109 protein-coding genes and 1 other annotated feature (1 of these 110 running past the window's edge) are annotated in these 111,411 nt (G+C 36.9%); of the genes, 26 read left to right on the forward strand and 83 right to left on the reverse strand.

Features of this window, described 5'->3' with window-relative positions:
• The 3 genes in view from VK91_RS07445 to VK91_RS07455 are tightly spaced (at most 13 nt apart) and all read left to right on the forward strand, a layout consistent with a single transcriptional unit that may run on beyond the window.
• On the forward strand, window positions 1–266 hold the end of the coding sequence (locus VK91_RS07445; protein ID WP_048392015.1) for an ABC transporter permease. Its footprint begins 1,165 nt before the window's first position; 266 of the gene's 1,431 nt are visible here — the last part of the coding sequence; its start codon lies off the left edge, out of view; the stop codon is at window positions 264–266.
• Window positions 267–279: 13 nt separating this feature from the next.
• Window positions 280–1,776, forward strand: a complete 1,497-nt coding sequence (locus tag VK91_RS07450; protein WP_048392016.1) for an ABC transporter permease — start codon at window positions 280–282, stop codon at window positions 1,774–1,776.
• 12 nt (window positions 1,777–1,788) lie between these two features.
• A complete protein-coding gene (locus tag VK91_RS07455; RefSeq protein ID WP_048392017.1) occupies window positions 1,789–3,600 on the forward strand; it encodes an ABC transporter substrate-binding protein in 1,812 nt (603 codons plus the stop codon).
• 60 nt (window positions 3,601–3,660) lie between these two features.
• Here VK91_RS07455 and VK91_RS07460 read toward each other — a convergent pair whose 3' ends face one another.
• Entirely contained in the window at window positions 3,661–4,242 is a 582-nt protein-coding gene (locus tag VK91_RS07460) for a phosphatidylglycerophosphatase A (protein WP_048392018.1), read from the reverse strand.
• A gap of 113 nt (window positions 4,243–4,355) precedes the next feature.
• Between VK91_RS07460 and VK91_RS07465 the strand changes: the two genes are divergently transcribed.
• From VK91_RS07465 to VK91_RS07475, 3 genes are all read left to right on the forward strand, one after another.
• Window positions 4,356–5,075, forward strand: a complete 720-nt coding sequence (locus tag VK91_RS07465; protein ID WP_048392019.1) for an esterase family protein — start codon at window positions 4,356–4,358, stop codon at window positions 5,073–5,075.
• A gap of 83 nt (window positions 5,076–5,158) precedes the next feature.
• The gene (locus VK91_RS07470; RefSeq protein ID WP_048392020.1) at window positions 5,159–5,674 is read left to right on the forward strand and encodes a YjcG family protein; all 516 of its coding nucleotides are present in this window, start codon (window positions 5,159–5,161) and stop codon (window positions 5,672–5,674) included.
• 3 nt (window positions 5,675–5,677) lie between these two features.
• On the forward strand, window positions 5,678–6,106 hold the full coding sequence (locus VK91_RS07475; protein ID WP_026023480.1) for a GNAT family N-acetyltransferase: 429 nt from the start codon (window positions 5,678–5,680) through the stop codon (window positions 6,104–6,106).
• Between the two features lie 120 nt (window positions 6,107–6,226).
• On the opposite strand, the gene VK91_RS07480 is transcribed toward VK91_RS07475, so the two are convergent.
• The 6 genes from VK91_RS07480 to VK91_RS07500 all read right to left on the reverse strand — a co-directional run bounded on the left by VK91_RS07480 (window position 6,227) and on the right by VK91_RS07500 (window position 9,067).
• Window positions 6,227–6,475, reverse strand: a complete 249-nt coding sequence (locus VK91_RS07480) for a stage VI sporulation protein F (RefSeq protein WP_004230969.1) — start codon at window positions 6,473–6,475, stop codon at window positions 6,227–6,229.
• A gap of 130 nt (window positions 6,476–6,605) precedes the next feature.
• Window positions 6,606–6,776, reverse strand: a complete 171-nt coding sequence (locus VK91_RS22400; RefSeq protein WP_009374137.1) for a YjcZ family sporulation protein — start codon at window positions 6,774–6,776, stop codon at window positions 6,606–6,608.
• 65 nt (window positions 6,777–6,841) lie between these two features.
• Entirely contained in the window at window positions 6,842–7,201 is a 360-nt protein-coding gene (gene spoVAE, locus VK91_RS07485; RefSeq protein ID WP_369700615.1) for a stage V sporulation protein AE, read from the reverse strand.
• A 16-nt stretch (window positions 7,202–7,217) separates the two neighbouring features.
• Window positions 7,218–8,213 (reverse strand): stage V sporulation protein AD, encoded by a 996-nt coding sequence (locus VK91_RS07490; protein ID WP_048392022.1) that lies wholly within the window; start codon window positions 8,211–8,213, stop codon window positions 7,218–7,220.
• Window positions 8,207–8,662, reverse strand: a complete 456-nt coding sequence (spoVAC, locus tag VK91_RS07495) for a stage V sporulation protein AC (RefSeq protein ID WP_004230957.1) — start codon at window positions 8,660–8,662, stop codon at window positions 8,207–8,209. The genes VK91_RS07490 and spoVAC overlap by 7 nt, the downstream gene beginning before the upstream one ends.
• Window positions 8,663–9,067, reverse strand: a complete 405-nt coding sequence (locus VK91_RS07500; protein WP_225340734.1) for a YhcN/YlaJ family sporulation lipoprotein — start codon at window positions 9,065–9,067, stop codon at window positions 8,663–8,665.
• A gap of 133 nt (window positions 9,068–9,200) precedes the next feature.
• Here VK91_RS07500 and VK91_RS07505 point away from each other — a divergent pair, with 133 nt between their 5' ends.
• Complete coding sequence (locus tag VK91_RS07505) at window positions 9,201–9,725, forward strand: CotY/CotZ family spore coat protein (RefSeq protein ID WP_004230953.1); 525 nt, start codon at window positions 9,201–9,203, stop codon at window positions 9,723–9,725.
• A 62-nt stretch (window positions 9,726–9,787) separates the two neighbouring features.
• Here the strand turns inward: VK91_RS07505 and VK91_RS07510 are convergent, their stop codons facing one another.
• The 6 genes from VK91_RS07510 to VK91_RS07535 all read right to left on the reverse strand — a co-directional run bounded on the left by VK91_RS07510 (window position 9,788) and on the right by VK91_RS07535 (window position 14,844).
• Window positions 9,788–10,189, reverse strand: a complete 402-nt coding sequence (locus VK91_RS07510) for a hypothetical protein (protein WP_231595610.1) — start codon at window positions 10,187–10,189, stop codon at window positions 9,788–9,790.
• 53 nt (window positions 10,190–10,242) lie between these two features.
• A complete protein-coding gene (gene mgtE / locus VK91_RS07515) occupies window positions 10,243–11,619 on the reverse strand; it encodes a magnesium transporter (protein WP_048392024.1) in 1,377 nt (458 codons plus the stop codon).
• Window positions 11,620–12,031: 412 nt separating this feature from the next.
• Window positions 12,032–12,967, reverse strand: a complete 936-nt coding sequence (locus VK91_RS07520; RefSeq protein WP_048392025.1) for an RluA family pseudouridine synthase — start codon at window positions 12,965–12,967, stop codon at window positions 12,032–12,034.
• Entirely contained in the window at window positions 12,942–13,736 is a 795-nt protein-coding gene (locus VK91_RS07525) for an NAD kinase (RefSeq protein WP_004227435.1), read from the reverse strand. Before VK91_RS07525 ends, VK91_RS07520 begins: the two co-directional genes overlap by 26 nt.
• Window positions 13,733–14,404, reverse strand: a complete 672-nt coding sequence (locus tag VK91_RS07530) for a GTP pyrophosphokinase family protein (protein ID WP_004227437.1) — start codon at window positions 14,402–14,404, stop codon at window positions 13,733–13,735. Before VK91_RS07530 ends, VK91_RS07525 begins: the two co-directional genes overlap by 4 nt.
• A gap of 56 nt (window positions 14,405–14,460) precedes the next feature.
• Window positions 14,461–14,844: a hypothetical protein gene (locus tag VK91_RS07535; protein WP_004227440.1), complete on the reverse strand. Its 384-nt coding sequence runs from the start codon at window positions 14,842–14,844 to the stop codon at window positions 14,461–14,463.
• Window positions 14,845–14,970: 126 nt separating this feature from the next.
• On the opposite strand from VK91_RS07535, the gene VK91_RS07540 reads away from it, so the two are divergent.
• The 4 genes from VK91_RS07540 to VK91_RS07555 all read left to right on the forward strand — a co-directional run bounded on the left by VK91_RS07540 (window position 14,971) and on the right by VK91_RS07555 (window position 17,776).
• Window positions 14,971–15,558, forward strand: a complete 588-nt coding sequence (locus VK91_RS07540; RefSeq protein ID WP_048392026.1) for a CYTH domain-containing protein — start codon at window positions 14,971–14,973, stop codon at window positions 15,556–15,558.
• Window positions 15,559–15,587: 29 nt separating this feature from the next.
• Entirely contained in the window at window positions 15,588–16,346 is a 759-nt protein-coding gene (locus tag VK91_RS23285) for a lytic transglycosylase domain-containing protein (RefSeq protein ID WP_048392027.1), read from the forward strand.
• 220 nt (window positions 16,347–16,566) lie between these two features.
• Window positions 16,567–16,974: a hemoglobin gene (locus tag VK91_RS07550; protein ID WP_004227447.1), complete on the forward strand. Its 408-nt coding sequence runs from the start codon at window positions 16,567–16,569 to the stop codon at window positions 16,972–16,974.
• Window positions 16,967–17,776, forward strand: coding sequence for a DsbA family protein (locus tag VK91_RS07555; RefSeq protein WP_004227450.1), 810 nt, complete (start codon window positions 16,967–16,969; stop codon window positions 17,774–17,776). The genes VK91_RS07550 and VK91_RS07555 overlap by 8 nt, the downstream gene beginning before the upstream one ends.
• A 391-nt stretch (window positions 17,777–18,167) precedes the next feature.
• On the opposite strand, the gene pepF is transcribed toward VK91_RS07555, so the two are convergent.
• From pepF to spxA, 4 genes are all read right to left on the reverse strand, one after another.
• Window positions 18,168–19,985: an oligoendopeptidase F gene (pepF, locus tag VK91_RS07560; RefSeq protein WP_048392028.1), complete on the reverse strand. Its 1,818-nt coding sequence runs from the start codon at window positions 19,983–19,985 to the stop codon at window positions 18,168–18,170.
• 51 nt (window positions 19,986–20,036) lie between these two features.
• Window positions 20,037–21,155, reverse strand: coding sequence for a competence protein CoiA (locus tag VK91_RS07565; RefSeq protein WP_048392029.1), 1,119 nt, complete (start codon window positions 21,153–21,155; stop codon window positions 20,037–20,039).
• 193 nt (window positions 21,156–21,348) lie between these two features.
• The gene (mecA, locus tag VK91_RS07570; RefSeq protein WP_004227456.1) at window positions 21,349–22,017 is read right to left on the reverse strand and encodes an adaptor protein MecA; all 669 of its coding nucleotides are present in this window, start codon (window positions 22,015–22,017) and stop codon (window positions 21,349–21,351) included.
• A gap of 433 nt (window positions 22,018–22,450) precedes the next feature.
• Complete coding sequence (gene spxA / locus VK91_RS07575; protein ID WP_025116803.1) at window positions 22,451–22,846, reverse strand: transcriptional regulator SpxA; 396 nt, start codon at window positions 22,844–22,846, stop codon at window positions 22,451–22,453.
• A gap of 491 nt (window positions 22,847–23,337) precedes the next feature.
• Window positions 23,338–23,559, forward strand: a binding site (T-box leader).
• Window positions 23,560–23,674: 115 nt separating this feature from the next.
• On the opposite strand from spxA, the gene trpS reads away from it, so the two are divergent.
• Window positions 23,675–24,664: a tryptophan--tRNA ligase gene (gene trpS, locus VK91_RS07580; RefSeq protein ID WP_048392030.1), complete on the forward strand. Its 990-nt coding sequence runs from the start codon at window positions 23,675–23,677 to the stop codon at window positions 24,662–24,664.
• Window positions 24,665–24,666: 2 nt separating this feature from the next.
• Here trpS and VK91_RS07585 read toward each other — a convergent pair whose 3' ends face one another.
• The 3 genes from VK91_RS07585 to VK91_RS07595 all read right to left on the reverse strand — a co-directional run bounded on the left by VK91_RS07585 (window position 24,667) and on the right by VK91_RS07595 (window position 27,205).
• Window positions 24,667–24,888 carry a hypothetical protein gene (locus VK91_RS07585; protein WP_016994330.1) on the reverse strand — a complete coding sequence of 74 codons (222 nt, stop codon included), beginning with the start codon at window positions 24,886–24,888 and terminating at the stop codon, window positions 24,667–24,669.
• Window positions 24,889–24,994: 106 nt separating this feature from the next.
• Window positions 24,995–26,236 carry a beta-ketoacyl-ACP synthase II gene (gene fabF, locus VK91_RS07590; protein ID WP_048392031.1) on the reverse strand — a complete coding sequence of 414 codons (1,242 nt, stop codon included), beginning with the start codon at window positions 26,234–26,236 and terminating at the stop codon, window positions 24,995–24,997.
• 30 nt (window positions 26,237–26,266) lie between these two features.
• A complete protein-coding gene (locus VK91_RS07595; protein WP_048392032.1) occupies window positions 26,267–27,205 on the reverse strand; it encodes a beta-ketoacyl-ACP synthase III in 939 nt (312 codons plus the stop codon).
• A 465-nt stretch (window positions 27,206–27,670) separates the two neighbouring features.
• Between VK91_RS07595 and VK91_RS07600 the strand changes: the two genes are divergently transcribed.
• Window positions 27,671–27,865, forward strand: a complete 195-nt coding sequence (locus VK91_RS07600) for a YjzD family protein (RefSeq protein WP_004227469.1) — start codon at window positions 27,671–27,673, stop codon at window positions 27,863–27,865.
• Window positions 27,866–27,914: 49 nt separating this feature from the next.
• On the opposite strand, the gene VK91_RS07605 is transcribed toward VK91_RS07600, so the two are convergent.
• Complete coding sequence (locus tag VK91_RS07605; protein ID WP_082148127.1) at window positions 27,915–30,041, reverse strand: ATP-dependent Clp protease ATP-binding subunit; 2,127 nt, start codon at window positions 30,039–30,041, stop codon at window positions 27,915–27,917.
• Between the two features lie 266 nt (window positions 30,042–30,307).
• On the opposite strand from VK91_RS07605, the gene VK91_RS07610 reads away from it, so the two are divergent.
• A complete protein-coding gene (locus VK91_RS07610) occupies window positions 30,308–30,994 on the forward strand; it encodes a Crp/Fnr family transcriptional regulator (RefSeq protein WP_048392033.1) in 687 nt (228 codons plus the stop codon).
• A gap of 60 nt (window positions 30,995–31,054) precedes the next feature.
• Here VK91_RS07610 and VK91_RS07615 read toward each other — a convergent pair whose 3' ends face one another.
• Together VK91_RS07615 and VK91_RS07620 are read right to left on the reverse strand one after the other, a co-directional pair.
• On the reverse strand, window positions 31,055–31,363 hold the full coding sequence (locus VK91_RS07615) for a metal-sulfur cluster assembly factor (protein ID WP_004227477.1): 309 nt from the start codon (window positions 31,361–31,363) through the stop codon (window positions 31,055–31,057).
• Between the two features lie 53 nt (window positions 31,364–31,416).
• Window positions 31,417–32,181 (reverse strand): prolyl oligopeptidase family serine peptidase, encoded by a 765-nt coding sequence (locus VK91_RS07620; protein WP_048392034.1) that lies wholly within the window; start codon window positions 32,179–32,181, stop codon window positions 31,417–31,419.
• 121 nt (window positions 32,182–32,302) lie between these two features.
• Here VK91_RS07620 and VK91_RS07625 point away from each other — a divergent pair, with 121 nt between their 5' ends.
• Complete coding sequence (locus tag VK91_RS07625) at window positions 32,303–33,112, forward strand: Cof-type HAD-IIB family hydrolase (RefSeq protein ID WP_048392035.1); 810 nt, start codon at window positions 32,303–32,305, stop codon at window positions 33,110–33,112.
• A 142-nt stretch (window positions 33,113–33,254) separates the two neighbouring features.
• On the forward strand, window positions 33,255–34,112 hold the full coding sequence (locus VK91_RS07630; RefSeq protein WP_048392036.1) for a DegV family protein: 858 nt from the start codon (window positions 33,255–33,257) through the stop codon (window positions 34,110–34,112).
• 50 nt (window positions 34,113–34,162) lie between these two features.
• Here the strand turns inward: VK91_RS07630 and VK91_RS07635 are convergent, their stop codons facing one another.
• The 8 genes from VK91_RS07635 to VK91_RS07670 all read right to left on the reverse strand — a co-directional run bounded on the left by VK91_RS07635 (window position 34,163) and on the right by VK91_RS07670 (window position 47,414).
• Window positions 34,163–35,629, reverse strand: coding sequence for an alpha-amylase family glycosyl hydrolase (locus VK91_RS07635; RefSeq protein ID WP_048392037.1), 1,467 nt, complete (start codon window positions 35,627–35,629; stop codon window positions 34,163–34,165).
• A 184-nt stretch (window positions 35,630–35,813) separates the two neighbouring features.
• On the reverse strand, window positions 35,814–36,182 hold the full coding sequence (locus tag VK91_RS07640) for a YisL family protein (protein WP_004227486.1): 369 nt from the start codon (window positions 36,180–36,182) through the stop codon (window positions 35,814–35,816).
• Window positions 36,183–36,382: 200 nt separating this feature from the next.
• Window positions 36,383–37,285 carry a fumarylacetoacetate hydrolase family protein gene (locus tag VK91_RS07645; protein WP_048392038.1) on the reverse strand — a complete coding sequence of 301 codons (903 nt, stop codon included), beginning with the start codon at window positions 37,283–37,285 and terminating at the stop codon, window positions 36,383–36,385.
• A 124-nt stretch (window positions 37,286–37,409) separates the two neighbouring features.
• Entirely contained in the window at window positions 37,410–38,576 is a 1,167-nt protein-coding gene (locus tag VK91_RS07650; protein ID WP_048392039.1) for a DUF418 domain-containing protein, read from the reverse strand.
• Between the two features lie 82 nt (window positions 38,577–38,658).
• Window positions 38,659–42,375 carry a helicase-exonuclease AddAB subunit AddA gene (gene addA, locus VK91_RS07655; protein WP_048392040.1) on the reverse strand — a complete coding sequence of 1,239 codons (3,717 nt, stop codon included), beginning with the start codon at window positions 42,373–42,375 and terminating at the stop codon, window positions 38,659–38,661.
• A gap of 1 nt (window position 42,376) precedes the next feature.
• On the reverse strand, window positions 42,377–45,886 hold the full coding sequence (gene addB / locus VK91_RS07660; RefSeq protein WP_048392041.1) for a helicase-exonuclease AddAB subunit AddB: 3,510 nt from the start codon (window positions 45,884–45,886) through the stop codon (window positions 42,377–42,379).
• Between the two features lie 326 nt (window positions 45,887–46,212).
• Window positions 46,213–46,851, reverse strand: coding sequence for a TVP38/TMEM64 family protein (locus tag VK91_RS07665; RefSeq protein ID WP_004227497.1), 639 nt, complete (start codon window positions 46,849–46,851; stop codon window positions 46,213–46,215).
• Between the two features lie 11 nt (window positions 46,852–46,862).
• Window positions 46,863–47,414: a helix-turn-helix domain-containing protein gene (locus VK91_RS07670; RefSeq protein WP_048392043.1), complete on the reverse strand. Its 552-nt coding sequence runs from the start codon at window positions 47,412–47,414 to the stop codon at window positions 46,863–46,865.
• 124 nt (window positions 47,415–47,538) lie between these two features.
• Here VK91_RS07670 and VK91_RS07675 point away from each other — a divergent pair, with 124 nt between their 5' ends.
• Both VK91_RS07675 and VK91_RS07680 read left to right on the forward strand, forming a co-directional pair.
• Window positions 47,539–48,273 (forward strand): AzlC family ABC transporter permease, encoded by a 735-nt coding sequence (locus VK91_RS07675; RefSeq protein ID WP_048392044.1) that lies wholly within the window; start codon window positions 47,539–47,541, stop codon window positions 48,271–48,273.
• Window positions 48,270–48,596: an AzlD domain-containing protein gene (locus VK91_RS07680; protein ID WP_048392045.1), complete on the forward strand. Its 327-nt coding sequence runs from the start codon at window positions 48,270–48,272 to the stop codon at window positions 48,594–48,596. The genes VK91_RS07675 and VK91_RS07680 overlap by 4 nt, the downstream gene beginning before the upstream one ends.
• 34 nt (window positions 48,597–48,630) lie before the next feature.
• On the opposite strand, the gene VK91_RS07685 is transcribed toward VK91_RS07680, so the two are convergent.
• The 5 genes from VK91_RS07685 to VK91_RS07705 all read right to left on the reverse strand — a co-directional run bounded on the left by VK91_RS07685 (window position 48,631) and on the right by VK91_RS07705 (window position 53,035).
• A complete protein-coding gene (locus VK91_RS07685; RefSeq protein ID WP_004227503.1) occupies window positions 48,631–48,852 on the reverse strand; it encodes a DUF2198 family protein in 222 nt (73 codons plus the stop codon).
• The gene (locus VK91_RS07690; protein ID WP_048392046.1) at window positions 48,852–50,033 is read right to left on the reverse strand and encodes a PDZ domain-containing protein; all 1,182 of its coding nucleotides are present in this window, start codon (window positions 50,031–50,033) and stop codon (window positions 48,852–48,854) included. The genes VK91_RS07685 and VK91_RS07690 overlap by 1 nt, the downstream gene beginning before the upstream one ends.
• Window positions 50,034–50,155: 122 nt before the next feature.
• Window positions 50,156–51,598 carry a S41 family peptidase gene (locus tag VK91_RS07695; protein WP_048392047.1) on the reverse strand — a complete coding sequence of 481 codons (1,443 nt, stop codon included), beginning with the start codon at window positions 51,596–51,598 and terminating at the stop codon, window positions 50,156–50,158.
• 220 nt (window positions 51,599–51,818) lie between these two features.
• Window positions 51,819–52,406 carry a redoxin domain-containing protein gene (locus tag VK91_RS07700; RefSeq protein WP_048392048.1) on the reverse strand — a complete coding sequence of 196 codons (588 nt, stop codon included), beginning with the start codon at window positions 52,404–52,406 and terminating at the stop codon, window positions 51,819–51,821.
• Window positions 52,403–53,035, reverse strand: a complete 633-nt coding sequence (locus VK91_RS07705) for a hypothetical protein (RefSeq protein ID WP_048392049.1) — start codon at window positions 53,033–53,035, stop codon at window positions 52,403–52,405. Before VK91_RS07705 ends, VK91_RS07700 begins: the two co-directional genes overlap by 4 nt.
• Window positions 53,036–53,237: 202 nt before the next feature.
• Here VK91_RS07705 and VK91_RS07710 point away from each other — a divergent pair, with 202 nt between their 5' ends.
• Window positions 53,238–53,663 carry a hypothetical protein gene (locus VK91_RS07710; protein WP_231595613.1) on the forward strand — a complete coding sequence of 142 codons (426 nt, stop codon included), beginning with the start codon at window positions 53,238–53,240 and terminating at the stop codon, window positions 53,661–53,663.
• Window positions 53,664–53,689: 26 nt separating this feature from the next.
• On the opposite strand, the gene VK91_RS07715 is transcribed toward VK91_RS07710, so the two are convergent.
• From VK91_RS07715 to VK91_RS07745, 7 genes are all read right to left on the reverse strand, one after another.
• Window positions 53,690–54,997 (reverse strand): murein hydrolase activator EnvC, encoded by a 1,308-nt coding sequence (locus tag VK91_RS07715; protein ID WP_048392050.1) that lies wholly within the window; start codon window positions 54,995–54,997, stop codon window positions 53,690–53,692.
• A 53-nt stretch (window positions 54,998–55,050) separates the two neighbouring features.
• Window positions 55,051–55,935 (reverse strand): permease-like cell division protein FtsX, encoded by an 885-nt coding sequence (gene ftsX / locus VK91_RS07720; protein ID WP_004227513.1) that lies wholly within the window; start codon window positions 55,933–55,935, stop codon window positions 55,051–55,053.
• A complete protein-coding gene (gene ftsE / locus VK91_RS07725; protein ID WP_016991524.1) occupies window positions 55,925–56,611 on the reverse strand; it encodes a cell division ATP-binding protein FtsE in 687 nt (228 codons plus the stop codon). The genes ftsX and ftsE overlap by 11 nt, the downstream gene beginning before the upstream one ends.
• 242 nt (window positions 56,612–56,853) lie before the next feature.
• The gene (locus VK91_RS07730; RefSeq protein WP_048392051.1) at window positions 56,854–58,041 is read right to left on the reverse strand and encodes a DUF4097 family beta strand repeat-containing protein; all 1,188 of its coding nucleotides are present in this window, start codon (window positions 58,039–58,041) and stop codon (window positions 56,854–56,856) included.
• Window positions 58,042–58,324: 283 nt separating this feature from the next.
• Complete coding sequence (gene uvrA / locus VK91_RS07735) at window positions 58,325–61,192, reverse strand: excinuclease ABC subunit UvrA (RefSeq protein ID WP_048392052.1); 2,868 nt, start codon at window positions 61,190–61,192, stop codon at window positions 58,325–58,327.
• 7 nt (window positions 61,193–61,199) lie between these two features.
• Window positions 61,200–63,179, reverse strand: coding sequence for an excinuclease ABC subunit UvrB (gene uvrB / locus VK91_RS07740; protein ID WP_048392053.1), 1,980 nt, complete (start codon window positions 63,177–63,179; stop codon window positions 61,200–61,202).
• Window positions 63,180–63,609: 430 nt separating this feature from the next.
• Window positions 63,610–63,858, reverse strand: coding sequence for an IDEAL domain-containing protein (locus VK91_RS07745; RefSeq protein ID WP_048392054.1), 249 nt, complete (start codon window positions 63,856–63,858; stop codon window positions 63,610–63,612).
• A gap of 227 nt (window positions 63,859–64,085) precedes the next feature.
• Here VK91_RS07745 and VK91_RS07750 point away from each other — a divergent pair, with 227 nt between their 5' ends.
• Window positions 64,086–64,595 (forward strand): competence protein ComK, encoded by a 510-nt coding sequence (locus VK91_RS07750; protein ID WP_048392055.1) that lies wholly within the window; start codon window positions 64,086–64,088, stop codon window positions 64,593–64,595.
• Between the two features lie 43 nt (window positions 64,596–64,638).
• Here the strand turns inward: VK91_RS07750 and prfB are convergent.
• The 37 genes from prfB to VK91_RS07935 all read right to left on the reverse strand — a co-directional run bounded on the left by prfB (window position 64,639) and on the right by VK91_RS07935 (window position 99,710).
• Window positions 64,639–65,743, reverse strand: a protein-coding gene (gene prfB, locus VK91_RS07755) for a peptide chain release factor 2 (protein ID WP_369700614.1) whose coding sequence is annotated in 2 segments (ribosomal slippage) — window positions 64,639–65,667 and window positions 65,669–65,743 — 1,104 coding nt in all. Because the reading frame shifts where the segments join, the coding sequence is not laid out codon by codon here.
• A 122-nt stretch (window positions 65,744–65,865) separates the two neighbouring features.
• Window positions 65,866–66,408 (reverse strand): competence protein ComK, encoded by a 543-nt coding sequence (locus VK91_RS07760; RefSeq protein WP_048392056.1) that lies wholly within the window; start codon window positions 66,406–66,408, stop codon window positions 65,866–65,868.
• Between the two features lie 328 nt (window positions 66,409–66,736).
• Window positions 66,737–69,247: a preprotein translocase subunit SecA gene (gene secA / locus VK91_RS07765; RefSeq protein WP_048392057.1), complete on the reverse strand. Its 2,511-nt coding sequence runs from the start codon at window positions 69,245–69,247 to the stop codon at window positions 66,737–66,739.
• A 144-nt stretch (window positions 69,248–69,391) separates the two neighbouring features.
• Complete coding sequence (gene hpf / locus VK91_RS07770; protein WP_004227537.1) at window positions 69,392–69,943, reverse strand: ribosome hibernation-promoting factor, HPF/YfiA family; 552 nt, start codon at window positions 69,941–69,943, stop codon at window positions 69,392–69,394.
• 90 nt (window positions 69,944–70,033) lie between these two features.
• Window positions 70,034–70,417, reverse strand: a complete 384-nt coding sequence (locus VK91_RS07775; protein ID WP_048392058.1) for a PilZ domain-containing protein — start codon at window positions 70,415–70,417, stop codon at window positions 70,034–70,036.
• A 181-nt stretch (window positions 70,418–70,598) separates the two neighbouring features.
• Window positions 70,599–71,009 (reverse strand): flagellar export chaperone FliS, encoded by a 411-nt coding sequence (gene fliS / locus VK91_RS07780; RefSeq protein WP_048392059.1) that lies wholly within the window; start codon window positions 71,007–71,009, stop codon window positions 70,599–70,601.
• A 202-nt stretch (window positions 71,010–71,211) separates the two neighbouring features.
• Entirely contained in the window at window positions 71,212–71,571 is a 360-nt protein-coding gene (locus tag VK91_RS07785; protein WP_048392060.1) for a flagellar protein FliT, read from the reverse strand.
• Window positions 71,572–71,605: 34 nt separating this feature from the next.
• Window positions 71,606–74,089 (reverse strand): flagellar filament capping protein FliD, encoded by a 2,484-nt coding sequence (fliD, locus tag VK91_RS07790; RefSeq protein WP_048392061.1) that lies wholly within the window; start codon window positions 74,087–74,089, stop codon window positions 71,606–71,608.
• A gap of 21 nt (window positions 74,090–74,110) precedes the next feature.
• Window positions 74,111–74,503 carry a flagellar protein FlaG gene (locus tag VK91_RS07795; RefSeq protein WP_048392062.1) on the reverse strand — a complete coding sequence of 131 codons (393 nt, stop codon included), beginning with the start codon at window positions 74,501–74,503 and terminating at the stop codon, window positions 74,111–74,113.
• 246 nt (window positions 74,504–74,749) lie between these two features.
• The gene (fliB, locus tag VK91_RS07800; RefSeq protein WP_048392063.1) at window positions 74,750–75,967 is read right to left on the reverse strand and encodes a flagellin lysine-N-methylase; all 1,218 of its coding nucleotides are present in this window, start codon (window positions 75,965–75,967) and stop codon (window positions 74,750–74,752) included.
• Between the two features lie 67 nt (window positions 75,968–76,034).
• Window positions 76,035–76,859: an SDR family oxidoreductase gene (locus tag VK91_RS07805; RefSeq protein WP_048392064.1), complete on the reverse strand. Its 825-nt coding sequence runs from the start codon at window positions 76,857–76,859 to the stop codon at window positions 76,035–76,037.
• Window position 76,860: 1 nt separating this feature from the next.
• On the reverse strand, window positions 76,861–77,805 hold the full coding sequence (locus VK91_RS07810) for a Gfo/Idh/MocA family oxidoreductase (RefSeq protein ID WP_048392065.1): 945 nt from the start codon (window positions 77,803–77,805) through the stop codon (window positions 76,861–76,863).
• Window positions 77,799–78,584 carry an SDR family oxidoreductase gene (locus VK91_RS07815; protein WP_048392066.1) on the reverse strand — a complete coding sequence of 262 codons (786 nt, stop codon included), beginning with the start codon at window positions 78,582–78,584 and terminating at the stop codon, window positions 77,799–77,801. The genes VK91_RS07810 and VK91_RS07815 overlap by 7 nt, the downstream gene beginning before the upstream one ends.
• A 1-nt stretch (window position 78,585) precedes the next feature.
• Window positions 78,586–79,299 (reverse strand): cytidylyltransferase domain-containing protein, encoded by a 714-nt coding sequence (locus VK91_RS07820; RefSeq protein WP_048392067.1) that lies wholly within the window; start codon window positions 79,297–79,299, stop codon window positions 78,586–78,588.
• Window positions 79,300–79,313: 14 nt separating this feature from the next.
• Complete coding sequence (locus VK91_RS07825) at window positions 79,314–80,357, reverse strand: nucleotidyltransferase family protein (protein ID WP_048392068.1); 1,044 nt, start codon at window positions 80,355–80,357, stop codon at window positions 79,314–79,316.
• A 4-nt stretch (window positions 80,358–80,361) separates the two neighbouring features.
• Window positions 80,362–80,985 carry an acetyltransferase gene (locus VK91_RS07830; RefSeq protein ID WP_048392069.1) on the reverse strand — a complete coding sequence of 208 codons (624 nt, stop codon included), beginning with the start codon at window positions 80,983–80,985 and terminating at the stop codon, window positions 80,362–80,364.
• Window positions 80,978–82,057 carry an N-acetylneuraminate synthase gene (gene neuB / locus VK91_RS07835; RefSeq protein WP_048392070.1) on the reverse strand — a complete coding sequence of 360 codons (1,080 nt, stop codon included), beginning with the start codon at window positions 82,055–82,057 and terminating at the stop codon, window positions 80,978–80,980. Before neuB ends, VK91_RS07830 begins: the two co-directional genes overlap by 8 nt.
• The gene (neuC, locus tag VK91_RS07840) at window positions 82,054–83,181 is read right to left on the reverse strand and encodes a UDP-N-acetylglucosamine 2-epimerase (protein WP_048392071.1); all 1,128 of its coding nucleotides are present in this window, start codon (window positions 83,179–83,181) and stop codon (window positions 82,054–82,056) included. The genes neuB and neuC overlap by 4 nt, the downstream gene beginning before the upstream one ends.
• Before the next feature lie 2 nt (window positions 83,182–83,183).
• A complete protein-coding gene (locus tag VK91_RS07845; RefSeq protein ID WP_048392072.1) occupies window positions 83,184–84,338 on the reverse strand; it encodes a LegC family aminotransferase in 1,155 nt (384 codons plus the stop codon).
• Window positions 84,335–85,330, reverse strand: coding sequence for an NAD-dependent 4,6-dehydratase LegB (locus VK91_RS07850; protein WP_048392073.1), 996 nt, complete (start codon window positions 85,328–85,330; stop codon window positions 84,335–84,337). The genes VK91_RS07845 and VK91_RS07850 overlap by 4 nt, the downstream gene beginning before the upstream one ends.
• 185 nt (window positions 85,331–85,515) lie before the next feature.
• Entirely contained in the window at window positions 85,516–85,860 is a 345-nt protein-coding gene (locus tag VK91_RS07855; RefSeq protein WP_048392074.1) for a hypothetical protein, read from the reverse strand.
• Window positions 85,835–87,529, reverse strand: a complete 1,695-nt coding sequence (locus VK91_RS07860) for a motility associated factor glycosyltransferase family protein (protein WP_053075689.1) — start codon at window positions 87,527–87,529, stop codon at window positions 85,835–85,837. Before VK91_RS07860 ends, VK91_RS07855 begins: the two co-directional genes overlap by 26 nt.
• A 97-nt stretch (window positions 87,530–87,626) precedes the next feature.
• A complete protein-coding gene (locus VK91_RS07865; protein WP_048392076.1) occupies window positions 87,627–88,439 on the reverse strand; it encodes a flagellin in 813 nt (270 codons plus the stop codon).
• Between the two features lie 184 nt (window positions 88,440–88,623).
• A complete protein-coding gene (csrA, locus tag VK91_RS07870) occupies window positions 88,624–88,842 on the reverse strand; it encodes a carbon storage regulator CsrA (RefSeq protein ID WP_008178850.1) in 219 nt (72 codons plus the stop codon).
• A complete protein-coding gene (gene fliW / locus VK91_RS07875; RefSeq protein ID WP_048392077.1) occupies window positions 88,842–89,288 on the reverse strand; it encodes a flagellar assembly protein FliW in 447 nt (148 codons plus the stop codon). Before fliW ends, csrA begins: the two co-directional genes overlap by 1 nt.
• Window positions 89,289–89,302: 14 nt before the next feature.
• Window positions 89,303–89,866, reverse strand: a complete 564-nt coding sequence (locus tag VK91_RS07880; RefSeq protein WP_048392078.1) for a DUF6470 family protein — start codon at window positions 89,864–89,866, stop codon at window positions 89,303–89,305.
• A 60-nt stretch (window positions 89,867–89,926) separates the two neighbouring features.
• Window positions 89,927–90,829: a flagellar hook-associated protein FlgL gene (gene flgL, locus VK91_RS07885; protein WP_048392079.1), complete on the reverse strand. Its 903-nt coding sequence runs from the start codon at window positions 90,827–90,829 to the stop codon at window positions 89,927–89,929.
• A gap of 54 nt (window positions 90,830–90,883) precedes the next feature.
• Window positions 90,884–92,476, reverse strand: a complete 1,593-nt coding sequence (gene flgK, locus VK91_RS07890) for a flagellar hook-associated protein FlgK (RefSeq protein ID WP_048392080.1) — start codon at window positions 92,474–92,476, stop codon at window positions 90,884–90,886.
• Window positions 92,477–92,492: 16 nt separating this feature from the next.
• Window positions 92,493–92,993 (reverse strand): flagellar protein FlgN, encoded by a 501-nt coding sequence (locus VK91_RS07895; protein WP_048392081.1) that lies wholly within the window; start codon window positions 92,991–92,993, stop codon window positions 92,493–92,495.
• 27 nt (window positions 92,994–93,020) lie between these two features.
• On the reverse strand, window positions 93,021–93,281 hold the full coding sequence (gene flgM, locus VK91_RS07900; protein WP_048392082.1) for a flagellar biosynthesis anti-sigma factor FlgM: 261 nt from the start codon (window positions 93,279–93,281) through the stop codon (window positions 93,021–93,023).
• Window positions 93,282–93,402: 121 nt separating this feature from the next.
• Window positions 93,403–93,816, reverse strand: a complete 414-nt coding sequence (locus VK91_RS07905; RefSeq protein WP_048392083.1) for a TIGR03826 family flagellar region protein — start codon at window positions 93,814–93,816, stop codon at window positions 93,403–93,405.
• Between the two features lie 77 nt (window positions 93,817–93,893).
• Entirely contained in the window at window positions 93,894–94,484 is a 591-nt protein-coding gene (locus tag VK91_RS07910; RefSeq protein WP_048392084.1) for a ComF family protein, read from the reverse strand.
• On the reverse strand, window positions 94,481–95,866 hold the full coding sequence (locus tag VK91_RS07915) for a DEAD/DEAH box helicase (RefSeq protein ID WP_048392085.1): 1,386 nt from the start codon (window positions 95,864–95,866) through the stop codon (window positions 94,481–94,483). Before VK91_RS07915 ends, VK91_RS07910 begins: the two co-directional genes overlap by 4 nt.
• 44 nt (window positions 95,867–95,910) lie before the next feature.
• Window positions 95,911–96,753 (reverse strand): DegV family protein, encoded by an 843-nt coding sequence (locus tag VK91_RS07920; RefSeq protein ID WP_048392086.1) that lies wholly within the window; start codon window positions 96,751–96,753, stop codon window positions 95,911–95,913.
• A 268-nt stretch (window positions 96,754–97,021) separates the two neighbouring features.
• Complete coding sequence (locus VK91_RS07925; protein ID WP_048392087.1) at window positions 97,022–97,567, reverse strand: DUF3225 domain-containing protein; 546 nt, start codon at window positions 97,565–97,567, stop codon at window positions 97,022–97,024.
• 284 nt (window positions 97,568–97,851) lie between these two features.
• Entirely contained in the window at window positions 97,852–98,526 is a 675-nt protein-coding gene (locus tag VK91_RS07930; RefSeq protein WP_004227590.1) for a response regulator transcription factor, read from the reverse strand.
• A 35-nt stretch (window positions 98,527–98,561) separates the two neighbouring features.
• Window positions 98,562–99,710, reverse strand: a complete 1,149-nt coding sequence (locus VK91_RS07935; RefSeq protein WP_048392088.1) for a sensor histidine kinase — start codon at window positions 99,708–99,710, stop codon at window positions 98,562–98,564.
• 165 nt (window positions 99,711–99,875) lie between these two features.
• Between VK91_RS07935 and VK91_RS07940 the strand changes: the two genes are divergently transcribed.
• Entirely contained in the window at window positions 99,876–100,511 is a 636-nt protein-coding gene (locus VK91_RS07940) for a YigZ family protein (protein WP_048392089.1), read from the forward strand.
• Between the two features lie 147 nt (window positions 100,512–100,658).
• The gene (locus tag VK91_RS07945) at window positions 100,659–101,714 is read left to right on the forward strand and encodes an LCP family protein (protein WP_048392090.1); all 1,056 of its coding nucleotides are present in this window, start codon (window positions 100,659–100,661) and stop codon (window positions 101,712–101,714) included.
• Between the two features lie 259 nt (window positions 101,715–101,973).
• On the opposite strand, the gene VK91_RS07950 is transcribed toward VK91_RS07945, so the two are convergent.
• Entirely contained in the window at window positions 101,974–103,041 is a 1,068-nt protein-coding gene (locus VK91_RS07950) for a glycosyltransferase family 4 protein (protein ID WP_004230902.1), read from the reverse strand.
• A gap of 225 nt (window positions 103,042–103,266) precedes the next feature.
• On the opposite strand from VK91_RS07950, the gene secA2 reads away from it, so the two are divergent.
• Both secA2 and VK91_RS07960 read left to right on the forward strand, forming a co-directional pair.
• Window positions 103,267–105,630, forward strand: a complete 2,364-nt coding sequence (gene secA2, locus VK91_RS07955) for an accessory Sec system translocase SecA2 (protein ID WP_048392091.1) — start codon at window positions 103,267–103,269, stop codon at window positions 105,628–105,630.
• Between the two features lie 3 nt (window positions 105,631–105,633).
• Window positions 105,634–106,530: an accessory Sec system S-layer assembly protein gene (locus VK91_RS07960; protein WP_048392092.1), complete on the forward strand. Its 897-nt coding sequence runs from the start codon at window positions 105,634–105,636 to the stop codon at window positions 106,528–106,530.
• An 85-nt stretch (window positions 106,531–106,615) separates the two neighbouring features.
• Here the strand turns inward: VK91_RS07960 and VK91_RS07965 are convergent, their stop codons facing one another.
• Entirely contained in the window at window positions 106,616–107,509 is an 894-nt protein-coding gene (locus VK91_RS07965; RefSeq protein ID WP_048392093.1) for a LysM peptidoglycan-binding domain-containing protein, read from the reverse strand.
• Between the two features lie 250 nt (window positions 107,510–107,759).
• Between VK91_RS07965 and brnQ the strand changes: the two genes are divergently transcribed.
• Together brnQ and VK91_RS07975 are read left to right on the forward strand one after the other, a co-directional pair.
• Window positions 107,760–109,079 carry a branched-chain amino acid transport system II carrier protein gene (gene brnQ / locus VK91_RS07970; protein WP_048392094.1) on the forward strand — a complete coding sequence of 440 codons (1,320 nt, stop codon included), beginning with the start codon at window positions 107,760–107,762 and terminating at the stop codon, window positions 109,077–109,079.
• A 181-nt stretch (window positions 109,080–109,260) separates the two neighbouring features.
• A complete protein-coding gene (locus tag VK91_RS07975; RefSeq protein ID WP_048392095.1) occupies window positions 109,261–110,628 on the forward strand; it encodes a S41 family peptidase in 1,368 nt (455 codons plus the stop codon).
• Between the two features lie 38 nt (window positions 110,629–110,666).
• On the opposite strand, the gene VK91_RS07980 is transcribed toward VK91_RS07975, so the two are convergent.
• Window positions 110,667–111,266 carry a TetR/AcrR family transcriptional regulator gene (locus VK91_RS07980; RefSeq protein WP_048392096.1) on the reverse strand — a complete coding sequence of 200 codons (600 nt, stop codon included), beginning with the start codon at window positions 111,264–111,266 and terminating at the stop codon, window positions 110,667–110,669.
• Between the last annotated feature and the right edge of the window lie 145 nt (window positions 111,267–111,411).

Here is a 111,411-nt window from a genome sequence, read left to right on the forward strand (position 1 = left end):
CCATTCGCAATGCTATGATTCCGATTATTACGGTGATTGGACTTCTTTTTGGAGGTATGTTGGGAGGCGCATCTGTAACAGAAAAGGTATTCAACATTAGTGGTATAGGTAGTTATATCGTCGATAAACAATTTATCCCTGATATTCCGGCCATTCTTGGGGGCGTTGTTTATATTGCCATCACCATTTCGATTGTCAATTTATTCATTGATATCATGTATGCCTTTTTTGATCCACGCATTCGCTCGAAAATGAAGAAGTCTTAAAGGAGGATCACCTGTGAAAAACATCTTACATGTCAAACTACTCTTGAAGATTACACAGGAATATGTCAATTCTCATTTTACTTTTGTCTTTTCCTTACTGTTTTCTTTACTATTTCTAGCCTATAGCTATAATTTTTCCAGCAATAGCTGGCGACCAGTGGTTCTGCTTCTTTTTGTTATTTATGTCATCACTACGGCATATGTTGCCTTCGTCAATTTACGAATTAAAAAGGATTTAGCAACGTATGGTGACATTCAAAAAAATACTCGAATGTTTGGCTATCCTCTTTTAATAACGATACTGTCAGGCAATATTTTTTCGACATCCTTTGCATTTATGCTTGTGTCAAAAAGAAAGACTGCTGAATATACTTTTGCTGCCTATGCCTTTATAACACAGCTATTCATCTTAGGTATTGCAGCATTGAATTTATTTAAGCCATATGTCACAGATACCTTTGTACTGGCAATGGGCGTTTTCTTAGTACTCTCGCTTCTCTATATCGTGATGGCCATTTTATGTACGAAATATGTCACAGCAACTGAGGCACCTAAATGGATGCTCATTCCAGGTATTGTCCTATTATTGGCGACTTTCACTGGTAATCTATTTGCGACTTTACTAGGATATAGCCTTATCCAAAAGGCTCGAAGGGCAAATCCATCTTCTATTGAGAAATGGCAAAAAATATGGGAGAAGATTTTACGCAATACAATGGCTGTATTCGGCTTATTCTTCATTATTTTCATGTTCTCGTTATCAGTTACAAGTTCTTGGACTTTCGACTATGATTTCGCTACTGAAAATAATTATGGAGCATTGCTACAAACACCGACATTAGAATATCCACTAGGTACAGATAACTATGGTCGAGATTTATTTTCTCGTATTGTGTTTGGGGCACAAATATCATTAATCGTCGGATTTTTCTCCACGATTATCCCCGCAGTTATTGGTGGCGCATTAGGAGCATTTTCAGGCTATTATGGTAAATCCACCGATAATATCATCATGCGAAGTCTAGATATTTTATATGCCATCCCTGGGATATTGTTAGCCATTGCTATTATCGCCGCATTTGGTGCTAATACTGTGAATCTTATTATTGCACTTAGTGTTGGAGCAATTCCAACCTATGCCCGTACAATGCGGGCAAATGTTATGCAGCTTGCTAATTATGAGTTTGTAGAATCGGCTAGAGCTTTAGGTGCATCTGATGCAGCTATTATTTTCAAGCACATTGTCCCCAATTCTTTAGCACCAATGATTGTGAAAGCAACATTAACGATTGGTGGAGCTGTTATTTCCACAAGTAGTTTAAGTTTTTTAGGGCTAGGTATTGAGCCACACATTCCTGAATGGGGCAATATTTTAAAAGTTGGTAGTACGTACCTGGAAACACATTCATATGTCGCGATTTTCCCAGGTCTTTGTATTATGCTTCTTGTCCTCTCCTTTAACTTCTTAGGAGATGGTTTACGAGATGCTTTAGATCCAAAAACAAATTAATCGGAGGTAACTATGAAGAAATTACTTGTATTTTTATTCGTTGCAGTACTAGCTTTGGCTGGCTGTGTACAAACAAAAACTGACGTAGAAGGCAGTAAAGATTCAAAAGATAGTGACAAGAGCAATGGCAAGGTTGCCATTGAAGTATTAGGGATGGCAGCTTCTGAAGAAGATATGAATATTGTGCGTGACCAATTAGTAAAAAATGGTTTTGATGTTAAGCTAAATATTCAACCAGATTACGGTTCTTTCTCTGCTCAAAAAGAAGCAGGTAACTACGATCTTGCTCTTTCAAGCTGGACGACAGTTACAGGGAACCCCGACTATGCTGTTCGTGGTTTATTTAAAACTGGGGGTGACTACAGTGTGGTGGCAGATTCAAAACTAGATGCGTTGATTGATGAAGCGAGTACATTGACTGGTGAAGAAGCAGCAGCTAAATATAAAGATTTAGAACAATTATTAGTATTCGATCAAGCTTATATTGCGCCTTTATATATTTCCAATAAGTATCAAGGTATCTACTCTGAACTTGTAAACCCTAAAACAGTACTTTTACCAAAATCTCGTGCACAAGTTTGGGAAAAAATAGAATTTAATGATACATCTAAAAATGCAACAGAACCTTTAATTTTACACCAAACAATCAATTCTCTTACTTCACTAGACCCAATCAAAGGGAATGATGGTTCAATCAACACATTAAACACGAATATGTATGTTCGTCTTGTTAACTTAACAGACACAGATGAAGTTGTGTCAGATGGTTCATTATCTTACAACCATGTAATGGCTGAAGGGAATCAAGAATATTACTTCATTTTACGAGATGATATCAATTTTGCAGCAGTGAAAGATGGTGCAGCTGTTGATACAGGTGAATTAGTGTCAGCTGAAGATGTAGTCTTCTCATTAAACCGTGCGAAAGACGCTAATTCAGTACCAGATCATCGTACTTACAGCATTCATGAAAACATTGAAACAGTCGAAATCGTTTCTGATTTAACTGAATTACAAAATAAAAAAGTAGCAGGCTCTGAGCAATCCGTTTTAGAAGCATTATCACAAAACCTACCTGCTTCTGTAGCGCAATTAGCAAAAGATAAAGGTGCTGTTAATAATGCAGCAGGTGCATACCAAGTTGTTAAAATTACAACACCTACACCTTTCCCACAAGTATTAAACTATTTAGCACACCAATCTGGTGGTATCGTATCTGAAAAACAAGTAACAAGTATTAATACGTATGATGTGGCTAACTACAACCCTGACAAGGACATTGCCTATGGTGATCAAGCTACTGTAACGGAAGGTTCAGCTACATTCAATAACCAGTTATATGCAAGTGGTCCTTACATTTTAGTGAAGAAAAATGATTATGAAGTACAGTTTGTGAAAAATCCTGCTTATCGAGCTGGTAGCGAATATGAGCCAAAAATTGCTAAAATCAATGTCCGTTTTATCTCTGATGTTGATAGTGCCCTATCTGCATTACGTAATGGTGAAATTCATGTTCTGCAAACAGTACCAGAAACGAAACTGGATATTGTCAAATCAGATGCTAAATTAACATTAAATACGGCAGATAGTAATGCTGTGTCGTACCTACAAATGAATACATCTGGCCGTGCGGTTTCTGATTCAGCAGATTTACGTAAAGCAATTCTATACTCTATTAACCAAGATGAATTCATTAGCTATTATCAAGGCAATAAAAAACCAGCTGTATCCACAGTCTCTCCATTAATTGATACTGGTTTAAAACTTGAAGCAGATAGCAAAAAAGTAAAAGAATTGGTAAAAGCATATAACGATAAAAAGTAATACAAATTAGAGCCTTCTCAAAATTTGAGAAGGCTCACTTTTATATAGAAGAAACTCATTTTAAATTTCATTATGTGATTTTTGTTTTGGTCCTAGCTCTTCAGGTTCGATATCAGCGAATGTTTCGCCTTCTTCTTCTAGGTCACGCATACGATGTGCAATACGGGAAGCCGCTGAAGCTGCTATACTACCAACCAAATCATCTAAGAACGTGTTGACATGATGTCCGGGTTCTGTATCCAGTTTTTTAATAATCCCTATTTTCTGCTTGTCTAAATGACCAAAAGTAGTAACGGCAATGCTGCCATATGTAAATACAGATCCTAGTGCGATTGTTTCGTCTACACCAAATAGACCTTCATCTGATTCGATAATTTGTTGTAGTGGTGAAGATAATAATTTTTTCTCTGCTAATTCATCTAATTCAATCCCTACTAATAAAGCATGTTGCACTTCTCGCTTACGTAATACACGTTCAACAGAATGAACACAATGCTCTAGTGTTAAACCTTCATTATAGGTTTTTTGCATTTCGTAAACAATTTGCGCGATATCCTCTATCGCTACACCTCTACGAATTAACGCGGCTTGAGCTGCCTTTGCTACTTCGTCAGAGTGCACACGAATACTTTTATTATGCATATTTAACCCTCATTTCGATTTTTATTGCTAGTATAATGCTAGCCCAACCTATTATACCTTTACTTACGTAATATGGTACAATTTTGTTACAAACACAAGAAGGAGTGTCATCATTGGATAAGGGAACAGTACAGGATTTAACATTTTACAGTGAGTCATTACAGGAAGAATTACAGCTCTATATTTATGTTCCTGCAAATTATTCTCCACTATATAAATACAACATTTTAATCGCATCAGACGGTAAAGATTATTTCCAACTTGGTGGTATTACAAAGCTAGCTGATGAACTGATTGATGACTATGAAATCGAAAATTTAATTATTGCATTTGTTCCTTACAAAGACATAAAAGATCGACGTCATAAATATATCCCGAGCGGTGAGCAACATGAAGCCTATCTTCGCTTTTTAGCACATGAGCTAGTGCCTTATTTAGATCAGGAGTATGCCACTTACCAAATGGGTATGAGTCGTGGAGTGATTGGTGACTCTATGGCTGCCACTGCTTCCTTAATGGCTGCTTTAAAGTATCCAAGCATCTTTGGCAAAGTCATCCTACAATCACCTTATGTAGATGCTGATGTATTAAAGACTGTGGAAAATTTTAAAGATCCAGGATCTATTTCTATCTACCATATCGTCGGCAAAGGCGAAGATCAGGTTGTGACAATGGATAAAACCATCAAAGATTTTTTAACACCTAATCGTCAATTGCATGATCTCATGATAAATAAAGGGTTTACTACATTTTATGACGAGTTTGATGGCAATCATACATGGAAATATTGGAAACCAGACCTTCGACGTGCATTAATTGAAAATTTCAATTAATATGAAGCGATTCAAATTACGAAAACTGAAATTTCTGTTATACTTAATTAGAAAAATTGTTTATTTTCGGGAGGTAATGGACTATGAAGTACGGTATTGTGGCATTTCCATCAAAAAAATTGCAAGATTTAGCGAATACTTATCGCAAACGATACGATCCTCATTATGCAAAGATTACACCGCATATGACATTAAAGGACAGCTTCGATGCGTCTGAAGAACAGATTCAAACCATCGTCAAGCAATTAGATGAACTTGCTGCTAAATATGCACCTTTAAACATTCATGCATCTCGCATTAGTTCGTTTTTCCCTACAACAAATGCGATTTACTTCCGCATTGAACCAACAGAACAATTAGCAGCATTCCAACATGAACTTCAAGAAAAAATCCCTTATGGGGAAATGAAGCATGTATTTGTACCACACATTACAATCGCTCAAAAAATGTCAGATTCAGAGCATGATGACATTTTTGGTCAATTACGCATGACGGGCGTTGATGAAAAAGATACAATTGATCGCATTCATCTTTTATATCAATTAGAAGATGGTTCATGGACAACATACGAAACATTCCGTTTGTCTGGAGCTGAGTGATTGTTGTATACCGTTAAAATTGTTGAAACAAAGCAAGAGCACGATGATGCCTTTGCCATTCGCAAAAAAGTATTTGTTGAAGAGCAAGGTGTTCCGCTTCATCTAGAATGTGATGCTGAAGATGCAACTGCAACACATTTTATTATGTATGATAACGATGAGCCTGTTGGAGCAGCACGTTTACGCAGTATTGACAACAATACAGCTAAAATTGAGCGTGTTTGTATTTTACAATCCCAACGTGGCAAAAAGTTAGGCGCATTAATCATGAAGGAAATGGAGAAGCACGCTATTTCCATTAATAAAAAAACCTTAAAACTTCATGCACAAAGCTATGCTATTCCCTTCTACGAAAAGCTAGGCTTTACAGTTACCTCACCCGAGTTTATGGATGCAGGTATTCCACACCGTGCTATGGAGAAGAACATTTAATGAAAGGGTGTTACGATATTTATAATGTCGTAACACCCCTTTTTTATGAGACGAATTCGCTTGCCACCATTTATCTACTCTATCGTAACAAGCTGCATTGCCAAGTAGATATGCCATGCGCTACTTCATCATTCTAGTGATTTTATCGAAATCTAGTGATGCGCCATCTTGAATAATAGATTGTACTAATTTATCTTCTAACTCTTGCGTAATTGATCTGTTAGATATTTTAGCAACACGTCGTACAATTTTTCTTACTTGTTTTTCACTGGTAAAATCCGCATGTTGAATGGCATTGGCTAATGCGAAGATTTCATCCATCGATACACCTGTTTTTTGCTCAATCGAATTAAAAAACGAGCGATGCATGTTTTCCCTCCTATCATTAAAACTCAATATGACCTTGCTTCTTGCACGAAACATTTCGCAAATGGTGGAGGCCTTAACTTTATTTAGAATTTCCTAAATAAAAGCTAAAGCCTTTATTATGTTCATCAAATTAGATGTAAGTAGCGCCAACAATAATTAATAGAATGAATAGTACAACAATTAGAACAAATGTAGAACCATAACCATAGTTGTTGCCTCCAGAGTATCCTCCGCAGTAGCTATTGTTCCACCCACCAACGTTATTTCCGTACGGTTGTGAGCCCCAGCCTTGGTATCCCATAAAAGCACCCCTCCCTTCTACAACCTATAATATGTTTCGGTCGTAAAAATGGGAGGGGTATTCGTCTAGTCAATATTTCCTTTTGGTCTAAATATTAAGGCACCAATAAAGCCGAACACAATAGCAGCACTGATTCCTGAGCTTGTTACTTCGAACATGCCTGTTAATACGCCAACAAGTCCATGTTTTTCTGCCTCCGCCAGAGCACCATGTGTTAATGAATTCCCGAAGGATGTAATGGGCACTGTCGCCCCTGCTCCAGCAAAATTAATTAATGGCTCATATAAGCCCATACCATCCAAAATCGCGCCTACAACCACTAACGTACTTAGTGTATGGCCCGGTGTTAAATTGCCAACATCCATTAATAATTGGCCAATGACGCAAATAATGCCTCCAACAATAAATGCAAATACAAAAGTCATAACCATGTTTTTTGCCTCATTTCATCGTAATTTCTATCGCATGTGCCGTACATGGAATCGTCTCGCCTTGCTGATAGGATAGCGGAGATAATAACGCACCCGTTGCTACTAGTAATACTCGCTTATAGCTCCCTGCACGCATTTGTTGAATAACATAACTAAAAAAAACAGCTGCCGAACAACCTGCACCACTTGCACCAGATTGGAATGCTTCATCCTGTCCATAAAATTCAGCACCTGCATCACGTAATAACGTGAGCTCTTCATTTTTCACGCCATTTTCCACAAGCATTCCTTTCAATAGCTTTAAGCCAAGCTGGCCCAAATCGCCTGTTAAAATTAAATCGTAATGATAAATTTTTTGATTTCTCTGTTGTAAATGAGATTGAATCGTCTGAAATGCAGCAGGTGCCATTGCTGCACCCATATGGAAAGGATCATCCATACCATAGTCAACGGATTTGCCAATTGTTGCCGCTTCTATAGAAGGATATTCCTCGCGATGCTTGCCAATTAACGCATAACCAGCAGCAGTTACAGTCCACTGAGCTGTTTGTGGTTTTTGTGCTCCATAATTGATGGGGTAACGAAACTGGCGTTCAATTGCATTATGTTGACTAGAGGCACCTGCTAATGAAAAATTAGCAGCACCTAACTCGGTTAACAGGCATGCAATAATGACTGAAGATACAGATGTGGCACATGCCGAAAAGAGTCCAATAAAAGGGATTTCTAAATCCCTAGCGGCAAAATTAGTTGGTGTCATTTGGTTGACTAAATCTCCACCCATTAAATAATTGATATCACCTTTTTGTACGCCCATTTTTTTCATAGCAAATTCACAGGCCTCTTCGATCATTTTACGATGTCCCTGTTCATTTGTTTTCATTTGCCAACGTTCATCATCATAAACGGAGTCAAAATACTGACTAAAAACACTCCGATTTTCTAAAGGACCAGCTACCACTCCACCAGCTAAAAGAGAGGGTTTCGATTGAAATACAATTACCATGAAACCACTCCTATCGTTACGAGGATATATTTAATGAGCGCTACAAAAAATGCTGACACTACACCAAATAAAACAACTGATCCTGCTAATTTAAATAAATTTCCTCCGACTCCCAATACTAGCCCTTCAGAACGATGCTCGATTGCTGCCGAAATAACAGCATTACCAAAGCCTGTTACTGGAACTGCTGATCCAGCCCCAGCAAATTGACCAATTCTTTTATAAAGGCCAAGACCTGTTAATATCATTGCGAAAAATACCATCGTTGCAACCGTAGGATTTCCTGCTGTTGCCTCTGTAAAATTGAAGAAAATAATATAAAAAAGAGACACAGCTTGACCGATTGCACAAATAAAACCGCCAACGAAAAAGGCTTTTGCTACATTCTTTAAATAAGGGGGCTTTGGTGTAACATTTTGCTCTAACTGTTGATACTGCTCTTTTTCCATTTATGTCTCCTCCTTTGCAAGCTCTTTTAGTTCTGTAATTTTATCGCTTAATTTATTATCTTCCATCTGATCCTTTTTTATTTTATTGGCTTCATAAAAAATTTTGTAATCAGCGGAGACAAACACTTCTTTGTTTGGATATTTCTCTTCAAATTTCTTTTGCAATTTTTTCTCTAACTTAGTTTTTTTCCACTTTTCCCATGGTTTAATTTGTACTGCGATAAGCATACTATCGTCATATTGAATAACCGTTGAGCGATCAACATAGTCTTCTTCTTTAATAAGGGTTTCGACTTCACTTTCATTTTGTGGAGACCCATAGACGATAAATTTTTCCTTTTCAGCACAACCATTTAACAGCGATAAAACAACTAAGAGAGGTAACGTCATTCCTAGTAGCCTCAAGTTTTACCCTCCTTTTCTTTACAGTTTCTCCACACATAAAAAAACTATTCATTCAAAGAAATACACAAAAGCCCGAGTCCAGTTTTCAAAAGTACATATTGTAGAAGTAGTAACAAGGAAAGGGGGTGACAATATGGGTTGTGGTAAGCCAACAAATCCTATTGGACCAATCCATTCAGCAGGCTGCGTTTGTGACGTAGTTCGCGCTATTTTAGATATTCAAAATCAAGCGGTGCGAGATGAGTGTTCTCCATGTACAGCAAACTGTTTCTTAGAGCCACTAGGCGGGATTGTTAGTCCTGCACGCTCACAAGCAGATACACGTGTTTTCATGTTAATTACAAAAGATGGTACTCCTTTCAAAGCATTCTTTAACTCTCCAACAGCAGATCCTTGTATTTGTACATCCGTATTCTTCCGCGTAGAAGATATGTTTGATGAATGCTGTGCTACTTTACGTGTTTTAGAGCCATTATGTACATTTGACTCTAGTGAAAGTACAGTAGACTTACTAAGCAAAGATGGTTGTTGTATCAACATGAAGAAAATCTGTAAAGTAGATGACTGGAGCTCAACAGATAGCTGTATTACTGTGGATTTATCTTGCTTCTGCGCTGTACAATGTATCGCTGATGTTGACTTAGGGATTTGTGACTAATTCTTTCACCTTTGACACACACACAAAAAAAAGTGTACAGCATCCTCTGCTGTACACTTTTTTTATAAAGTTGGCAATTTTCTTCCTCGCCAAAGTATTTGCTGTATATCTTCAAAATGAATGATTTCCTGTATTTTTAATTCTAATGATGTGAGCATTAAAGAATCATTCTGTACATCTGAAGCTGTCCCTGTTAATTTTCTACCATCCTTTAAACAAACTAATAATGGCTGATAGGCTCTCTGACGAAATGGTTTTTCTAAAAACTGGAGCTGTTTCAGTAAATAAGGATCTATTTGTACTTCATCCACTGTCTCATTTTTTTCTTCAACTATTTGCTCATCGAACATAGTGTCCTTTACATAGACAGATGTACTTTCATCCAAATCAAGTTCATGTAACACCTTAGAAATATTTAAAAAATATGATGGTGATTTTATAAACAAGCGTGGTTCTTGATCCACTTTACTCACTTCCCTTTTTTCCATACAATATGCGAAAGTAAGCAAATTGGTTCTTAGCCTATTTGGCTTAAGAAAACTGTCGCTAAGCCCAAATAAATTAAAATACTTGTAATATCATTTAATGTAGTAATAAAGGGTCCTGATGCAACAGCAGGGTCAATTTTTAGTCGATGCATTAACAATGGAATAAATGAACCAGCTAATGTTGCCACTAAAATAGAACCACAAAGCGCTGCCCCTACTAACATACCTAGGACAAGTTCATGTTTCCAAAAATAAACGATCCCAATAACAATTAATCCACAAACAATGCCTGACATTAAGCCAGTACCTGCTTCACGTAATAGTAACTTCAATTTACTATGTTCTTCTACATCACCTGTTGCAATCCCTCGAATGGCCACGGCCAATGCCTGTGTTCCACTATTACCTGAAGTTCCTGAAATTAATGGAATAAAGACCGCTAGTAAGGCAACCTTATCTAAAGTATCCTCAAATTGCCCCATTAGGTTAGCTGTTAACATACCTAGAAACAGTAGAACTACTAGCCATGGCAAACGTTTTTTAGCTGCTTGGAATGGTGTTACATCAAATTTATCCATATCCGAAATACCAGCTAATTTAGAGTAATCCTCAGAAGCCTCTTCATCAATAACATCAATAATATCGTCAACCGTGATAATACCAAGTAATTCTCCTTTATCATCAATAACAGGTGTCGCTAAAAAATTATAATCCTTCATAATTTGCGCGACTTCTTCTTGGTCATCGCCTACATGTACCATTACGACACGTTCATTCATAATTGACCGAATAAGTGTATCCTCGTCAGCAATGATTAAGTCACGTAACGATATAACACCCGTTAGACGATGTTCTTCATCCACAACAAAAATATAATAAACGGTCTCTGCATCTGGTGCCTCTTTACGCAAAATAGCCATAGCTGAACGAACTGTTGAATTTTCTGGTATAGCGACATATTCAGTGGTCATGATAGAGCCAGCAGTATATTCATCGTAGCTTAGTAGCTCATTAATATCTTCTGCCGCTTCTTCATCCATCATTTCTAAATAGCTTTCGCGCTGTGCTGTATCCAGTTCATTTAAGACATCTGCCGCATCATCCGCATACATATGAGATAGCATTTCTGCACCGTATGATGGATCCATTTCAGCAAGATATGCTTTATACTCATCATCTTCAATATCGATTGCCTCAAAAATATCAGCCATTTCTGTCGGAGACAAGAACGAATAGATGATTTTCCTTATATCAGGTTCCACCTTTTCATAAAACGTTGCCTGATCATATGGATGAAGTTCTAAAAACTCATCACGGAATGCGTCAATATTATGTGCTTCCAGCATTTCTCGTAGATGTGCCTCATCAAATTGCACATCATCCTTTTCATTTCTTTCCTCTATCATGCTTGTCCCCTCCTTCCGAGCTTTCAATCATTTTACGGGCAATGCTGCCGTAAATCTACCTTCTATATAATAGAGTGTAATGTACCTTTTCTGCAAACTCTTTTTTAAGTTATATTTATGAGCAATTGGGCAGATTTTTATAAAATTCAATATTACGCCTAAAATCATGGCGATTCTATTTTACTATACCTTACCTTTGTCACTTTGTTATGAATAAGGTGTAAAATAATCTAATTCTCTAAACTCCAGGATAGTTGTTGTTGACGCGCAGATAAACAATACATCCAATTTTCACCTACCATACGACCTGTGATATTAAGAATCTCCCTCGTGAAGAAATACGCAGTTTAACCTAATTCAAAAAATGATAAGGAGATGCTCGTTTGCGCGAACACCTCCTTTTATCAAAAATTTATGCTGAAGATTCCTTCAGTAATCTTTGCATGTCTTCATTTAGCATACTTGTAAAGTGTAATGGCACACTTGTTAAAGGATGCTCCATACTTAAAGATACACAATGTAATGCTTGTCGATCAATCTGAAGACGACTACCACCATAAAGGTCATCCCCCACAAGTGGGTGTCCAAGGTGTGACATGTGCACGCGAATTTGATGTGTACGCCCTGTATGCAATTGAAGTCGTACATGTGTCATTGGTTCAGCACCCAGTGAAAAACGCTTCAGAACCTTTACATCCGTATGTGCATATTGTCCATCTTCTCGTACTTCTCTTTCAATAATACTAGCTTCTTTACGACCAATCGGAGCTATAATCGATTGAAAGTTTTGTTCGACATGCCCATGTACAATGGCTTCATATTGTCTTGAAATCTCTCTCTTACGCTGAGCAAGCCCTGTTAAATGATGAATATGAGCATGCTTAGCTATGCATAGTAAACCTGATGTATCTCGGTCTAGCCTTGTAACAATATGAGCCGTAGAGGCCAATCCTTGTTGCTGAAAATAGCCACAAACTAAATTTGCAATGCTGTTTGTTGGATGCTCTCGTGAGGGTATCGTACTTTGATGAGCTGGTTTGTTGAGCACTAAGATGGCATCATCTTCGTATACAATGGACAAATCTCCATGCTCGATAGCAAGCCCTTCACTTTTTTCTTCAGGAGGAAACGTTACTTTCACACAATCTCCAACTTGCAGGATATGTCTCACATTACGTTCGACATCATTCACAGTCAACATGCCACCATCAAACTTAATAGCTGTTAGAGCTCGCTTAGAAATACGCCACTCTTGAAGAGCCTCTCGTAATAATTGGCCATTTTTCTTTGCATCAAATTGTAATGTAAATCTTGTATCCACGTTATTCATTTGCAACAAATGATTCATGCACTCGCTCCCAAAATGGGAATGGTCGGAAACGGGCAAAACGTACTCTTTCATTTGCTACATTAAACGCTATGGCTTTGACATCACCTTGAGTAATTTGCAAGTGATCAACAGTCATATTAAAATTTTGTTCATTTACAGGACGCAATACACAATGATGGTGTGCTGGTAAGATTAATGGCGATCCTACTGTCCTGAAAACGCGGTTATTAATTGAGGCAATTTCAGTGACTTGGAGTGCCGCTAGTGTAGGATGTATGATGGCTCCACCTAGAGCTTTATTATAAGCCGTACTACCCGAGGGAGTGGATACACAAAGACCATCACCACGGAAACGCTCAAATTGATTGCCATTTAACTCTACATCCATCACAAGTGTAACATCTGGCGATTTGACGGTTGCTTCGTTTAAAGCAAGATACGTATTTGATTCGGCATTATGATGCTCTACCCTTACTTCCAGCAGTGGATATTCCACAACATTAAAATCCTTCTTAGCAATGGACAAAACTAATTTTTCTAATTCAGATGGTTTCCAATCCGCATAAAATCCTAAATGCCCTGTATGGATACCAACAAAGGCTACCTGATCTAATAAATGGGAGTATCGATGAAAGGCATGCAATAGTGTGCCATCTCCTCCAATAGAAACAACAATTTCTGGCGTCTCTTCATCATAGGTCAAGCCAAAATCCTGTAAATAGGTTTTAGCAAGTTCCATCAGCTCGTTGGATTGTGCATCTCTACGTGATTGAATCGAAAATTTCATTGGGCGTCACGCTCCTTCTCCGTTAGTAAATTAGGATTCGATGCTTCTTTATATTCGCTAAAGTAGGCCTGTGCCTCTTGAATTTCACTACGAATGGATGACATTTCCTCATCCAACCGAAATGCTGCCTCGGCAGCACTTTGCAAGCGATTCTTAATTTCTTCTGGGAACATGCCCTTATATTTATAATTTAAAGAATGCTCTATTGAAGCCCAGAAATTCATGGCTAGTGTACGGATTTGTATTTCTGCTAATACTACTTTTTTTCCTTGAATTGTTTCAACAGGATACTCCACTATCATATGGTAGGAGCGATAACCACTAGGCTTATTATGTGTAATATAATCGCGTTCTTCCACTACACGCATATCTTTTCGCTGACGAATTAGCTCAGTTACCGTTGAAATATCATCAACAAATTGACACATAATCCGAAGGCCAGCAATATCACCAAGTTCATCACCAAGTTGTTTAGAAGGCTCAAAAGCTAGTCCTTTTTCTAACGTTTTGTCATATATACTTGCTAAAGGCTTGACACGTCCTGTAACAAATTCAATTGGCGAATTGGCATTAACAATACCAAATTGCGAACGCATGCCCTTTAATTTTACTTTTAATTCGTCTACTGCTTGTTTATAAGGACTTAAAAAAATTTCCCATTGTCCCATTGTAAAAACCTCCCGACAATCGGTATCGAACACCACCGTCTGTTCGTTTTGTCTTTCTATTCAGCAAGAATAGCCTTGAAGTGTTGTTCCACTGCCTGGACAAATTCTGCCCCATAATTGTAATTTCCTTCAATATTATACACGAGCATTTCCAATTCCTCGTAGAAATTTGTCAGCTCAATCACTTCTTCACCTATTCGTAGCAATGGATTTTTCCCTTTTTGTAAAATATGTACAAGATTCTCCCAACTACTCGGTGGAAAACGCAAGTAATGATAGTCTTCACCTGCATCAAGTAAATAAATGAATGCAAAATCATCTGAATCTGCAATGAGTTGTCCAGCAGGTTTTAACTGTAAATTTACTTCATTGTCGTTTAAACTAAAATGAAGTTGATCTTGTTCAAAATTCGATGTATCTATTGTATAAATTTTACGCACATGCGGTTCCCCTTTTCGTTGTACTCTTCCTCTTATTTTAGCACACAGGGTAAATAGTTGCAGTGTGTAAATATTAATTCGAGCGAAACAACGGATGAAAAATAAAAAATAAATAGGTGACTATAAATGACACAAGAAATTGAAATTGAATTTAAAAATCTATTAACAAAACAACAATACGAGCAATTATTACAAGAGTTCCACATTAGCCAAAATGCTATTCATCGTCAAACAAATCATTATTTTGACACACCTAATCAAGCAATTCGCAACCTACAAAGTGGTCTTCGTATTAGACAAATTGATGATTATTTCGAATGTACGCTCAAAGAAAAAAACGCCGAGCATGCTCACCTTGAAACGACGGATGAAATAACAGCAATAGAGGCGCAACAAATGTTAGATGGCAAAGGATTTTATGCTCAAGAGGTAGCTAAAAGATTAGCTCTTCATCACATTCCTTTAGAACAATTGCATGTATTTGGTTCTCTCACTACAGATCGTGTCGAAATTCCCTACAAAGAGGGACTTCTCGTTTTTGATCATTCTTTCTATTTGCAGCGTGACGATTATGAGGTAGAATATGAAGCAAAAGATGCAATAAAAGGAAATATAATTTTCGACGAATTTTTACAACAATATGGTATTGATAAGCAACCAACTGATAAAAAAATTGCTCGTTTTATGAAGGCACTAAAAGCACAAAATTTATAAAAGTAGAAAAAAGGAAGGTGTCTGACTCCTTGGATATTCAATCATTCAAATCTTTACTAGAAATTCGGGCTTTGCAAACACTTGGATCAAGCGAAAGTTCACCCACAGACAATGAGTCTATTTTTTCTGATATGATTAACGAATTATTAGGAGAAACTTCGACAGCAAGTAATGCTAAATTATCAAGCTTGCTTGCTACAGGAACAGCAAATAATTCAAATTTCGTCAAAGAATTAGCTACTTTGGAGCAAAGTCCATTAGAATCATTACTTTACAAAGGGTCTAATGCTGTGTTTATACCTGAATCAGTCAAACAAGCTTTAGCAAACACATATGCTAATAACAAACTTGATTCCTATGTTTCAGACGATGTAATAGGCTCTACAGCATATGCTAATTCACTAGCAGGATCAAATGAGTATACTGCCATTATTGAAAAAGCAGCCGCTACTTATCAGATACCCGCGAAGCTTATTGCAGCGGTTATTAAACAAGAATCTAATTTTAATCCAACTGTAGTAAGCCATGCGGGTGCGCAAGGTTTAATGCAACTCATGCCCAAAACAGCACAATATTTGGGTGTGACTAACGCTTTTGATCCAGAGCAGAATATTATGGCTGGTGCAAAATATTTGCGTCAAATGCTAGATAAGTTTAATAATGACCCTTCACTAGCATTAGCAGCTTATAATGCTGGCGCATCTCGTGTTACGAAATATGGAGGAATCCCTCCTTTCAAAGAAACACAGAATTATGTCAAAAAAGTGATGAATTACTTTACAGTGTAATCGCATCTTTCCTGTTATCTATGTCATTTCCAACAAATTTCACCCATAGTGGTGAAATTTGTGCTTTTGTAGCGAACAGCAATTCGAAAGAGCTCTTTGTTTGTGTTAACGAAAAGACGTTGATAGAATGAAGGTAGTCACAAGAATTTCACAATTTGATGAGGATGAAGTATACAATATGGTACTTTACGATATAAAGAATTAAAGGAGCATATAACTTATGAGTCGAAAATACACTGTTCCTTATGAGGAGCTGGGAGCTGAAAAACTGTCAGAACTCATTCATGCGTTCTATAAAAGAGTTGCTCAGCATCCTGATCTTATTCCAATCTTTCCAAAGGATTTAACAGAAACAGCCCGTAAACAAATTCAATTTCAAACACAGTATTTAGGAGGGCCAAATCTTTTTACTGAGGAGCATGGTCATCCGATGATGCGTGCACGTCACATGAATTTTCCTATTACACCTGACCGCGCTCAAGCTTGGCTAGAGTGTATGTCAGAAGCAATGGATGAGGTAGGTTTGGAAGGGAAGTTCCGTGAGACTTATTATCAACGTTTAGTATTAACAGCTCATCACATGGTTAATACGCCAAATGACGATGAGGGGGAATTGTTACGTGAATAATATTCAAATGTTGCAAGAGCCAACGCCAACGATTTCTACTGCAAACAAGCCAATTGAATTGTATATTTTCGTAGATCCACTTTGCCCTGAAGCTTTCAGTATGCAAGCAACTCTTCGTAAATTACAGCTTGAATACAACCATTACTTCACATGGCGCTTTGTTTTAAGTACAGAACTTACTTCTTTAAATTGCTTAAGTAAACGTGTCAAAGGCTGTATTTCAGGAATCGAACTTGATATTAATCACCCTGTTTTACCTTCTATCGCTATTAAAGCAGCTGAATTACAGGGGAAACGTGCAGGTGCGCGTTATTTGTCGAAACTACAAGAATACGTATTATTAAGTCATCAAGATGTAAACTCCTATGCAACGCTTTTAAAAATAGCTGAGGATGTTCAACTCGATATGAATGAGTTTACTGTTGACTTTGGTTCAAAAGAGGCAGCACGTGCTTTCCAATGCGATTTATATATTAAACGCGAAATGGAAGTAGATGAAGTACCAAGTATCGTATTTTTCAATGAATGTATTGAAGATGAGGGACTAAAAGTTAGTGGTAGCTATTCCTATGAAGTTTATGAACATATTTTACAAGAAATGCTGAACGAACAGCTTGTCCGTCAGCCTTTACCATCAATAGAGGACTTATTTTCTAAATTCCATACTCTTTCTACAAATGAAATAGCTTTTATCTATTCATTAACAGAGCAAGCAGCAGAGCGTGAACTAAAGAAACGCATGCTGCAACAAAAGATCGAACGAATCCAGACTACTCACGCTACGTTATGGCGTCTTAAATAATAAAATAAACAAAAGGGACTCCAATCATCATGATGGAGTCCCTTTTTCAAGATAACGCAAAATACAAAGAAGCGCCTCTATCCTCGACCGATAGAGACGCTTCTTTTTCACAAAGGGGATGGGAGAAATGTTCACGTTCAAACAAAGGGGTGTATGTTTGTTTTGTGATTTATTTCACAAGAATTACTCTATCATGGAATAATATATTTAGCAATGAAACCAATACTAGATTCACAAATTTGTCAAATAGAAAGCGATTACAAACAGTATTTTTCCAAGATGCACACTTTTAAACTATTTAGAAATCAAAAAAAAACATTATTCTTTCCTTTTAATTTATGCTGTTAATAAAAATAATTGGGCTATAGGAACATTCCTATAGCCCAATTAATTAGTTATTTAACAATAATTTTTCTAATTCATTTAAACGTTCTTCAAATACTTTACATGCATCTTCAATTGGCTTAGCTACGTTCATATCAACGCCTGCTGCCTTTAATACCTCAATAGGGAAATCAGAGCATCCCGCTTTTAAGAAGTTATTAATATAACGTTCTACAGCTGGTGCACCCTCCTCTAAAATTTGTTTACTCAATGCTGTAGCGGCTGATTTACCAGTCGCATACTGATAAACATAGTAATTATAGTAGAAGTGTGGAATACGAGCCCATTCTAAGCCTATTTCCTCATCAACCACCATATCATCACCGAAGTACTTTTTGTTTAATTCATAGTAAACTTCTGTTAAACGATCTGCTGTCAAGGATTCACCGTTCTTATCCATCTGATGAATAAGGTGTTCGAACTCTGCAAACATTGTTTGTCTGAATACCGTACTTCTGAAGCCATCTAGCCAATGGTTTAATAAGTATATTTTTTGTTGTGGATCATCAATTGTTTTCAGTAAATAGTCATTTAATAACTCTTCATTGCAAGTAGAAGCGACCTCTGCCACAAAAATAGAGTAGTCTCCATAAACAAAAGGCTGGTTGTTACGTGAATAATAACTATGAACACTATGGCCAAATTCATGTGCTAATGTAAATAGATTGTTCACATTATCCTGCCAATTCATTAAAATATACGGATTCGTACCATAGGCGCCTGAAGAATAGGCTCCACTACGCTTCCCTTTATTCTCTAAAACATCGACCCAGCGGTTATCCAGTCCATTTTGAACGATGCTTTGATATTCCTCCCCTAATGGAGCTAAAGCCTTTACTAAAATATCTTTCGCTTCATCATAAGAGACCTTCATTTCCACCTCTTTAACTAGTGGCGCAAATAAATCCCACATATGCAATTCGTCTACACCCAATAATTTCTTACGCAACGAAATATAACGTTGCATAGCTGGTAAATGCTTATGAATTGTTTCCACCAGCTGATCATAGACATTTTCAGGAATGAAGTTATTAGACATGGCAGCGTGGCGTGCAGATTCATAATGACGAATTCGAGCACTTACATTATGCTTCTTTACATTACCAGTTAGCGTAGCCGAGAACGTATTTTTAAACTTGCCGTATGTTTCGTACATAGCCTTAAATGCGCCTTCACGTACAGAGCGATCCTTGCTCTCTAAAAACTTAATATAATTACCATGCGTAAGTTGTACTTCTTCTCCCTCTTCATTTTTCACATGAGGGAATACCATATCGGCATTGTTTAACATGCTGAATGTATTCGAAGCTGTACCTGTCACCTCAGACATTTGCGCTAGCAATGCCTCCTGTTCGGCTGGTAATACATGTGGACGTGCCATTGTAATTTCTTTTAAAGATTGCTTATATAGTTGTAGGTCTTGATTTTCTGTTAAGTAGCGTTCAATCGTTTCTTCACTTAATGACAGAATTTCTGGCGTTAAATAGGAAAGGCCAGCTGAGATACTCGTTGCCAATGTTTGAATACGGCTGTTCATATCTTGATAAAAGCTATTTGTAGTATCTTGATCATAGCGCATATGAGCGTATGTGTAGAGCTTCATTGCACGTTCATATATATGATCATGATACTGTAAAGCTGCTAATAATGCCTCTGCCCCATTATTTAAAGTACCTGCATAGCTAGGTGCTTGTTTAGCAAGCTCTGCAACCTCCTTCAATTCCTCTTCCCAAGCTGTATCTGTTGCAAAGATGTCTTCTAAGCGCCATGTTAATTCTTCTGGTACTTCTTTTCGAACCAAAACCTGATTACTGTTACTAGCCATATATGCCAGCCCCCTTTATATGTGCTTTTTTCCTTTTACTCTCATATTTTCTCAGTATATTGTGGCAATTGCAAATAAATGTACATAGACTTGCTCACAATTATCTAGTAAACCATCCTCATGATGCATACCCTTAAAAAGATACCCATAATTTTGAATAGCCCTGAGTGCTTGTTCGGTTACTTCGAGCTGATGCTTACATAAAAAATTTTCCATCTGCCCCTTTGTTAATTCAAATGGAAGACGTCCTAATTGTTTACTAAAATAAAACAGCATTATTTGCCACTCGCTCGTAAACAAAGGGATAGCTGCTCCTTCTTTCACTGGAATACCAATGTATGGTGGCAGAGCAGTAAGAGAAAGATTTAATTCATAGCAATTACGTAAAAATGGATCTTGTGCCCCCTTCTTGCTATGTAAAAGACGACTATGCGCAAATTGCCTACAAGTCTGTTTATAGAGCTGCCAATAGCGTTGAAATTCTTCTGGGGTAATACGTTGAGGTCTATAAAAAGGGAAATGTTGTAGATCGACCGAAATTTTCTGTACTTTACCTATGAAAGTATGCCCATGAACATGAAGAAGATTCGTCCAATAAACAAACTGGGCTGTCACCGGGTTGTACGTCAATAAATATGGTAAATCCGTTGTCGTTATAAACGCTTTTTGCAAGAGTGGAGAGATTCTAATTTTTCTGATGCCGTTGACAGCTTCTTTGCCTTGCGGAGTTTGAAAAAGCCAAATTGCTTGTATATCGTTTCTTTCATAGCCCATTGTTCGTTGGTACCATTTTTCATGAGAGATAGTACTACATTGAAATTCAACTGCAAACTGCTCCTTATCGAGTGTAACAAGCAAATCTGGGCGCTGAGAAAGCTCCTTTAAATATGGTTCTAGTTTCACCTGATGTCCATGCTTTTGGAGCCACTCATATAATTGCACTTTACCTTGTAAATGTATTTTAGATTCACCTTCTGCGAACAGCTGTGAACATTGATTTTTTGTGAAGTGAGCAAAGTGGGGAATATTATAGTTACCTATTTTCAATTGAACTTGTTCTAAACATTGAGGGCAATAAAATTTCATTTGCCGCCTATATCGCTGTAAAGCTTTCCTCGTATATTGATATGGGAGAAATAGTTGCTGTTGATTGTTATAGGCAATCAGCATAGTATCAGCTCCTTTTTAGCCAACTATAATAGAATGGATTTTCACTAACAAAAATAAAGCACCTTTTTCTTGAAATTTTAAAAATGAGCTCTTATTCAAGCTCTTTGATGCTGAAAACATAAAAAAGGACTGTAGCGAAACTCGATTCATTTACGAGTTTCACTACAGTCTAAAATAATTAGTGTTTCATTGCCTATGCAAAGTATTTTCGAACTGTTTCAAAGCAATTGAATTCCATAATCTTTTCACCGTACTCCTCTAGACGATGAATTGTAAAATTGGATGGTGTTAAAAATTCCTTGATAACTGCATTTCTATCATGACGATTTAAATCCTCATCTGCGTTTCCGAAATCAACAACTAGATAGTACCAATTTTCATATTTGAATAATGAGGAATCCACTAATTCGTCTGTCATTCGTTTTGCGACAGGGATTAACTCATCAATATCTTTAAATTTATAAACATAAATGTCTGTATCCATAAATAATTCTGACTCATCCATGTCACCAAATTGAGTTAGTTGGCTAAGAAGATCCTCTCCAACTTCATCGAATGGTGCAAACATATCTTTGTGTTCATCAAAATTCGAATGACCATCTAATGTTTCACCGTCTTTTAAAATATGTGCACGTGTGACAATGATTTCTAAGCCTACTTCAGATGCATTGATATGAATCCAAATCGGACCCTCTACATCAAAATAATCCTCCGTGTTTACTTCATCAATCATATCCCAAAAAAGTTGTTCACCTTTTGCTCGATTGTACCAAATTTCTTCACGACTATAGCCGCGATCCTCTATATCATTGTACGTAATAAAGAGCTTGAGTGTATTTTCATTTACACGTTCGATGTCCACTAGACCTCATCTCCCTTCACTGTCATATGTCGAAAAACAGTTTGTTTCATTAGTATGCTTTTATTCTTTGTTTTTAACCTTCATACTGCATTTGTTTTTCAACCTTTGACCACACTACAGTAAAACCATCGAGTAACCGTAAACATGAATTTTTGTGTTCACAGTTGTCTCTAACTCTATTGTATGCTGTTCTGTCATAAAATGAAAAGGATATAAACCGTTTCACAGAAGATATTTGAATTATTGAAATTGTAGTAAACTATTTAACTTAAATCAAGTTTAACATACTTTTACGGAAATATATGACTTTTCCCTATTAATTATTATACTTCATATAGAAGGTTTTACAGAAGTAAAACATAAAAAAAAGATGTCACAACATGTATTCCACATCTGTAACATCTATTACATATATTATTCAGAATAGAAAGGTTTAATTCACCATTCGTTGCGCTTCTTGTAATTGATATGCTCGAACTTTTCGAGGTAAGAAACGACGAATTTCATCTTCATTGTAGCCAACCTGCAGACGTTTTTCATCTAAAATGATTGGTCTACGTAGTAAGCCAGGATATTCCTGAATTAATTCATATAAACGTTGTAATGGTAAGCTTTCAACGTCCACATTTAATTTTTGGAATATTTTAGAACGAGTGGAAATGATTTCATCAGTTCCATCTTCTGTCATTCGTAAAATTTTTTTTATTTCACTTATGCTAAGCGGTTCAGAAAATATATTACGTTCTGTATATGGAATTTCGTGCTCCTCTAACCAAGCTTTTGCTTTACGACAAGAGGTACAACTTGGTGATGTAAATAGGGTTACGATCATTCTGACACATCCTTTCATTTAAAAATCATTATCTATAAACCAGAACCAATGTGTTAAATTAGAATTAATGTAATGTAAAATACACAGTACCATTATACAGTACTCAGCTGTATTTGAATATAGTTCCAATAAAAAAAATCTGAACCTATCCATAAATATTCTGTCTATTCATACAGCTTTCAAATATGATGTATTTTCTTCAAACTTATGTGCTACTACTACCATTCCCATTTTTAAAGCATTTTAAACATCTAAACAGATATCTCAGTTGTTCTCATTTAAGAAAAATAATCGAGAAAATTGTCAATCCCACGTGTACATCTAAACAATTTTTTAATAAAAAATTATAAATTTATAACAAAATTACATAACAAAAAAAGCATATAATTTTTTCTAGAAAAAAAACACCGTCAAAAGTCTGACTTTACACAAAGGAATCTTTATAATATAATTCTTTGCAATCAAATCAATTTGAACAATTTAAATTGAGAAAAACGCTGACGAAGAGTAGTACATATGCTAATTCACGTATAGAGAGTCTGTGGTTGCTGTAAACAGATCGTGGATGCATGTGGAATGGACTTCCGAGTTAGCTTTGTGAACGCTACTTGAAGCTATTAGCAAAGCTCGTCCCTTCACGTTACGAAGCTGAGTGGCCTTTTTAGGCAAGCTGGGTGGTACCGCGGATTCAAACATCATTCGTCCCTTCATTAGAAAAAATCTAATGAGGACGCATGATGTTTTTTTGTCTTCATTACCAAGTTGAAAGGTGAAGACAACACTGTGACATAAGTTACAGCAATTGAATTCGAGGAGGAATTTTTTATGACAACTATTTTTTCTGGCGTACAGCCTACAGGTATCGTAACATTAGGGAACTATTTAGGAGCATTCAAGCAGTTCCCGGCACTACAAGATGAAGGAAACGCTATTTATTGTATCGTTGATCAACATGCCATCACTGTTGCACAAGATCCTAAAGAATTACGAGAAAGTATTCGTAAGCTTGCTGCTACCTACATTGCTACTGGCATTGACCCTAAAAAATCGACATTATTTATTCAATCAGAGGTGCCAGCGCATGCTCAGGCAGGATGGATGTTACAATGTGTTGCGTCTATCGGTGAGCTAGAACGTATGACACAATTCAAAGATAAATCACATGGTAAGGAAAGCGTATCTGCTGCTCTTTTAACATATCCACCGCTAATGGCTGCAGACATTCTACTTTATAACACAAATATTGTCCCTGTCGGCGATGATCAGAAGCAGCATATTGAGCTAACTCGTGACCTTGCAGAACGCTTTAACAAACGCTTTGGCGATGTTTTAACAATTCCTGAAATTCAATTACCTAAAGCTGGCGCACGCATTAAATCCTTACAAGAGCCAACAAAGAAAATGAGTAAATCAGATCCAAATACGAAAGCGACAATTCGCTTATTAGATACTGCGAAAGACATTGAGAAAAAAATTAAATCAGCTGTAACTGACTCTGACGGCATCGTTGCATTTGATGTGGAAAATAAACCAGGTGTTTCAAATTTATTGACAATCGAATCAGCTATTTCAGGGGTAGCCGTTGAAGATTTAGTCAAAAAATATGAGGGAATTGGTTATGGTGGATTCAAGCAGGGTGTAGCAACAGCAGTAATTGAACACCTAACACCTATTCAAGAGAAATTCTATCATCTAGTAGAATCATCAGAATTAGATGTCATTCTAGATGAAGGTGCTGAAAAGGCGAATGCGATTGCTAGTGCTACATTAAAACGTATGGAAGATGCTATGGGTCTTGGTCGCGCACGTCGCTAAACTTACGGCTTGTCTGAGGATCGATCAAAACCCAAATCAAGCACAACTGCGCAGATGATGATACAGGCTCCTACCGCCATATAAAATTCTGTTGTTTGAAAAATAAATTTGAAAACAACCTTCCATGAATAACCTAGTGTGCGGTAATTTAAATACAATATGAGATTCCCTACAGAGAGGATCATTAAGCCATAACTTACTAAAAATAAAAAGAGACGAAACATAGTAATGGCATCCTTTCTATTTCTTCTTACTTATCATTTATTCACAAAACTATAAAAAAAGACGTCAGCCATTTAAATTTGGCTGACGTTTTTTTATGTTTATCTATTATGCTTCATATTTTTTGAATAGGAGACTTGCATTATGACCACCAAAACCAAGAGAATTACTCATTGCATATTGAATATTTGCTTCTCTTGCTTCGTTTGGAACATAATCTAAATCACATTCAGGATCAGGATCTTTTAAATTGATTGTAGGTGGTAAAATCCCTTCTTTAAGGGCTAATGCTGTGAAAATAGCTTCCACACCACCTGCTGCTCCTAATAAGTGACCCGTCATAGATTTTGTTGAGCTCATTGCAAGGTTATAAGCATGATCACCAAAAGCAGTTTTCACAGCTTGTGTTTCGAATAAATCGTTATATGGCGTACTTGTACCATGGGCATTAATATAATCAACTTGTGATGGCTCTACGCCACCATCTGTTAATGCTTGCGTCATCGCACGTGCTGCACCTTCACCCTCTGGAGCTGGAGCCGTAATGTGATGCGCATCCCCAGTTGCACCATAACCTAAAACTTCAGCATAGATTTTGGCACCACGAGCTTTTGCATGTTCATATTCTTCTAAAATGACAATACCCGCTCCTTCTCCGATAATAAAGCCATCTCGGTTTTTATCGAATGGGCGACATGCTGCTTGTGGATCTTGATTTAATGATAGTGCTGTATTGGCACAAAAACCTGCAACCGCCATTGTTACGATTGGTGATTCAGCACCACCAGAAATCATAACATCAGCATCTCCACGCTCAATTACTTTAAAGGCATCACCAATAGAGTTTGTGCCTGAAGCACATGCCGTTACAGAACAAGAATTTATCCCCTTTGCACCAAAGTGAATAGAGACTTGGCCCGATGCCATATCAGGAATCATCATTGGGATAAAGAAAGGACTAACACGTCTTGCGCCACGCTCTTGGAATGTTAAAAATTGTTGTTCATATGTTTCCATCCCACCGATACCAGAACCAATCCATACACCTGCACGTGGAGCTAGCTCTTCATCAATTGTTAGCTGTGCATCTTCCATTGCCATAATAGAAGCCGCTAATGCGTATTGTGTGAAGCGATCCATTTTACGTGCTTCTTTACGATCAATGTATTTTTCAATATCAAAGTCCTTTACTTCTGCTGCGATTTTTGCGGCAAAAAGATCTTTATTTAAACGTGTCAGCTCACCAATGCCAGATTTACCAGCTTTAATGTTTGCCCATGTTTCTTCGATGCTATTTCCTAGTGGTGTAACTGCGCCAATTCCTGTAATTACTACTCGTCTTTTACTCATTGTCTTACTCCCCTCAAGCATTTTTCCTACTTATTTTCCCCATCTCATGGCTACGGCACCCCATGTTAAGCCGCCACCAAAACCTACAAGGACTAATAAATCATCCTCTTTAATCTTACCTGCTTCGAGCTCATCTACCAAGGAAATACCAATAGATGCTGCTGAAGTATTTCCGTATTTATGAATCGTTTTTGACATTTTTTCTGGTGGTAGCTCTAAACGCTCACGTGCAGATTCCATAATACGTATATTTGCCTGATGTGGCACTAGGAAATCAACGTCTTCTTTTGTTAATCCCGCTTTCTCTAATACATTAACAGCCGATTCACCCATTTGTCGAACAGCAAATTTAAACACTTCACGACCATTCATCGCAATTGTATCTTGCTTCGTTAAATAAAGATTCTTTCCGCCTGTACCATCTGCACCAAGTTCAAAGGATAGAATACCTCTACCTTCAGAGACTTGCCCAATGATAGCTGCACTGGCACCATCGCCAAATAATACAGCTGTATTGCGATCTTCCCAATCAACGACTTTAGACAGCTTTTCAACACCTACTACTAAGACATATTTATAAGCATTTGCCTCAACAAAGTGCTTTGCTGTCACTAAACTATATATAAATCCTGCACATGCTGCTGCTTGATCCATTGCTGCAGCATTTACTGCTCCGATTTGTTCCTGAATCATACAAGCTACACTTGGAAAAGTTTGATCCTGTGTGACAGTTGCTACAAGAATTAAACCAATTTCCTCAGGCGTAATACCCGCATTTGCAATAGCTTCTTTTGCAGCAGCTACTGCCAAATCTGAAGTTTCCTGATCATCTGCCGCAAAATGACGTTCTTCAATGCCTGTTCGAGTACGAATCCATTCATCAGAAGTATCCATGATTTTTTCCAAATCAAAATTTGTAACGACCTTCTCAGGAACATATTTGCCTATTCCTATAATACCAGCGTTCATATAGCAACCCCTCAGCTTTCTTACTATCAATTATTAGTAACTGGTCATAATTATAACGCATATAAAAGGAATGACGCAAGATGATTTAAAATTTATGCGGCTGAGGGTAGTGTTCTTTGAATATAGAAGTGAAGAATTTTATGGAATGAGGTTATTCTGTTTAGAGCTTTATCTATCGTACTTTGTTGAGCTTGTTCATTATTTTTCAAAGCACCTTGCATCATGTATGAGCGGTGTTCTTCCCTTTTGGAGCACTTTTCACCCGCTTAGGAGCGCATTCCCCTATTTCAGAGCTGTTCCTAAATACTTTACATTACTAAACATAAAATACTAAATCTCATATTTGTTGTGACAAAATCGCCATGTTTCACATAAATGGTTCATTTTTTTTTGATTTATGTTATGATATGATAATGAATATGAGTAAAACCTTATGATGAAAAAAGTTCGGTTGAGGTGAAATTAATGCAATATATCGTAACGTTCATATGGTCATTCCTACTAGTTTCTATGTTAAACTACGTAGTCAGCTCTGTACTTGGTGTACCATTTGATTTCAAAACTGGGGCAATCGTTTCTGTTGTATTCTCCATCCTTATCTTTATTATTGGAGCAATCATTCCAAACGACCCTACACCAGAAGCTGCAGACCATCATTAATTCAGCTAGAAAAAACCTGTTCAGCTTCATGCCGAACAGGTTTTTTCTGTTATTTTTCCACAACACATTGACCCTCATGCATTTTCACATGCAACGTCTCCCCCGGTAAAACTTCTCCGCGTAATAGTTCTTTAGCAACGGCTGTTTCGATATGTCGCTGTACAAAGCGTTTTAGTGGTCTTGCTCCAAATTGGGCATCTGCACCTTGCTCTACTACCCAATCAATGACTTCTTGCTCCACAGATAAAGTAATTTCTTGCTCTGCGACACGTTTAATCAATTGCTCCACATACTTCCAGGCAATCGCAGTAAAATGTTTAGTAGATAATGCATGGAAGAAGATGATATCATCCATTCTGTTTAATAGCTCAGGTTTAAAATGTTGTCGTAGGGCTGACATGACTAAGTCCTCCACAGCCGCATCATTTTCCTTTGCCTCCATTAAATAACTTGATCCGATATTCGAAGTTAAAATGACTACTGTATTTGTAAAATTCACCATTCGTCCCTGACTATCTGTAATGCGCCCATCATCTAAAATTTGCAATAAAATGTTCGCCACATCAGGATGAGCTTTTTCAATCTCGTCTAGTAGCACCACAGAATAAGGATTTCGGCGAACTGCTTCCGTTAGTTGTCCACCTTCCTCATAGCCCACATAGCCTGGAGGAGCCCCAACAAGTCGAGACACACTATGTTTCTCCATGTATTCACTCATATCAATCCGAATAAAGTGATCTTCTGAATCAAATAACTGTGCAGCAAGTGCCTTGGCAAGTTCTGTTTTACCTACACCAGTTGGACCTAAAAATAAAAAGCTACCAATAGGTCGGTGTGGATCTTTGATACCTGCACGTGCACGCCATACCGCTTCTGTCACTAATTGAACTGCTGTATCTTGTCCAACCACACGTTCATGTAATGTATCCTTTAAACGTAATAATTTTTCACGCTCACCCTCTACTAATTTTGTTACAGGGATTCCTGTCCAACGTGAAACAATTGCTGCGATTTCATCTGCTGTTACCTCTTCACGTAAAATACGAGATTCTGCACCGTTCTCTAATTCCTTTTCAAGTACCTGAATGTCTTTTTCAAGTGTCGGAATTTTACCATGACGTAATTCAGCAGCTTTATTTAAATCATATTTACTTTCTGCCTCATCTAGATCACGACGATATTTATCCAATGTTTCACGTTTTTTCTGAATATCGTGTAGTTTTTCTTTTTCTGCTTCCCATTGTTGTCGCATGCCCTTAGATGACTCTTTTAACTTTGTTAATTCTTCGCGTAATTGCTCCAGACGTTTTTTACTTGCCTCGTCCTTTTCCTTACGCAATGCCTGTTCCTCAATTTCAAGCTGCATAATACGACGTGTGACTGCGTCTAATTCCTGTGGCATTGAATCAATTTCTGTACGAATCATTGCACAAGCCTCATCAATTAAATCAATGGCCTTATCAGGTAAAAATCGTTCTGTAATATAGCGATTGGATAGTTCTGCTGCCGCAACAATTGCTCTGTCATGAATACGTACTGCGTGATGTAATTCAAAGCGTTCCTTTAAACCACGTAAAATGGATACCGTATCCTCTATAGATGGCTCACGCACTAGTACTTGCTGGAATCGACGTTCTAAGGCAGGATCCTTTTCAATGTACATACGATATTCGTCTAAGGTAGTAGCACCAATACAGTGTAATTCACCACGTGCTAGCATAGGTTTTAGCATATTTCCTGCATCCATAGCGCCATCTGTTTTTCCTGCACCTACGATCGTATGAATTTCATCAATAAATAGAATGATTTGTCCTTCTGATTCTTTTACTTCTTTTAGCACACCTTTTAAGCGTTCTTCAAATTGTCCACGATAACTTGCACCAGCGATTAACGCACTCATATCCAGTTCATATAGCACACATTCTTTCAAGCCTTCTGGTACATCACCTTTAACAATACGCTGTGCTAAACCTTCCACAATTGCCGTTTTACCAACTCCTGGTTCACCGATTAATACAGGATTATTTTTCGTTTTACGTGTTAGAATACGAATTACATTTCGAATTTCTTCATCACGCCCGATAACAGGATCCATCTTGCCGTTTTTTACTTCTTCAATTAAATTGCGCCCAAATTGTTCTAATGGTTTTTTATTGTCTGTTTGTTGAAATTGCATAGCTAGCACTCCTTTTTTTCATATTTCTCATTATTTATATACCCATTCTTATTCATTAAAAAAGTTTGACCTTTTTTGACTAACTTTATTTTACATCACTCGACAATGCTTAGCAAAGAAATCGTCCTAAAATTTTTTCACTTATTATGGAAGTTTACGTTATAATAATGGTATGTTTCTATGTTTTAGTATCGAAATCCACTATCCTTTTGTAATAATCGCCATTTATTACAAAAAGAAAGCGATGTGTTGGAGATATGGTTTTAATGGATAATATGTTTGAAAAAATTAAAGAACTTTTTCAAAACCACGGTGTTTTTATCAAAGTGAATAAAGGAAATAAAATTTTTCTAGAGGGTGAACGGGCAAAAGAAATTTATTACATCCAATCAGGTGTTATTTCGATTAGCCAAGAATCCGAGACGGGTAAGGAATTAACCATTCGTATTTGTGGCCCTGACAGCATAATAGGAGAAGGTTCGTTATTTTGTAATCTCGTCTATAATTCAATGACTGCCAAAGTTTTAGAACCCTCTACGTTGTATGTTTTGAGTCGTAAATCTTTGGAGCATTTACTAGAAGAGCAGCCGACAGTTATGGTGGAATACATGAAGTGGCTACAAACAGAAAACTTAAAGCATCAGAGTCGTTTGCGCGATTTAGTGTTAAACGGTAAAAAAGGTGCTCTATTTTCAACGCTCATTCGGCTGTCCAATACGTATGGTAAACCTGTAGAAAATGACTCGATTTTTATTGATTTTCAGCTAACAAATACAGAAATTGCAAATCTGTGTGCGACAAGTCGGGAAATGATTAATCGTATGCTGAATGATTTAAAAAAACATGAGATTATCACTTTTGATAAAGGATTTATTACCATTCATGATTTACAATTTTTAAAAAATGAAATTGCCTGTGAAAATTGTCCATTACAAATATGCCGTATCGATTAGTTTCGTTACAAGCAAAAACCCTGCTTATTTTTCAATAAGCAGGGTTTTAAATAAGCCATTTTAACGTACGCCCAATGCCATTTTGGCATAGCGTGACATTTTATCTTTCGACCAAGGTGGATTCCATACAATATTAACATTTGTACTTTTCACTTCTGGAAGTTCACCTAACGCCGTATTCACTTGATCCACAATGACTGGACCAAGTGGGCAGCCCATAGATGTTAGTGTCATCGTAACAGTTGCAACACCTTCATCATCTAATTCCACATCATATACTAAACCTAAGTTGACAATATCAATGCCAAGCTCAGGATCAATTACGTTTTCTAAAGCACCTAACATGCTATCTTTCATATCCTGATCCATTCGTATTTCTCCTTCCATCATAGTGTTAACCTTATCATAGCAGATGCACCCTGTTATGCCAAATGCTGTGCAAGCCATGCTGTAGCTGCTAGCATCCCGTCACGTGGTACTGCATGTCCAGCCCTTTTGTTAACCATGAACTTTAAATATTCAGGGTTTGCTTCATAGTATTCCCGTAATGTTTCATAAAATTTATACGTTTCATGAAAAGGAACTGTTTTATCTAATTCTCCATGCCAAAAGAATACAGGGCGGCCCGCGAATTTTTCTGGTGTTAAACTGACATCATATTTAGCAAGGGCTTCATTAATTTTTTCAACGTCTTCCTCTGACATCGGCCAGTTAACTCCGCTTTTAGCAAATTGTTGCAATTGGTATTCACCCAATTTTATAAAACCAGGTGCACCCATGCATATTGCAGCTGTTTGTATCCAATCATAAAGTTTCAGACAGCCTGATGTCACGATGCCACCCATTGAAGTGCCTCCTATGCCAATTTTATGACTAGCTAATAAATTTTTATTCTTTAATACATCATATAATTGTTGTACTTCATGAATAGAATTTAAAACAATGTCCCAAAAATTTAAATTCATTTGCATTTCTGTTAGGCCTTCGCTACGCTCACCATGAAATTTTGCATCTGGCAATAGGACACGCACCCCTTTATGCACCAATTGGTATGCATAGTGTAAGTTATGTTCTTTTGCACTCATAAAGCCATGCAAAAAAATGACTACCGGGGTTTCTTCATTCATATTGTCTGTATGTATATGTAATAAAGGAATATTTCCCCACACTTCTTTTTCTACAAACATTATTGTCACTCCCAACTATTCTCTCATCTTTATGTTAGCAAACTTTTTTCACTGTGACAAAATTTTGACGAATGTAAGACAAAGAGATACTATTCAAACTATAGGAAAGGGGCAACGAGCTATGAAACCGCATTTAATCGTATTAGACTTAGATGGAACTTTATTAACAGATCAACAGCAAATTTCTGCAAAAACGAAAAAAACATTATTGCAGGCTAAGGAACAAGGGCATCAAGTGATGATTGCGACAGGACGTCCTTACCGAGCAAGTACTATTTATTATCAAGAACTTGGGCTCACTACACCCATTGTTAATTTTAATGGCGCATATGTGCATCATCCTAAAAATGTCTCTTGGCAACATATGCACACACCAATTGATTTAAGTGTCGTACATGATGTCGTTGATTCTATTAACAGTTATGAATACGAAAATATTATCGCTGAGGTAAAAGATGAAGTTTATGTTCACACAGAGGACGATCGTATCTTAAATATCTTTAATATGGGTAACCCAAAAATTACACTTGGCGATTTATACACACACCTCTTGGAAAATCCTACAAGTTTGCTGATTCAGGCAAATGAAGCCAATTCGGTTATTATACGTGATCATTTACAGGCAGTGCATGCTGAAGTCATCGAGCATCGTCGCTGGGGCGCGCCACTTCATATTATTGAAATTGTGCGTCGCGGCTTAAATAAAGCTGTGGGTATTGCACATGTCGCAAAAGATTTAGGTATTCCTCGTGAGCGCATCATCGCATTTGGTGATGAAGACAATGATTTAGAAATGATCGAATATGCTGGACTTGGTGTAGCGATGGGGAACGGTATTTCAAGTCTTAAAAACATTGCCAATGAAATTACGACAACGAATAATGATGATGGAATTGCAAAAATACTCATTGAACGCTTGAAATTATCATAGTTAAGTAGTAAGTTCAAGTTAACATTCCATTTTTACCAGTTTAACTTTATTCAGTGGTACCCCTTCCATTTATCTAAAGTGAGTATCTACTGAATAAAGTTAAAAAGCTTTAAAAGTAAGTTGAAATTAGGGGGACAAGAGAATGAAGATTTTTACGGATAGTGGATGTGATCTACCAAAATCTTACTATGAAGAAAAAGATGTCGTGCTACTCCCTTTACGAGTGCAATTGAACAACAAAGAATATGAAGATGTGATTTCAATTGATTCCAAAGAGATCTATGATGCAATACGCCAAGGTGCTCAGCCAAAAACATCACAAGTGTCACCTGAGCTCTTTTTGAAGCATTTTGAGGAGCTAGCCAAAAATGATGAAGAAGGTATTTATATCGCTTTTTCATCAGAATTATCAGGCACATATAGTACCGCTCAAATGATTCGCAATCAGGTACTTGAGCAGTATCCTTCCTTAAAACTAGTCATTATCGACTCTAAATGCGCATCACTAGGACATGGCCTTGTCGTGGAAGAAGCTGTACGACTGCGAAATATAGGAGTATCCTTAGAAGACATGGCCTCTAAAATAAATACCCTTGCACCTCAGGTCGAGCATTTATTTACAGTAGAAGACTTAGATTACCTTGCAAAAGGTGGTCGTGTATCAAAAGCTAGTGCATTTTTAGGTGGCCTTCTTAGTATTAAGCCTATTTTAAATGTAGAAGATGGCAAACTTGTACCGATTGAAAAGTCACGCGGTCGAAAAAAAGCACTTAATCGTATGTTAGATTTAATGCAGGAGCGTGGTGGCAGCTTTACAAATAAAATCGTAGGTATTAGCCATAGTGACGACGCTGCCTTTGCGAATGAAGCAAAAGCCTCTATTCAGGAGCGTTTTTCACCTCAAGCTGTGCAAATTACCATGATAGGTTCCGCGATCGGCTCACATGTCGGACCTGGGACTATTGCAATTTTCTTCACAAATAAAAGCTTTGAAGGCTAATAAAAAGCATGCTAGGATGGTTCCTGGCATGCTTTTTTGTCGTGTTATTATTATTGGACGTCTTGCTCCTGACGACGAACTTTCCCTCGTTTAATGATGATGACAACAAAGCCAATAAAGATCACCCATACTAAGCCAAGAGCCACCATATAAGGAGTGTTTAAGCCTTCATCATTGCGAACTTGATAAATTTCAACCATTTCTCTGTCTAAAATAACAGGATAGACTTCTTTTTCATTTAAGCGAACTTTTTCCTCATGTAAAATACCGTTCAGCATTTTCCCTTCACCAAGTTGTTCAGGTGTTAAGTCGACGCGTTGTGTTTTACCAGTATTATTAACCATGATTACCCACTTTTCTTCGTCAGAAGAACGTGTAAAGACAAGAAGGCCATTTTCATTTGTAATGACTTCAAAATCGCCATTACGTAAAGTAGCTGATTGATTACGTAAAGATTGAACATTTTTAATATAATCAATCAGTTCTTCGTCTGTTTTAAAGTTATAAAGCTGGTGTGTATCTGGTTTTGCTTCCCCATTCATAGCAATTTCTGTCCCGTATTGTACGACAGGAATTCCTGGTAGCATAAATAAAGCACCCATCGCCATTTTTAAGCGGGTAGGTGGGAACATATTTTCATTAGCAGAGTCAAATGTAAAACGATGAGTTTCAAGTGAATCCACCATAATTTGTGTCGGTTTTTCTCCTGCGAAGGGTTCCATTAATTTAGAAGAATCCATATCCACGTTTTTAAATATATTACGATAGATATCTGCCGTTACAGGTGAGAAAGTTGCATCAAAGTCAGCATCGCTTTCTTCATTTGCTATCACATAAAGTGATGTTTTTGTCTCTTTTAATGCAGCTATTACTGCATTGATAAACGCTGTATCAGCCCCTGCGATATTTGTTAAACGAATACCACCGATGTCATATGTAGAAACAAATTCAGTTACTGCTTGAATAAGTGCTTCTTGCACATCCTTATTCGATAAATCCCACTGTACTTGTCCATTATTGGTAGATGCAATCCAATCCGCTTTCGATGCATCCTTTGCCCACTCATGATTTGGACTCACATTTGTAAGTGGAAAATCCACCATAATGGACATATTTTTAGCTTTGTAGGCCTCTACAGTACTTTGGAATTCTTCCGTTGTTCCAAAATGACGTTCTATTGTAGTATAGCTTGTGGGCATTGATCCATCATACTTCTCTGTAGAAAAAATAGGCCCAATGGAAACAATTGTATAGCCCATCTCACCGATAAATTTCAGTTTATCCTGTAAACCTGTAAAATCGCCCCCCGCAAATTTCGAAGGGTCCTGCGTATTTGTATCAAAATCGTTTGTGCCCGAGCCATTAAAGAAACGGTCAACGATTAAATCATAGATGCTTTCTTCTGCTATTGTTCTAGTCGCTGATTCATCCGCATGTGCTACTGGTATAGTACTTACTAATGAAGTTGCTAATAAAAGTGATGCAGCCGTCGCACTTATCCACTTCTTAAATTTCACTGTTATTCCCTCTCTTTCAAACCAATCAACGTCATTTTACCAAATAACTCTGTCACGTCGCTATCTTTTCCAAAGATTTTGCGTAAAAGCGAAATGAATTACGACAAAAAGGTGTCAATTCCGTCTTCCGTTTTCGTTTACAAAATAAAAGCCGTGAAGCAACTACTTCACGACTTTTAAATCATTATGCTAAGAAATCTTGACCCATTGGCAGTTTAAATCCTAGGAACAAAGTGATTAATAGGAATACTGCAAATAAAATCCAAAACATAGCTGTTGGTTTATTTTTCTTTTGACGTACTAATACCATTTCCATCATGCCAATTACAAGTATGCCACCTAAGAACTTAAATCCGTAAAGCATACCTTTACCATAGTCCATTGCCTCGATAAATAATGCCCCACCTGTGATGATTATTAGTACATAAAACAGACGTAATGTCATATGTAAGCCTTTTGATTGCTTGCCCATTAGTGCCGCAATTAAAAAGATGACAATACCTACTACCCACGTAGTAATATGCAAATGCGTTTGGCTAGTTAAAAAACTCATGTTTGTCCCCCTCATTCTTTTTCTATCAAACTCTATCCTACCATGCGATGGAAAGGGTTTCAAATATTACAATAGTGTTCACATAATTTACATCATTTAAAACTTGGAATCCTTGCATTTCATAGTTTTTACATCTGTTACTATGCCTTAAAGCAGTAAAAAATCCGCGGAGTATAGACTCACGCGGATTGATATCATCATTATTCAAAATGGTTGACTAAAGTACCAATTCCTTGAATAGACACTTTTACTGTATCTCCAGCTTTTAAGAATTGTGGCGGGTTCATCCCTTTGCCAACACCAGCTGGCGTACCTGTTAAAATCACATCTCCTGGCTCTAATGTTACATGCTGAGATAGGATGGATACTAACGTTTCAACAGAGAACATCATATCTTTCGTAGAGCCATTTTGACGTACTTCATCATTGACCTTTGTCACTACTGTTAAGTCTTGTGGATTTGGGATCTCATCCTTTGTCACAAGGTATGGTCCAAGAGGGCAAGTACCGTCCAAGCTTTTACCCAAGAAGAATTGTTTATGTTTCTCTTGTAAATCACGAGCTGTTACATCATTGGCAATAGTATAACCAAATACATAATCAAACGCTAAGTTTTTAGGAATGTTTTTGCCTCGTTTACCAATAACGATAGCTAGCTCACCTTCATAATCCATTTTTGAAGAAAGATCTGCATGTATGGAAATTGTTTGTCCATCTGCAGCAATTGCAGTTGGTGATTTTGTGAATACCATTAAATCCGTTGGTGCTGCCTCTGCACCCATTTCCTTTGCATGTTCATCATAGTTTTTACCAATACACATAATATTTTTAGGTGTACGTGGAATTGGTGAAAGCCATTCGATCTCTGTAAATTCACGTTTAAAACTATTAGCATTATCTGATTTTTCTGCTGCTTCTACTAATTTACGAATCTGTTCCACAAAATCAAAGCCTAAAGCAATGCCATCCACGATTGAACTTGAAAAAGAAGGGAGAACTTGAAGTTCACTTTGAATAGCGAGTACATCCCATACCGCTTCTTCTTTTTTTACTTTTGGTCCAAAGCTTACATGTCCACCTAATTTGAATGATAAAATTTTCATGATTGAAAGAGCTCCTTCTTTTTTCTACATAATACAACAATATGATAGAAATTACCTCATTTTTGCGGCAACATTTTTATAAGTTGTTATATCTTCATAAAATATGCATGTGAAGAGGAATATATTAACGCACTTCTACTTTTTGCTTATATGTTAATTTACGCCATATTGTTTCTAACGGTCCTTGTTTCCACTTAGATAACCAGATTTCTGCTATGATCATTTGCACAACAATAATGCCGACAGCAATTAATACCCCTGTTTCTACACTTACTTTACCATACCAGCCAAAGCCAAATTGGTAGAATAAACAAGTACCTATAATAGATTGAAGAATATACATCGTTAATGACATGCGTCCGATTTTAGCAAAAGGACTAAGTAGTTTTGGCATTATTGGCACTAAGCAAAGTAACACAATGACCCCAATATAGCCCACCGATAGAACTGGGCCCCCTATGTATACCTTTAAATAATCTAGTAAATATGTTCTTGTAAACATAATAGATAAGCTTTTTATACCAATACCGATGACCAATCCAGCAATTGCAAACGTCAGCCAGAGCCACTTCAATTCTTTAGCCCGTTCTACTAAATGCCATTTAGAGGCAGCGGCCCCTATTAACATATACGGTAAAATCGTGAACAGTGCGACAAACCACATCTCGATGCCTGCCTGCGTTGATAAATCTGTTAAGCGTTGCAAAAAGGCATCTACCCAGTTTCCTGTCCCATAAGCCGTGATGGCCTTCTCTACTGAAACGATATCTAAGTAATCATCTACTTTTGTATTAAAATTTACAATCCCTACTACAAAGAGCATAAAAGCTTGCATCAAGCCATTAATAATCAAAGCACTCGCTAATAACCAGATGGGACTCAATCGTAGTAAAAGCACTAAGAAAACGCCACAAAATGCATACATCATTAATATGTCGCCCCACCAAATTAGCACAGCATGGATAAAACCAAAAGCAAACAGGATGGACAGTCTACGAAGCCCCAGCGTATAAAAGTTTTGTTGACGACTTTGAGCCTTTTGCCACTGCATGGCTAGCCCATAACCAAATAGCATGGCAAAAAGCGGGTAAAAGCTGCCTTGCACATAAATATCTATATTTTTCTGCCAAACAATATCTGATGGGGTTGTAAACCATGATGCCAAATCAATATGCGGCATTGGCAAATAAAAGGTATACATATTTACTAATAAGATACCTACTAAACTAATACCTCGTAAAATATCTAATGTTGCTATTCGTTCCTGCAACATTGTTGGTTTTAACTCCACAAAATAGCCTCCTCTTGACTAACAGCTATGGTGAAAGCAGGGCAAGAAAAAACTTTGCCCCACTTTGCCCGTAACAAGTTCTTTATGCGTGTATGATCTGTTCATTATCGAATAAAAATAATACTTTATCGTTCACCTTGATGTGTAAGATGGATTCAATGGCTTCGCTATAAACACGAAGCTGTACGGCATAACGACCTAGTATTTCCTTTGACAAGGCTGGCTCCTGCGCAAAATGAGATTGTATACGATCCGTTTTATAATCCAACAAGACCCAATTACCGTATTCATCCTCAAATAGGCAGTCAATGATCCCTTGCACAATTTGAGCATCACCATCTTCATCGATTCTACTAATTGTAAACGGCATTTCTCTACGTATCTGCCTCGCGCGTTGAAAGCGTTGCCCTATTTCTGTCTCAAAAAAACGATAAATTTTCGCTTGCGGAACTACTTTGCCCTCCGCCTCTGTTAAAAGCTGTCTTGCCACTAAATCCTCCACAAAGTCCCTTACAGCATCGATATGACTAAAGCCATATTGAGGAACATGCTGCATCACTGTGTGCACAGCTGTACCAATTTCAGCACCAGTTAGCTGTTGCTCCTGTAAAAAAGCGGGTCGAGGTGCAATGGACGAGGCCTTTTGCTTGATAGGAGAGGCAAAATAAAATTCAGGTTCCTCCTGGCGCTGTAAATTTTCTAATCGCTTTATTTCACTAACAGATGTTTTGGAGCGCTTTCTTGTAGATTTTTGATAGACATACTGCGCTTGAAAGCGGGTAGTGATTTCAGCCAGCAAGTCCTCATCCTCTTGCATCGCAAGCACTTGCTGTACTTCATCGCCCATCGCCTCTATCTCATATGAATAATGCTTTGTATCGATGGCTTGAACCCACCAATGTGATTGATCCTCCACTTCTTTATAAGATGTGCTTGCTACTACTGCAAAATCTGCATGTCTTGCTACTGCTGGGCCAACCCAGTCCAAATAGCTGTTAGCTCTTGCACGTAAATATTCTTGAAGCGGTGCATCCATTGGTAAACTTTGTGCGTCCTGCCAGTTGTCGCGTGTTTTCTCCCAGTTCTTCACTGAGCCTACTAAAATCAAACGCTCCTTCGCACGAGTCATCGAAACATATAAGACACGCATTTCTTCTGCACGCATCTCCAGTTCTTTTTTCTCCTTCAATGCTAAAAACGGTAACGATGTATAGGTGATACGATTTTCGGGATCAATGGCCTTAACAGCTAGTCCAAAATCTTGATCAAACAAATAGGGTTGATGAAAATCCATTTTATTAAACGGACGTCCCATTCCTGCCACAAAGACGACTGGATATTCTAACCCCTTGGAAGAGTGTATTGTCACCAGACGTACTACATCATCCTTTTCGCCAATTGATTTGGCCGTACCTAAATCATCGCCACGCGTACGCATACGATCAATAAAGCGTAAAAAACGGAATAGCCCTCGAAATGCTGTTTTTTCATACATTAATGCACGATCATGTAATACGCGTAGATTTGCTTGACGCTGTTTGCCATTCGGCATTGCCCCAACCATTTCATAATAATGTGTATCTAAATAAATTTTCCAAATTAAATCTGATAATGATCCACGACGTGCTAAATCACGCCAATTTTCAAAGGCTAGCATAAAGCGTTGCAACTTCTCAAATGTAGTGGTTTGCACACCATGTCCTTCACTACGAATAAATTGTCGTAAAGCATCATAAAAAGGTACCTTTTGATCGGCTAATCGAATTTTCGCCAGCTCATTTTCCGTTAAACCAACAAACGGTGCGCGCAGTACAGAGGCTAAGGGGATATCCTGATAGGGATTATCGACTACCTTCAGGACATTTAACATAATCATTACTTCGAGTGCGTCAAAATAGCCTTTAGATGATTCTGCATAGAGTGGAATCCCTGCCAGCTTAAATTCCTCTACTAAGTCTGTTGACCATGTCATCGAGCGCATTAAAATCACAATATCACTATACTTTAATGGTCGCTCTGTTTTTGTTTTCGTATCGTATACGGTTGTTCCATCTTCCATCATTTGACGAATACGATCGATAATAAATCGTGCCTCGTATTGTGATTTTTTTAATTCCTCTAGCTCCGTTGCCTCATTGCTTAGTTCTTCCAGTTCTTCTGGTGTTTCCTCTTCCTGTGGTGGATGCAGTACGACCAGCTCAACAGGTATTTCTTTATCATCATAGGGCGCAGCAGGCTTTAGTGACGCATTGTCATCATACGAAATCTCACCGACACGCTCACCCATAATTTGTGCAAAAACATAATTTGTAGCATTTAATACTTCTTTTCGACTTCGGAAGTTAGCGTTTAAATCAATTCGCATCCCCGTTACATCAGGTGACTCCAAGTATTCACTATATTTTCTCATAAAAAGCTTTGGCTCAGCTAATCGGAAACGGTATATACTTTGTTTAACATCCCCAACCATAAAAAGGTTGCCGTCTTGTTCTTCACCCGTTTTGACAAGCTGTAAGATGGTTTCCTGTAGCATATTGGTATCTTGATATTCATCCACAAGTACTTCTTTAAAACGCTTTTTCATATCTAGTGCAACCGGTGATGGATGAAGTGCACCATCTATCTCTACCGTTAAAATTTGAAGTGCATAATGCTCTAAATCTGAAAAGTCAATGATTCCCCGTTCTAACTTGGCTAGTCGAAATTGTTCACTAAATGTAGTGGTCAATTCCACTAGCGTAGCAATGGTCGGTGCCATTAACCTTATTTCCTCAAGTAGCCGTGCAGGCGTACGAACAAAATACGTCTCCTTGATTTTATTCATCATTTTTTTGGCTGCTTCTCGTTTTTTCTTCGCAAGCTCCTGTAGCTCTACATTAACTAGTGCATCCTTCGATACCCGCTTTAAGGTAGACCATTTAACCGTTGCAAAATAATCAAATAGCTCCTGCCATGTCCCACTTTGACTAATGCGTATCCCTTCCTGAATCATAGCAAAATCTACCTCTGCCGTTTCTGCATAGGGTGCAGGTCCATCTGGTTGTAATGTAATTGTGCGCATTTCAGAAATTAGCATAAACGCCTCTTCCAGGCTATGACGTACGGTTAATTTGACGTATTGAGATAGCTCTAAATCATCGATTGTCACTTCCTCAGCTAATTCATATGCTTTCGGCAGGCTCCAAAGCCATTTTTGAGGCTCTGCATGGACACGAGACGTATCATAAAGTTTACTAATCAGCGTTTCGATGGCTTGATCATCACGATCTGAGGTAAAGCTATCGACAAGACGATAGATAGCTTGTACGTGAGCCTCATCCTCAGCATCGTAGGCATCTTCTAAAACTTCTGCTAAAACATCATCTCGCAATAATGCGATTTCTGCTTCATTGGCAATACGGAAGCCTGGGTCTATATCAAGTAAGTAGGCATATTGCTTCACAATTGCTAAACAGAATGAATGTAGCGTAGAAATTTGTGCTTTATTAACAAGACTTAGCTGCCGTCTTAAATGATTAGATGTTGGATTTTCTGCTATCGCCTTTTCTAATGCCTCAGACATACGATGGCGCATTTCAGCGGCTGAGGCATTTGTAAAGGTCACTACCAATAGTTCATCTACATTGATCGGGTTTTCAGTAGCAATGACTTTTTCAATCATACGATTGATCAGAACCGCTGTTTTCCCCGACCCTGCTGCAGCCGAAACGAGTGTATCTTGACCGCTAGCATAAATGGCCTTCCACTGATCGTCTGTCCATGTGACATCTACTGGCTTAACAGGAATTGTTTGTACCATGCTATTCTATCTCCTTCCGAATTTTATCGACAATATCATTCGGCTTTGCTTGCATTAATTGACGATAGTTTTGTTTACCATCTGATGGATCAAATTGGCAAACCGCAGCAAATTGACAATAATCACATGCCGTTTTGGCTTTTAATTTATAGGGGCTAATGGCCGTATCACCAGATAAGATACCATTCCCTGCCTCCTGATGTTTACGACGAACAAAATGCTGCAACTTTTTCATATCATTGACAGGAACTATACGCGATTGTGACTCAGACGGTGTCCCATCTTTTTTCATATAGACAGGAATGATTTTTGAATGTCCGCTACTTTCTTCCAATTGCTCGTCCATCGATAAAATCGCTTCAGCATTTTCAGATAGCAAACCTTTCATTTTATACTGCTTTAAACGATCCTCTTCTATTTCACTGTCCGTCAAATCTTTATCCAGCTTCAGCATCGGATTATGGACATGGACATACAGTACCCCTGCTGGCTCTGCTTCACCTGATAGCCAGTATGAACTATTTTCCATTGCAACATCTAAATACGTTAGGACCTGTAAGGATAATCCGTAATAAACCTCATTTAAATCAAGGTCACGAGCTGAGGATTTATAGTCGACAATCCGCAAATAAGAGCGGTCATCTATCGTTGCACTATCCACTCTATCAATACGTCCACGCATAAACATTTTCTTACCACCAGTCAAATCAATCTCTAATGGTGGTAGCTGTTCATGTTGTCCAGGACCAAACGATGCCTCAATTGCAATTGGTTTGAAGTGTGATACATTTGCATGCTGTGTCAGTGCTGTCATTGTACGCTCAACAATTCGAATTAGCTTACGCTGAATATAGCGATAGCGGGCACTGGATAATAGGATTTGATGGGAAAAGACTGGAACAATTTGTTCTACTGCTTGACGTGCTAATTGTTTAATTTGCTTTGTTGTTAAACGAATCCAAGATAATTGCTGACGATGTGTTTCCTCTGTAATCCACTTTAATGCCTCATGGAATAAGTCACCCATTGCAAACGTTTCTAGCCGATACTCAGCTCGTTCTTCAAGACGTAGACCATACGTAGTGAAATGAGAAAAAGGACATCTGAAGTATTTCTCAATTCGCGACACACTGGATGTTAGCTTCTGACCATATAATTCCTGTGTAATATAGGTTTCAAGTGGCTCAGCCTCATTTTTATGGGTAATTGGATAAAGTACGCGGTCGAAAATGAGTGCCCAATACGGATCTTGTGTATAAAATCTTTGTAAAGCTAGCCATTCTGGCGCTAGTTCACGGCTATGTTCAGCTTGACGTAGCTGTACCATTAGATGTGCCAATGCAGTCCTTGGATGGCGTAAATATGGTAAAACATCCCCGTCTAGTAATTCAATTGGATCGACTACCACTCGTTCTATCGAAACACCACTTAATAAGCCAGCCTTTTTGTCATTTCCTATTATTTTCTTAATATAAAGTGAGGCTAGAAGTGCCTTGCCTTCCTCATCCGCCGTAGGATAGGTCATATACAATTTGTTAGATGGCGTTGTAATAGCGCGATAGAACAAGAAATTTTCCTGTAATAAACGATTAGTAGAGGTAGGAGCAAGCTCATAGCCAATTTGACTAAACCATTCACGTTCGATATCTGACAACAAGCCCTCATACTCCATCCGAGTTGGATAAACACCATCATTCATTCCTATTACAAAAGCGACTTTGATATTGGATAAACGAGCTAAATCAACAGTAGCCACCATTACTTCATCAAGGGTTGGCGGAATTCTTGAAAATTCTAATGTATCAAAGCCTTCATCAAGAATTTTGGCTGCTTGCTCTACAGACATCTCCTGCTCTCCAAACATATAAACGAATTGGTCAAGAACAGCAATCCATTCATTCCAAGCTTGTTCATGTTCACTTGCAGCTAATGCGTCACCTCGCTCTAGCTCACGATCTTTCATGGCTTGCAGTTTATCATATACCTGTAATGACTCTATAAGTTCAAATAAAGCAGTCGCAATATCTCTGCCATTTTTGGCGCTATCAAGCTTGTCTTGTAAAAGTTTTAGAGGTTGGCGTATTTCATCTCGAATGGCCTCGATTTCTGCCTGCATTGCACGCTCTTCATCTGTTTGTACACGCGAATGGAATTCTAGACCTCGATATTTTTTATAAAACCAACGTGCCTCCTCAAACCATCGTTCACCATAGATGCCTTGTGCCAAGCAATAATTTTCTAATCGATCTGCTCTCTCACGCCAAATTGTTAGCTCAGCTTGTAATGGGAAAAACAAATCGGTTTTGACACTACGGAAAACTGGCTCATATTTCCAATTCGAGGTCATAACCTCCAAGGCTGAACGACTTAGCTCTATTAATGGATGATGTAGCATTGTCTTTTTTGTATTTGTAAAAATAGGAATTTCATATTGTTGGAAAATACTTGTAATAAGTGGATCGTAGAGATCGGCTTGTCTATACAAAAGTACGATATCCTGATAGCGAAAACCGTCTTCTCTTGTCAGTTTTGTTATTTCCCGGGCAATCGCATGTATCTCTGCTCGACGATTTGATGCTTCAAGCACGGTTACATCTCCTGAAGTTTTTATCGTTTTGGGCTCCAAATCAGCAAACTTTGCCTCCACATGCTGTAAATCTTTAGAATGAAATCTTTGAGTCTTATAAAAATGTAATGGTAATTCAACATCAATGCCCTCTTCTTTTGCTATATCCTGAAGACGTTGATTCGTTAACGCTGCTTCATGGAATAATGCTTGTTCATCAAAGGCTTCATCCATATGATCAAATGGAAGGACGACAGTTACTTGCTTCGTTACCTTTAACAATTCACGAACCAGTTCTAACTCTCGCACAGTGAAGGCGGTGAAACCATCAATATAGATGGTCGCTTGCTTCATCGTTTCTGCATACTTCAGTTGCTCCGTTAAAATCGGATAATAGCCCTCGCTGTCAACATAGGTCGTACCAAGTCGTTCCTCCAATGCCTGCAAAACGACATGTAAATCATTCGCTTTCGCCTGCAATGTATTAGGTGCATCTATTGCCTTTAACGATTCCGTTACCTCTGCCAAGACTGAGCTATTGACGCTATAGCGACTAAATTCTCTTAAAAGGGTTTCAATTTCCTCCGTAAAGCCACGTTTTCCTGCTGCTTGTCGAAATAAGGAAAACTCGCTTTTTTGTTCCTCCAAAAGTTTACGTATAAGCATTCGATACCCATAGCCATTCACTTCTTTACGAGCAATACCTCCTGTTTCCTGTAAAACCAACCATGCTAAACGTTTAAACGTCATCACCTGTGCTCGAATCAAGCCTTGTAAACCATGCTTATTTGTCAGCTCATATTCCGTAGAATAAGACATTTGGTCAGGCACTATAATGAAAATTGGATGTCCCAATGGATCTGTCTTTAATTGCTCAACAATTTCCTGATGAATAAATGCTGATTTCCCTGTTCCCGAACGTCCTGAAACAATACGCAATGTCATTTACTTTCCCCCTCCTCATTAACTTGCTGTTGCGGGTGTCTCTTTTAATGAAATAAAAATTTGTACTTTTATTTGAGCGATTCTTTCGCTGAATTGATTACTTCTTATCTATTTTGGAGCGGCTTCTCCAGACTATTGATCGTTTCTCATCTATGGTGGAGCAGTTTTCCCAGCCTACTAAAAACAACATAAATCATCCATCTTAAATTCTATCGAAAAAAACTAGTAAATACTATCTATCAACCTTCACCTACCTATAAAAAGGTTTATTTATTACACAAAAAAGCAGCCTCTTCACATAATGAAAGAGGCTACAGTTTATTTACTTAACTGGCATGGTGGTCCTGCTTTTTCGTCAAATTTCGCGCTTGCTTTAAATCTCTTTCTACACGGGCATTCAAACGCTTCTCTATCAACTTACCGACCCACCACAAAATAACAATGGCCACAGCTGCAATTATCAATCTCACTGGGCTTGTCAAGAGCGATTTTAAATCATAGCCCAATACACTCATACCTAAAATCATGACAAACTTTCCTGCAAGCAAAACGATTAAGTAAAATTTTTTATGGATATGTGACAATCCCGCTACAATATTGACAATCACAGATGGTGTAAAAGGGAAGCAGAGGAGGACAAAAAGAGGGCTGATGCCATTCATATCCACCCATTTAATAAGCTTCTGTACTTTTTTACTACCTGTTAAAAATTGTAATCTTGGATGTTTGCCAAAATGACGCACAAGTAAGAAAACCGCATAGGAGCCAGCTACAGAGCCTAGCCAAGATAATAGAAATCCTAGCCATAAGCCGAATGCACTGGCATTCGCCACAACGAATACGACTAATGGTAGGAATGGTAAAAACGCCTCTAAAAACGGGAGCAGTAAACCAATGATTGGGCCGAACGTTCGATACTGTGCCGCAACCTGTTCAATATTTTCTACAGTAAACCATTCATTCAATATCGACACCTCTATTTATACTGTAAAATTAAATGAAAAATTGTTAACCCTTCTGAAGTATTGCGATATTCATGGGGTTGATGCCCTGAGAATACTAGTGTATCCCCTTCATCTAGTAATTCATGCATGTCTCCAGCAGAAATAACTGCTTGTCCTTTAATAACCATTACAGTTTCCTCTACCCCTTCTGTATGGGCTTCACTCCTACTAACTGCCCCTGGCTCCATTTCAACCTTATAAAACTCCCAGCCTCGCTCTGGATTATACGGAATTATGGAGTAAACACGATAGCGTCCCTCATCCTCATCTACATGTGGTACATCTTTACTGCTATAACGCATGTAATGGGCAGTTGGTGGCTGTAATAATGAAGAGAATGACATACGCATACCCGCTGCAATTTTCCAAATTGTTGAAACAGTTGGATTGGCCTCTCCTTTTTCGATTTGTGCAAGCTGTGCTTTACTGACACCTGTCGCTTTGGCCACATCATCGAGACTTAAATGACGTTGCTGTCTAATTTTCTTTAATTGAAATGCTAAATTTCGACTCATTTGTTCCATCTTTACTCACCAATTTCTATTGTTTATTTTATCAGACATATGTATACTTTAATAAACATCAAGAACTATCAAACAATTCCATCAATAGTATACATGGAAATTATCAAGAAAGGATGACCTATTTATGACAAGTACAACAGAGCTTCAACATGATGACACAACAAGCTCTTCCAATGACAGTTTTTTACAAGGCGTGAAAGATTGCGTGCCTACATTACTCGGTTATATTAGTATAGGACTTGCATTTGGGGTTGTAGGTTCCGCTTCAGGGTTATCTGTCCTTGAAATCGCGCTATTAACGATACTGATTTACGCAGGTTCTGCACAATTTATTTTTTGTGCACTTCTTTTAACAAGTAGCCCTGCCTCTGCTATCATTGTAACCATTTTCGTAGTGAATCTACGCCATTTATTAATGAGTTTAACATTAGCACCTCATTTTACGCGCTACTCCATGCTTAGAAATGTTGGCTTTGGTACATTATTAACGGATGAAACCTTTGGTGTAGCAGTCACAAAGCAAATGCAAACAGGTAAATTATATGGTAAATGGATGGATGGGTTAAATATAACAGCCTATATCTTCTGGATTCTTTCCTGTGTTACGGGTGCCTTTTTAGGACAGTGGGTAGCAAATCCTGAAAAATGGGGTTTAGATTTTGCCTTGGTTGCCATGTTTGTTGCACTTTTAGTTTTGCAATTGAGCAGTGTTGGTAAAAGTAAAATCATGCATTATATCAAGTTAATTGGCTATATGGCGGTTATTATGTACGGTCTTTCTTATGTAGTCCCTTCACATGTGGCTGTGCTACTGGCAACCGTGATTGTCGCAACAATTGGGGTGGTGACAGATAAATGACAACAACTTCTTATATGGTCTGGCTTATTATCGGCTGCGCACTTGTAACATGGCTACCGCGTGTCATTCCATTTATTTTTGTGCGTAGTGTAACACTACCTGATGTTGTGCTAAAATGGCTTAGTTTTATTCCTGTTTGTATATTAAGTGCTCTTGTCATTGAAAATTTAATAGATACTGAAAGCGGCAAAGTAGTGACACTTGATTGGCCAGTCTTTATTACATTTGTTCCTACTCTTATTATTGCCCTTGTCACAAAAAGCTTATCGATTACAGTAGTTGCAGGAGTAATCATTATGGCAGCAGTGCGATTTTTCATGTAAAAAGGTCAGTCCTATTGCCTGGACTGACCTTTCCTTATTTATTCATTTTACTTGCTAGCCAAAAGCCTACTGTTAATGAAAATGCATCGATAACGAAAATAATAGGTGGGGATGTATAGCCTGCATATACAGAGGCAGCAATAAGTGCAATGGCTAATAATAATGCAACATAGCGGTTATAGGTAATTCTAGTGAATAGTAATACCAATAAAGCTGGTATGAATAATGCTAGCATCATTTTCCCAAAAACGTCCATTATACTTCCCTCGGCTCAGCTAATAATAATCCAATACGGTAATGATCATTGCTATAAATCACATGTTGTGTTAAACGTAATTCATTGTTTCGGTCTAAAACCTCTAGACGACAATGAGCTGCGTTTAATTGCAGTGCTTCATATAACTCATTTTCTGTAAAAATTGACACACCATTTACTTTGCGGATACATTCTCCTGCAAGTAAGCCCATCTTCTCAGCAGGTGAATCAGGAAGAACGGCTGCAATAATAGCCCCCTTCGTACTTGGCGCAACTGCATAATGATCTGTTTTTTCCTGTTGTGCAAAGTAGATAGCAATTATAATGCGGATAATTACACCAACAGCAAGTGTAATGAAGCCAATCACAGGCTCAAAATATGCAGCCAATCCTCCTATTAAAATAAGCTGTCCTAGTAAAAAGACAGGTCGGCCAATTTTTGGATACATGTAAGCTGGTAATTCCTTTCTTGTCAGTTTAGTAAAGCCAATGACAAGTGGAAATAACACAATTGCAAAGCTATTATGACCTATCGTAAACTGTGGCCAATATGGGAATATAGCCGAGATCGCATCACCAGGAATAACAAAGAAAATAGGTAATACCCATACATTTTTTGACCGATAGACAATTGCCTGCATACCCCGCTTCGTTTTCTCAATACAAGGTGTTGTAACCTTCATCGCCATACGTCGAATTAATAGCCCTTCTGCAATAACACAAAGGCCCGCAAGAATGGTAATTGTCACAATTGCGCCACTCTCTAAATGGACAGCCTCTACCGAAATTTCCCACCAGGAAAATGACCAATTGTAATAGGACATACCCCATATGGCAAGTGTGGCAATCCCCATTGTCAAAATAGGCGACATTGCATTCATGACAAACAAGATAAGTGCTACTATAGAAACTGCCGTTAAAATGATTAAAAATTCCTTTGGGACAGTTAGACCTGCTCCAATACTAATGATAGAAATAATTAGTGCATAGATCCACCCATCTTTCCATTGTCCGATTAGCTCCGTCCAGCCCCAAATAATACGTCTATTAAAATATTTACGCTCCTGTTTTACTCGACGATAACCTAAAATAATAGCAAATATTATGACTATATATAGTAATGGGTTGAGTAAAAAGCGGCCAATCGCTGTTACAATTTCTATTAATATCTCACTAACCATACGAACACCCGCCATTTCTATCTTGAATACTATGAATTTATTGTATCAAAGGACTACACGCTTGCGTAGTACAAACTCATAGAAAGCTTTGTATTATGGTATTTTTGTTCTGTCTGCGAGTTTTATTGGTCAATCGTATGCAGTAAAAAACTAGTGGCCATTTGGAATTGTTGGTCATTTTGACGATCGGCTTTAAAATCCTTTAACGTTTCGTTTAAACTATTAAAGAAAGTCGTGTCCATATAAAATTCATCTTCTGCTAGTTTTAATTTTTTCTGTTTACGATAAAGATTAACGGCCTCTGCGGTCGTTTCATCCATATAGCCATCTAAACGATCGATTTGATAGCCTAGTTTCTGCAAGGCGTTTTGTGAATAGGAAATCTCTTCACTCATATCACCCACTTTAAACTTACCTGTTAGTGGATGAAGTTGAAAAGCAAATAATTCATTTTGCTCAATCATTAAACTAGCTTCAATGCCCTGCCCATGAATCCATTCACGTTTTGGTGTTAGCCATTTGTTGGTTGATAATTTAAGCTCGCCGCCATTGGAAAGCTCCCAAGATTCTTGTACAGTCCCTTTTCCAAAGCTCTTAACCCCAACAAGTGAAGCGCGTCCCCAGCCTTTTAAAGCACCGCTTAATACTTCACTAGCAGATGCACTACCTTGATTTTGCAAAACAACAATTGGAATTTTATTCATCGTTTCTATATATTTTTCATCAAAGCCTTTTGTTTGCGTTTTTAATGGTTCCATAGCACCTTCCGCATTTTGCATATATGCAAATACTTTGCCATTGTCCAATACTGTGCTCAGTAGCGCTGCGACGCTATGTAAATAACCACCTGGATTATCCCGTACATCGATCACAATTCCTTCCACATCTTTACGAAGTAATTTACTCGTTTCTGCCACCCATTCATTGGCGGTTTTTTCACCGAATAATGAGATCACTACATAGCCAATAGCTGTATCTTCTACCTTCACTACCTCACTAGTTACCGTTTTATTGGAAATTGCTGCACGCTCCATCGTCATCTTAATATGCTTATCTTCACTTGGACGATAGACAACAATGGTTACTTTCGTTCCCTTTTCACCTTGAATTAAATGCATTAATTCACTCATCGTTTTCCCATCAATCCGTACCCCATCAACTTGTACAATTTCATCGAGTGAACGCATGCCTGCTTTCTCTGCTGGTGATGAGCGAACAGGTGACACAACGATAAACTTCCCTTTATTTTCGGTTAGTTCAATACCGATGCCTACTCGTTCTTCAGCTAGCATTTGCCGATGTTGCTCAGCCTCTTCCTTGGAGTAATACGTACTATAAGGATCTTTAATGGCATCAGCCATCCCACGAAGAGCCCCTTCCACTAATTCATCCTTTTTTGTACTGTATACTGATTTTTCTTCAATGATTGTCATAGCCTCACCAATAGTATCAACCTCCGTAACAGGCTCCTTTTTATCGCCAATATTAAACCAATCAAAGTAAATACCACTGCCCACCACCAAACTACTAAGTAGGACTCCGACACCGGCTGTTAATTTGCGCAAATCTTCCCTCCTCCGTCTCTTTTACTGTATGACTCTATTTTTTCAAACATACAAAATTACCTTTCAAATTTGTTAAGAGAGAATATTTCACTTTACACATGGATGTTGGCTGTTGATTCGCACGGATATACCTTGGTTCCCGCGAGTATTCACCTTGATTTATGAAAAATAAAAAAATCTGCTTGTTTCCACTATAGAAAACGAGCAGATTTTTTATGAATCAATCTAGTGCATCTACATAATCATTTAACATATCCACGTCCATTGGTCCTCTGATGGCGCGTTGAATGAGGCCCTTGGAATCAATAAAATAAGTGGTTGGAATCGTGATGACTTGATAATTCAAGCCAGCTTCATTGTCAGGGTCCAATAAAATAGGGAACGTTAGCTCAAAGCTATCTCTAAATGTCATCACTGTGTCCACTTTGGCATCAGCGGTCACATCACGTTCGGCTTCTGTTAAATTGACCGCTATAATTTCAACGTTTTTCTCTTTTGCATACTCATCATAGAAGCTTTGCATATGAGGCATTTCCGCCTTACAAGGTGGGCACCATGTCGCCCAGAAATTTAAAACGACTTTTTTTCCACGAAGATCGCTTAACGTGATATCTTCCCCGTCTAAGCTTGTTAAGGTGAAATCAGGCGGTATATCGCCTTTGCTTAAGCCGGTTTCTAGCTCCTCCATATCCTTACCTAGGGCCGATTTATCAATAGCACGTTCTTCGTCAATTTGTTGTTTTACATATGTACCAATCATCGCAACCACTAATAGCACAACGATCAGCAGTCCAATATTTTTTTTCATTTCTTACCTCCCACATTGATTCGTTCATGCTGAATAGTTAAGCCCAAACAAAGTAGTATTACACTGACAGCCACAGCTGTTTGCCCTATACCAAGCGGCTGGAAGATAGCCACTATCAAATAGCTAATTGTATAGAGTATGAGAGCTTGTTTCACCGCTACTAATCTCCATAATATGACGAGCGTGACTACACTTAGCACAGCTAATGTTATAACTTCACTTGATGTGTTGTTGTCATTAAATAGCACAGCAAGCATTTGATAAATGGATTGCGTGAGAATAATAGCCCAGCTACCAGCTATCATCTCTTGTTCCTCAAGCTGTAGACTCTGTCGCTTTCTCCATATTTGCAAAGATGCTACAATGACACCGAGAAGAACACCCATTGTTCCGCCATTAAAATAAAGCAATGTAATTGGATTGTTTACTACCGTTTTGAAATCTGTTACAAGCAAACTTAACTTCCAAACAATAATAAAGGTGAAAATGGCATCACTATATAGCTCAGACCACTTTTTAGAAAATTGTAAGCGCAAGATAAGCCACACAATAAAAAAAGTAATAAGTAAAGCGACTGCAGTAGCTGGTAAAGTTAATGTACGGATTGAGTACCACTCTGTATTTATCAATTCAACGAATCCTCCTCCGAAAGCATAGCATAGAACCTTTTTAAAAAAAGACTATTTCACACTGTTTTAAGAAAATCTTCAGAAATAACAACAATAAAAATACCCCACTAAGTATATATTCATCATAACATTATTTAGAATCTTATAATAGCGATGAAACTTTCAATGGAATATTTCGTAAAATGAGAAAAGGGGAGGAGTTATGTTTTCAAAGCGACTTATACTATGGATTGCTGCTATTTGTCTTAGTATTAGTGTTCTGATGCTGTACTCAGAGTATCGAACAAAGAATTTACTACAAGATTTTTCACCTAATAAATATCTTCTAGAAATAGTAAATAAGATAACGATTTGGAAAGTTGACATTGGTACCAATAAAAGCTTTACCATTATCAATCGTGAAAATCTACGATTAAGATGTTTGCGTTTAGACTTACGTACTTTGGAAGTAAAAAGAACCTTATTAAATAACAAAAAAGCTGATGTTGTCTATCAATTGGATCTTACTTATTTTGACCATACATTAAAAATACTGTTCTTCAAAAATGGCTTATTGGCTATTAATGGGCAAACCTATAAGTTGATGAATGGTGAAACATTCGATGAAATATTAAAAGCTATACACTAGAAAACGCTAGTGTATAGCTTTTATGTTTACAATGGAATATATTTCAGTGGATTTACACTGCCGACTGCTTGTCCTTTCCAAGGACCAATATGCACTTCAAAGTGTAAGTGTGGGCCAGTAGAGCGACCTGTACTACCCATGGCTGCAATTTGCTGACCTTGTGTTACTTCTTGTCCTACACTAACATTAAATGCACTTAAATGTGCATAAACGGTTGTGTAAATTTGTCCATCGATAGAGTGCGTTACAATGACAACATTACCATACGAACTAAGTGGTGCTGCGTAAGAAACAACGCCATCTGCTGCTGCCCATATTGGTGTTCCCGTTGCATTTGCAAGGTCGACACCATAATGGAATTCAGGACCTGCTCCAAGATTTCGCCAACCATATGGTGATGTTAAGCGACCATTCGTTGGTTTTATCCAAGTTCCGTTTGATTGAGGCGCATGGACTGTACCACCAGATGATCCGCCACCATTGTTAGCAGCAGCAGCTGCCGCGGCCGCGGCGGCTGCTTTACGTTTTGCCTCTTGCTGACGTGCAATTTCAGCCAAACGATTTTGTTCAGCAATAATTTGATCTTGCAATTCCTGACTTACTTCCAAAGCCTCTGAGTATTCTTTTTCAAGTAATACCTTTTCTGATTTCAGCTTTTCTTGCTCTTTTTCTAATTGGTCTACTAGTTTATTTTTCTCAGTTTTTTGACTGTCTAATGATGCTTTTAATCGTTCAAGCTCAGCTTTTTTACCTTCTAGGTTTTTACGTTTCTCTTCTACACTTTGCTTTTGCTCTTCTAATTTTTGTTTATCATCTTTTTGATCTTGAATAATTTGACGATCCGCTTCCAATAATGCATTAACTGCAGAGAAACGATCAATAAAGTCTACAAAACTATTAGAGCCTAGCAAAACATCTAAATAACTTACAGAGCCCCCAGCTTGAATGGCACGTGCACGTTCTTGTAACAATAAATCGCGCTCTTCAATTTTATGCAAAAGCTCTTCAATAGAAGCTTCTAACTTTTTAATTTCCTCATTTGTTGCCCGAATATCTGCTTGTACTTTTTTAATATTACTATTAGTTTTGTCGATTTCAGCGTTCAATGCTTGAATTTGATCTAAGATTTGTTGTTGCTTTTCTTGATTAGCTGTAATTGCATTTGATTTATTGCTGATAGATGAATTTAACTGATTCTTCTTTGTTTCAACTTGTTTCTTTTCTTCTTTTAAATCCGATAAACTTGTTGCATATGCTGATGGGGTTTGGATAAAAAGAATTAGAGCAGATGCTGCTGCAAGTGTTTTTAATATGTTTTTCGCCTTACTTTTCACCGATTGAACTCCCCTTCGACTATTCTTTTCTTTTTCACAAATATCCGTTGTGACTAAATTTTTAAAAACTTACGTACTGACATGAAACTTCCCCAAATACCGATCAGTACACCAATGAGTAACAGAAGACCGCTTACCTGATACACAAGTGGAGAAAAATCTAGTAATTGAACAAGCTCTCCTTGTAAACGTGGTGCAATAATTTTATAAATATTGTGGTAAAGGGTCGTGACAACCGCAATCGGAATAATTGAACCTAAAATTCCAAGCCACATACCTTCTAATAAGAATGGGATACGCACGAATGAATTTGTAGCCCCTACAAGTTTCATAATTTCTATTTCATCACGTCGAGCTATAATCGTTATACGAATTGTATTCGAAATTAAGAAAATTGCCGTAAATAATAACCCTAAAATAAGTACGATTCCTACATTACGACTAATATTTAAGAAGTTAAATAGTTTTTCAACTTTTCCTTCGCCATACATTACATCATATGTATACTCATATTTATCAATGGTTTTCGCAACTTTTGCTGTTTGCTGTGGATCAGCAGCTTTTACATAAATAACGTTACGTAAAGGGTTACTTTGTTCAAATAGTTTAAAATCATCACCGAAGTCTTTTACTAGCTTGGTTAACTCATCTTCCTTAGTGGAATACGTCATCTCGGAGACACCAGGCAATTTTTTGACTTTTTCGATGAGTGCTTTTTCAGCAGCTTCATCTGCTGTTTCATCAATTAACACTTTAATTTCGACATCATTTTCTAAATCCGTTGCTACTTTATTTAAATTCATCATAATAAGCGCAAAAACACCTACTAGAATGAGCGTAACGGTAACGGCACTGACAGAGGCAATGGTCATCCAGCTATTTCGACCAAGTGATTTGATACTTTCCCGGAAGTGGCGCTTTACTGTACTAAATTTCATAGCCGTATTCACCTCCGTGTTCATCACGGACAATTAAGCCGCCTTCAATTGCAATAACACGACGTCGAATCGTATTTACAATTTCACGGTTGTGGGTTGCCATTACAATCGTTGTCCCACGTGCATTAATTTCCTCAAATAAATTCATAATTTCCCATGATGTTTCAGGGTCAAGATTCCCTGTAGGTTCATCTGCAATCACCACTTTTGGGACATTGACGATTGAACGAGCAATCGATACTCGTTGCTGCTCTCCTCCTGAAAGTTCATTTGGAAACATTCTTGCTTTATGCTTCAATCCAACTAGTTCTAGCACTTCCATAACCCGACGTCGGATTTCATCTGGCTTTTCCTCTATTACTTCAAGCGCAAACGCTACATTCTCATAGACATTCAAACGAGGTAGCAATTTGAAATCTTGGAAAACTACACCAAGTTGACGGCGCAAAAAAGGGACCTTCTTATTCTTTAAAGTTGCTAAATCAATACCATTTACAATTATTTGTCCTGATGTTGCTTTTTCTTCACGGTACATCAATTTAATAAATGTGGATTTCCCTGCCCCACTTGGGCCAACTACATACACAAATTCGCCTTGCTTTATATTAACGGAAATACCATTTGTCGCAACAACACCGTTTGGGTATTTCTTTGTCACATTTTTCATTTCTATCATGATTAAACCACCTAAAACTCTCATCTATGTAAGAGGTATTTCTTTTACTATTATAGCACTCTATTTCTGTTTTTTTATTACAGTTTCATTTCAATCCGTGGCAGTTCCTTCTATTTCATTCTTTCCTTGCCATTATCCTTAAAAATATGACAAAAATAAAAACAAGATTCGCCTCTATGTGCTAGGTCGAATCCTGTTTGAAAAGAAAAAGCATTCAAGCTTTACCTTGAATGCTTCTACTGTTAAATTTGTTGTTCATCTGTTGTTGTGTAGCGCACTAAAACAGCACCAGTTTTCGATTCACCCTCGATAAATAGGCGATTCGCATTTTCAACTTCTTTGTCGAAACGGACTACTTTGGATAAGAATTGATCTTGTGACTCCATTTTAGAAACATCCTGGATACCCACATCCACTTTACCGAAATTCGTTACGACTTTACCGCTCAATGAAATTGTTCGTGGGACATATAATTCCACTGCTCCAGCAACTGTTTGAGCTTTAATTTTAGAAGAATTTGTCGAGCATGTTGTTACGACTACATGTCCATTGACAGACTTAGCTTCAACTTCATCCAATGCACCATCCAAATAAACACGCCCATTCAATGTTTCAGCCTCTAAATCCTTACCTCGAACATTCGTTAATTCAATGGAACCATTAGAAGAATCCACTTCAGCTTTTCCAAAATTAAATTTCGTACCTTTAATGGCACCGTTTAACGTTTTCACTTTTAATTCTTCAAATTCTGTATCCTGTAATGAAACACTACCATTCATTAGACGAACAGATAATTTTTCAAGTTTATCCTTTGGTACTAGCACCTTCACATTGACTTGAACAAGCTTTAATTGGCTCAAAATACGAAGTGATTGCGCTTCTTCTTTCACAACAAATTGCTCTAAGAAGTGATTACGAGTTTCTTCTTCACTTTCGTTCATCAAAGGTGCCTTTACCTTGCAAATCACCTGAATAGTTTCCCCTTCACTGGATTCCAATGAGAAGTTACCATTCGGTAATTCAACAATAATATTGTCCACATTGGCAGCAGCCACTTCTTCTGTATGGGTAAATTCAATTTTATCTCCAAATGGAGAAGCTACATCAAATTCCTTTACCTTTTTAACAGCCGTATTCATCATATCCATAAAAAGAGAACCGATTTGCGTTAAATCCTTACGAAAATCCTGCATTTCATCTTGGAAGTATTTCATAAAATCATCTTTTTTCTTGTCACCATCTTTTGATTTTTCTTCAAATAATGGCTCTTTTTCATTTGAAAAGGATTGCGTCTCTTTCGACACATCATTCATAACATGTTGAGTAGACTTGCCAGGTTGCTCTAATGCTTCTAATAATATAATCGCCTCTTGTGCCGAAATTGTTCCTTTTTCTACAAGTTCTAAAATTCGTTGACGTTCATTTTGCATAAATAAATAGCCTCCCTCAGTTCGTTATACTATTTATACGATTCATCATGTGAAAAGTTTCACTGCAAAATTGAATAAATTGGGTCTTTTCATTTCAACATCGACAGGCTTTTACCTCTGAAGATTTTATTGCTCGTTTTTTAGATTAGTTGGATCACTTCTGACCTCTGTTTTAGTGGGTTCTTCACATTTCGAATCATTTTCAATCTGGATTGAGCGACTTTCCCCAATTTAAGATCACCTTTCAATCCAGATTAATCATTTCCGTTCGAATGTAAAACCCTTAAGACTTAGTAGCTTCTGCTAGCAATGCATCCATTCTCATACGATCACGTTCCAGAATTGGTTTTAAGTATTTGCCTGTATAGGAGCCTGCTACTTCTACTACCTCTTCAGGTGTACCAGTTGCAACAATCGTACCACCTTTGTCTCCGCCTTCTGGACCTAAGTCAATGATATAATCAGCTGTTTTAATCACATCCAAGTTATGCTCAATAACTAATACCGAATCACCGTTTTCAACAAGACGCTGTAAAACGACAAGTAAACGAGCAATATCATCGGCATGTAATCCTGTCGTTGGTTCATCTAAAATATAGAAGGATTTCCCTGTTGAGCGTCGATGTAATTCAGAGGCTAGTTTTACACGCTGCGCCTCACCACCCGATAAGGTTGTGGCTGGTTGCCCTAATTTCATATAACCCAACCCCACATCAACAATCGTTTGTAGCTTACGCTGGATCTTTGGAATATTTTCAAAGAACACTACTGCATTTTCAATTGTCATATCGAGAATATCTGCAATACTCTTATCTTTATACTTCACTTCAAGTGTTTCACGGTTATAACGTTTGCCGTGACATACTTCACATGGTACATAAACATCTGGAAGGAAATGCATTTCAATTTTAATAATGCCGTCACCACGACATGCTTCACAACGACCGCCCTTGACATTAAAGCTAAAGCGTCCTTTTTTATAGCCTCGTACCTTTGCTTCATTTGTTGCTGCGAAAACATCGCGAATATCATCAAAAACACCTGTATAAGTTGCTGGGTTTGAACGAGGTGTACGACCAATTGGCGATTGATCAATATCGATTACTTTTTCAAGCTCATCGATACCTGTCACTTCTTTATGCTCGCCAGGCTTAACCTTTGAACGATTAAGCTTCTGTGCCAAAGATTTATATAAAATTTCATTTATCAGTGTAGATTTCCCTGAACCAGACACACCTGTCACTGCTACAAATAAGCCTAATGGAACATCTACTTTAACATTGCGTAAATTATTTTCCTTGGCACCTTTAATGGAGAGCTTTCGACCATTTGGTTGGCGTCTTTCAATTGGTAAAGGAATAAACTTTCTACCACTTAAATATTGTCCAGTTAAGGATTTTTCATTATTCATAACTTCCTGTGGTGTACCTGCTGCCACAATTTGACCGCCATGGACGCCTGCTCCAGGTCCTACATCGATGAGATAATCTGCAGCAAGCATCGTATCTTCATCATGCTCTACCACAATCAGCGTATTTCCAATGTCACGCATATTTTGTAATGTGCTAATCAGTCGATCATTATCTCGCTGATGCAAACCAATCGAAGGCTCATCTAAAATATAGAGGACTCCCGTTAATCGTGAACCAATTTGTGTAGCAAGGCGAATACGTTGTGCCTCTCCACCAGATAATGTACCTGCTGCACGACTCAATGTTAAATAGTCTAAACCAACATTCACAAGGAAGCCCAATCGTTCTTCGATTTCTCGTAAAACTAATCGAGCAATTTGCATATCCTTTTCAGAGAGATCAAGCTCTTTAAAGAAAGTGTCTGCTTCCTGTATTGAATATTGTGTGACCTCACCGATATGTTTATCAGCTACTTTCACTGCTAGCGTCTCAGGCTTTAAACGATACCCTTTACATGAAGGGCAAGCCTGCTGTGCCATGTATTTTTCCATCTGCTCACGAACATAATCGGATGTCGTCTCTTTAAAACGACGCTCAACATTGCGCACCACCCCTTCAAATTCAATCATTTGATCTCGCACATTGCCAAACTCATTTTCATAATGGAAGTGTATCTTGTCTTTTCCAGAGCCATATAAAACTTTATCCATCTTTTCCTTTGGCAAATCCTTCACAGGCACGTCCATTGGAATATCGTAATGATCACATACAGCTTTTAGTAATTGTGGGTAGTACTGCGAACTTGTTGGTTCCCATGGTGCGATGGCATGCTCTAACAAAGAACGATCCCAATCAGGCACCACTAAATCTAAATCTACCTCTTGTGTTGAACCTAAGCCATCACAGCTTGGACAAGCACCAAACGGACTATTAAATGAAAACATACGAGGCTCTAACTCACCAATAGAAAAACCACATAATGGGCAGGCATGATGCTCACTAAATAGTAACTCTTCATGTTCCATCACATCGACAAGCACACGTCCATCTGCCAGGCGTAAAGCCGTTTCTAAAGAATCACTCAGACGAGCAGCAATCCCTTCCTTCATAACAACACGATCCACTACTACTTCGATGGAATGCTTTTTATTTTTATCAAGTTCGATAGCATCATCTAAATCACGCAATTCCCCATCAATTCGTACACGAACAAACCCCTGCTTTTTTAAATCTTCTAGCAGTTTAACATGGGTACCCTTACGTCCAGAAACCATTGGTGCAAGGAGCTGCATCTTAGTTCTCTCAGGATAGGTTAATAAACGATCCACCATTTGCTCAATCGTTTGGGAAGTGATTTCTATGCCATGATTTGGACAAATCGGTTTACCAATACGTGCATAAAGTAAACGTAGGTAATCATAGATTTCCGTTACCGTACCGACAGTAGATCGCGGGTTACGACTAGTTGTTTTTTGGTCAATGGAAATAGCAGGCGACAAGCCTTCTATTGCATCGACATCTGGTTTATCCATTTGTCCAAGAAATTGGCGGGCATAGGCGGAGAGGGACTCAACATAACGACGTTGGCCCTCCGCATAAATTGTGTCAAATGCTAGAGAAGACTTTCCAGAGCCTGATAATCCTGTTAAAACGACTAATTGGTCACGTGGAATTGTGACATTGATATTTTTTAAATTATGAGCACGTGCGCCTTGCACGACAATTTCAGTATTTTTCACAAGTCATTCACCCTTCTACCTTCAATTCAAATATTGTATCTCGTAACTCAGCCGCACGTTCAAAATCAAGCGCTTTTGCTGCTTCCTTCATTTCGACTTCTAGGGAAGCTAAGAGCTGTTCTCTTTCCGCCTTTGTCAGCTTTTTGCCTTTTGTTGCCTTTGTTACATAGGATTCCTCTTCTTCTGCTACTTGTGTTGCACGAATCACATCTGGGATTTTCTTAATGATCGTTTGAGGTGTTATGCCATGCTCCTCGTTATAAGCCATTTGTAACGCACGACGACGTTTCGTTTCATCAATCGCCTTTTTCATCGAGTCTGTTACATGGTCTGCATACATAATGACATGACCATTCGCGTTTCGAGCAGCACGACCAATGGTTTGAATCAATGAACGCTCTGAACGTAAAAATCCTTCTTTATCAGCATCTAAAATTGCCACAAGGGACACTTCAGGGATATCAAGACCTTCACGCAATAGATTAATACCTATTAGCACATCATACGTTCCTTTGCGTAGCTCACGGATAATTTCAATACGTTCTAGTGTCTTAATTTCTGAATGTAAGTATTCAACTTTTAAGCCCATTTCCTTCAGGTAAGCCGTTAAATCCTCAGACATTTTCTTCGTTAGCGTTGTCACTAAAACTCGCTCATCACGCGCAATTCGATTTTGTATTTCATCAATTAAATTATCAATTTGACCTTCAATAGGACGTACATCAATTAATGGATCTAATAATCCAGTTGGACGGATAATTTGCTCTACCATTTCTGGTGTATGCTCCAGTTCATAAGGACCTGGTGTGGCTGATACATAGATCGCTTGATGTACGCGGTTTTCATACTCTTCAAAACGTAATGGACGGTTATCTAGAGCAGATGGCAATCGGAAGCCATGTTCTACGAGCACTCCTTTACGTGCTTGGTCACCATTGTACATTCCTCGAACCTGTGGAAGTGTTACGTGACTTTCATCAACCACAAGTAAAAAGTCTTCGGGGAAATAATCTAGCAAAGTATATGGAGTAGCACCTGCTTCACGCAATGTTAAATGACGTGAATAGTTTTCAATCCCAGAGCAAAAGCCCATTTCACGCATCATCTCTAAATCATAGCGTGTACGCTGTTCTAAACGCTGTGCCTCTAGTAATTTATCTTCTGCACGTAATAATGCAAGTCGTTCCTCTAATTCTTTTTCAATGTTTTCAATCGCTTTACGCATTTTCTCTTCTCGTGTAACGAAGTGAGATGCAGGGAAAATAGCAACATGCTCTCGATCCGATAAAATCTCTCCCGTTAGTGCATCTACCTCACGAATGCGATCGATTTCATCCCCAAAAAATTCCACACGAATACAATGCTCATCACGAGAGGCTGGGAAGATTTCCACTACATCTCCACGTACCCGAAATGTTCCGCGAGTAAAACTAACATCATTTCGCTCATACTGAACGTCTACAAGCTTGCGCAGTAGCTGATTACGTTCAATTTCCATACCCGTACGAATGGAAACAACCATTTCTCGATATTCTTCGGGAGAACCTAAACCATAGATACAGGACACAGATGCAATAATAATGACATCCTCACGCTCAAACAATGCAGAAGTAGCAGAGTGACGCAGCTTATCAATTTCATCGTTAATGCTAGAGTCTTTTTCTATATAGGTATCTGTCTGCGGTACATAAGCTTCTGGTTGGTAGTAATCATAGTAGCTGACAAAATATTCAACGGCGTTATTTGGGAAGAACTCTTTAAATTCACTATACAACTGGCCAGCTAGTGTTTTATTGTGTGCCATAATTAGTGTTGGTTTTTTGACTTGCTGGATGACATTCGAAATGGTAAACGTCTTACCTGTTCCAGTAGCACCAAGCAATGTTTGATGACGTTTGCCTGCTTTCACACCCTCCACTAATTCCGCAATGGCCTGTGGCTGATCCCCGTTAGGCTGATATGGCGCTTGTAAATCAAATGTTTGCACTCATGTCCCCGTCCTTTCTTCCAATTTGTACATATATTTTAGCATAGCAATATTAAAATTTCGAACATTTAACGAACGAATGTTTGTAAAAATTTTTTTCATCTCTAAAATTTTTATTACATAACAATACAGTCAATTTAACTTGTTACTCTTATAATAGCCGTTTTATTAGGTTTTCAAGCTTCATCGATGGATGGGATTTCCTGTTTTGCTTTATGTGCAGCTCACACTCTCTCAGGAGCCGGGCTATGTACTTTTTAGAGCGACTCTCACTTTTTTATAAACAGCGTCTCAAACTTTTTAAATGACTTTCCCCATTCTATAAGCAAGATCACTTCTTCTAACCAAAACATACAATCTTCACATCCTCTGCAAATATTTTCAAAAGCAAAAAAATCCCACTCTCCAATAGATATGGAGAGCGGGTTCGTCAACATGATTCATCTTCTGTTTGGTGTAAGGAAGTTAGTTCGGATGCGTATTGATAAAATGCGTTTTCATCTTTTTCATCGAGTGCTCTATCTATCAGAACCATGAGCTGCTCTTGCCGATGCATACGCTGGATACGATTTAAAAATAAATCTAAATAAATCTCGTTTAATAATTTCTCTGCCTCATCAACTTTTTTCGACTGACCAACGGCTTTCAGAAAATCTGTATACGAATAATATTTATCCAACGATCTCACCTCGATCCTTTTCTAAATTATATGAAAATTGAAATTAAAAAGCAATGCTTACGATTCGAAAATATCTTGGATTAGCTATTAATCAATTGATATTTAGAGCAAATTCTCTAGGCATTTCGTGCTTTTCTGAACGATTTTCAACTATTTCATTTAATTTAAGAAAGTCATATTCTGTTTTACACTACCGTTATAACTAGAAAAAAGGAGGCACTCCCTATATGACAACTAACTTTGTAAACGGCTACTTAATTTCATTCAATACTTATTTGCTGCAACCTATTCAGCATGACTCCAAAGTCTTCACGCACGTGATTGATAAGCATAATGAGCTGATTGTTACACGCAAACCGATGCATGTCCTTCGAAAATCCTGTCTCTCATTAGGATCAACTTATGAAGCCGCAAAACAATCGGCTAAACGTTTTTTCGGCAATCAACACAAGCTACCAATCGTCGTGGCCTTTGATTATGGTTATCCCTGTATTTTTTTGCCAACTTATTCACCCAGCTCCATTCACAATATATGGATAGGGCTTCATGCAATTATTAATATTACTCCTAGTGAATTGGGGTGTATTGTAACGTTAAAAAATGATAAACAAATCGAACTACCTATTCGTTATGCTTCCATTAGTAAACAATTTCTTAATGCATCTATGCTGTATAAATATTACATGAATGAACGAAAACAGCTGAGCCAAGATGCACCCTATCATCCACCCTTTTAACAAAAATTCCCCAAGAGCATCTCACTCTTGGGGAATCTGGGTATTAATTTATTTTTGAACGTAAATAGGCATTAATAAATGGATCTAAATCGCCATCCATCACAGCACCCACATTACCTGTTTCTTCATTTGTACGATGATCCTTCACCATCGAGTATGGGTGGAAGACATACGAACGAATTTGGGAGCCCCAGCCTATTTCTTTTTGCTCACCGCGTATTTCATCTAATTGTGCCTGCTGTTTATCAAGTTCTAGTTGATATAGCTTCCCTTTTAACATCGTCATCGCTTTTTCACGGTTTTTAATCTGGGAGCGCTCAGCTTGACATTGTACGATCGTACCAGTAGGAATATGCGTAATACGAACGGCAGAATCTGTCGTATTAATATGCTGACCACCTGCACCTGTTGCACGATACGTATCAATTTTTAAATCCTCTGTACGAATATCGATTTCTATATTGTCGTCAAACTCTGGCATAACATCACAGGAAACGAAGGACGTATGACGGCGGCCAGACGAATCAAATGGAGAAATACGTACTAGACGATGCACACCCTTTTCCGCTTGTAAATAACCGAAAGCATTGTGACCTTTAATCGACAATGTTACAGATTTAATCCCAGCTTCATCTCCTGGTAGATAGTCCACTGTTTCCACTTTAAATCCACGCTTCTCAGCCCATCGTGTATACATACGTAATAGCATTGAACCCCAGTCCTGTGACTCCGTACCACCAGCACCAGGATGCAGCTCTAAAATGGCATTGTTTTGATCGTATGGGCCACTTAGCAGTAATTGAAGCTCAAAATCAGCCATCTTTTGTTGGAATTCTGCTAGTTCTTTGCCTAGTTCTTCTTGTAATTCTTCGTCTGGTTCTTCACGCAAAAGTTCCAGTGTCATATCTAAATTTTCATGTACTTCCACTAAATCTTTATATTCATTGACAATAGCTTTTAAGCCATTTCCTTCATTGATAATCACCTGAGCACCTTGCTGATCATCCCAAAAGCCTGGCTCTAGCATCATTTCATCTAGCTCTTGAATACGTGCCTCTTTGTTCTCTAAGTCAAAGAGACCCCCTAAAGTCCGCCAATTTTTTGGCTGTAGTGTCTAACACATTGCGTACATCTGCTAATTCAATCATCGTTAAATCCTCCGAACGTTAGTCATGGAGCTAACACTTTATTCATAAAGCTCCGTATCTTTTTATTATAACGTTTTTAGAAACGAAAACATACTATCTAGCAGATGTTTTGTGGAATTAAGTCAACTATCCTGCGTCTCGTCCTCAAACATATTCTTGGCAAGACGTTGAAATACTTTCACACGGTCATACTGAACAAGTAAATATTTTGTTCGTTTCTCAAGTCTATATTTTAATAAAAAAGCTCTTTGAATCCGAGACTCTAACGCATTGACACTGACATCCACAATAAATTCCTTGCCATTCATAAAAGTGACCTTTGTCCTCTTTTTATCCACAGCGACATAGTCATCTATATGATGAACAGCGAACCAGATACAGTCAGGGTGTAAAGGAGACCTACTAGGAAACCATAAAATATTACAACGTTCGTGCACGACGATAGGATTTTTATTAAGCTTGCCTAGGATCATTTTCGAACCATCGAATGCTCCTCTTAAACTAGAACCAAAATAACGCAGATTAAAGTCCAATAATTTCGTTGGTGGTAACGTAGATATATACTCATTATTTTTCTCATACACCTGCGTACATAAATTTCCAAAGGAATCATACACAGGCATATACATCATTGTTTCACTATTCATAATATCTTTTTTATGCATCTATAGTCCCCCTTTATACATTTTATGTTGCTTCCAGTCAAAATAAAAAGGAATATACAAATATGCGTACATTCCCGCTATTTTCAATGAGTAAGATTGCTTGAAAATTCCGATCCTCCTTAAGACTTAGTATCACCATCAAAAATTCAGGATAATAATAGGATAAATAACTTGTACTATATACCTATTATTACAGCTATTGTATACCCATATTTTTCAATTGTCTATAAATTCTGACTTTTTATACTAAAATTTCTTCATTTTTAAGTAATTTTAAAAAGAAAAAATCATTTCAACACGTAGTTAAAATGATTTTTTCACCTAGATATTATTGAGCTGTACCATGACAGTTTTTAAATTTCTTGCCGCTACCACATGGACATAAATCATTACGACCAATGTTTTCAGCTTTACGTACTGGTTGCTTTTTCGGCGCAGCGCCACCTTCTTCTTTTGGATTAACAGCCTGCCCCTTTGCCACCTCTTCACGCTCCAGATTATTGCGGATTTCTGCTTTCATCGCATATTTCGCAACATCCTCGCGAATAGAGGCTACCATATCCTCAAACATCGCAAAGCCTTCTTGTTGATATTCACGAAGAGGATCGTTTTGACCATAAGCACGCAGATGGATACCTTGACGTAGTTGATCCATTGCATCAATATGATCAATCCATTTTGTATCGATTGATCGTAATAAAATAACCTTTTCAAACTCACGCATACGCTCTGGTGTCAGTTCTGCCTCTTTTTCATCATAACGAACATGAACAGCATCAGAGATTAGCTGATTAATATTTTCAGCAGACTTGCCTTGGAAATCAGATACTTTAAGTTGACCTTCCTCTAAAAGATTAGCCGCTACAAAGTCTTCAATAGCCTTTAGGTTCCAATCCTTCTGTTCACCTTGAGTATACAGGCTAACAACATTATCGATTGTTTCTTGAATCATAGACTCAACAAGCACACGCATATTTTCTGTTTCTAGTACATCATAACGCTCTTTATAAATAATCTCACGTTGCTGACGTAGTACATCGTCATATTGTAATAAGCGTTTACGCGCATCAAAGTTATTACCTTCGACACGTTTCTGCGCTGATTCTACAGCTCTCGACACAACTTTAGATTGCAATGGCTGGGAATCATCCATACCTAAGCGCATCATCATCGACTTCATATTATCAGAGCCAAAACGACGCATTAAATCATCCTCTAAGGATAGGTAGAATTGTGTAACCCCTGGATTCCCTTGACGACCAGAACGTCCACGAAGCTGATTATCAATACGACGTGATTCATGTCGCTCTGTACCGATTACCGCTAAACCGCCAATTTCGAGTACTCCTTCGCCAGGTTTAATATCTGTACCACGTCCAGCCATGTTAGTTGCAATTGTCACTGCACCCTTTGTACCAGCGTTCGCAATGATTTCAGCTTCACGTTCATGATTTTTCGCATTTAATACATTATGAGGAATTTTATGTTTATCCAATAGTTTAGAAATAATCTCAGACGTTTCAATAGCAACTGTACCAACAAGAACAGGTTGACCAGCTCTATGACGCTCTGCGATATCAGCAGCAACTGCTTTATATTTCCCTTCCATCGTTGCAAAAATCAAGTCAGCACGATCATCACGAGCAATCGGTTTATTCGTCGGAATAGCGACAACATTCATATTGTAAATATTACGGAATTCCTCTTCCTCTGTTTTCGCTGTACCTGTCATCCCTGCAAGCTTTTGATACATACGGAAGTAGTTTTGGAAGGTAATTGTCGCCATTGTCATCGATTCATTTTGAATCTCAACGCCTTCTTTAGCCTCAATCGCTTGGTGTAAGCCATCAGAATAACGACGACCCTTCATCAAACGACCAGTAAAGCCATCAACGATCACAATTTCGCCATCCTGCACAACATAATCGACATCATTATGCATACTAACATGCGCCTTTAATGATTGATTGATCGCATGATTTAAACGAACATGTGTCAAATCAAATAGATTATCGATGCCAAATGCTTTTTCTGCCTTTTCCACACCTGCATCTGTTAACGTAACACCTTTTGTTGACTCTTCATACGTATAGTCTGTCTCTGCATTTAACATACGCACAAACGCATTAGACTGTTTATAAAGCTGTGCTGATTTCCCAGCTTGACCCGAAATAATTAATGGCGTACGAGCTTCATCAATTAAGATCGAGTCCACCTCATCAATGACAGCATAGTGCAATGGACGTTGTACACGTTCCTCTTTGTAAAGCACCATGTTATCACGTAAGTAGTCAAATCCTAGCTCATTGTTTGTACTATACGTAATATCTGCCTCATAAGCAGTACGTTTTTCATCTTTTGAAAGGCTATTTAAATTAAGCCCAACAGATAAGCCTAAGAAATTATAAAGTTGTCCCATTTCAGCAGCATCACGACTCGCTAGGTATTCGTTGACTGTTACAACATGTACACCTTTACCAGTGATGGCATTTAAATAAACAGCCATTGTCGCTGTTAAAGTTTTACCTTCCCCGGTTTTCATCTCCGCAATATTCCCCTCATCAAGAGCGGCTGCCCCCATGATTTGAACGCGGAAAGGGTACATCTCTAATACACGTTTTGCCGCTTCTCGACAAACAGCAAACGCTTCGGCACGAATCGACTCTAAATGCTCACCCTCAGCATAGCGCTTTTTAAATTCATCTGTTTTCGCTTGTAGTTGATCATCTGAAAGCTGTTCCATTTGAGAAGCAAATCTCTCAACTTGGTCAGCGATTTTTTCTAATTTTTTTAGCTCACGTTTATTGAAATCAAATAATTTATTTAATAGGTTTGCCATGAATGTTTTTCACTTCCTATATAGATTCAACTTTCATTTTACCATTGTGTAACAGTTTCATGCAAACTGTCACCCCGGCTACATATGATTGTCATACCAAAAAAAGGCCCTCGCCATCGCGAGAGCCTTTGTCATCATGAAGTTTTAAGTAGTTTCAATTAAGCCATATTTTCCATCTTTACGTTTATATACAATATTTGTGCCGTTCGATTCAGCATCTGTAAAGACATAGAAATCATGTCCAAGCATATTCATTTGTAGAACTGCCTCTTCTTGATCCATAGGTTTTAAATCAAATTGCTTTGTACGAACAATTGAGTATTCTTCTTCCTCTGACACAGCATCAGCGGCTGCTTGAGTAGTAGCAAAATAAAGGCCTGCACCTTCACGCTCGCGGAATTTACGGTTTACTTTTGTTTTATGCTTGCGGATCTGACGCTCTAATTTATCAACAATTAGATCAACAGCAGCATACATATCATTATGACGCTCTTCAGCACGAAGAGTTAGATTCTTCATTGGAATAGTAACTTCCACTTTAGTTTGTTTGTCATTGTAAACCTTTAAATTGACATTAGCGTTGGCATTAACATCTTCGTTAAAATAGCGTTCAACTTTATCGATTTTGTTCTCAACATACTCTCGAATAGCTGGAGTTACCTCAATATTTTCACCACGAATGTTAAAGTTTAACATGTAAACTCCTCCTTTATAACTGCTATACTATCTATTTCTACACAAGTGTGTGAAATTCCTCTAAAATCATTCTTTTTTTTACAAAAATTTTTATAAATTATTATTTTGTTTTTTCGCTTCTGCTGCTTCCTTTTTTCGTCGAAGCTTTAGTTCTTCAACAATCAAATCTTCCACGGGTCCTTGATTATTGAAATAGATGCCGTATTGCTTGCCGCTCCCAAATGGACGACTCCAAATCACTTCTCCATAAGCGCGAACTTCTTGTGTATCAAGCACAAAATGGATATCTAATGGAGGAGGGTTTATACCTAAATCCACTTCCGTAAACATCTTTAATCCACGTGGGCTTATATCCAACAAGTCAGCCATAGCCGTTTGTCCATGATTGACCTTCCCATTCTCATAAATAGCAAAAGTTATTTGAATAGGCTCCTTAAATTTAAATCGGAAACCTTCTTGACGCTTAAAGATCATATTCCCACCCCAGTACTCTTTTAAACATGTTTATTGCTTTGATTATGCCATGATGCCCAACTAACAGCCACAGGGAATAAGTAACATATTTTACCGTTGAATAGCCTAATTTATGACTATTTCATGATAATAACGGTTTAACAAAAAAGAGACCATCTCTTTCGATGATCTCTAATTGTGTCTAAATTTGTCCGCTGTTTCCCTGACCAAATTGCTGTTGTCGATTAATGCGAATTACTTCCTTCCACGTATCGCGAAATTCCGTCACAAATCCTTCCACTTCCTCAATAATGGCTACATCATTTTGAATGTTGGCTTCTACTAAACGATGATTCATATATTCATAAAGAGGTAGCATTTGTTTCGAAATCTCAATATCCATATTGAGTGTAGACATCAGTTCACTAATAATCGCCTGAGCTTTTTGAATGTTTGTATTTTTCTCTTGAATATTTTTATCTTGGATAGCTTGTTTCGCTTTATGCAAGAATTTTAAGCATCCATTATAAAGCATTAATGTCAATTCGCCAGGTGAAGCTGTAGTCACACTATTTTGTTTATACGCGTTTTGTGCTGTTAAATTTGCTGCCAATAAAGGACAACTCCTTTGAAAGGTTACTTATTTACTAGTTTAAACCATTTTAAGAAGAAAAGCTATTTACGTCTCAGCGTAAATTTGTCTGGATTTTGAATTGTATGATCACAATTCACTCCTTTTAAAATCGGATGACATCTGCCAATGCTTTCTCTTCATTCAGCTAGCAACTTCCAGCACGATGAATGAAGATAAACTATTAATTTTTTTTGTCATAATACATGCCATCCATTACGCGAACATTCGAGTAAGGATTATAATATTGCTGTTCACTTTTCTTCGTTTTTTGTAGGTTCGCCATGTCTTGTTTAACTGCATCCATCACAGTTTCTAACCGTTCTTTAATGCCATTATCTAGTTCTAATAATGTACGATGAATTCGATCTTGTTCATCAAAATGAAAACCTTCTTGTTTCAATCCATTAATAATCGTTCCACGCTTGTCCAACATATTATTAATAGTATCCACATAGTCATCACGATCTTCGCCTTTTGGGATATCTCCTAAAAATTTATATAGATTCGCAGACGCCTGCAATAGTTGGTTTATTAGTTGCATAAACTTCTCCTACCTTGCCTAATTAAAAACTCCATCAACCTTGAGCGAACAAGCTTGATTGAGAATTCGCTTTATTAATCGCTGTTTCCATTGCAGTGAATTGCTTCCAATAACGAGCCTCGATATCTTCTAGTTTTCGCTTCCAAGTACTAATTCGACTTTCTGTATCCACTAAATTTTTTCCAATTACATATTGAGCGTCGGTCATCGTTGATCGACCGGCTTTTTTCTCAATAGTAAGCTCAAAAGATTTCATAGCTCCAAATCTTAATTTATCTAAATAGCCTCGAGTATCTACAGTTTTACCATCTACAATATCTTTCTCTTTACCTTCACTATTATTAAAGAGTTTTTCCACTGCTTCTGGGTTTTCTTCTAACGCTTCACGTAATTTTTTTTCATCAATTTGTAAAGTTCCACCATCATTATAGTTTTTAGATGTAGTTATCCCAATACTAAATAAAGTATTATATTTAGAATCGATAGCCGGATTAGATTGATACACTAATGCACGCATATTCGATAGTCCTTCACGAATTAGAGTATCCCCACGAAGTAAGCCGCTCTTTGCTTTTTCTTCCCAAAGCTTAATTTCACTTTCGGACATTTCTTCTCTTTGTTCACTAGTTAATGGTGTATAATCTCGATATTTAGTTTCTTTCGTTTGATCACTTAAATCTTTTATAAAGCCATTATAAGTAGTTACAAATTCTTTAATTTTGGTCATGATATCGTCAACATTTGTTGTTGATGTCATCGTCACCGCTTGTGCTTTTGGAGCAGCATTTACTTTCGCATCATCAATACTACCATCACCATTTAAGATACCAGCTACATCAGCATCTGCTTTTGCCGCATTTTGCGTACTAGTCGCTTCATTTAAACGTGTAACAGCTGCTTTTTCTTCGGCATCTGCAGTTAAATACTCTTTACGTAGGATATTTTGTTCCGCTAGGGCGTTAAATTGAACCTTTTTTTCAGGAGTTAAATTATCCCAAATTTCTTTTTGTTCTGTCGTTAAATCTTCAACTTTTTTAGAACCATCTTGCAAACCTTTAATTAACGCATCTCCAAACTGACTATACTTTTGTTTTAAATCGTCAGCCTGAGCTTTTTCTTGATAAGTTTTTAAAGTAGCCGAATCTGTTGCTATTAAATTAGTTAAATCATCTTTACTTAAAGATTTTAATGCATCTTTTACTTCCTTTGTAAATTCAGGATTATCATCTATATCTTTATGAATTTTATCAATTGAATCATTGCTGTTATACGAGAAGCGTTTTAGTGCATCAATAGCATTTTGATCAAAATCTTTTAATTTTGTACCGTATTTTGCATAATCAGCTTGAGCTTTAAAATCTGTTAGCTGGTCTTTGTTTGTAAATAAAACATCTAGGGCACTATTTGATAAATCTTTTAATTTTGCTTTACTTTCATCACTTAAAGTACTTCCATCAATATTGTCTTTGATTCCTTGTACGGATGACTGGTTTTTAATGAAATCTATTTCATCTGTTGATAAATTTCTCCATGTATCACTTCCAAGTTTATTGTATTGCACTTGTTGTGACAATGATAGTGTATTACCAAAAGCGTTTTTATAAGCCGTTTCATGGTTAGCTGTGTAACTATTAATATCACTAGCACCATAAGCACTTTGTTTAGTTGTAAGATTTGCTTGTTTATTTGCTAAATTGTCAGTAGCATTGTTAAATTCTTCAACAGCAGCTTTATATTTATCTGAAATCGTTTGAAGCCCATTGAATGTATCTTTTAACGTTACATTATAGCCTGAAATCAAAAACGTATTTGTTGTACGTTCTGTCGCTATGCCATTCACAGTGAAAATAGCATTCTTCCCTTCTATATTTTGAACTTTACTAGGGTCAGCAAATCCTAACTTATTGAAAATATCTACTCCACCTGTAACTTTGATTTCCTCATCGCCCTTAACATCACCTGTGTTTTTGGCAGTAAAAGAGAACCGTCCATTTTCAAATACAGCGCTAATTCCTGCATTACTAGAATTCACTTTACTAATAAACTGATCCACTGTCATATCAGAAGTAATTTCAATTTTTGTTGCCTCACTTGCTAATTGACCGTTCTTTTGAATAGCTTTAAATTCTATTGTCCCTGTTGCCCCTAAATCAGCCATTTTCGTAGAACCTACAGCATTTACTTGCTCTCCTACTTTACGAGCTGCAGTAGCTAATTGCGAAACCCCCTCAATTGAAAGTGATCCAGCAGCACTGCCTGTTGCAGTAGCAGATACTAAATTAGAATTGGAACTAGCTGCAGTTTTAGAAATGAGACTTTTTAGTACTAGATTATCTGATATATAAGTATCAAATGTTTTTAGTTTTGTATTAATACTTCGATATGCGTCACGTTGCCACTCGTACGTTTGTTTTTTTTGATATAACTTGTTTAATGGTGCTCTTTCCGCATTCATTAATTTTTTTACTATTGAATCTATATCCATTCCTGATGCTAATCCGCCGATTCTATTTACCATTATAATTTCCTCCAAAATATGCTATATTTTTTCGTCTACAACCATACCTAATAACTTTTGCATCTCATAAAATGCGTCCAAAAGTTTTTTAGGAGGGATTTCTTTTACAACTTCTTCTGTTTTAGTATCAACAACTTGTACAAAATAACGATCCAACCCGTCGTGTAAAACAAATTTAGAAGCATTATGATTGATTTGCAAAAATTCATTTACAGTGTCTACTGCATGTTGCAGCTTCTCTTTAGATATTTCTTGTACGTCAGCAGTAGATAGATTTTCTACTTGTGATTGCGTTACTAATTGAGCTTTACTAGTAGTCGTCATCGTAGTTTCCTCTTTCACTGTTTTCTTCGCAACTGTAGATGACGCTGGAGTTCCTACATCTGTAGATTGACCTTGTGTTGCAATACGCATAATATGTAACCTCCTAAACTTTTCTTATTCTTATATTTAATATCGGAAGTTTTTAGGAATGTTTCACTTTTTTACTGTAAACTACTTTTGATGATACTTTTCCAGTAAAAAGCCTTTAGTTCAAAACATTAAACTAAAGGCTTTTTATATTATTAGTATTTTAAGAGAGTACTAAATGAGTCAAATTACTCTCCATTTTTATTGTATTTCCATATAAGATTTGCTTACATTCCATAATGACTCCAATTAATTATTAATCATTACAAACATATGTCCCATTGTGTTGTACCCTGAATCTTCCATACCTTTACGGACTCCTTGTAGATATGAAGAGTGATGTTCAATTGTTTTTACTAATTGTTGTATACATTCAATTACCATATCTTGCGTTAATTTTTGCTGCTTTGCAGCCATACCAATCATATGTAATTTAATGAGTGTAAAGTGAATAATGAGCATCATATAGCTCTCGAACGTTGTATTATAATCAAATGGAAAAAGATTTTTAAATATATAGTTGACAACATAATTTTCAAGTATATAGCCTTGCTTTTTCATAAATGGTTCATAAAATTCTAAGTAGCTTTGATTATATTTAGCTATCGATTGATTAATGTCTTGCACTTCTTTATTGTCATCTTCATCTAATAATAACCCATCTAATAATTGATAAAGAATGGCTAAATATTTATCGGATGACTCTGTAGACATACGATAGCGTATTAAGTCTCGAGCCAAATTCAACTGAAAATTTAAGTTCCCTTCTATATTTTTTAATGAATTAATGTATTCTTCGTTGCATAGTCGATTTAAATAATCTTCCATAATTTTAGGTAACTGTTGCTCTAAATCACTTTGTTTTAATTGCTCAACTTTTTGAATAAATAGACCTAAAATTATTAATCGAATTTCAATAGGTTGTGTACGATTTTGCATTAGCTCAATAATAAAAATTCTTATATCCCAAAAAAGTGGATGTTTGTTTAAATCTAATTTATTACCTATCAAACCACGAGTTTCTTTAGGCTCCTCTGTCTCAATAAAACCTAAACCATCCTCACGTAACAGTACAACTCTAGCTGCCTCAGGGCAAGATAATGTTAAACTTTTTTCGATAAAGGAACCTACTTGTGTAAATTGTCTTGGGTACATAGCACAAGTATTACATAAAAATTGTTCTCCCAATTCTTTATGAATACCACATAGCCCATCCTCTAACATCATATGACAATTCTTATTTTCGTCTAAAAGTAATTTTGCATAACTTGAATCATCCTGCTGTTTTCGATTCCGCTTCACATAACGTTGTAACTTCTCACTTATTTCAGGATGCTTTACTTTTCGATAATTTTGGTATGTCTTTTTATCCACTGTAATATTCCATCCAGCACAACAGGTATCTTCACAAGCACCTCCAATACACCCAAAATCTTCTAAATACTCAGGAATCAAAATAGGTCTCATATATGCACCTCCTACTTTATATTTAATTAAAACTTACTTTTTTAAAAAACTCTCCAAACCTCTTAATTTACCAAGCGCTTAAACCACCATCAACAATAATATTTTGTCCTGTTACATAACTTGAAGCATCAGATGCTAAATAAATTAACGCTCCAACCATTTCGTCAGCTTGTGCCATTCGACCTAACGGAATACGATTTGAATAATTTTGTTTAAATATTTCATTTTGACCACTTTCCACTCCACCAGGGGTTATTGTATTTACACGGATTTTATCTTTCGCCCAATAGGTAGAAAGATATTTAGTGAATGCAACTACACCCCCTTTTGATGCTGAATAAATGGCTGGCGTATTGATTTGACGATCTAAATAAAACGAACCTTCATAAATACGATTATCTGGAGCAAGTACGCCATAAATAGAAGCAGTTTGAATGATAGAACCTCCATTTTTTTGTTGCTTCATTACTTTTCCTACATATTTAGCTACAAGGAACATCCCATCTAAATTCGTACTCATAATTTCTTTCCATTGGTTCAATTCATATTCTTCAAACGGGGCAAAAAAAGCTTCTAAGTTACTAGATTTACCCGCTGCATTATTATGAAGAATATCAATTGTCTTAAATTCTGTTACGACACTATTAACCATTTCTTTTACTGATTGTTCAGATGTCAAATCACAATAAATCGCTAGTGTTTTTACTCCATAATCTTTTTCAATTGTACTTGCAAGTTCATTCGCCTTTTCAATATTGATATCTACTACCGCTACATTGGCACCTGCATCAGCTAAGCCCATACAAAAATGGCTACCTAAAATTCCTGCACCGCCTGTTACAATAGCATTTTTACCTTGCAAATCAAAAAGCTTTTTAAATTCTTTTTTCATTTTAATACCCTTCTATTCCTAAGCAATGATAAAACTCATCCAATATAATTTTTCTATTCTCTTGACGTGATTGCTTTCCAGCTATTAATAGTGCAATTGATAACAAAGTATTCTCAGGGTTATAAAGTATTTCATTTTTATCTACTAACTTTCCAAATCGATAAAGCATTCGTCTAAACATAGAAAAATTATCTTCTATTTCGACACTAGATCTTTTCGATTCTCCCCAAACTTCTATATTAAATGTTTTTTGTGTACTTCCAAGAATATTAATTGTCCAGACTAATCCACTATCAAAGGTAACCACATATATTTCAGCATTACTAGAAATAAATTCAATTGATTTTGGCTTCTCCTCTAATAACCCTAGTACCCCGTCTATTATATGTATTCCATATTTTTCCCATTCATTAATAACTGAGGATTGTATCACTTTTAGCTTACCAAACCTGTTCATATTAGCTCTTATCTCATCTAATTCAATTGCAAATCTTAATCCTGCAACAGACATTAACTGTCCTTTAGATAGGAATTCTTTAAAATACAATAACTCTGATATGTCCATTGTCAAAGGTTTATCTATTAAAACTTTCATACCTGCATCTAAAAATGGTTTAGCCATTACTAAATGTTGCTCATAATCATCTCGAGCAATAATTACTGCATCAACTTCTCCAATCATATCAGTATAGTTTTTGACGACACTCTCTGCACAAATAGCTTGTGCTAAATTATTGCTAATAGCATCATCTTGAGTCCATACATGAGTAATTTTAATGTAAGGAAAACCAAATTCAGAAATATCCCTCTTCTTAACATAGTTATAAATAACATCCCAATTTGCATTTCTCAATGCTTTATCGTTATACCCATTAATAATAGATCCCCACGAATATGGATGTCCGTTATTTTCTGTTAAACCAATTAAGCCTATTTTTTTTACCATACTCCCCAACCACCATCTACACAGATATTTTGTCCTGTAATATATGAGGATGCATCAGAGCATAATAATGCCACTACACCTTTAAGCTCATGAGGTTGTCCAATACGGTTCATAGGGTTTTTCCCCCCTAGTCGACGCATAAATTCTTCATCTTTTTGTGTCTCTGGGAAAGGAAATGGTCCAGGGCTAATGCAGTTTACGCGAATATGATAAGGAGCTAAAAAGCTTGCTAAATACTTACTAAATTGTATAACTGCCGCTTTTGCTGCGCCATATGATGGTGGATTTGTATATTTTTCATTATTATACATTCTATAATCCGGTGCTACATGACCATACATTGAAGCTGTATTTAAAATGACACCTTGTGATTGTTTTAATAAATGTTCTGTTGCTTTTACAAGTCTAAAAACTGAATTAAGACTCATATCAATATCATATTCCCAATCGTCATTTGAAATAGATTCAAAAGAATTTTTATTCCCAGACCAAGCATTATTGATTAAAATATCTAATGTATCAATTTTACTGATTGTCTCTGCAATCGAATTTTTATTCATTAAATCTATTTTTAACGCTATGAAATTTTGTTTTGGATATTTTACTGATAATTTATCAGCAAGTAATTGGCATTTATTCACATCTCTACTTGCAATAAAAATGTTAGCTCCTTGCTCAGCTAAAGCTTCACACATTTCAGTACCTAAATATCCAGCTCCTCCAGTGATTAAAGCGGTTTTCCCTTGTAAATCAAATAGTTCTCTCAGTGTAACACTCATTTTAATACCCCTTCTCTTCAATTCGTTTCTTTAAAACAAGTTCAGCTAAAGTAAAATCAATTAAATCATCTATATCTACTGATCTATCCTTAGGCATTGTAACAGCACCAATTTCACCTAGAAGAAGTTCTTTGTTCGACTTCAACAACGTATCTACTTTAGTTATATATACTGCTCCATTTAATTGATACGCACTTGGCAATTGTTGACGTGGTAACCATGGAATAACATCATCAATAAATGTTGTTGGGACATCGTTTTCAATTTTCCAAGCTCTATGTGGATTTAAATCCGCTTCTTTAAAAGTTGCAACAGAATCTAATGAATTCTCATAAATCATTTTAATACATTTACTAATATCTTCTACCTCCCTCATCGGAGAAGTTGCTTCTAATAAAATAATATAATCATAATAATCCTGCTTTTTTTGCAATTCTTTTATAACATAATGCATTGTATTAATAACCAACGAATTATCACTTGCTAGTTCTGAAGGACGCATTTGTACTTCTGCACCATATTTAATTGCTATTTCTGCTATTTCTAAATCATCTGTAGAAACAATTACCTTATCAATTTCAGGGGTTTTTTTAGCTGTTTCAATTGTCCATGCTATAAGGGGTTTTCCACATAAATTAGCTATATTTTTTTTAGGGATAGATTTACTTCCGCCTCTTGCAGGTATTAAAGCCAGTACCTTTTTATAATCTATCATATCATTATCTGTCCTCATTTCTTTTTACAGTAATTATCATTCGCCTTATTAAAATCATCCATCCTTCCTATATCCAACCAATATTCGTGGATTGGGAATACAGATGTTTTCTTATTTTTATCAATTAATTGTTCAAAAAGTGTGGGCATATCATAATATTCATTATGTGGAATATAATTAAATACTTCAGGATTAAGCACATAAATACCCGCATTTACAAAGCTTCGATGAATTGGTTTTTCTCTTATTGTGACTAAGTCTGTCCCATCAGTTTCTATAACACCATATGGAATTTGGTATTCATATTCTCTCACACACATAGTCGCAATAGAATTATGATTCATATGGAATTGCATTAGTTGATCGAAATTAATTTGTGTGAGCAAATCTCCATTCATCACAAAAAATGGTTTCGTAGGTCTTTTTTTTAATAATGAAAGTGCTCCAGCAGTCCCCATTTTCTTGTCTTCCTCGATATACTCAATCGTTACATCAAATGCCTCCCCATTTTGAAAATAGTCCTGGATTACCTCTTTTTTGTAATTAACAGAAAAAATAAAATTAGTATAGCCATATTGCTTGAAACCTTCTATTATTGTTTCTAAAATCGGCTTATTTCCCACTCTAAGCATTGGTTTTGGTGTATCGTTTGTTAATGGTCGCAACCTTGTACCTAATCCGCCAAGCATTAATACAACCGTGTTTTTATTTAATGTCGTTTCAATATTGTCCGCAAAAAGTATATTGATAATTCTATTATCCTCATCTACTATAGGTAACTGCTTAAGCATTTTTGATTTCATTAATTGCTTATATTTATGATACCTTTGACCACTTTTTGCCGTTATTGGATTTGGGTTCATAATAGATGTAATTTTCACATCAAGACCTTCACCTCGCAAAATGCCACGGCGAATATCTCCATCTGTGACAGTTCCAAGCAAATGTTGTTCTTCATCTACAACTACTGCAAATTGCAAAGAAGAATCATCAATAATTTTCATAGTTTCTAGTAAAGTATGATTTTGATTAACTAGCGTTTTTTGCCATTTTTTCATATAGTTACACTTCCTTTGCAGGTACGCCAACTGCTTTTACGCCATTTACAAAATTACTAACCACAACAGCCCCTGCACCAATTAAACAATTTGATCCTATATGAATGCCTTGAATAATTGTTGCACCTGTTCCGACATGTGTTCCTTTTTCTATATGGACACTGCCTGATATTTTTGTGCCTGGCGCAATATGTATATGGGAACCTATTTGACAATCATGATCAATCAGCGCACCAGTGTTTATAATACTATTATCGGCAACTATTGTATTCGTTTGAATAATAGTACCAGCCATTATTTGAACACCTTGTCCTAATTGGACGGAAGGAGCAATAATGGCTGAAGGATGGATGACAGATTTAAATTGATACGTTTTTTGCGTAAATTTATTAAAGATTTTTTCTCGTAATGGGGACGGTTTAATTGTCCCTATGGCAAGTACTAGTTCAATGTCAAATGGATTATAATCTTCTATTACCTTATCAGTTCCTAAATAAGGCAAAGCAAAAGCATTCTTTTCTAAAGTAGGTGCAGTAAATCCAATTATCGTTTGCTTCTGTTCAAGTAAAATTTCTGTTAATATTGAAGCATGTCCCCCATTCCCAATCATAATAATCCCTTTATTCATCTATTAGTTCATCCTCTTCATATGATTTTGAAGCCATTTTACCGATGAGAGACCAGTAATTAGAAGGTTGAAGACCATCTCCAGGTCTTTTAACAGTCAAGTTGCTAATAGACAATACTTCACCAGCTTGTATATTTTTTTTAGCAACTAAGCTTTTCCGTGCAGGAATACGATTTTGTAATTCTATAGATGTTGGTTTTTTTATGCCATCTCCTAATGCCTGTTCTACTTCTCTAATTCCTTTTATCATTGCCGTTAGCTCTTCAGGGTTTAAAGAGGCTATATGATCCGGCCCTTCTAACGTTTTATCTAATGTAAAATGCTTCTCTATTACGGTTGCACCCATCCCTACTGCTACAAGCGGAATATTGATTCCTCCTGAATGGTCTGATAAGCCAATAGGTAATTGAAAGATTCTTTCCATTTCAATCATTGCTTTTAAATTAATGGAATCCATAGGCGCTGGATATTGTGTTGTGCAATGTAACAGCGTTACATATTTTCCCAACACTTCTTTCGCCTCTTCTGTAACATAAAACTGATTCACACGCTCTTTCGTAACGGGTTCATTAGATTTCGCTAAACCATAAGAAATAAATGCTAATGCCTCATGTATTTCTTCGATAGTGGCCATTCCGGTAGATAAAATAATTGGCCTTTGTTTTGTTGCAATATAATGAATAAATGGAGCATTCGTTAATTCTCCTGATGGAATTTTAGCCGTTGCAATTGCAATTTCATCTAGCAAAAAATCGACACTTTCGAAGTCAAAAGGTGTCGATAGAAATTCTATTTGCTCCGTTTGACAAAACGTCTGCAATTCAATAAATTCCTCAAAAGTTAATTCTAACTTTTTCAACATCGCAAATTGAGATGAAGCCTCACCTAAATTTTCAACTTGATATGCTGCTTGCTGCGCATTCTTTGTAACTAGATTTTCAGCTTTAAAGGTTTGAAATTTTACCGCGTCTGCCCCAGCTTTTTTTGCAACCATCACAAGCTCTTTTGCCATTTTCAATGACCCATTATGATTGACACCTGCTTCAGCAATGATATATGTTTTATTTTTCATAAATCATAAAACCCCTTTTGAATAGAAAATGAAGGTAAACTGCGTAATACTGAAATTATTTTTTCAGATACTGTTCCATCACCAAATATATGTTCATACTTATCGCTAAACTTTCTTGCCTTTTCAATGGAAATAAGTATATTTTCAGCATCCATATTTGTATTAAATACTGAATTGGGATGCTCACGTCCTTCCTGACGATTTCCACAATTAACAGTAGGTGTTTCTAAATAAGGTACTTCAATTAATCCACTTGAAGAATTTCCAATGACAACATCAGCATTCTTCACTGCACTTAAATACTTTAACTGACCGAGTGAATCAAATATTTTTGCATTGTTATGTTTTAAAGTAAATTGTTGAATCGCCTTATTAATGAACCTTCCACCATTATCAGCATTGGATTTCGTAAACACTAAATTAATATCAGGGTAATTTTCCAGTGTCTTTAACAATTCGTATACCCCATTAACATGACCATTCGTTTCAGGATGATAAGTTATCAAAAACATAGGTCGTTGCTCATCTAGTTGCAGTGTTTGAAATAGTTCCTGACGTGTCAGTAGAGTTAAATTTAAAATATTTTCTATACCAAGAGCACCAACATTATAAACACGTTCTGGAGATTCACCTAATTGAATAACACGCTTTCTATGGGATTCTGTACTTGTAAAATGCCATGTTGCCATTTTTGTAATAGAATGACGAATAGCATCATCATACGCACCAAAGGTACACTCACCCCCATGTATATGAGCAATAGGAATTCGCATAATAAGCGCCGTTTGAGCGACTGCTAACATTTCAAAACGATCACCTAAAATTATTAGCAAATCTGGTTCTAAACGGTTAAATGCATCTGCAAAACTAATTGTAGCAAGTCCCATCGATTTCACAATGCTGGTTGGAGAATCAGCAGATAAAAGAATTTCTATCTTTTCATTGATAAAAAATCCATCATTTTCTATTTCTTTATAAGTGCTTCCAAACTCTGGAGATAAATGCATGCCTGTAGCAACCATTTGTAAATCAAAATCTTGATCTTCTCGAAGTTTTTTTGCAAGATTTGATAATAGACCATACTCCGCTCTAGTACCAGTTACAATACAAATTTTACGTTTCATCATTATCCCTCACTTATTGGTGTGCTAGGAATATTGACAACACGCATATTTAACTGATCTGTTACACTTAAATCTGATTTTGGACAGTTTTGATAGATTGCTAAGTGATGCATTGGGTTCCAAATAGGACGACTCATTACACCTTGCTCATTTAAAAAGCCCAACACTTCATCACGATTAAACTGCTCATCAAGTAGAATAGTTTGTAGCCAATAATTACTTCTAGTATTTGCTGGCTCTTCAAATAATTGGACACCCTCTATACCAGCTAACCATTGCTCATACTGCTTTTTTAACTCGCGTTTTTGTTGGATAAACAAGGGCATTTTTTCTAATTGCGCACAGCCTAACGCTGCGTTTATATTCGGCATACGGTAATTAAATCCTATTTCATCGTGCTCATATGCCCAACGATGTGGTATTTTAGCAGTCGTTGTTAAATGTTTTGCATAGTCAGCTATTGCATCGTCATCTGTCACAATCGCACCGCCACCACCAGTTGTCATTATTTTATTGCCGTTAAAACTAAATGCACTAACTTTTCCAAAGCTACCTGTATGTTTTCCGTTATAATATGAACCCAATGACTCTGCTGCATCTTCCACAAGCGTCAAATTATACATTTCACATACTTTAAGTAAACCCTCTATGTCAGCTGCATGGCCAAATGTATGCATCGGTACAAGTGCCGAAATACGTCTTCCAGTTTCTCTATTATAAAGCTGATTGTTTTGTAGTTTCCCAATTTGTTCTAAGTAGATTTTTAATTTATCTGCATCAACACCTAAAGTATTCATAGAAACATCTATAAAATGTGGAACTGCACCTAAATATGACACAGCATTGGCTGCTGCAATAAAAGTAAGTGAAGGCATTAACACTTCGTCTTCCGCCTTTACGCCTGCAACCTTTAATGCAATATGTAATGCAGCTGTACCATTTACAACAGCAACAGCACGTTTAACGCCGACAAATTTAGCGAGGTCTTCCTCAAAACGATTCACATAAGCTCCAACTGAGGATACCCAGCCTGTTTTGACACAATCTGTCACATATTCAACTTCTTTATCATTGAATGTAGGCTCATGTAAAGGTACAAACTCTTTTCCATAAAATCGCTTTACATTATCTGCAAATTCCAACCATTGATTATTCATATATTATAAACATCTGCCTTATATTGAGATAAATTTTTAGGATTTGTAAACCATTCTATCGTTTCTTCAAGACCTCGTCTGAAACCTTCCTTGCCACCAAATTGTGGTTTCCATCCAAGTAATTCTTTTGCTTTTTTGTTCTCAGCCCAAAGACGTTCAACTTCACTTTTTTCAGGACGTAAACGTTGTTCATCCGTTTCAATCGTTAAATCTACACCCATAATATCTGCAATCATTTGTGCAGTTTCACCAATAGAAATCTCATAATTTGATCCTATATTAATGACTTCACCGATTGAAGTAGTAGCATTCATAACAGATATAAAACCGTTAACGGTATCATTTACATAGTTAAAATCGCGTGTAGGGCTTACAGCTCCAAGCTTAATATTTGTTTTGCCACTTGCTAACTGACTGATGATTGTCGGTATAACGGCGCGAGCAGATTGGCGTGGTCCATATGTATTAAACGGACGAATGATTGATACAGGTGTGTCAAATGAGCGATAAAATGACAAAGCCATTTGATCAGCACCTATTTTTGAAGCAGAATAAGGTGATTGTCCTTGTAATGGATGTTCTTCATCAATTGGTACATATAACGCTGTTCCATATACTTCACTTGTAGAAGTGTGAACTACCTTTTCTACACCTAATTCTTTCGCAGCTTGTACAATATTTAAAGTCCCTGTCACATTTGTATCTACATAAGTTGCAGGAGAATGATAGGAATATGGAATTGCAATTAAAGCTGCTAAATTAAGAACATGCGTACAGCCTTTCATTGCTTCTTTTACACCATAAGGATCACGAATATCGCCTGAAAATACATCCAATGATGATTTAATTTCCGCTGAAGACTGATCTAACCAGCCCAATGAATTAAATGAATTATAATAAACAAATGCACGAACATCATAACCTTGTCGTACTAATGTTTCTGTTAAATGCGAGCCTATGAAACCATCTGCACCCGTAATTAATATTTTCATAAAAAAACCCCTTTTAAAATGCTATCTAATTTATATTACCATAACTAGTTAACTATATTTACTATCGGCATTTTAAAAAAAAAATCAACCAATCTCTTTTTGATTGGTTGATTAAAATCTCAGTTTACTTACACCCAAAAAAGGAACTAATAAACATTTTAAAGTATTAAATATATCTAAATTAATTATTGGATGGCAGCTATCGCTTCTTGTACTTCTTCAAAAAAAGGTGCAATTTCATATTCAAATAAATCTGCAACTAAAACATAGTCTTGACGTTCTAATCCTTCATTAATCTCAGATAAAAACTCACGAATTTTATTAATTGCTAATGGAGCTTCACCTTTATTTTCAATTATTAATTCGCTAGCATGCGTTAGCCACATTACCCCTTCAGAGAAATTTTTAATACTTTCTAGCGCTTCTCTAATTTGGTTTTCACGTAAATAATTAGCTATAGACATGGTTCCTTTTGGAATTTTATTAATATACTCATTATAACTCTCAATTACTTCCATTAATTCTAGCATTTAATTCATCCCCTAACTTAATTGCTTCCTCAGTATAAATTTTAGTTTTCGACACAGCCTCTTGTAAACGGCAATATAATTCTAGATTTTGATTATAAACTCTGTTAAATTTCTCTTCCTCTTCTTCATTTTTTTTCCCTTTATAGTTTCTCAGAACATCAGCTATTAACGGATCTGCTATTCTTTCAAACATTAAATTGGCTAGTTTCTCCCTTAAAAGCTTATCTATACTATTAAGTACCTTAATAGTTTGTGGAGAGAAAAATTTCTTTAACCAATCTTTTTTCAGTTTCAAAATTACCTCTTTTAATCTATTATTAATAGTTTGGTATACTTTAACTTCTTCTTCTAAACCTAATCTAATAGTTTCCCATTTTTTTTCTTCGAATTTTGACTGTTTGTCCAACTCTACTGGGCGAATTGCAAATTTTTCACAAAATTCTTTGAATGTAACCTGTTCAACTCCCTTTATTTTAACTCCACCTTCTGTACAGTTATAAATCGTAGGTATATTAGGTAATATTGTTATTAAGGTTTCAAATGCTAGCTTCATCGCATGGAAAGGGTAGTCAGTCATTACTTGTTCACCATAATACCCTTCAGTTTGAAATGCATCACGTTTTTCTAAAAATTCATCATCAATTCGCATTGCATATTTATTCCCACTAGCATGTGTTTGTAAATCAGTATAAGCTAAATCTTGTCCTATTAATGCAATTGGACCAGATGACAGGTTCGTAGCTACAGTTAAAGCGAAGTTAGCTACCGATCCTCCACCTGCTATTAACGGTAAATCCACTCCATATTTTTTTTCTATAATTTCTTGTACTTTCACATCATCAGTCGTTAAAAATGCATATCTTTCATTTTTCCATTCATATTGTATTTTATAATTACTGGATAATCCGTAGATTAATTTAGTTTTATTGCTATGGATATTTTCGAAATGATGATAGTTTGCTTCACTACCATCGATAGTCACAACATAGTCTGGTTCTATATCATGTTTAAGCAAAGAATTAATTGTGGATCCTGCAGCAACCAAAATAATATTTTCTCGTATACTTTGCAATAAAGGAAGTTGTTTAGTTAACGATGGTCCGCCAGATGCTATAACTACAGGTACATCATTAAATTTACTATTATTTGATAAGGGTTGGTCTCTAATTAATAATGGTAAATTTTTAATATAATTTTCTTGCCATCCTTCGCTACCTGTCCGAATCGTATATTCATCGACCTGATTAGATCTTTGAACATCTTTTACACATTGTAATACCTCTTTATAAAATTCAGGGGCGATTTTATCGTAATTTAAACTACAAATCACTTTAACTTCCCTACTTAAATTTTCTAGACTAGAAGATAATTGGGTTTTAAATTCGTCTATCTGATTTTTTCCATAAATTGTATCATCATTGATATTTAACTCTATCTTAAATGGATCAATTACTACAATAACTTCATCTTCTATCATTTTTTTTAATTCATCAACTAAGTAGCCACAGCCATAGCCAAAAACGATATGTACAAAATTTTCTGTGTATTCCTTTTCAGCAATTCTTTGTGCCTCTTTTATAGGGTCGTATTTACTATGTAATAAGTAACTATCAAATTCTATTGTCTTATTCCCTGTTTTCGTATCAATATATTTAATCTCATGAGTCAACTCTATCACCTCAATAGAATTATCGGCTAAAGTTTATAAAAATGAAATAAGACTTTCCTCTATTTGAGGAAAGTCTTAAAATTTTTCTAATTATTAATTATTGTAATAATTGAAGAACGCCTTGTGGTTGTTGGTTAGCTTGAGCTAACATAGATTGAGCAGCTTGCATTAAGATATTGTTCTTAGTGAAGCCCATCATTTCTTTCGCCATGTCTGTGTCACGGATACGTGATTCAGCAGCTGTTAAGTTTTCTGATGTAGCACCTAAGTTGTTAATTGTGTGCTCTAAACGGTTTTGAACAGCACCTAGTTTAGAACGCTCTGTTGATACTTTTTCAAGAGCATCATTAATTGTTTTAATTGATTTATTAGCAGCAGTTTGTTTATCAATTTTAACGCCTGACAAACCTAATGATTTAGAACCCATGTTTCCAATAGTTAACTTTAAGTTTTGGTTTGAGTTAGCACCGATATGGAATACTTTTGATTTAAATGAACCATTTAAAAGTTTTTGAGTGTTGAACTCAGTATCAGTAGAAATACGGTCGATTTCTGTTACAAGTGCATCTACTTCTTTTTGTAGAGCTCCACGGTCTGCATCAACGTTCGTATCATTCGCAGATTGTACTGCTAATTCACGCATACGTTGTAGGATTGAGTGTGTTTCGTTAAGAGCACCCTCAGCAGTTTGGATTAAAGAGATTGAGTCTTGAGCGTTTTTAGTAGCCATATCAAGACCACGGATTTGTCCGCGCATTTTTTCAGAGATTGCTAAACCAGCAGCGTCATCGCCAGCACGGTTTACTTTGTAACCTGAAGATAATTTCTCAAGGTTTTTAGAAGCTTGAGTGTTGTTGAAAGTAAGGTTACGGTGTGTGTTTAAAGCTGAAATGTTGTGTTGAATTCTCATTTGGAATTCCTCCTTGAATAATTGTTTTGTTATTCCACATCCGTGTGGAATTTCGGATTAGGTAGTATGTATATACTTCCTGCCCCTTACAAACTATATATCGTAATTAGTTGGAAATGTTTAATAGTTTTTTTAAAAGTTTTTTTGTTTTTTATGTAATAGATTTAAAATGAGCATTAATCTCTTATTTTTTCTTCAGTTGCTCTAAGAAGTTTGTTGTTGAAGAAAGAGCTTCTTTATTTTGAGCTTGTATTGCTTCAAAAACTTCCGAACGATGTACTTTTACCGTTTTTGGGGCAACAATACCTAGTTTAATTTGCTCGCCTTCTACAGCTAAAATCTTTATTTCAATTTGATCACCAATCATGATCGACTCATCTTTTTTTCGTGAAAGGACTAGCATTATTTTGCACTTCCTTCCAATGACTGCATTGGGTAACGTAATGGATAGGATTTACTATCTTGAAGGACAATTTGTTTACCGCATTTTTTTTCCATATTAATGATTAAAGGTGCAAGTAAATTAATAGTTGAATCTTGGAATGTATCCTTCATTGTTACTATAGAGTATGTTAACAACACATCCTCTTCCTTCTCTAGGTGTAGCTGCTCAAGATCATCTTCACTTATATCAAAGCTATAATCTTTTTTGAAAGCGAAAGGGTATGCAACGACAAAACCAATTTCAGGCCGCTCAACTGATTGTAATATTGCTAACGGAAGGTTTGCATCAATCGGTAGCAATACAAATTTTCTCTCCTCCTCTAATCCAAGTAAGCCATGTTCAAATGTAAGGATATCTTGTTCACCAATTTCGACTTCTCCTAAAAATTTAGTAGCAATTTTCATTTATAAACTCTCCTTTAAATGATGACATCGATGTCAACATCTGGTCTTTGTATCATTGTACCAGTTACTTTTCCTGGTGTGTATTCATGTATAGGTTTGTTCACTTTGGCGTCAATTACTGGTTCTCTTCGTTGAATATTGATATCCGTTGTACCTGGAGTGAAATTAATCTTGACGGATCCTACTGATGGTACAAATTTAACATTAAATTGTACACGGTGGGGACCGTGGTTTTGATGAGCGATATTTTTAATTACTGCACGCCCTTGATCTTTCCCTGAATTTTCCATAATCTGTCGCCCTTCTCTTGCTCTTCGTGCCATTCCTTTTATCGCCTCTTGTTTCCCTTTTTCAGCGTAATTTGCACTTGATTCTAAAGGACCGATCATTCCTATATCTCTTCTTGCTTGTGAGGAGTCGATCTTCAAAATACTTCTTGTTGTATTTATATCTAAAATAGCGGCTGGCTGTTCAATATGTTGTGTCGCTTTAGGCTGTTCAATATGCTGTTTAGGTTTAGCGATCTCAAGATCAATCTTGGCATCTATTGTCCGAATTTGTATTTGGGGTAGCCTCAAAATAATATCCCTCCTTTCAAGAAAAGCGTCTGAACAAAGTGTCCAAACGCTTTTTATATATTAACGAATAAAATCCACTAATGTTTGTTGAATGATTTTAGAACCTACCGAAAGGGCAGCCTGATGAATAGATTCATGTGTCACCATTTCAGTAATAGCCTTTGCATAGTCAACAGACTCATTATCTCTAAGCTGTTTTGTAACATTAACCTCACGTATACCTAGTCGATTTTCCATCATTTCTACACGATTTTGCCGTGCACCGATGTCTGCTTGTGCTTCTAAAACTTTATTATGCATGGCTGTAATATCATCATTTGTAGTAGATGAGGATACTCCGCCTAGCATGCTAGCAATTTCTTCACCTGTTTTTGTTGGATCGCCTAATAAATCCGAAATTTTCCCCATCATATCATCTATATTATTAAATAGATCTTTCCCTGGGGTATTCACAGAAAGCTGGATACCATCATATATTTCTACTTTTACACTCTCTTGATTAGTATTTGGGTTTATAGCACCTCCTATAAATAGAGGCTCGTTAGTTTTAGTTCCACTAAATATATAACTACCACCTATATTCGTATTTCCTACATCTTGAATTTGTTGACGAATTTGATCTATTTCTTTTTTTATTTTGTCACGATCCTCTGCTGTGTTTGAATCAGTAGCAGCTTGAATAACTAGTTCACGAACTCGCTTCATTTGCTCGCCTACCTGATTAAGAGATTCATCTGTCGAATCTAACCAGCTTCCTGCCGTAATCATATTGCGTGTGTATTGTTCTACTTTAGCTAAATCACGGCGATAACCCATTCCTTTAACCGCAATTACTGGGTCGTCAGATGGCCGAGTGATTTTTGAACCGGAGTTGATTTGGTCTTGGAGCTTTGACATTTTACCGTAGCTGTTATTTAAATTGCGTAGCATGCTATTTGAAAGCATAGATTGTGTTACACGCATTCTGAAAAAACCTCCTTCTTGTAAGTCTAAGAGAAATGTCTCTATATATTATTGTTATAGACCAACTCGGCCCATACCGTTAATAATTTTATCCAATGTTTCATCGACAACCGTAATCATACGTGCATTTGCATTATACGCCTGTTGGAAAGTAATCATATTTGTCATTTCTTCATCTAAAGAAACAGCACTTACAGAATCACGGCTTTTGGACACCATAAGAAGTTGGGATTCAGACGAGGCTGCTAAACGTAATGCTTCTTCACCATCTACACCAACTTTTCCGACAATTGCTTGATAGAATGATTGTAAGCTTGCATTATCTATATCTGCATATAATTTATGTTGCATATTGGCAAGTTCGTAAGCATTTTTACCATTTCCTTCTTCTGTTAGATTAGAAGATGCAGCTAACAGGTTGGGGTTTTTTAGGATATCTTCATTAACCTTGATTCCACCAGCACCAGTACCTTCAAAGAAAACGCCTCCTTGTACAGAAGCATTGATGATGTTTCCATTTGCATCTTTCTCTTCGAGGGTATAACCTTTTGCATGCTGAGCATTGAATTCTTTAATAAATGCATTGGCTAATTGATCTAATTTTTGTAAAGTTTCTGGGTAGTATCCTTTAATATCGCCGCCTGCACTTTGATAACCAAACGAATTAACGAGTGAAAGTAATTTACCTTTTGATGCTTCAAAGTCTTGCTGTTTAATGGCTGCTTGCGTACTAGTGACAGCACCTGCTTCATGAGCATCTAAAGATTCCAATCCTGTTAATCGTAATTCAGAGAAAGAATTTGTAATATCGTCGCCTGTCACCTTCGTGCCATTTGTACCCATTGCTGTAAATTGAGCAAAATCTTTACCGTTTACTAGATCTCTGACAACACCATCTGCGCCTTTAAATGTAATTTTTAAGCTTCCCTCTGCAACCTCTGATGCTAAACCACCAGAAGGAATACGTTCAATTGATACTGGGATATACTCATTTAATTTGTCGACTAAAGTATCACGAACATCATATAAATCATTTGGTACATGTCCACTAGGTTCAACCTCTTGAATCTGTTTATTAACAGCAGCAATCTGTTTTAGGATGGTATTAATTTGAGTTGTCGAAACATTAAGCTCATTTCCAATATTACCCTGAATCATTTTCAATTGTTTATCAAGATAATTAAAGGATTCAGCTAAGTGCTCCGCACGACTAATAGCTACCTGACGTGAAGCTCCATCTGCAGGCTTAGTCCCTACATCTTCAAGTCCTTTCCAAAACTGTTCGAAGGCTTTATCTAAACCGAATTCCGAAGGTTCATTCACAACATCTTCCATTTGGGCAATGGCATTTGTTCTAGATTCCCAGTACCCTAACTTATTTGTTTCTTGGCGATATTGGCGGTCAATAAATTCACTACGAATACGCTGGATAGAACCCGCTTCCACCCCAGTACCAAGATGTCCTGGATAAGTTGGTTGGTTTAATCCAGCGGTTGGAAAACCTGGCGTTGCCTGCATGTTTACTCGTTGGCGAGAGTAGCCTAGAGTATTTGCATTAGAAATATTATGTCCTGTTGTATATAAAGCTGTTTGTTGTACAAAGAGACCACGTTTACTAGCTTCTAAGCCCATAAATGTTGAGCGCATGTTTCTTCCTCCCTTGTTATGCTTGTGAATCGAAATATGATTTTTTAGATATATTGCTTGTACCTCTGACCTCGTTGCTGGAGTAGTTCATTTGCTCTGTATGAGGTCTTACTGCATCTAATGTTAGGTTGACGATTTGTAAGGATTGAAAAACGAGTTTTTGATTTAAATTATTTTGTTTTCGTAGGTCATTGATAATTTGCATTAAACGTTCGCGAACTGCTGATAGTGTTGCTTTGTCAGCTTGTTGTTCAGCAGCCTCGATGACATCCGCGACAGTTGTTTTGTCAGCTGAAGCAAGTCCCTTTGCTTCAAGGTAGTCCGTTACCTGTTTCTGACGCTGTTGCTCGAGCTTATCGATGGCTGCTACATGCGCCTGCTCGTCCTTGAGCAATTGGTCTAAAGCTTCGATATCGCCACTTTTAATAATTTCTGTTTTTTTAAAGGCTAGTTCGAGTAAGCTTTTATGCATTCTCTCTAGCATTGTTAGTGTAGAACTAATTGCTTCTACAGACATATCGTTATACATCCTTTCTGCTATTCCCTAGAAACGATAATATTTCAGCATATCCTCTGCCACTTTACGCGCATCTACTTTGTATTCACCAGAAGCGATATCCTTTTTTAGCTGTTGAACATGTTCCGCTCGCTCTGTACTGTATGTTGAAACACCCTGCATTTCCTGTGCTGCCTTGGAAATTTCAATTTTATCAGCAAAAGATGCTTTGTTTGTATCTGATTTCACATTGCGTACTTGGTTTTTATAGGCGTTTACTGCATTAATACCATAAGATGTAATTTTCATTTCAATACCCCCCATCGCTAAATCCTATCTTACTATTATTTCGGATTGTCTCACATAATGTTAAGTTTCAACATAGAAAAAAGTGTGCTAATTTTGTTTAAAATTAACACACCCCCAATTATTAGCGTTTTCGGTCTGCATGATAGGTTACACGATCACGCTGCTCTACACTGTCGCGGAATTCCTTAGCTGCTTCAAATGTACGTAAGTCTGCCTTTAATTCATCCTGGCATTTTGCACAAAGTTTACCGGTTGTTGTCAGATGACCACAGTTATCACATGGATAGCCAAGGTTAGGGAACATAGCTGGCTGCAGGCGGCCTTTACGAACCCATTTATACAATAGCTCCTCGGCTGCTCCCGTTGCTTCTACAATACGTTCTACTGTTGCCGCGCGGTTTTCACGTTTACGTAAGAAACGATAAACGATTTGATAAAGCTCCTCCTCTGATTGTGCACACTTATGGCACACTTCTCGGACTCCTGTATAATTAAAAAATTCATTACATTTCGGACAATTACGAACCTCTGCCATTGGCCTTTCCTCCTCTTTCTAGAAAACTTATCTACGAATACTGTTCATTAACTATTATACATAATGTATTGGTATTTTCATCCTTCAATTAATGTGAAGTATTGGACATTTTTAGCACCTGCCTGCATTAAAACATTTTCAGCATGCTGTAGAGTTGTCCCTGTAGTTTTTATATCGTCAAAAAGAAGATAATTTTTATGTTCAACTTGTGCTCCCTCCTTTAAGCAAAAAAGTGGAGCTGCCTGCATTCGCTGCTCTCTATTTTTGGAGCTTTGCGTTTCTGTCGTTGTCTTTTCTAATAATTGAATAAAGGGAATATGAGCCGCTTTTAATAGTTCATCAGTATGCGAGAAAGTACGCTCCTGTTGCTTGAGAGGATGCATCGGAATGGGGAGAATAATTGCTTTTTCTTTATTGAGACGATCATAGAGCTCCTGTCGAAATACCTTGGCAAGAGCCACATCTTGAAGAAACTTTAACTGGTGTAAGTAATCCTTCATCGCCTGATTATATTGATAAAGGGATGTAGCAGATTGTGAAGGTACAAAACGAGCGGCACATCTTTCACATATTGTCGGTAAGAATTGTTTGGTTAGAATCATTTTCCAGGAAATAGTTATTTTTAACGGCTGTGTGCATATTAAACAACGAGGTTCTATTTTATTCATTCAGAAAATCCCTTCTTATTATAAAATTGAATTTTTGCGCATGCCTCATCCATCTCTGCCGTAATACCGTGATGAAAGAATAGGACATCCCCATTAGGAAATTGAACATTTCGCCCAACTCGACCTGCAATCTGAACGAGAGCATTTGCAGTAAAAATCAATGACTCTGCCCCTATAACAGCCACCTGTACATTGCTGATTGTAATGCCTCTTTCTAATATCGTAGTGGTTAATAAGCCCGGAACTGCTTTATTTCGTAGCTTTAACACCTTCACCTTCCGCTCTGGGTCAGCTGCATGCACAGCTAATATGTCTTCATTTAACCCTTGAAAAAGAGGAGTTGCACGTTTCATTAAGTCAATTGTCGGGAAAAACAGTAAAAAGGGTTCCTTTTGGTGTAAGCGCTCCTCCACCCACTTTTTTAACCTTTTAGGGATTTTACCTCGCTTAAAGCATTTATCATAGCCCCATAAAGAACTTACTTGTGGGACTGGTAATGGATGATTATGATAGCGTTTTGGAATAAAAGAGTAGCTTTCTTGCTGGAAAGTATGGAGTAATGATGCTGATGGGGTTGCTGTCACAAATACCAGAGGAGCATTTTCCTTTTTAGCCTTTTCTACTGCTCTTTGTAGAGTTTCATCAAATGTATAAGGAAAAGCATCTGCCTCATCTACAATAATGACATCAAATGCCTTATCAAATCGGTAGAGCTGATGGGTTGTTGCTATAACAAGCTGTGCATAGCCATTTTGGTGAGGTGCTCCACCGTATAAAGCATGAATAACTGTATCAGGAAAAGCCTCTTGAAAGCGTGGATACAGTTCTAACACTACATCTGTCCGTGGTGTAGCAATACAAACACGTAGCCCTCTCTTTAATGCATCATAGACAGTAGGAAAAAGTAGCTCTGTTTTGCCTGCACCGCAAACTGCATGAATTAAATGGGAGCGTTTTGCTTTCACACTTGCCAAGGTTTCATTAGCAGCCTGTTGCTGGAGTTCGGTGTATTGCCCTGCCCATTTTAATGAATGCTTGTTAATTTTTATCGTCTTGGGACCTGTCCAAATCATCAATTTTGTACAGCTACTTACTCTCCCCATTTTAATACAGTGTCGGCAGTACACACATTGTTGCTGACATTTGGAACAATGGAATTTTGTGAATAAGTGCGGGTCTGTATTGTGACAACGATTGCATTTCATAGCTGGCTTTATTGGAATTCCTTCTATTATACTGACGTATTTTCGCTTTATTGCTTTCTCAATATCTTCAGATGAAAATGGCGAATGTTCTTTTAACCAAATGCGCCCTTCATGAAAATCACGTAATGCTGGGGGCAACAACCAACCCCTATATCTCATTAAAACCTCCCCTTTCATAGAAAAAAGCCTCTACTTTTGCTGTAGAGACTTCTCACAATTCGTTATTTTTTTGTCCATCCTAATCCCATTGACCCTTCACCCAAATGAGTACCAATAACAGGACCAAAATAGCTCAATTTAAAGTTTACGTTTGGGTACGTTGCGGCTAATTGCTCTAGCCATTCTTGGGCTTCAGCAGGGCAATTTCCGTGAATGACAACAGCGTCCATCGCTGCATACTTTTTTGCATCCTCTGCTAGCAATTCTTCCGCCCGCTTTAATGCCTTTTTACGTGTTCGGATTTTTTCGAAAGGTACAATTACCTTATCCACAAAATGTAAAACAGGCTTTACTTGTAATAAGCCACCGATTAATGCAGCTGCAGAAGATAAACGCCCACCACGCTGTAAATGTGCTAAGTCGTCTACGATGAAGTAAGCACGAATAGACTGTTGCATGTCCGCTAATGCTGCAAGTATGTCTTTTGCTGAATGGCCCTCTTTCGCCATCTCCGCTGCTCTTAATACGTAAAAGCCTTGAACAGCACAGGATATTTCACTGTCAAAGGCATAAACATTAATACCTTCCACCATTTCACCGGCCTGCACTGCACCTTGGTATGTTCCACTAATACCACTCGATAAATGGATAGAAATTATCTCATCGTAATCCTTTGCTAGCTCATCAAAAAGAGCAACAAATTCTCCAATTGGAGGTTGTGTTGTTTTAGGAAATTCTTTAGCTCCACGCACCTTATCATAAAATTCAGATGCTGTGATATCTACTTCTTCTGCAAATAATTGACCCGAGATATTAACACTTAAAGGTATCATGTGAATGTTTAAGCGTGCACGTTCCTCAGCTGTAATATATGCAGTACTATCTGTTACGATTGCCGTCCTCATCCATGTCCACTCTCCTATAATTTTTAGTTTACAATCTATTTCTACTTGGTGCAATTGTTGTTGTTGTGTTGTTATTGCTGGCGCTTCGCTTTTGCATAAATGACGGAAAACAAAAAGAAATGAATGTGAAATGAATGACGAACGTCGGATTCCCGTTCTCGCCCTTCTAGAGTCGTGCTAGTAAGCTAGCTTCCATTTCACATTCATTGTCTATGTATAAATAGGCATATCTTCACTCAATTGTTATGTTGAATGAAGATAGCTTCTGTTAATTTCCTGTACTTGACTGTGAGTCGTCACCAATATAAAAGACACTTGTTACTTTCCAATCATTGTCCTCTTTCACAAAGACTGTTACCTGACGTCCTGCACTTTCATGTTCGACATTTGTCTCAAGCTGAAGTGAGTGCATTTTCATGTTGGCAAATACTTGCGCCTCATCTGATTCATACTTTGCAATTGTTACATTTTCTACTTCACGCTTAATATCAAATTGATCAAATACTTCTGATGCATATGTTTTTTCTTCATCGTATTTAAAACCCTTTGGATTTTTCGAGATTGTATTCATATAACGATCAATTTCTTCAGCATTTAATGCAGCAATATACTCATCAAAGGATGCTAAAATCGCCTTTTCATCTTCCTCTGGTACATTATCAGCCTTTTCTACGTTTCCACCCATCATTTCAAAGCCAACTGTACCATCCTCTATTACTTTATCTCGTTCTTCATCACTCATCTTTTCATCTTTATTACCACAGGCAGTTAACACTAATAAGATTAGAACTGCTAGAAAACTTTTCTTTAACATCAAAAAACCTCCCGCGCATATTGTAGCATATAAATGCTTTCGTAGGAATTTTGTTGTGCATTTTCAACATTTAAGTGCTACATCTTCCTTATGACGCATTAGGCTGTAAAATGTTGCATGAATTGCTAGTTATCATATTCATACTAATGAATAGTAATGTTACAAAATTGTGAATGACCTGTTCTTCATCAAGTTAGCCCAATACAAATTATTACCAAAAAACAATAAAAAACTGTTTTAAAAACTACTTCAATAAAAGTAGCTTTTAAAAACAGTCTTAGCAATTAGCGTACTTCAACCCAGCCATTTTTGATAGCTGTTACAACTGCTTGTGTACGGTCATTCACATTCATTTTTTGAAGAATACTTGATACGTGGTTTTTAACTGTTTTTTCAGAGATAAACAGTGTCTCACCGATTGTACGGTTTGATTGACCATCCGTTAATAATTGTAATACTTCACATTCACGCTTAGTTAGCAAATGGAATGGACGACGAATTTCAGTTTGATGGAAGTTTCCTTTATTTTCATGTTCTGAAAGTCGTTTAAATTCTGCTACTAGGTTTTTCGTTACTTTTGGATGTAAATAAGAACCGCCGTTGGCAACAACTTTAATCGCCTCAACGATTTCATCTGCATCCATCTCTTTTAACATATAACCAAGAGCACCTGATTTTAATGCATGCGTAACATATGTTTCATCGTCATGTATAGACAACATAATCACTTTTGCATCTGGAAATTCAGTAATTAACTCTGCCGTTGCTTCTACTCCATTTTTGCCTGGCATGTTAATATCCATAAGTACAACATCTGGTTCGTTTTCAGCGTATAACGTAACAACATCTGTACCATCGTCACCTTCTGCTACTACATCAAACGTATCTTCAAAATCTAAAATGCGTTTTACTCCTTCGCGGAATAGCTGGTGATCGTCTACAATAATAATCTTTGTCATTTGTCTTTACCCCCTAGATTTCTGCGACAGTTACATCATTCTACTTCTAACGGTATTTTAAATAACACCGTTGTCCCTCGATTGATTTCACTCGTAATGGTGATTGTACCATTTAAAATTTCAATACGTTCTTTCATTCCTAAAATCCCAAAGGAATGATCTTTCACTACTTGTGGGTCGAAGCCTATGCCATCATCTTTTACAACAATGTTGACGGCATCTTTTAACCATTCAAGCTTTACCCAAATGTCTTTACACTTTCCATGCTTCATGGCGTTGGTTACACATTCTTGTACTAATCGGAAAATGGATACTTCATAATTTGAAGGTATACGTTTTTCTGTACTTCTCGATTGGAAATGAATTTCAACACCTGGATTATATTCAGTCACTGTCGATAAATACTTCTTTAATGTCGGAATAATTCCCAAATCATCAAGTGCCATTGGTCGTAGATCATAAATAATACGTCGCACCTCAGATAAAGCATTACGCACCGTTTTCTTTAAATCGGCAATTTCAGCCAAAGCCTTTTCAATACCTTTTTCACGATACGTTCTATCTATTAAATCAGTGCGCATAAGGACATTTGCAAGCATTTGAGCAGGTCCATCATGAATCTCTCTTGATAAACGCTTACGCTCTTCCTCTTGAGCTGCAATAATACGTATCCCAAAATCCTGTTTCATTTTTGCTTGTTCAAGGGCTAAACCAACATTTCTTAAATCTGAAGTTAAGTAATTCAAAACGACATTTACCTGATTAACAATATGATCAGCACGTTCAATCGTATCGAGTAATCCTCTTAATCTTCTCTCTAGATCATCTCTTTTATCCCGTAGCTGTTTTTCTTGTGTTCTAATAACGGAGAGCTTTACTTGAAAATCATGTGCAGTTTCATAGGCTTCTCTAACTTGTTCTTCGGTATAATTATCAAAAGCTTTACTCACTAGCACAAGTCGTTGCTTAGCAAGCTGCGTACTTTTTTCCAATGCATCGCCATCATCAATTACGATTGATATTTGTTTTCGAACAATTTCAAGCTCTTTTTGCATATCTTCAAAGCTTCTGCGGCTTTGTTCACTTATAATAAAGATATCATCCTTTGAGCTCATGATTGTATCTAACATTCGATTAAAAATGTCATCAAGCGACTTTAAATCGAAGGTATCATTTGAAAACATAGTATACTCCCCAGTCTAATGTCTTATGATTACTTACTAATTTAATAGACTAAAATCACATATTCCATAGTCTACACCTATTATAGCATTACCATGCTAAAATTTAATGCTTTTTCTTCATGAAAATTATAGAATAGAACTCTAGTTAAAAGGAGATTGATACGAATGAGAGAAAACTATTTAACAGTAAAAGGATATGGTGAAAGCGAAATTGTCATTTCCAAATCTCGCTTTCTCACTTATATAGAACGTGCAGAAACGGAAGAGGATGCAATTTCTTTTATAGATGGTATAAAAAAATTGCATCATAATGCAACACATAACTGCTCTGCATATATTATTGGAGACCATGATCATATTCAAAAGGCAAATGATGATGGGGAACCTAGTGGTACTGCAGGCGTCCCTATGTTAGAGGTCTTAAAAAAACAAGGGTTAAAAGATACGGTCGTTGTTGTGACCCGCTATTTTGGAGGCATTAAGCTCGGTGGTGGTGGCCTTATTCGTGCTTATGGAAAAGCAACTACAGAGGGATTAACTGCTGCACAGATAGTTGAACGTAAATTGCATCATTTCATGAAAGTAGCTATTGATTATACATGGCTAGGAAAAGTCGAAAATGAAATAAGAAGTTCATCATATTCTTTAGAGGAAATACGTTATTTGGAGGGTGTTGAAATCATTGTTTCTGTGCTAAAAGAGGAAGAAGAACAGTTCCGAAGTTGGATAACAGAAATGACAAATGGACAGGCTACCATCACTTTCGAAGATGCTCAATTTGTAGAATTTATTGTCAATTAAATAGTTTTAATTGTCGAAACTAAATATGCATAGTATAATTTTTTTGTTAAGCTATTTTATTGTCCACACAATTACTTAGTAATAATTGAATAAAAGTTAGCTTCATTGCATTATTATTCCCAATAATTAGAGGAGAATATATCTATTATGAAAAAAAGATCTGTTAGTCCGACTAAAAAGAGGTCTTCTAAAGCTTCCTTAATTATAAAAGTTACACTACTCCTAGTTGCAAGCTTGGTGATTTGTGTAACGGCTTATGCTGTTTACCTTACAAAACAGGTAGAGCATGCTGCAGACTCAGCATATGAGGAATTAGAAGGTCGTCAGGTTTCTGCAAAACGCGAAGAAAGTGTAGAACCAGTACACGATAATGTATCTATTTTATTTGTCGGAGTTGACGATAGTGATAATCGAGGACAGGGGTCAGACCATTCACGTTCTGATGCACTCGTTTTAGCTACATTAAATAATAAAACTCATACAATTAAAATGTTAAGCATTCCTCGTGATTCATACGTTTATATTCCTAAAGTAGGTTATAAAGATAAAATTACTCACGCACATGCTATGGGTGGAACACTTACTACGATCGAAACTGTAGAAGAACTATTTGATATTCCTATTGACTATTATGTACGCATGAACTTTAATGCATTCATAGATGTTGTAGATGCATTAGGTGGTATTGAAGCTGAAGTACCATATGCATTGCATGAATTAGATGAGTTCGATAAGTTTACAATCAATTTAAAGCCAGGGTTACAGCATTTAAATGGAAGTGAGGCACTTGCCCTTGCAAGAACTCGTAAGCAAGATAGTGATATTGAGCGTGGCAAACGTCAACAGGAAATTCTATCTGCAATTATTAAAAAAGTGGCTTCTGTAGACTCTATCACAAAATATGATAATGTCATTAAAGCTCTTGGTGATAATATGAAAACAGATATGACATTCACTGAAATGAAGTCCTTCTTATCTTATTTATCAAAAGGCGCACCACGTATCGATTCCTTAACATTAGATGGTACGGATGATATGTCTACTGGTATTTATTATTACCAGTTAAATCAAGATTCTGTTGAAGAAGTAAAAGAGATTTTCAAAAACCATCTTGGCCAAAATGAACAATCATCAAGCCTAACAAGTGGCAATACAGGAACAGACAGTGCTGCTAGCATCGATGACAATTCAGTTATTGAATAAGACCTGTCAGACCATAGACAAACTAGTCTATGGTCTTTTTATATGACTTTTCCATCGATTGACCACCCTTTACATTTCCCCCTCCTTGTAATCGATAAACAAGCTTACTTAAGTTCTCCTTCTTTCCCACTCTCAATGTATAAAAAAACGGTTTAGAAAAAGCTTCTCGTTGTCTAGCGACTCACTGTTTAATAACTTTAATAGTAACCCTATTTAACAACAAAAAAGCAATCATACAAATTGTATGATTGCTTAAATTTTATTTACTAAATATCCGTACAAAATTTAATAATGGTTTATAGTTTTTACCAGCCAGTCCGATGACCTCTACAAAGATTTCAATAGCTGTTAGGATGACCGCTACAAGTAATATAGCTCCCCAAACCTTTGCCATAGAGAAAATGATAGCCGCTAATCCAAACATTACTGCAATTCCGTAAATTATTAGGACTGTTTGTCGATGTGTAAAGCCCATATCGAGTAATCGATGGTGTAAATGTGATTTATCTGGGTCAGACCATTTCTTCTTCATGCGAACACGACGAACAATGGCAAAGAATGTATCCGAAATCGGAACACCAAGGATAATAATTGGGATGATTAAAGCTACGAATGTAATATTTTTAAAACCAAGTAACGCTAACACAGAGATCATAAATCCTAGGAACAATGCCCCTGTATCACCCATAAAGATTTTTGCTGGGTGGAAATTATAAAATAAGAAACCAAGTGAAGCTACAGCTAAAATGGCTGCTAACGCTAAAACAAACACATTGCTCATGATAAATGCCATGACAGCTAATGTAATCAGTGCAATCGTAGAAACACCTGCAGCTAGACCATCTAGGCCGTCAATTAAATTAATGGCATTCGTAATACCGATGATCCAAATGATCGTTAATGGAATACTCAATAAACCAAAGTCTAATGTACCTAAGAACGGTAGATTAACCATTTCAATTTCAATACCACCTACAAAAACAACAATCAGTGCTGCAACTAGCTGACCAAGCATTTTTGCTTTTGCAGAAATCTCACGCATATCATCAATAACACCTGTGATTACGATTATACAAGCACCAATAATGATAGCTAATAAAGCCTCGTTACTACCATGTTTTGTATGAACTAAAAATGAGTATAAAATCGTCACGCCAATAATAAAGGCAAGGAAAATGGCTAAACCGCCAAGTCTTGGCATAATTCGAGCATGTACTTTTCGATAGTTTGGTGCGTCAACAGCACCTATTCTAAACGCTAAACGTTTCACTAATGGAGTTAACAAAATGGATGCAACGAACGCTGCTATTAAAGACACGTAAAGCATGTCTCTCCTCCTCAAATATATAATCTACATTGAAATCCAAATTGATTATAGCATGAACAAGCATTGAAATATACTTTTTCTAAACATTTTCCACGATTTCACAAATATTTTGTACATTTTAGCATTAATAGATTCCTATACAGTCAATTGTAGTCACCATAAGTAAAATTTGATAGAATAATGGTGTGTCTAGCATGTAGACAACATTAAAGGAGCGTATATTTCATGTTCTCAATTTTCAAAAGTAACAAAGAGCAAACAAGTGCTCGTCAATTAAAACGCTACTACAAAATAGTAGATCAAATTAATAATCTTGAAGAAAAGTATGTTGATAAGTCAGATGCTGAATTAAGAGAAATGACTTTTATTTTCAAAAATCAATTAGAACAAGGTGAGCCTATTACATCAATCATCCCAGACGCATTTGCTGTTGTACGCGAAGCCTCAAAGCGTGTATTAGGAATGCGTCATTTTGATGTGCAGCTTATCGGTGGTCTAGTATTAACAGAAGGTAATATTGCTGAAATGCCAACAGGTGAAGGTAAAACGTTAGTTGCATCTCTTCCCTCTTATGTACGTGCATTAGAAGGTAAAGGCGTTCATGTCATTACTGTAAATGATTATCTAGCAAAGCGTGACTTTGAGCTTGTTGGTCAAATTCATCGTTTCCTTGGCCTAACTGTTGGTCTAAATATCCCGATGATGGAAGCTGATGAGAAAAAAGAAGCCTATAATGCAGATATTACATACGGTGTGGGTACTGAATTTGGCTTCGACTATCTACGTGACAATATGGCCTATAGCTTAGCAGATAAAGTACAACGTCCTTATCACTTCGCAATTATAGATGAAGTAGATAGTGTATTAATCGACGAAGCGAAAACACCTTTAATTATCGCAGGTAAAATGCCTTCCAACGAAGAATTACACCGCATTGCTGCTATGTTAGCGAAACGATTCAAGAAAGATGAAGATTATGACTTTGACGATGAAACAAAGGCTACTTCTCTAACGGATAAAGGTATTGAAAAGGTTGAGGCTGCCTTCAATATCGATAATTTATATGACTTAGAACACCAAACACTCTTCCATTACGTAATCCAAGCAGTACGTGCACATGTTATGTTTAAGCGCGATGTTGATTACATTGTCAAAGAAGACAAAATCGAGCTTGTTGATATGTTTACAGGTCGTATTTTAGAAGGTCGTTCACTTTCTGATGGCTTACATCAAGCGATTGAGGCTAAAGAAGGCGTAACGATTACAGATGAAAATAAATCAATGGCCCAGGTCACAATTCAAAACTATTTCCGTATGTATCCAAAGCTTTCCGGGATGACGGGTACAGCGAAAACACAGGAAAAAGAAATTCGCGAAGTATATGGCATGGAAGTTGTGCAAATCCCAACAAACCGTCCGCGTCAGCGTATTGATCAGCCTGATCTTATTTTTAGCACACAGGAAGCAAAATATAAGTATGTTGCAGCTGAGGTTAAAAAACGTCATGAAAAAGGCCAGCCAATTTTAATTGGGACAACATCGATTTTACAGTCTGAAACTGTAGCTGACTATCTAAAAAGGGAAAAATTAACATTCCAATTACTTAATGCAAAAACAGTTGAACAAGAAGTTGAACTTATTTCACAGGCAGGTCAAAAAGGTCGTATTACAGTAGCGACAAACATGGCTGGTCGTGGTACGGATATCATGTTAGGTGATGATGTACACGAGCTTGGTGGTTTATATGTAATTGGGACAGAAAAGCATGAAAGCCGTCGTGTAGACAATCAGCTACGTGGGCGTTCAGGCCGTCAAGGTGATGTAGGCGAAAGCCGCTTCATTCTCTCTATTGAAGATGATATGTTCCGCCGTTACGCAAAAGAAGAAGTAGAAAAATTCTCTGCAAAAATGATTGTAGATGATCAGGGTATTATTCAAAATAAAGAGGTTCAAGAGCTTATTGACCGAACACAACGTATTGTTGAAGGTTCCCAATATGGCATGAGGGAATATAACCTAAAATTAGATGATGTTATCAATGACCAACGTACCGTTCTTTATGGACTTCGTGACAAAATTTTAGCTGGTGAAGATTTATTAGATCAATTAAAGCAAATGTTATATGAAACAGTAGACTTTGCAGTTCGTGATGCTACACCTGATGATATTCCGTCGTTTGAATGGGACTATGATGGAATAGAGGCAACTTTAAATAGTCTCTTCCTATCTCCTGTTTCCATTGATAGAGAAGTTGGGAAGGTTATACCTATTTTAGATTCCCTACAAGCGCCTGTAGATGAATTAACTGCTAAGATGGATACGTTTGCTCAAAATGAACAAGTAATAGATGTCATCCCTCAAATCATGTTAAGTAACTTAGATAATGGTTGGATAAAGCATTTAGAGTCTATGGCTCATTTAAAAGAAGGCATTGGTCTTCGCCACTATCAACAGGAAGATCCTATGCGTATTTATCAAAGAGAAGGCTTAGAATTATTCGCCAAAAACTTCCAAGAATTACGTCGTACGATCATTATAGAAATTATTGGATTTATGAAAACAATTGAAGCGCAACAGGAGGATCAATAAAAAATGGGCTTATTCTCATTCTTTAAAAAATCAGACAAAGTTGGTCAAGAAAATATAATTGACTCAAAGGACTTACTAGGAAACACTACTACAGATAAAAATAATGATGGTATAGTTGAAACCAAGCTGTCTTTCCATCCTGATTGGAATGTACCTCAGGAGCAAAAATATATCTTTAACTTTCTTGCTAATGAGCTAGAACCATTAAAACCAAATCAATTATCTCTTTCTTCCATTAGTATTGATGAGGACCGCTCTGGAAAATGGCAAGTACGAGCATTTTTCCGTTCTTCGCTTTCTGAAGCCATTGAACTTGGTGAAATCGAACTTTTTATCATGGATAAAAACGATAAGCTTGTAGCTTCTAAAAAATTTGACTTTAAAGCACTTGGCACAATCCCAGCGAAAAGCGCTCGCCCATGGGTATTTGAATTTGAAAAATCAGCTATTAAAGTTGATGAAATACCGGAAGAAGGCTGGAAACTGGCTTTCAATCTAGTATCTTTACGTGATCATCAATTAGAATTAGATCCTACCTGGGAAGAACAGTTACCAGCAGAACAAAAAGAGGAGCTTGCCAAAATTGTTAAAACGTTACCCAAATTAGGGGAAACAGAAGTAAACTTCACAGGTTTGCAGGCTAAATTTATGAATAATGGTAGCTTAAATGTCTCTATATTTATTCGTAATGGCCATAATAAGGCTATAAATTTGGAACAACTACCTCTTGAAATTATTGACGCAAGAGGAAAACAAATAGCAAAAGGTTCATTTAAAATGGATCCTATTTTAACAGTTCAACCTAATTCAACCAAGCCTTGGACATTTATTTTCCCTGCCCAATTAGTAAACCCAAAAGGCGCTGATCTTTCACGTTGGTCAGCTCGTGTAACACAATAACCTAACCCCCCCTTTCTTCTAAAAGAGAGAGGGGGGTTTTGTTAAAACAAAAAGCGATTTTTGCCTAGGCAAAAATCGCTACTTTTTATTTCACACTATCAAAACGTTTGTAGGCTACTAATTTAGAAGACCAGTAGGAGTACGTAACATCCGAAACTTCTACACCATCTGTACCCGCATGAATGAATTTATTATCTCCGAGATAAATCCCCATATGAGAAATACCTTCTTTATACGTATTCTCAAAGAACACTAAATCGCCAGGTACTGGATTTTCTACATGGGTAGTATTACCGTAAAAATAGCCTTCACTGCTTGCTCTTCCTATTTTTAAACCACCTTGATTAAAGGCATAAAAAATAAAGCCACTGCAATCAAGCCCTACAGGTGTATTTCCACCGTATAGATAGGGTGTTCCAACCAATGTATTGGCAACTTCAACGGTTTTGTTATAAATCGCTTGTCCATTAGCTGTAGGATCTTTCGCAGTTACTTTTGATGGAGTGCCCGTACCTGAAGTCACATTATTATGTATAGTATCACCATCGGGTATCACTGCAGCTGAAGAAAGCTTCAGTACTTGTCCAACAAAAATCGTGTCTTTTTCAAGCTTATTCCAATCCATTATATCCTTAATTGTCACATTATATAGCTTTGCAATTTTTGATAAGGTGTCACCCTTTGCTACTGTATGAGAACTAGATGCTGGTTTTCCAGAAGTTGATGGAGTTGCGGGCTTTACTCCCTCATTCGTTGATTGTTTTTGAATCTCAAGCTTTTGAGCTACAAAAATCGTATCTTTCGATAGATTATTCCACTTCATAATATCCCCAATCGTGACTTGATGATTTTGGGCGATTTTCGTTAAAGTATCTCCTTTTTGTACAGTATATGTTGCTGCTTCCGCTGTTTGTAATGCTAAAAATGAAGTTGCTAAAGTACTTAGAACAAGAATTCTCCATTTTTTTGTCTTTTGCATACCAAAGTGCCTCCGTTCGTGCTAGAATATTCCCTTGTGTGTCTATCATACTAGATAACTATTGCATGAAAAATCGGAAAAACTGACTATTTTTCAAACATTATAGGAAACTTATAGAATACGACGAAATCCGACTATATTGAAATACTATTTTCATTGCAAGATTAGTGTTCCTATGATAACATACACTTCTGTATTTAAAATTTTTAGAAAGTTTTAGCTTTTCAATCTTAAAGGAGTTATTATACTTATGAAAAACATCTTGCATTTCATCAAAGGAAATTTAGCAGTAGGATTACTACTATTTGCCTTGTTCTTGGGTGCTGGTAATATTATTTTCCCACCATTATTAGGCCAACAAGCAGGTGAAAACATCACTGTAGCCATGATTGGTTTCCTTATAACAGGTGTTGGTCTTCCACTATTAGCGATTGTTGCTGTTGCCAAAGCAGGAGGCGATTTACAACTGCTTGCTAACCGTGTTAGTCCTGCTTTTGGGGTGATTTTCACATCCATTGTCTACTTAGCAATTGGACCGTTCTTTGCTGTACCACGTACTGGATCTGTGTCCTATGAAATAGGCATTGCGCCATTTCTCTCTGAAGCGATGAGGGATCATTGGGCGCCACTTTTTATCACATCTATCTTGTTTTTCACGTTAATTCTATATTTATCTATTAACCCTTCGAAGCTCGTTGATCGAGTAGGTAAAATTTTAACACCTGCCCTGCTTTTTGTTATTTTATTGCTTGCTGTTAAAAGTTTTATCTCTCCTATGGGAGAACCAGGAGAAGCTGTAGGAAACTATAAAGTGTCACCTTTAGCTGAAGGCTTTGTACAAGGTTACTTAACGATGGACGTTCTAAGTGCTCTTGTTTTTGGTATCGTCATTTTACAGGCCTTGCGTGATATGGGTATGAAAGATACGAGAAAACAAGTAAAAACAACGATTTTTGCGGGGGTCGTTGCTGCAATAGGTTTATCCTTTGTCTATATCTCTCTAGGGCATATTGGTAATACAAGTATCAATGCAATTGGTATTTCTGATAATGGCGGAAATATTATTGCAAAATCAGCTGAGGTGCTCTTTGGAAGCCTTGGAAGTATTATTTTGTCTGCGACTATTTTACTAGCTTGTATATCCACAGCTGTTGGTTTATTGACTGCTAATGCACAATTTTTCCATAAGCTATTCCCTCAAATTTCATATAAAACGTTTTTAGTTGTCTTCACTATTTTTAGTACAGCTATTACAAATGTGGGACTTTCAACAATAATTAGTGCATCACTACCTGTACTATTAATCATTTATCCTTTAGCTATGGTATTGATGGTCTTGTCACTAGCTGATCATTTCTTTAAAGGTGGACAAATTGTTTATATTTTAGCGCTCGTTCCAACTTTCCTTGTCAGTCTATATGATGGCTTAAAACAAATGAAAGTTGAAATTACACCTTATGAAACTATCCTGAAAGCATTGCCAATGTATGAGCAAAATTTAGGATGGCTTTTACCAGCTATTGTTGGCGCATCAATTGGTTTTATTATTCATAAATTGATAAAAAAATAATTTACAAGAATCTACTTGCCCATAGCGACAAGTAGATTCTTTTTCTACCTCATATAAGTCCACCACTATAGCGATGGCTTCATGTATAATAAAAATTAGATACTCAATTGCATAATGTAACCATCCATTTAATACCTAATAATGATACATTCTATTTTGAGTTCTAGAAAAGAGGTGTCCAATGAAAAAGTTAATATGGTCATTCGTATTTGTTCTAGGCTTCTTCCTTCTCCCTTTTACAACTACTCACGCTGCTGAAAATGATCAACAGCTTATTAAGGAAATTAAGGAGATTGTGAAAGATACTTACGTTGGAACAATTAATGGAAATTTAGAGAAGGCTACATCCATCTCAGAAATCATGAGTATGCTTGATCCTTACTCAACCTACTTCACTAAGCAAGAATTTGAAAATTATATGAATAGCATCAACCTATCTACTATAGGTATAGGTGTGGTGATTGAAGAACACGAAGATGGAATTCATATTTTACAAGTAATCGAAGGCAGTGGTGCTTTTGAGGCTGGTGTTCAGGCTGGAGATATCATCATTGGGGTTAATGGTGAATCCATTATCGGGCGTTCTACTCAAGAGGCCTCTTCCCTTTTAATCGGTAATGAAGGGACTAAGGTGGAAGTTACATTAAAGAATAGTGACAGTTCAAAAACTACCAAAACTATTACACGTAAAAAATTCACATTACCAAATGTACAAACTGACCTACTATTTGGAAATGTGGGCTATATTTCGTTGGCTTCCTTTTCAGAGGATGGTGCACAGCTTGTTAAAAATGCGCTGATTGACTTAAAAAAACGTGGTGCAACATCGTTCATCTTAGATTTACAAAATAATGGTGGAGGTTATGTGACAACAGCTGAAGAACTAACAGGATTATTCCAATCTGCTAAAGTAGCGTATTTATTAGAAGAAGCACATAACTCTTATACCATCCCAGCAGTTCAACAAGATACAAAGTTTCCTAAAGATACCCGTATTCTTGTAAACCGCTATAGTGCCAGTGCTTCTGAAATGCTTTCCGCATCATTGAAAGACCAGAAGGCTGCTATTTTATACGGTGAAACAACCTATGGGAAAGGCGCTATGCAAGGCTTTTACACATTACAGGATGGAAGCTATTTAAAGCTTACAGTTGGTAAATTTACAGGTCCTGCGGGTTATACTATTCATGAAGTAGGCGTTAAGCCAAATGTTCAAACCACAACAGCACCTATTTTCCAGGCACATTATGATGCATTGAAGGAGAAATATCCTAAATATAAACAACTTTCCACGGTAAAAAATATAGCTGATACACAAAAATTTACAGTAAAAATTCCTGCTGGGCTTACTTCTCAAATTGCTAAAAGTAACATTCAACTGGCTGCTTTAGGAGCTAAGGAAGTACCCGTAGCAGTTAAAATTGAAGGTCGTACATTAACTGTTACACCTAAGAGTGCTTTATCACCAAATCAGGAATATATGCTACTTATTCACCCGAAGAGCAAAGATCAAAAAGGCTACTATCAGCATATAAGAATAAGCAATTAAAAAAACTGTCATCGATAATAAGTATCGATGGCAGTTTTTTATATCACTTCTTTGGTTTTCCAAAAATATAATTGTACAATATCATTTGCAAGTTCTGCAGGTAACCTTTTTTCTTCTAATAAATTCGTAATGATGAGTCTTTCTATTGAGCCTACTAAACTATCTATCATGATTTTTATATCCACACTATACAGTCGTAGATCTTTGTCACAATCATGCAGATAAATAAGGTGGATCAATTGCTGTGTCATTTGGTTTTTCACCAAATGTGCTTGCTTGGATTCAATAAAACCTATTTTTGTTAATTCAGGATTTTCAATTATGTATACAAACAAGTTCAATAACTTTTGCTCTAAGAGCGTGATAAAACCCTGTAATCCATATTCAATAATGTCAGTTGATTTACTATTCATTACTGCCAAGAATCCGCTTTGAAATTGCGCATTCAAATCGTTATAAAGGGCATCCTTGCTTTTAAAATAGAGATAAAAAGTAGGCTGAGTTACATTGGCAGCCTTTACAATGTCACTAATTTTTGTGTGATGATAACCTTTATCAGAAAATAGCTCTATCGCTTTTTCAAGTAATAGTTGTTTACTTTGTTCGCCATTTGAATTAAATTTTCTGCCTCTTGCCATACTTTCCACCTTATCTTAGTTTAGAGTAGTCATATTCCCTTTTGTATTGCTTATATAGACACACTATTCTAAATCAAAAGTAACTACAAATTCACAAAACGTACATAATTTAATCTTGATTATATACCATTTTATTATAATACAC

Source organism: Lysinibacillus sp. LK3 (assembly GCF_001043675.1).
GTDB lineage: Bacteria > Bacillota > Bacilli > Bacillales_A > Planococcaceae > Lysinibacillus > Lysinibacillus capsici.

Coding starts and splice junctions, on each gene's coding strand:
- VK91_RS07455 (WP_048392017.1), top strand. CDS start 1,789: ATGAAGAAATTACTTGTATTTTTATTCGTTGCAGTACTAGCTTTGGCT.
- VK91_RS07460 (WP_048392018.1), bottom strand. CDS start 4,242: ATGCATAATAAAAGTATTCGTGTGCACTCTGACGAAGTAGCAAAGGCA.
- VK91_RS07470 (WP_048392020.1), top strand. CDS start 5,159: ATGAAGTACGGTATTGTGGCATTTCCATCAAAAAAATTGCAAGATTTA.
- VK91_RS07480 (WP_004230969.1), bottom strand. CDS start 6,475: ATGCATCGCTCGTTTTTTAATTCGATTGAGCAAAAAACAGGTGTATCG.
- VK91_RS22400 (WP_009374137.1), bottom strand. CDS start 6,776: ATGGGATACCAAGGCTGGGGCTCACAACCGTACGGAAATAACGTTGGT.
- spoVAE (WP_369700615.1), bottom strand. CDS start 7,201: ATGACTTTTGTATTTGCATTTATTGTTGGAGGCATTATTTGCGTCATT.
- VK91_RS07490 (WP_048392022.1), bottom strand. CDS start 8,213: ATGGTAATTGTATTTCAATCGAAACCCTCTCTTTTAGCTGGTGGAGTG.
- spoVAC (WP_004230957.1), bottom strand. CDS start 8,662: ATGGAAAAAGAGCAGTATCAACAGTTAGAGCAAAATGTTACACCAAAG.
- VK91_RS07505 (WP_004230953.1), top strand. CDS start 9,201: ATGGGTTGTGGTAAGCCAACAAATCCTATTGGACCAATCCATTCAGCA.
- mgtE (WP_048392024.1), bottom strand. CDS start 11,619: ATGATAGAGGAAAGAAATGAAAAGGATGATGTGCAATTTGATGAGGCA.
- VK91_RS07520 (WP_048392025.1), bottom strand. CDS start 12,967: ATGAATCATTTGTTGCAAATGAATAACGTGGATACAAGATTTACATTA.
- VK91_RS07525 (WP_004227435.1), bottom strand. CDS start 13,736: ATGAAATTTTCGATTCAATCACGTAGAGATGCACAATCCAACGAGCTG.
- VK91_RS07530 (WP_004227437.1), bottom strand. CDS start 14,404: ATGGGACAATGGGAAATTTTTTTAAGTCCTTATAAACAAGCAGTAGAC.
- VK91_RS07540 (WP_048392026.1), top strand. CDS start 14,971: ATGACACAAGAAATTGAAATTGAATTTAAAAATCTATTAACAAAACAA.
- VK91_RS07550 (WP_004227447.1), top strand. CDS start 16,567: ATGAGTCGAAAATACACTGTTCCTTATGAGGAGCTGGGAGCTGAAAAA.
- pepF (WP_048392028.1), bottom strand. CDS start 19,985: ATGGCTAGTAACAGTAATCAGGTTTTGGTTCGAAAAGAAGTACCAGAA.
- VK91_RS07565 (WP_048392029.1), bottom strand. CDS start 21,155: ATGCTGATTGCCTATAACAATCAACAGCAACTATTTCTCCCATATCAA.
- trpS (WP_048392030.1), top strand. CDS start 23,675: ATGACAACTATTTTTTCTGGCGTACAGCCTACAGGTATCGTAACATTA.
- VK91_RS07585 (WP_016994330.1), bottom strand. CDS start 24,888: ATGTTTCGTCTCTTTTTATTTTTAGTAAGTTATGGCTTAATGATCCTC.
- fabF (WP_048392031.1), bottom strand. CDS start 26,236: ATGAGTAAAAGACGAGTAGTAATTACAGGAATTGGCGCAGTTACACCA.
- VK91_RS07595 (WP_048392032.1), bottom strand. CDS start 27,205: ATGAACGCTGGTATTATAGGAATAGGCAAATATGTTCCTGAGAAGGTC.
- VK91_RS07600 (WP_004227469.1), top strand. CDS start 27,671: ATGCAATATATCGTAACGTTCATATGGTCATTCCTACTAGTTTCTATG.
- VK91_RS07605 (WP_082148127.1), bottom strand. CDS start 30,041: ATGCAATTTCAACAAACAGACAATAAAAAACCATTAGAACAATTTGGG.
- VK91_RS07610 (WP_048392033.1), top strand. CDS start 30,308: ATGGATAATATGTTTGAAAAAATTAAAGAACTTTTTCAAAACCACGGT.
- VK91_RS07615 (WP_004227477.1), bottom strand. CDS start 31,363: ATGGATCAGGATATGAAAGATAGCATGTTAGGTGCTTTAGAAAACGTA.
- VK91_RS07620 (WP_048392034.1), bottom strand. CDS start 32,181: ATGTTTGTAGAAAAAGAAGTGTGGGGAAATATTCCTTTATTACATATA.
- VK91_RS07625 (WP_048392035.1), top strand. CDS start 32,303: ATGAAACCGCATTTAATCGTATTAGACTTAGATGGAACTTTATTAACA.
- VK91_RS07630 (WP_048392036.1), top strand. CDS start 33,255: ATGAAGATTTTTACGGATAGTGGATGTGATCTACCAAAATCTTACTAT.
- VK91_RS07640 (WP_004227486.1), bottom strand. CDS start 36,182: ATGAGTTTTTTAACTAGCCAAACGCATTTGCATATTACTACGTGGGTA.
- VK91_RS07645 (WP_048392038.1), bottom strand. CDS start 37,285: ATGAAAATTTTATCATTCAAATTAGGTGGACATGTAAGCTTTGGACCA.
- addA (WP_048392040.1), bottom strand. CDS start 42,375: ATGGTACAAACAATTCCTGTTAAGCCAGTAGATGTCACATGGACAGAC.
- addB (WP_048392041.1), bottom strand. CDS start 45,886: ATGACATTGCGTATTGTTTCAGGACGTTCGGGAACAGGGAAATCAGCA.
- VK91_RS07670 (WP_048392043.1), bottom strand. CDS start 47,414: ATGGAACAAATGAGTCGAAATTTAGCATTTCAATTAAAGAAAATTAGA.
- VK91_RS07675 (WP_048392044.1), top strand. CDS start 47,539: ATGACAAGTACAACAGAGCTTCAACATGATGACACAACAAGCTCTTCC.
- VK91_RS07680 (WP_048392045.1), top strand. CDS start 48,270: ATGACAACAACTTCTTATATGGTCTGGCTTATTATCGGCTGCGCACTT.
- VK91_RS07685 (WP_004227503.1), bottom strand. CDS start 48,852: ATGGACGTTTTTGGGAAAATGATGCTAGCATTATTCATACCAGCTTTA.
- VK91_RS07690 (WP_048392046.1), bottom strand. CDS start 50,033: ATGGTTAGTGAGATATTAATAGAAATTGTAACAGCGATTGGCCGCTTT.
- VK91_RS07700 (WP_048392048.1), bottom strand. CDS start 52,406: ATGAAAAAAAATATTGGACTGCTGATCGTTGTGCTATTAGTGGTTGCG.
- VK91_RS07710 (WP_231595613.1), top strand. CDS start 53,238: ATGTTTTCAAAGCGACTTATACTATGGATTGCTGCTATTTGTCTTAGT.
- ftsX (WP_004227513.1), bottom strand. CDS start 55,935: ATGAAATTTAGTACAGTAAAGCGCCACTTCCGGGAAAGTATCAAATCA.
- ftsE (WP_016991524.1), bottom strand. CDS start 56,611: ATGATAGAAATGAAAAATGTGACAAAGAAATACCCAAACGGTGTTGTT.
- VK91_RS07730 (WP_048392051.1), bottom strand. CDS start 58,041: ATGCAAAATGAACGTCAACGAATTTTAGAACTTGTAGAAAAAGGAACA.
- VK91_RS07750 (WP_048392055.1), top strand. CDS start 64,086: ATGACAACTAACTTTGTAAACGGCTACTTAATTTCATTCAATACTTAT.
- VK91_RS07760 (WP_048392056.1), bottom strand. CDS start 66,408: ATGCATAAAAAAGATATTATGAATAGTGAAACAATGATGTATATGCCT.
- secA (WP_048392057.1), bottom strand. CDS start 69,247: ATGGCAAACCTATTAAATAAATTATTTGATTTCAATAAACGTGAGCTA.
- hpf (WP_004227537.1), bottom strand. CDS start 69,943: ATGTTAAACTTTAACATTCGTGGTGAAAATATTGAGGTAACTCCAGCT.
- VK91_RS07775 (WP_048392058.1), bottom strand. CDS start 70,417: ATGATCTTTAAGCGTCAAGAAGGTTTCCGATTTAAATTTAAGGAGCCT.
- VK91_RS07785 (WP_048392060.1), bottom strand. CDS start 71,571: ATGCAACTAATAAACCAACTATTGCAGGCGTCTGCGAATCTATATAAA.
- fliD (WP_048392061.1), bottom strand. CDS start 74,089: ATGGTAAATAGAATCGGCGGATTAGCATCAGGAATGGATATAGATTCA.
- VK91_RS07795 (WP_048392062.1), bottom strand. CDS start 74,503: ATGCGTATTGCAACACAAGGTCAATCTACAGATGTAGGAACTCCAGCG.
- fliB (WP_048392063.1), bottom strand. CDS start 75,967: ATGAGACCTATTTTGATTCCTGAGTATTTAGAAGATTTTGGGTGTATT.
- VK91_RS07805 (WP_048392064.1), bottom strand. CDS start 76,859: ATGAAAAAAGAATTTAAAAAGCTTTTTGATTTGCAAGGTAAAAATGCT.
- VK91_RS07810 (WP_048392065.1), bottom strand. CDS start 77,805: ATGGTAAAAAAAATAGGCTTAATTGGTTTAACAGAAAATAACGGACAT.
- VK91_RS07815 (WP_048392066.1), bottom strand. CDS start 78,584: ATGAGTGTTACACTGAGAGAACTATTTGATTTACAAGGGAAAACCGCT.
- VK91_RS07820 (WP_048392067.1), bottom strand. CDS start 79,299: ATGATAGATTATAAAAAGGTACTGGCTTTAATACCTGCAAGAGGCGGA.
- VK91_RS07825 (WP_048392068.1), bottom strand. CDS start 80,357: ATGAAAAAATGGCAAAAAACGCTAGTTAATCAAAATCATACTTTACTA.
- VK91_RS07830 (WP_048392069.1), bottom strand. CDS start 80,985: ATGAATAAAGGGATTATTATGATTGGGAATGGGGGACATGCTTCAATA.
- neuB (WP_048392070.1), bottom strand. CDS start 82,057: ATGAAAAATAAAACATATATCATTGCTGAAGCAGGTGTCAATCATAAT.
- neuC (WP_048392071.1), bottom strand. CDS start 83,181: ATGAAACGTAAAATTTGTATTGTAACTGGTACTAGAGCGGAGTATGGT.
- VK91_RS07845 (WP_048392072.1), bottom strand. CDS start 84,338: ATGAATAATCAATGGTTGGAATTTGCAGATAATGTAAAGCGATTTTAT.
- VK91_RS07850 (WP_048392073.1), bottom strand. CDS start 85,330: ATGAAAATATTAATTACGGGTGCAGATGGTTTCATAGGCTCGCATTTA.
- VK91_RS07855 (WP_048392074.1), bottom strand. CDS start 85,860: ATGCTAGAATTAATGGAAGTAATTGAGAGTTATAATGAGTATATTAAT.
- VK91_RS07865 (WP_048392076.1), bottom strand. CDS start 88,439: ATGAGAATTCAACACAACATTTCAGCTTTAAACACACACCGTAACCTT.
- csrA (WP_008178850.1), bottom strand. CDS start 88,842: ATGCTAGTCCTTTCACGAAAAAAAGATGAGTCGATCATGATTGGTGAT.
- fliW (WP_048392077.1), bottom strand. CDS start 89,288: ATGAAAATTGCTACTAAATTTTTAGGAGAAGTCGAAATTGGTGAACAA.
- flgL (WP_048392079.1), bottom strand. CDS start 90,829: ATGCGTGTAACACAATCTATGCTTTCAAATAGCATGCTACGCAATTTA.
- flgK (WP_048392080.1), bottom strand. CDS start 92,476: ATGCGCTCAACATTTATGGGCTTAGAAGCTAGTAAACGTGGTCTCTTT.
- VK91_RS07895 (WP_048392081.1), bottom strand. CDS start 92,993: ATGTCTGTAGAAGCAATTAGTTCTACACTAACAATGCTAGAGAGAATG.
- flgM (WP_048392082.1), bottom strand. CDS start 93,281: ATGAAAATTACATCTTATGGTATTAATGCAGTAAACGCCTATAAAAAC.
- VK91_RS07905 (WP_048392083.1), bottom strand. CDS start 93,816: ATGGCAGAGGTTCGTAATTGTCCGAAATGTAATGAATTTTTTAATTAT.
- VK91_RS07910 (WP_048392084.1), bottom strand. CDS start 94,484: ATGAATAAAATAGAACCTCGTTGTTTAATATGCACACAGCCGTTAAAA.
- VK91_RS07915 (WP_048392085.1), bottom strand. CDS start 95,866: ATGAAAGGGGAGGTTTTAATGAGATATAGGGGTTGGTTGTTGCCCCCA.
- VK91_RS07920 (WP_048392086.1), bottom strand. CDS start 96,753: ATGAGGACGGCAATCGTAACAGATAGTACTGCATATATTACAGCTGAG.
- VK91_RS07925 (WP_048392087.1), bottom strand. CDS start 97,567: ATGTTAAAGAAAAGTTTTCTAGCAGTTCTAATCTTATTAGTGTTAACT.
- VK91_RS07930 (WP_004227590.1), bottom strand. CDS start 98,526: ATGACAAAGATTATTATTGTAGACGATCACCAGCTATTCCGCGAAGGA.
- VK91_RS07935 (WP_048392088.1), bottom strand. CDS start 99,710: ATGTTTTCAAATGATACCTTCGATTTAAAGTCGCTTGATGACATTTTT.
- VK91_RS07940 (WP_048392089.1), top strand. CDS start 99,876: ATGAGAGAAAACTATTTAACAGTAAAAGGATATGGTGAAAGCGAAATT.
- VK91_RS07945 (WP_048392090.1), top strand. CDS start 100,659: ATGAAAAAAAGATCTGTTAGTCCGACTAAAAAGAGGTCTTCTAAAGCT.
- VK91_RS07950 (WP_004230902.1), bottom strand. CDS start 103,041: ATGCTTTACGTGTCTTTAATAGCAGCGTTCGTTGCATCCATTTTGTTA.
- secA2 (WP_048392091.1), top strand. CDS start 103,267: ATGTTCTCAATTTTCAAAAGTAACAAAGAGCAAACAAGTGCTCGTCAA.
- VK91_RS07960 (WP_048392092.1), top strand. CDS start 105,634: ATGGGCTTATTCTCATTCTTTAAAAAATCAGACAAAGTTGGTCAAGAA.
- VK91_RS07965 (WP_048392093.1), bottom strand. CDS start 107,509: ATGCAAAAGACAAAAAAATGGAGAATTCTTGTTCTAAGTACTTTAGCA.
- brnQ (WP_048392094.1), top strand. CDS start 107,760: ATGAAAAACATCTTGCATTTCATCAAAGGAAATTTAGCAGTAGGATTA.
- VK91_RS07975 (WP_048392095.1), top strand. CDS start 109,261: ATGAAAAAGTTAATATGGTCATTCGTATTTGTTCTAGGCTTCTTCCTT.
- VK91_RS07980 (WP_048392096.1), bottom strand. CDS start 111,266: ATGGCAAGAGGCAGAAAATTTAATTCAAATGGCGAACAAAGTAAACAA.